The sequence below is a fragment of the Micromonospora sp. NPDC049203 genome, assembly GCF_043197215.1.
GTDB lineage: Bacteria > Actinomycetota > Actinomycetes > Mycobacteriales > Micromonosporaceae > Micromonospora.
This window is the reverse complement of sequence record NZ_JBICSV010000006.1, coordinates 339,293-430,183: the sequence shown is the minus strand read 5'-3', so window position 1 is coordinate 430,183 and position 90,891 is coordinate 339,293. Positions and strand designations below refer to the sequence as shown.

The following is a 90,891-nucleotide window of genomic DNA, read 5'->3' as shown; positions in this document are numbered from 1 at the left end:
ACGACATCTACGTCGCCCTGTCCACCGGCACCACATTCAGCCCCTCCACCAAATGGCACGACTACTTCGGCCTCACCGGCGAAACCACACTCTGAAGCCGTCCAACCGCTGACGACGCCGGGCCCGGCTCGGGGCCTTCCGCTGACCGGCCGGGACCGCCGGTCGCCGCGTACCCGGCCCGTGATCGTCCGATCCGGGCCGGGCGCGGCCTATCGCTTGACCAGGCCGCGCAGCGCCGCGAGCACCGACCGGTGGCTGACCTCGGCGTAGATCTTCTTGTCCGGGCCGTACAGGACCACATACGGACACTGCTGGTCGTCACCACCCATGGCCTTGTCCAGCAGCCGCCGGCCGGTCGCCACCTCGTACACCCGCAGGCGGTAGGTCGCCTTCAGCAGCGTCAGCGTGTCCGGCTTCGGGTCGTCGTAGCGGCACTTGCGGATCGTCGCGCCGATGCTCGTGCGGTCCAGGCAGGCGACCATCTGCACGGTCTTCGGGTCCTCCGACGCCCAGGTCCGTTCCACCCGCTTCGACAGGCCCTCGTCGTAGTAGTAGACCCGGTCGTGCCGGCGGTCCGTGCCCAGGTCGGTGCCGACGAGCAGCGCCACCGGATGCGGCGCGGCGCCGGTGCGCTTCGGCGACTGCGGGTAGTAGAGGACGCCGTCGCACACGTTGTTCAGGTCGGAAATCTGCCCGGCCGGGTAGTCGCTGGGCTGCGGTCCCCGCGCCGGTGGCTCGGCGTCCTCGGTCGCCCCGGGCGTGGGGGTCGCGCCGCCGGGTGACCGCCACGGGTCCGCGAACGGCTCGGCCGGCTCGCGTTCGGCCGACTGACGCCCGGTGGACCGCAGCAGGAGGACCCCGCCGACCAGGCCCGAGCAGAGCACGAGAAGCAGGACGCTCAGCGCCGAGACGGCGACGACCAGCCCGCGGTTGCGGCCGCCGGGAGCCGACGGCCCCGGCGGGTACGCCCCGAACGGCGCCGCCTGCCCGAACGGCGCCGTCGGCACGGCCGGTCCGAACGATGCTGCCGGTGTGGCCGGCCCGAACGGCGCTGTCGGCGTGCCTGGTCCGGACGGCCGCCGTGGGCGGCGGCGCGCCCGCGACCGGCGGCGGTCCGGCGGTGGGACCGCCGTCCGGCGGCGTCCACGCAGGCTCCTCGCCCGGCTGCCCGTCTGTCGTCGAATCCCGGTCGGCCCCCGTGCCGGATATGCGCATTCCCCCGTCGAACCCGTGCGGATCGCGCAACTTATCAGGATCGGCGCGCCGGAGATGCCCGTGCTAGGTGGTTGCGCTACCTAGATAGCGGCGCTACCGTCATCGTCCGTGAACGTCGCATCGGGACACTGCGGAGCGGGATGAACCAGGAACGGCGGGCGCAGTGGCTGCGCGGCGTGCTCGACCTCTGCGTGCTCGCGCTGCTGAGCCGGGGCGAGTCCTACGGCTACGAACTGTCCCAGGCGTTGCGGGCCCACGGGCTGGGCGCCGTGCAGGGCGGCACCCTCTACCCGGTGCTGCTGCGGTTGCAGCGCTCCGGCCTGCTCACCGCGCACTGGCGGGAGGGCGGGACCGGCCCTGCGAGGAAGTACTACCGGATCAGCCCGGCCGGCAGCGCGGTCCTGCGCGAGGCCGTGACCGACTGGAGCGCCTTCGCGTCGAGCGTGGGCGGGATACTGAGGGAGGAGCCGAAGCGGTGAACCACAACCTCTGGCTCGCCGCCCTGACTGGCGAGCTGCGCCGGCACGGGGTGGGGCCCGATCTGACCGGCCACGTCGTCGCCGAGGCGGCCACCCATCTGCTCGACAGCGGGGAGTCGCCGCTGCGGGTCTTCGGCGCGCCGGAGACGTACGCCCGGGCGGTCGTCGACAGTCTCGGCGGTCCCGACGTGCGGCCGCCGCGCCGCCGGCCCGGACCGGTGCGGCTCGCCGCCCGGGGCATCACCAAGCGCTACCGGGGACGGACCGTCCTGGACCGGGTGGACCTCACCGTCGGGGCGGGCCAGATCGCGGCGGTGGTCGGTGCCAACGGCGCCGGCAAGAGCACCTTCCTGCGGATCTGCGCCGGCCTGTTGAGCCCGGACGAGGGCACCGTCGAGGTGCACGGCTCGCTCGGCTACTGCCCGCAGGACGGCGGCACCGCCGAGTTCCTCAGCTCCGACGAGCACTTCGTGCTGATCGGCGCCGGCCGAGGGCTGGGCCGCACGGCCGCCCGGCGGGCAGGTCGCGCGGAGGCGGCCGGGCTGGAGTGGACGCCGCCGCGACGCACCCAGGCGCGGCACCTCTCCGGCGGCACGCGGCAGAAGCTCAACCTGGTGCTGGCCCGGCTCGGCGAGCCGGAGGTGCTGCTGCTCGACGAGCCCTACCAGGGCTTCGACAGGGGGACGTACCTCGACTTCTGGCACGAGGTGTGGCGCTGGCGCGACGCGGGCAAGGCCGTCGTGGTCGTCACCCACCTGCTCAACCAGCTCGACCGGGTCGACATCGTCCTCGACCTGACCGGAGGGCGGGACGCGTGAGCCGGACTCTCGTGGTGGCTGAGGCCGCCCTGCGCGAGCTGCTGCGCCGCCGTACCGTGCTGGTCATCCTGCTGCTGATGCCGCTGGCCTTCTACCTGAGCCGCCGCGGCGACTTTCTCGGGCAGTCGATCCGCTTCGTCTGTCTCGGCCTGGCCTGGGCGCTCAGCACCGCCGCGCTGTTCGCGGGCAGCGCGGCGCGCGGCATCGAACCGCGCCTGCGGCTGTCCGGCTACGGCAGCCGGCACCTGGTGCTCGGCCGGCTGCTCGCCCTCTGGACGGTCGGCGTGCTGCTCTCCACCCCGTACTTCCTGCTCGTCCTGGCCGACCAGCGCGACGTCCGGTACGGTGCGATCGCCCTGATCATGGCGCTGACCGTGTTCGTGTCGGTGCCGTTCGGCCTGCTGCTGAGCGCCGTGCTGCCGCGCGAGCTGGAGGGCACGCTGGTGCTGCTGACAGTGGTCGGTCTGCAGATGGTGATGAACCCCGAGGGCAGCGCCACCCGGGCGTTGCCGTTCTGGTTCAGCCGGGAGATCGCCACGTACGCAGTGGACCACACCGACGGCGGCTACCTCACCCGCGGCCTCATCCACGGGCTGGCCTTCGGTGTCGCGCTCACGCTGCTGGTCGTGGTGGCCGCCGCGGTGCGGTTGCGGCAGCGCCGGCATCTGCGCCTGGCCACCTGACCGGTGGGGGCGGCGGACCGGACCGGGCCGCCCGGCGTGGCAGGATCGGTGAGTGCAGATCGGGTTGCTCGGGCCGTTCCAGGTCACCGTGGACGGCTGCGTCCCGGCCGACGTGCCGGGCGCACGGCTGCGCGCGCTGCTCGCCGCCCTCGCGCTCCATCCCGGCCGGGTGGTCCCGAAGCCGGCGCTGGTCGACTGGATCTGGGGCGAGCAGCCGCCCGCCGACGCCGCGAACGCGCTGCAACGGCTGGTGTCGCGGCTACGCAAGGCGCTTGCGGCGGGCGCCGTCGACGGGCTGCCGGACGGTTACCGCCTCGTCGTCGAGCCCGACGCGGTCGACGCCGTGCGATTCGAACGCCTCGTCCGCCGGGCCCGCGACGGCGACGGGCCACAGCGGGTACGGCTGCTGCGTGAGGCGCTGGGCCTGTGGCGTGGCGACGCGCTGCGCGACGTCGGGCTGCCCGGCAGCCCGGCGCTCGACGCGGCGGCCACCCGGCTGGAACGGCTGCGCCTGGCCGCCACCGAGGACCGGTACGACGCGGAGATCGGACTCGGCCGGGAGGCGGACCTGATCCCCGAGCTGGCCGACCTGGTGGCCGCCCATCCGGTACGCGAGCGGCTCGCCATGGCGCTGATGCGCGCGCTGGTCGCGGCCGGCCGGGACACCGAGGCGCTGCTGGTCTACCGGCGCACCGCCGACGCGCTCGCCGACGCGCTGGGCGCCGACCCGTCGCCGGAGCTGTCGGCGCTGCACGTCGCCCTGCTGCGCGGCGAGACGGTACGCCGGGAGGACACCCGCCGCACCAACCTGCGCGCCGAGCTGACCAGCTTCGTCGGCCGGGACGCCGACCTCGCCGCGGTCGGTGCGCTGGTCACCGAGCACCGGCTCACCACGCTCACCGGTCCGGGCGGCTCCGGGAAGACCCGGCTGGCCACCGAGACCGGGCGCCGGCTGACGGGCGACCTGCCGGACGGGGTGTGGCTTGTGGAGTTCGCCGCCGTCAGCGCCGACGGGGACGTCGTGCAGGCGGCGATCTCCGGGCTCGGCCTGCGGGACGCGCTGCTCGGCGACGCGGCGAGCGCGGAACCGGTCCACCGGCTCGTCGCGGCGATCCGGGACCGGGACATGCTGCTGATCCTGGACAACTGCGAACACGTCGTCGAGCAGGCGGCGGCGCTGGCCCACCGGCTGCTCGGCGAGTGCCGCCGGCTGCGGATCCTGGCCACCAGCCGGGAACCGCTCGGCATCACCGGCGAGGCGTTGTGGCCGGTCGTGCCGCTGGGCCTGCCAGGCGGCGACGCCCCGATCGCCGAGGTCGAGTCGTCGCCCGCCGTACGTCTGCTGCGGGACCGAGCCGCCGCCGTCCGCCGCGACCTGGCGTTCGACGAACACACGTCGGCGACGATGGCGCGGATCTGCCGCGCGCTCGACGGCATGCCGCTGGCAATCGAGCTGGCCGCGGCACGGCTGCGCGGCATGTCCGTCGACCAGCTCGCCACCCGGCTCGACGACCGGTTCCGGCTGCTCACCGGCGGCAGCCGGACCGCGCTGCCCCGGCACCGGACGCTGCGCGCGATGGTCGACTGGAGCTGGGAGCTGCTCAGCGACGCCGAACGCGCGGTCCTGCGCCGGCTGGCGGTGTTCTCCGGCGGGGCGAGCCCGGACGCGGCCGAGCGGGTCTGCGCCGGTGGCGCCGTCGCGCCGGGCGACGTGCTCGACCTGCTCACCGCGCTGACCGAGAAGTCGCTGCTGGTCGCCGCCGCCGGCGACGTCGCGCCGCGTTACCGCATGCTCGGCACGATCAAGGAGTACGCCGCGCAGCGGCTCGCCGAGGCGGGGGAGGCGGATGCCGTGCGCCGCGCGCACCTGGCGTACTTCACCGAACTGGCCGAGACCGCCGAACCGCGGCTGCGCCGCGCCGACCAGCTCACCTGGCTCGCCCGGCTCGACGCCGAGCACGACAACATCACCGCCGCGATGCGCGGCGCGCTGTCGGCCGGTGAGGGGCCCGAGGCGATGCGGCTCTCGGCCGGCGCCGGCTGGTACTGGTGGCTCGGCGGCCACCGCACCGAGGGCATGGAACTGATCGCCGCGGCCACCGAGGCGCCGGGTGAGGTGCCCGACGACGTCCGCGCCGTGGTGTACGGACTCGTGGTGTTGTTCCTCAGTTCCGGGCCGGGCGACGCGCAGCACGCGGCCGAGTGGATCCACAAGGCGTACCGGTTGAGCGACGAGGGCCGCGGCAGCCACCCGGAGCTGGCCCTGGTCGTGCCGATGGAGCGCATGCTGCGGGAACCGGACGCGCTGCTGCCCGCCTGGGAGTCGCTGCTCGACCACGATGATCCGTGGGTACGCGCGCTGGCCCGGCTGCACCTGGGCAAGCTGCGGGTCATCCTCGGCATCGAGGCGGCGCAGGCGGAGGCGTGCCTGCGGCAGGCGCTCGCCGAGTTCCGGGCGGTCGGCGAACGCTTCGGGATCTCGTTCGCGCTCAGCGAGCTGGCCGAGCTGATCGCCGTACGCGGTGACGTCGCCGCCGCCTGCGACCACTACGAGCAGGCAGTCGCGGCGGTCACCGAGGTCGGCGCCGTCGAGGACGTGATCCGGATGCGGGCGCGGCTGGCCTGGCTGTACCGGCTGGGCGGCGACGAGGCGGCGAGCGCCGACGCCGTGGCCGAGGCGCGACGGCTGGCTGCGGGGGTCGCCTGGCCGGGCGCGCTGGCCGAACTGGCGCTGGCCGAGGCGTACCTGGCCCGCCACGACGGTGACGCGGACGAGGCGTACGCGCGACTGCGGGCCGTGTCGGCGCTGCTCGGCGACGAGGCGGAGCTGGCGAGCGTCCGGGCGGGCACCCAGGATCTGCTGGGCTACCTGGCCGAGGACGTCGAGCAGTCGCGTACCCATCGGGCGGCGGCGTGCCGGGCGGCGCGCGAGGGTGGCTACGCGCCGCTGACCGCGCAGGTGCTCGTCGGTGTCGCGGACCTGGCGTTGCGGCTGGACCGGCCGGGCCAGGCGGCGCGGCTGCTCGGCGCCGCCACCGAGGTACGCGGGCAGCCCGACCGCGCCCACCCCGACGTGCCCCGGATCGAGGCGGCGGCGCGCGACCGCCTCGGCGACGTGGGGTTCGCCGAGGCGGTCGCACAGGGCCGGGAGACCGGCTGGGAGCGGCTGGCCGGGGTCACGCTCGCTTCGTGAACGTGGACCGCGCCCACAGGTAGCCGACCACCGCGATGCCGGCGCACCAGGCGAGCGCGGGGATCACGTCGCCGGCCGACGGCGCGCCATCGAGCAGGCCGCGCAGCGTCTCGATGATCGGCGTGAACGGCTGGTACTCGGCGATCTGCCGCAGACCCGGCCCCATCTTGTCGGCGGGCACGATCGCGCTGCTGAAGAACGGCAGCAGGACCAGCGGCACGGAGGCCATGCCCGCCGACTCCGGCGACCTGGCGAACAGGCCCAGCGCGACGGTGAACCAGCTGACCGCGACGCTGAGCAGCACCACCACGCCGGCCACGCCGAGCCAGTGCGGCGGTCCGGCGGCCGGGCGGAAGCCGAGCAGGAACGCCACCCCGACCAGGGCCGCGACCGCGAGGACGTTCGTCAGCACGGTGGCGACGACGTGGCCGGTCAGCACCGCGCCCCGGGAGACGTGCATGACCTTGAACCGGTTGATGATGCCCTTTGTCATGTCGGAGTTCACCGACGTCGCGGTGCCGCCCAGGCCGTAGCAGACCGCCATCAGCATCAGGCCCGGCGTCGCGTAGTCGACGTAGTCGACGCCGACGGAGAACGCGTCGCCGAGCATGTACACGAACATCAGCATCACGATGATCGGCATCAGCACCGCGTTGAACACCGAGGTCGGGTTGCGGCGCAGGTGCGTCAGGTTGCGGCGCAGCATGACGACCGAGTGGTTCCTGCTCATTTGGCCGCCACCTCCGGGGTGCGGCCGGTCAGGGCCAGGAAGACGTCGTCGAGGTCGGGGGTCTGCACGGACAGGTCGTCGGCGCTGATCGCGTGCGCGTCGAGCCGGTCGAGCAGGGCGCGCAGCGCCGTGGTCCCGCCGTCGGTGGGCACGCGCAGCGCCAGCGCCTCCTCGTCGCGTACCGCCTCGGGCAGCACCAGCGCCGCCGCGTCGAGTTCGGCGACGCTGCCGAACCGCAACCGCACGTGCGTGCCGGGGATCCGGCGCTTCAGCTCCTCCGGCGTGCCCTGGGCGACCAGCCGGCCCTGGTCGAGCACCGCGATCCGGTCGGCGAGGCGGTCGGCCTCGTCCAGGTACTGGGTGGTGAGGAAGACCGTCACGCCACCTGCGACCAGCTCCCTGATGATCGACCACATGGTGCGGCGGCTGCGCGGGTCCAGCCCCGTCGTCGGCTCGTCCAGGAAGATGATCCGCGGCTCGCCGACCAGCGTCATCGCCAGGTCCAGCTTGCGGCGCATGCCCCCGGAGTACGTCGACACCAGCTTCCCGGCGGCCTCGACCAGGTCGAACCGTTCCAGCAACTCGGCGACGACCCGTTTGCCGGTCACCCGGTTGCGCGGGCCGAGGTCGACCATCAGTTGCAGGTTCTCCCGACCGGTGAGCAGTTCGTCCACCGCCGCGAACTGCCCGGTGACCCCGATCGCCGCGCGGACCGCCCTGGCCTCGGTGACCACGTCGTGCCCGGCGACCCGCACCGACCCGGCGTCGGCGCGGATCAGGGTGGTCAGGATGTTGACGGCGGTCGTCTTGCCGGCCCCGTTCGGGCCGAGCAGGCAGAAGATCGTGCCGGCCGGGACGTCCAGGTCGACGCCGTCGAGCACCACCTTGTCCTTGTACGCCTTACGCAGCCCGGAGACCGCTATCGCTGAACTCGTCATGCGACCACCATGGGCGGCCGTACCGCCACCGCCCTGACACGGCGCTGACACGGCCGCTGTCAGCTTGTCGGTGGGGCGGCGTACGGTCCCGCCGTGGATCGGGAGACGTTCTGGGAGATCGTGGAGCGGGCACGTCGCGCCGCAGGGCGTGAGACGGCTACCGCCGAGGGGGCCGACGCGGTGGCCCGGCACCTGGTCGCGGAGCTGTCGGTGCTGAGCCCGGCGGCAATTGTGAGCTTCGAGCAGGCGTACGACAACGTGAATTCGGAGGGGTGGCGCTGGGACCTGTGGGCGGCCGCCTACCTGATGCGCGGCGGCTGCTCGGACGACGGTTTCGACTACTTCCGCGGCTGGCTGGTCGCGCAGGGGCGGGCGGTCTGGGAGCGGGCTGTCGCCGATCCCGACTCACTCGCCGGGGCCGGCGTCGACCCGGACGACGACGCGGTCGAGTGTGAGGCGGTGCTGAGCGTGGCGCGCTACGCCTACGCCCAGGCGACCGGCGCCGGCACCGACGCGTTCTGGGAGGCGCTCGACGCCGCCGACCGGGCTGCTCCCGGCCCGTCACCGGCCGACCCGGCCGGGGAGGACTTCGACTTCGACGACGACGAGCAGATGCGCGCCCGCCTGCCGCGCCTGACCGCGATCTACCGGCCGGTGGAATGAGGTCCACGACCCGCCGCCGACCCGATCCGGCTTAACCGCTGGTCCGTCGCGGGCCGGGTGGGCGAGCATGGTCGGCATGGCCGGATCGACGGGTGCGAGGCTGCCGCTGCAGGGCGGGCTGCCACCCGGCGCGGCGCTGACCGGCGCGGTGCTGGAGATCGCCTGCGACGAGTCCGGTTTCTCCGGCACCAACCTGCTCGACCCGGCCACCCCGGTGATCGTCCACGCCGGCGTCGACCTGAGCCGCGACGAGGCGGCCGAGCTGATCAGTGGGCTGCGGTCCGGGTTCCGGTTCTCGCCCGACGAGGTCAAGTCGCGGCAGTTCCTGCGCCGCCGCGAAGCCGCCGAGGCGGTGCGGTGGTTCCTGTCGGCGCTGCGCGGCCGGGCGTACGTGCACCTGGTCGACAAGGAGTTCTTCCTCGCCACCCGGGTCGTCGACCTGCTGCTGGCCGAGCCGTCGTACACGGCGGGCACCCGCCTCACCGGTGACCGGCGTCCGGCCGCTGCGGCGCTGCACCGGGCCGGGCGGGCGGCCGGGCCCGGCTGGGCGGCCTTCCTCGCCGCCGTCGTCGAGATGCTGCGCACCAAGCGGCGGGACCGCGCGGACGACCGGAGCGTCGAGCGGTTCTTCGCCGCCCGGGACGCGCTGCGGCGCCACGTCGGCGACGCGCAGGCCGGCGCGGTCCTCGACGCGCTCGACCCGGCCCGGGTAGCCGCCGTGCGGGCCCGGTTGTACGCGGGCGACCGGACGATCCCGCCGCCGCTGGAGCCGCTGCTGCCGGCGCTGGCCGAGACCGTCCTGCACTGGAGCGTCGGCCGGCGGCGGGTGCTGGTGATCCACGACGAGCAGAGCGCGCTCACCGAGGACCGGCTGCGCCGCCTCCAGGCGGCGCTGGCCGCCGGCGATCCGGCCCACCCGTCACCGCTGGCCGGGCTGGTGATGACCGACTCGCGCGACGACCCGCGCGTCCAGGCCGCCGACCTGCTCGCCGGGGTGGCCCGCCGGATGCCCGGCACCCCCGGCGACGGGCCGCTGCGCCCGCTGCTGTCCCCGCCCGCCGGGCCCGACCCGAACGCCGTCGGCGTGACGAGAGAACAGGAGCCCGCGTGATCCTCGACGGCGTGACGCCGCGCCCCGGACTGCACTGCGAGACCACCACGCTCGGCGTGCTGACCCGGCACGCGGGCCTGGACCTGTCCGAGCCGATGCTGTTCGGCCTCGGCGAAGGGCTCGGCTTCGTCTACTGGGACGCCAAGGGCATGGACGTGCCGTTCCTCGGCGGGCGCACGAAGCCGCTGTGCGTGACCCGGGCCGCCGCCGGCCGCCTCGGCCTGGACCTGCGGGTACGGGAGACGACGTCGGCGGCCAGGGCGTGGCGCGACGTCACCGACGCGCTGGACGCCGGGCAGCCGGTCGGCCTGCAACTGGACTCGTACCACCTCGACTACTTCACCACGAAGGTCCACTTCGGCGGGCACACGGTCGCGATGTACGGCTACGACGACACCCACGCCCACCTGGTCGACACCGCCCAGCAGGGCGGCGTGGTGACCACCACGCTGGGCAGCCTCGCCCGGGCCCGCGCCGCGCGTGGGCCGATGACCGCGCGCCACCTGTCGTACACGCTCACCGCTCCCGGCGGCCCGCCGGACCTGGACGCCGCCGTCCGCGCGGCGGTACGGGCCAACGCCGTGGCGTTCCTCGATCCGCCGATCGCCAACCTCGGCCACCGGGGGATCGCGACCGCCGCCGCCCGGGTGCCCCGCTGGCTGGCCCGCGCCGCCGATCCGGCACGCGACCTGCCGCTGGCCGCGACGCTGATGGAACGCGGCGGCACCGGCGGCGCGTTGTTCCGCGCCCTGTACCGGGACTTCCTCGCCGAGGCCGCCACCGTCACCGGCGACACCCGCCTGCGGCGGGCACAGCTGATGTACGCCGACATCGCGCCGCTGTGGACCGCCGTCGCCGACCACATCGCCACCGCCGGGCGCACCGGCGACGCCGTCCACCTGACCCGCGCGTCGGCGGTCCTCGCCGACCTGGCCGTCCGCGAGCGCGAGGCGATGACGGTGCTGGCCGCGCTCGACGCCGGGTAGGCGTCAGCTCATGTCGAGCGTGTACGCGGCCTCCCGCACGTCGGCGTCCGGGTGACGGCGCAACCCGGTCAGTAGGTCCCGCCACGGCGTCTTCCAGCCGAACTCCGAGCCGTGCCCGACGAGCGCCACCGCGAACAGCCCGCCGGCCAGGTCGCCGCGCCCGGCGAGGTGGACGACGGTGTCGGCCAGGACCGCCGGTTCCAGCCGCTGCCGCAGGTCGAGCAGGCGCGCGCCCACGCGCTCGGCGGTGCGCACCGCGACCAGCGGGCGGCCCGCGCAGAGCGCGGCGACCTCGTCCAGGCCGTCGAGGCGGCCGAGGCCGACGAGTAGCCTCGTGGCCGTACCCAGGAAGGAGTCCTGGCCGGCGAGCCACCGCGCCGCCTCGACCAGCCCGGCCCGGTCGGCGCCGGCGGGTCGGCTGGCGGACCACAGGGCCGCGCCCTCCGCGAGCGACTCGACGCGCCGCCGGGCCGGCCGGTCGGTCACCGGGCCGCCCGGGTCGTCGTCGGCCGCGTCCCGCTCCACCAGGCGGGTCAGCGCGGCCCGGAACGCCGCGTCGCCGCCGGCCCGTAGCAGGTTCGCCACCCCGATGCTCGGCGTCGTCTCGTCCGGGTCGGTGAGTCGATCCACGACCAGGTCGGTGACGCCGGTCAGCCACGGCCACCACCCGCCGAGCACGCCGAACGCGGCGCTGCGGACCTCCCGGTCGTCGGCCCGGCACGCCGCCGCGATCAGGTCGGCGTAGGCGCGGCGGTGGCGCTCCGAGATGCCGGACGGGAACGCGCCGAGCACCGCCCGCCGCTCCTCGCGGCTGGCGTGCACCGCCGCCCGCAGTACCGCCCAGGTCGCCTCGGACCCCAGCCGCTGCCGGGCGGCGGAGACGATCGCCGCCCGCACGTCGCGGTGCGTGTCCGGATCGGCGTACGCCTCGCCGAGCGTCGCCATCACGCCGGTGTGGGCGTAGCGGGCCAGGAGCCGGGCGGCCTCCTTGCGGCTGGTGACCTTCGCGGCGCCGGTGAGCACCCCGCCCAGCAGCTCGGCCAGGCGAGCCGGCGGGACGTACCGGGCGGCCCGTCCGGCCGCGTACAGCGCGACGCGTGCCCGGTCGCCGTCGGCGTACCGCAGCAGCACCGGGAACGCCTCGTCCGGCCGGTCGGTCCGGACCAGCGCGCCGAGCGCCGCCTCGGCGATCGGCACCTCGGACGCGTCGAGGTGGCGCAGCACCAGCTCGCGTCCGGCCGGACCGGCCCCGGCGGCGGCCCGGATCGCCGCCGCCCGCCGCCAGACCCGTTGCCCGGGGTCGGCGACGACGCGGGCCTGAAGCGCCACGAAGCGCTCCTGCTGGCGGGGGAGCCAGCGCTGGGCGTACGGCGCGGTGTCGGGCACCCACCGCAGGCCGCGTTCCACGAACCGGCCGCGCGGGGGGCGGTCCAGCACCCGGTCGAGCAGGTCGGTGCGGGACGCGCAGACGATCGTCCACACCTCGTGCAGCGCCACCGCCGACGCGTCCACGGCGAGCACCTCGGCGACGCGCCGCGAGCGGGTACGCGGGTCGGCGAGCCAGAGCCCGGCCGCCGCACGGGCCACCGGGGGCAGGGTGTCCGGCCCGACCGCCCGGCGCAGCAGGTCCTGTAGCTCGGGCAGCCGCCAGGCCCGCCGGCCGAGCGCTTCGGTGAGCGCGAACAGCAGTCCGTACCGGCCGCGCGCCATGCCGTCCTCGATCCGGCCGCGCAGCCGGTCGAACACCACCTGCTCCTGGCCGTGGCGCAGGACCGTGTCGAGCCGGCGCAGCACCGGCACGTTCGCGTCGCTGCTCACCTTGTCGATGGTGAGAAGCGCCCACTCGGCAAGCTCCGGCACGTCCACGTGAAGCGTGAGGACGTCGACGGCGAGCCGGCTCAACGCGGTCGTGGTGGTCGCCGAGGTGTCCCGCGCGTCGACCGCGTCGGTGGTGAGCCCGGTCAGCCCGCCCGCGTTCATCGCGGTGAGCAGCGGCGCCACGGTGGCCAGGGCGGTGAGCGCGGCGGCGCGTACCGGGTCCTGCTCGTTGCGCAGCCGGCCGAGGCGGACCACCACCTGGGCCACCGTCCGCGGGTCACGGGAACGGCGCGCGGCCGCCACCAGCAGCCGCCAGCCGTCCGCCCGTTCGTCCGCGTCGCCCGAGCGCAGCGCCGCGCTCGCCGACGCGGACGCCTGCGGCCACGGCAGGTACGCGCTCCAGAACCGCACCTGCTCCTCCCGCTCGCGGACCGACGGCAGGGCCAGCACCCGGGCCGCCTCGCGTGCCCGCACCGGTGCCGGCAGCGCCTCCATCACCTCGCCGCCGGGCCGCAGTGCCGTGGTGTCGGTGTCCGCCAGCGCGCCGTCGTACAGGTCGGCGCGGCGGCTCGGCGCGACGGCGCGCAGCAACGCGGCGAACGCCCGGTCGTGCTCGCGCAGCCGGGCGGCCAGCGGGATCAGCTCGCCGGTGGGCAGCGCGGCGAGGCGGCCCAGCAGCGCCCGGGGCAGCGCGGTGCCGGCCAGCCAGGCCGCGCGGCCGGGCGAGGTGAGCAGGCGTACGACCCGACGGGCGTCGTGTGCGGCGAGCCGCCCGTACGCGACGAGCGCGCCGGGCAGCGAGTACTCCGGCGCGTATCCGTCGAGCAGGTCCAGCGCCCGGCCGGGATCGCCGCGCAGCACCGCGCCGGCGACCTCGGTCCAGATCCGCCCGCGCGACTCCGGCGGGGCCGCGGCCAGCCGTTCAGCGGTGCGCGCCAGCACGATGTCGCTGTGCCACCGCATCAGCCGTTCCGGGTTCAGCGCGTGTTCCAGGTCGGGCAGCAGCGCCCGTACCGTCTCCGGGCCGCAGGCGGGCAGCAGCGCGGCCGCCTCCTGGTCACCGAGGCGTTCGCGTACCCCGGTGATCAGCGCGTCGGCGACGGCCGGCGCCGGGCGGCGGCGTAGCCCCCGGTAGACCCGGCGCCGCGCGTTCGCCGGCCGGTCGGTCAGGTCGACGGGTGTCACGCCGGCCCGCACTGTCGCGTTGAGCGCGGTGGCGCCGATCGAGGGCTCCGGGTCGTGCATCGCGGCCAGGACAGCCTCGGTGTCCTGGGTGGCCAGCGCGGCGAGCAGCGCGAGACGCCGCTCGTAGGGGCCCTGCCGGCGCAGGTCGGCGCAGACCTGCGCACGGTCGGGCGCGGTGCGTGCCCACGCCACGAGGCGTCGCGTCCGGTCGCGGTGGGACAGCGGATCGAGTGACGTCAGCAGAGCGCGGGTGGCCTTGAGCACGGCGCCCATTGTGCCGGTGGGCGGGTGCGCGCGGGTGCCCCCTCACACCATTCCGCAATTCCTATGGAAATTGTAGATTTTCAGCGTTCTCCCAGGTGGCCGGGATTGACATCAAAAGGACCGTCGGGGATATTCCTAGCGGCGCGTCGGGGCGCGGGGCGAGCAGGCGGAGTCTGCGGATTTCACCTGCGTGACGTGCGCAAAGTTGTCGTGCTGCCCCTGCCCTGCCGGGGTCCGGATGAGGTTGGACAATGATTAAACGGGCCGTCGAATTCGCCAAGCACAATTCGCCGAATTCCATGCGCGTCGCGGCCCGGCGGGCACAGATGGAAGCGCGCAACGCCCGCATGCGACTCACCGTGCCGGTGGTGGAACGCAGCGAATTCGCCAACATCTTCCACTGCACCGTCCGCAAGACCGGCAGCCAGTGGATCAAGGCGTTGTTCAGCGACCCGGCCGTCTACCGCCACTGCGGGCTGCTGCCGTACGACCCGCGCTTCTACGCCGGCGGGGCCACCGCGCCGGTGCCGGCCGGCCGCGTCGGCCTGGCCATCTTCCTCTCCCACAAGCGGTTCGAGGCGGTGCCCAAGGCCGGCGGCTACCGCGCGTTCTTCGTGATCCGCGATCCCCGCGACGTGGTCGTGTCCAGCTACTTCTCGCTGCGCAACTCGCACGCCCCGATGGGCGACATCCCGCAGGCGCGCAAGGCCCTCCAGGACCTGCCGAAGAAGGAGGGCATGCTCTACGTCATCGACCGGCTGCGCGACAAGAAGCAGTTCGGGCAGATGCGGTCCTGGGCGGTCGCGCCGAGCGCCGAGACGTTCCGGCTGTTCCGCTACGAGGATCTGACCGGCGAGCGGCAGGCCGACGAGGTCGACCAGCTCATGCGGCACTGCGGGATCACGCTGCCGCGCCCGGAGCTGGAGGCGCTGCTGGCCCGCTACAGCTTCAGCAAGATGAAGAAGGCCAAGGAGACCCCGGGGCGGATCTCCCACTACCGCAAGGGCGCGTCCGGCGACTGGCGCAACCACTTCGACGACGACATCTACGCCGCGTACACGAAGGCGGCCGGTGACCTCGCGGAGATCCTCGGCTACCCCGCCCGGGACGAGACCCCCGCCCGCTGACCAGCGCCGTATGCTCCTGCCGTGGAGCTGCGGTTCACCACGCGGGCGTCCGACTCGGCCTGGATCGACACCGTGTGGACCTGCGCCAGCGATCGGGTCGACGAGATGACCTCGGTGGCGACCCCGTGCTGGGGGCTCGTGTTCTGGCAGCGTGACGGGCACTCCTACGCGGCCGTCTCCGGCCCCGAGACCGCTACCGGCACCGCGCCGGTGCCCGAGGGCGCCACCTTCGTCGGCATCGAGTTCGCGGTGGGCACCTCGCTACGGACCGTACCCACGCCCGAGCTGGTGGACGGCGGCGCCGAGCTGCCCGACGTGAGCCGCCGGACGTTCCGGCTCGACGGCGGCCGGTGGGCCACGCCCGGCCCGGACGACGCCGAGGCGCTCGTGGCACGGCTGGTCCGCGCCGGTGTGGTGGTCCGCGACCCGCTGGTCACCGAGACGCTGCGCGGCGGCAGTCCACCGGCGTCACCGCGTACCCTCGAACGCCGGTTCCGGGCGGCGACCGGGCTGACCCGGGGCGCGGTGCGGCAGATCGACCGCGCGCGCCGGGCCGCCGTGCTGCTGGCCGCCGGCGGCCCACCCGCCGACGCGGTCACCACCTTCGGGTACGTGGACGAACCGCACCTGGCCCGCGCGCTGCGCCGGTACGTCGGACGGACGGCCGGTGAGCTGCGCGCGGGCGCCGGTGGGGCGATCGCGCTGGACCCGGCTCAGCGGGTCACGTCGTAGATCAGCTTGACGACGCCGTTGGGGTAGGTGGCCGAGTCGCTCAGCCGCAGCGTCTGCCGGTCCCGGTCCGCCTGGCTGAACAGGCCCTTGCCGGCGCCGAGCAGCACCGGGAAGACGAGCAGGTGGTACCTGTCGATCAGGTCCGCCTCGGCGAGACGGCGGGCGAGTTCGGCGCTGCCGTGGATGAAGACGTCGCCGCCGTCGCCCTGCTTGAGCGCGGCCACGTCGGCGGTGCCGCGCAGGATCGTCAGCGGTCCCCAGCCGTCGATCAGCGCGTCCTCGGGCAGGCTTGACGACACCACGTACTTCGGCAGGTCCCGGTAGGCGGCGTGGTCGTCGGAGTCGCGCCAGGTCGGCGCGAACGCCTCGTAGCTGCGTCGCCCGAACATCAGCGCCGTGGTCTGCGCCAGCTCCTCGCCCTTGAGCGAGAACGCCTCCGGCAGGAACTCGATGTCCTTGACGACCCAGCCGCCGCTGCGGTGGTCCTCGCCCGGGCCGCCGCCCGGGGAGTCCACCACGCCGTCGAGCGACATGAATCCGGTGTAGACGAGATCACGCATGCGGCAATGCTAGGAACGGCCGCCACCTGCCGTCTTGTACGGAACCGACACGCCTCAGCAGCCGCACGACGCGCCGGCCGGGGCGGTGAGGGCGTCGGCGGGCCGCCGCACGAGCCCCGCCTCGGTGCGTACCGGGAAGCCCTCCCGCACCCAGTACTCGTACCCGCCGATCATCTCCTTGACCGGACGGCCGAGCCGGGCGAACTCCATCGCCGCGCGGGTGGCGCCGTCGCAGCCCGGCCCCCAGCAGTAGGTGACCACTGTGGCGTCCGGCGGGACCAGCTCGCCGGCCCGGCCGGCGATCTCCGCGGTGGGCAGGTGCACCGCGCCGGGGATGTGCCCCTGCCGCCACGCCGGAAGGGCGCGCGAGTCGACCACGACCAGGCCGGGGACGCCCGCCTCCAGGTCGGCGTGCACGTCGCTCACGTCGGCCTCGAAGGCGAGCCGGGCCGTGAAGTGGGCGAGGGCGTCGGCGGGGCGGGCCGGGGGAATGCGCAGGACGTTCGACATGGCACTCATCGTGGTGGCCGCCGACCGGCCGCTCCAGTGGCGCGAGCGACACCGCTCGCTAAGATCCCGCCATGAACCGCGCCACCGTGTCGGTGCTCGCGTACGAGGGCATGTCGGTGTTCGAGACCGGCATCGTCACCGAGGTCTTCGGCCTGCCCCGCCCGGAGTTCGACGTGCCCTGGTACGAGCTGACCGTCTGCGCGGAGGACCCCGGCGCGGTACGGCTGGTCGGCGGCGCCACCCTGCACAGCGGCCACGGCCTCGACGCGTTCGCCGCCGCCGGCACGCTGATCGTGCCGGGCGTCGCCGACGTGCACGCCGACCCGTCGCCAGCCCTCACCGGCGCGCTCCGGGCGGCCCACCGGCGCGGCGCCCGGATCGTGTCGATCTGCTCGGGCGCGTTCGCCCTGGCCGGCGCGGGCCTGCTCGACGGCCGGCGGGCCACCACCCACTGGCGGTACGCCGACCTGCTCGCCCGGCGGCACCCGGCGGTACGCGTCGACCCGGACGTGCTCTACGTCGACGACGGGGACATCCTCACCAGCGCGGGCAGCGCTGCCGGTCTCGACCTCTGCGTCCACCTGGTGCGCCGCGACCACGGCCCGACCATCGCCAACGCGGTCGCCCGCCGGCTTGTCGTACCGCCACACCGCGAGGGCGGCCAGGCGCAGTTCATCGAGGCGCGGTGCCCGGCGACCCGGAGGACGACCGGCTCGCCGCGAGCATGTCCTGGGCACTGGCGAACCTGAACACCCCGATCACCGTGGACCGGCTGGCGGGGCGGGCGCACATGTCGTCCCGCACCTACCTGCGGCACTTCGCGCGGGCCACCGGCACCACCCCGATCCGGTGGCTCGTCGAGCGGCGCGTCCAGGCCAGCCTGCCGCTGCTGGAGACGACAAACGCGCCGATCGAGGAGGTCGCCGCGACTGTGGGGTTCGAGACGGCGGTGACGTTCCGGCACCACTTCGCCGCCGCGATGCGGACCTCGCCGTCTGCGTACCGCCGGACCTTCACCAGGACGTCCGGCGCTCACGCCCCGGGCAGCGGGACGACGTAGGAGTCGACGCGGGCGATGAGCCCGTCCCGGAACGTGAACAGGTCGTTGAAGGCGAACCGGAACGGCCCGTGCTCGACGCTGACGCCCCGGCCCTCGCCGGTGACCACGACGACCGGCCCGTCCTCGTGCACGCGCTCGACGTCGAGGCGCGGGCTGCCGCTGAACGCCGGGTTCTCGATCTCGCCGTCGAACTCCGCCCGGCCCCGGGTGGTGCGGTGGCCGTGGATGACCCACTCCACGTCCTCGGTGAGCGTGGCGAGGATCCGCTCGTGGTCGCTCGCCCGGAAGCCGTCGAAGTATTCGGCGACCAGGTCACGCTGGCTTGCTCGGGTCACTGCTGTCTCCTTCGTCGTGGGGCGCGAGGTGGGCGGCGAGGGCGTCGAGGATCGAGGCGAGCCCGTCGGCCGCCTGGTCGGTGCGCAACTCGGGCGGGAGTTCGCGCTGGTGCACGGTGAGATCGGTGCCGTACCCGGCGGGCCGCAGCGTGACTGTGGTGCGCAGGCCGGTGACCGGCTCGTCGAACACCAGCTCGCGCGGCCTGTCGACGCTCACGTAGACGAACCGCAGCCGTCCGGTCCGGCCGTCCGGCGCGTGCGTGTCCAGCGCGAACTCCCCGCCCGGTCGCAGGTCGACGACCACCGACGCCGCCGGCACCGTGGCGTGCGAGCCGCCCCAGAACGCCGCGATGCCGGCCGGCGAGGTGAACGCCTCCCACACCCGGTCCGGCACGGCGGGCAGGTGGCGGCGGGCGATCAGCTCGTCGCCGTGCCGTTCGGTACGGGCTCTCACCGGGCCGCCTCCGGGCCGGAGAGGTGCGTCTCCAGCGCGTCGAGACGGTCGTCCCAGGCGCGGCGCTGCTCGTCGATCCACGAGCCGAGCCGGGTGAGCCGGTCGACGCGCAGCCGGCACGGCCGCCGCGTGCCCTCCCGTCGCTGCTCGACCAGGCCGCAGCGGCGCAGCACGCCGACGTGATGGGAGATGGCCTGCGGCGTCAGGTCGAATGGCTGGGCCAGCTCGCCCACTGTGGCCTCACCCCGGGCGAGACGGGTCACCAGGGCCCGGCGGACCGGGTCGCCGAGAGCGGCGAAGGCGAGGTCGAGGTCCGGTTCTGAGCGCATACCCGAACGCTATCGCAAACACTCCTTTGCGCAAACACCCATTTGCGGGAAGCAACGGGGCCGATGGCACCCGTGACGTTCCACCGACCGCCGCACCGGCCCGCCGAACACCTGCCGACCTGCCGGAACCCGGCAGCGGGGCCGGGCGTTGGGGGAGTGGCGATGCTGTTTCGGGTGACGCCGCATCGGGAACGTCGTCGGGACGGGGCACGGGACGGAGGTCGACGTGAGGACACCGAGTCGCCGGAGGCGGATGCTTGGCGTACCCCTGCTCGTCGCCACGCTGCTCGCCGGCGCCTGCGGCGACGGCGGCGGGAACGACGGCGGCGGCGCGAGCACGACCTCGACGCCGGCCGCGGGCCCGACGTCCGCCACACCGTCGGCGTCACAGCCGCGCGGCGGGCCCGTGACGATCCCGACGTCCGCGTTCGCCGACCTGCCGCCGGAGCTGCGCAAGACCCCCGCGCAGCCGACCGAGGTCGCCGACGCGCTGCCCGAGCTGTGCGACAAGGAGTTCCGCAGCGGCGGGCGGTCGGTCACCGCGAGCGCCGCGATGATGAGCACCTACAAGCAGCCCAAGGATCCGCCGGAGAACGTCCCCTACGGCACGCTGCACCAGACCGTCTTCGCCTTCGAGGGCACCGGCGCGGCCGACTACCTGCGCCGGGTCCGGGGAGCGGTGGCGGACTGCCTGTCGTTCCCGGCCGCGGGCGGCAGCGTCACAGTCACGTCCCGGCCGATGGCGGGGGCCGGGGACGAGGCCCTGCTGGTCACCGTGAGCCGGCCGGCGACCGGCCCGGACGGCAGCCTGGCCAAGGGCCGGGCCACCAGCCAGATCGTCGTCATCCGGGTCGCCGACGCGGTCACTGTCGTGCACGACCAGGGCTGGGAGGGCACCAGCGCCGACCCCGGCCTGGCCGACGACATCGCCCGGTCCGCGTTTCGCGGCCTCGACTCCTGGCAGCGCTAGCGACGGCGGCGTGCCACCCGGCGTACGAGCGGGTACGCGACGCCGCCGGACAGCAGCCAGGGCGCGGCGGCGAGCAGCAGCCCGGCGCGATCAGGACACGGCGGCCCGCACCAGCTCGGTCAGCCTCTTCTCCACCTCCGGGCTCCACCGCAGCAGCGCGAACGACGCCGGCCACATGTCGCCGTCGTCGAGGTTCGCCGCCTCCTGGAAGCCCACTGTCGAATAGCGGTACTTGAACTTCCCCGCGTCCTGGAAGAACACGACGATCTTGCCGGCGGCGTTCGCGTACGCGGGCATGCCGTACCAGGTCTTCGGGGACAGCTCCGGCGCGGCGGACGTGATCGTCATGTGCACGCGCTCGGCCAGCTCGCGGTCCTCCGGCGCCATCTGCGCGATGCGGTCGAGCACCGCCTGAAGGTCGTCGGCCTTCTTGGCGCCCTTCTTCCCCTCGGCACGCAGCTCGGCGGCGCGCTCCTTCATCGCGGCGCGCTCCTCGGCGCTGAATCCGTCGGACATCTCGGTTCCCCCTCGTGGCTCGCGGTCCGCGTGGCGCCGACCGCCTGACGACAACGCTATGGCGTAGCGCTGACCGGGCGCTTCTCGATTCCTGATCACCTGCCGGGACCACGGCGACCGGGCGCGGCACCTACCATCGCCGCCATGGCGACCCGGCTCGTACAGATCAACATGAAGGCCCACGACGAGGTGGCGCTCGGCGGCTTCTGGGCGAAGGTGCTCGGCTGGGAGACGTCCAGCGAGGCCCCCGGCGTGACGAACCTCGAACCCGAGGGCCTCACGTACCCGGACCCCCGCGTCCTCTACGTCGACCTCGTCGTCTCCACCGAGCCCAAGACGGCGAAGAACCGTGTCCACGTCGACCTCGCGACCACCTCGGCCGCGCACCACGCCCAGCTGGTCGCGCGCCTGACCGCCCTCGGCGCCACCCCCGCCGACGTGGGCCAGGGTGACGTGCCGTGGACGGTCCTGGCCGACCCGGAGGGCAACGAGTTCTGCGTACGGGAGCCGGACGCGCGGTACGCCGGCACCGGGCCGATCGGCGCGGTGGTGGTCGACTGCGCCGACCCGCGAGCCATGGCCGGCTTCTGGGGCCGGGCCACCGACTGGACGGTGCACGAGGTCACCGACCGGGAGGCGGTGCTGCGCTCGGCGAAGGGCGTCGGACCGTACCTGCGGTTCGTCCGCACCGCCGACGCGAAGACCGGATGGAACCGCGTCCACCTCGATGTCCGCCCGTACCCGTCGGACGACCTGGACGCCGAGACCGCGCGCCTGCGGTCGCTCGGCGCCAGCGACGCGGACCTGGGCGGGGCCGACCCCCACTGGCGGGTGCTCGTCGACCCGGAGGGCAACGAGTTCTGCGTGCTCACCCCGGGCTGACCGGCCACGGCACCGGGCGGGCGGGTGCGACAGCCCGCCCGGGCGCCGGTCAGGCCGTCCGCTCCGGCCGGAACTCGTGCACCACCTCGATCGGTCCGACGATGTGCCGGTTGAACTCGTCCAGTTCCTCGGCCGGCACCCACAGCTCCAGGATGTCCCGGCCGCCGGCCTGCCGCACCGGGTAGCGGGCGGCGAACGCGCTGTCGACGTGGAAGCGCGTCACGTAGCCGACGCCGGAGGCCGCCACGTTCCAGTCCCGGGCGATCATCACGGCGTACTGCTCGTTGAGCACCGGATAGAAGATCGGCTGGTCCGGCAGCCGAGGCGGCCAGGCCCGCCAGCCGGAGGCGCGGACGAGGTCGAGTTCCCGTGGGCCGGTCGGCCGCCACATCGTCGTCGTCTCCGTCATCGCGTACCCCCTTCTGCTCCGGTCGTGGCACGGTACCGACGGCGTGCCGCGACCGGCCATCGGGTTTCGGCAGCAGAATCGACAGCGGGTGCGATGAGTTCGCGCCGCCCCGGCGGTCCAACCGTCGACATCCTGGACAGACAGGCAAGGAGCACCGCGATGGCCACTGTGATCTCCACGCTGTTCATCTCGGCCGACGGCGTCGCCGAGATCGACCCCGACTGGCACTTCCCGTACTTCGACGACAACATGGGCCGCGCCGTCACCGAGGACTACGACACCTCCGACGTGCTGCTGATCGGGCGCGAGACGTACGACAGCTTCGCCGGCGCCTGGCCGGACCGGGAAGCCGCCGGCGGTGAGGACGCGCCGTTCGCCAAGCAGCTCGGCGACATGCGCAAGGTGGTCGTCTCGCGCCAGCCGCTGGAATTCTCCTGGCGCAACTCCGAGGTGATCCAGGGTGATCTGATCGACGCCGTGCGGGCGCTCAAGGCCGACACCGGCATCAAGGGCATCCTCATCCCCGGGTCGATCTCGGTGGTGCGGCAGCTGCTCGCCGCCGGCCTGGTGGACGAACTGCGGCTGCTGGTGCACCCGGTCGCCGCCCGCAAGGGCCGCCGGCTGTTCGACGAGGGCGATGCGCCGTACCACCTGCGGGTGGCCGCGACCGAGGCGTACCCGACCGGCGTGCTCCGGGTGATCTACACCCCGGCCCCGGCGCCGGGCGCCGTCGGCTACGACGACATCAAGGACCAGGTGCCGGCCGGCAGCTGACGTGCACGGGACGGCGGCCGGTCGGTCCGTCGTGAAAGGATCCGCCGGTGCGTCGCGCCACGCTGCTGCTGATCCTCGCGACGGTGTGCGCCGTCGCCCACGTCGTCGGCGTCCTGACGGCCGCTCCGCTCTGGCGCGGCGCCGAGGTGCTGAGCCTGGCGCTGCTGCTGGCGTACGCCGTCGCCGCCGGACTGCCGCCCCCGCGCTGGGCGGTGCCGGTGGCGCTCGCGCCGCTGATCGTGGACGCGGTCCGCACCATGCCGGCCGATCCGGGCTCCGCGGACACCGGCTGGATGGTCTACGGCGGCGACAGGGTCTTCGACAGTACGGCCGACGGCACCGCCCTGTTCGCCTGGTACGCCATCACACCCACCCGGACGCTGCCACAGCCCGTGCCGGCCCTCGTGGCGGTGGTCGAGCTGGCCGCGTACCTGCTGCTCGTCGCCGGCCTGACCGGCGCGGACCGCGCCGCACCGGCGGTGCCCGCGCGGGCGGAGTCCGGCTGACGTCAGGCGGCCGGCACCAGCTCGATCAGCGGCTCCCCGGTCACGGCTGCGCCTCGTCGTCGTCCTCGTCCTCGCCCTCCTCGTCCGCGTCGTCGAGCAGGCCCTGCCGGTGCAGGAACGCATACCACCCGTCGTCGTCGGTGACCAGCTCGGCGTAGCCGGGACCGAGCACGTAGTAGTGCACGAACGAGTCGAGGCCGGGTGCCAGCTCCTCGAACGCGTCGGCCATGAACCACTCGGTGCCGGTCGGCGGGAAGTACCACACCGAGCCGGTCGCACGCTCCAGGAAGATCGGCTCGTCACGGCACGTGGCGAAGACCAGCCAGTCATTCTTGTCCCGGGAGACGGGGGAGAAGCCGGGCGCGTGGTCGAGGAAGTACCGCACGTCGGCGAGCCGGTCGACCGAGACCAGCTCGAACGCGCCGGCCCGCAGGCCGTCGGCGGCCAGCAGCAGCTCACGCAGGGCCGCCGGCAGCTCCGCCGGCACGTCACCCGCGTCGGCCGGGGCGCCGATTCGCGCGTACGCGAGAGAGGCCGGCTCGTCGGCGGTCAGGTCGGCGCGGAGTTCGTCGAGAAGTCGCGCGAGTTCGGAGGGCATTCCACTACCTCTCTTCTGATCGAGGTCCGTCCGGGATCTGCGCCATCATGGCGTCATGACGAAGGCGGACGTGGTGGTGGCCGGCGGTGGCGTGATCGGGATGACGACAGCGCTCACGCTCCAGGGGCGCGGCGCGCGGGTCACCGTGCTGACCGCCCACGACCCGGCCGACACGGTGTCGGCGGTGGCCGCCGCGGTCTGGTACCCGAGCCACACGCAGGAGGATCCCCGGGTGCTGCGCTGGGCCCGCGACACCCACGCCGAGCTGCGCCGCCAGGCGGCCGACGGCGTGCCGGGAGTGGTCGACCGGCCCACCCGGATGTGGCTGCGCCACCCCTACACCGGGCCGCCCTGGTGGGCCGACGCCTGCGGCGACCTGACGGCCGAGCCGGCGGAGCCGCCGTACACCGCGCTGCTGCGGTTCACCGCCCCGTCGGTGGAGATGACCCCGTACCTCGCCTGGCTGCGGGAGCGCCTGGAGGCGGGCGGCGGCCAGGTCGTCCGCCGCGCGCTGGGCACGCTCGCCGAGGCGTACGAGTTCGCGCCGGTCGTGGTGAACGCGACCGGCCTGGCCGCCGGACAGCTCGCCGCCGACCCGGCCGTGTACCCGGCGCGCGGGCACGTCCTGCTGGTGGCCAACCCCGGCCTGGACGTCTCGGTACGCGACGAGGACGACCCGGCCGGCGTCACGTACGTGCATCCGCGCCGGCACGACGTGGTGCTCGGCGGCACCTACGACGAGGGGGTCGCACACACCGGCCCCGACCCGGAGGAGGCGGCGGCGATCCGGCGCCGGTGCGTGGCGCTGGTGCCGCAGCTCGCTGAGGCGCCGGTGCTGGGGGAGCGGATCGGTCTGCGGCCGGTCCGGCGCGGCGGCCCCCGGGTCGAGGTGGACCCGGCGGACGGGCGGCTGGTGCACGCGTACGGGCACGGCGGTGCGGGGGTGACGCTGTCGTGGGGCTGCGCCGCCGAGGTGGCCGATCTCGCCCTTGCCGCCGCCTGACGCCGGAGCCGCCCGAGCAGCGCTCCAACGGCGCGGCGTCGACCGGTCAGGAATCGAGAAGCCCCGGGCGGGTGCCCGGACCTAGCGTTTCCGGTACGGGCCACCCCGCCGGGGAGGCCATCGCCCGGAGGTCGTCACCCATGGACACGCGCATCCGTCAGCTGCACCGCTGGTTCTCCGTCGCCTTCACCGTGACCGTCGTGGTCACGTTCGTGGCGCTGGCGCAGAAGGACCCGATCGTGTGGGTCTCCTACGTGCCGCTGCTGCCGCTCGCCCTGCTCCTGATCAGCGGTCTCTACCTGTTCGCGCTGCCGTACCTGCGGCGTCGCCGTACCGCCGCGCGTACGCGCTGACCTGGGGGATTACCGGGGCCGGTCCGCGGGCAACACTGGCGGATGGATCAGAAGGTGATGGTGTTCGCCCCGGCGCCGCTGTTGACGGTGACGATCGAGCAGCAGGGCGACGCGCCCGAGCTGCATCTGCACCCCGGTGGGCAGGGGGTGTGGCAGACCCGGATGATCGCCGCGCTCGGCGTGCCGGTCACGATGTGTGTGGGCCTGGGCGGCGAGGTCGGCGACGCGGTCCGCAAGCTGCTCGAAGACGAGGACGTCACGGTACGGGTGGTGCGGCGGGAGTCCGGCACCGGCTGGTACGTGCACGACCGACGCGACGGCGAGCGGACCGAGATCGCCGAGCACCCGGGCGCGCCCATGGTGCGGCACGACATCGACGAGCTGTACACGGTGACGCTCACCGAAGGGCTGCGCGCGCCGGTCAGCGTGCTCAGCGGGCCGGCCGACCCGCAGGTGGTGGACCCGGACATCTACCGCCGGCTCGCCGCCGACCTGAGCGCCAACGGTGGGACGGTGGTGGCGGACCTGTCCGGGCCGTACCTGGAGGCGGTGCTCGACGGCGGCGTGACGGTGCTGAAGGTCAGCCACGAGGAACTGCTCGACGACGGCCTGGCCAAGGACGACAGCGTGGACGCGCTGCGCGACGCCGGCCGCCGGTGCCAGGAACGCGGCGCGCGGACGGTGCTGATCAGCCGGGCCGGGGAGCCCGCGCTGGCGCTGCCGGAGGACGGCGAGCCGCTGCTGGTGCACGCGCCGCCGCTGGAACTGGCCGACCACCGGGGCGCCGGTGACTCGATGACCGCCGGGGTGGCGGCGGTGCTGGCCCGGGGCGGTGACCTGCGGGAGGCGCTGCACGTCGGCGCCGCCGCCGGCGCGCTCAACGTGACCCGGCACGGGCTCGGCACCGGCCGGGCCGAGGCGGTACGCGAACTGGCCGGCCGGGTACGGCTGACCCCGCTGGACGGTGGCGACGATGACGGCTGACCGGCGACCCCGGGTGCTGGTGACGAACGACGACGGCGTGTACGCCCCCGGCATCCGCGCGCTGGCCCGGTCCGCGTACGAACGCGGGCTGGACGTGGTGGTCGCCGCGCCGCAGCACGAGGCGAGCGGGATGAGCGCGGCGCTGTCCGCGGTGACCGAGGACGGACGGCTGGTGTTCCGCGAGACCGAGCTGGACGGGCTGCCCGGCGTGCCCGCGTACGCGGTGGCCGCCTCCCCGGCGTACGTCGCGGTGCTGGCCGGGCTCGGCGTGTTCGGGCCGGTGCCGGACCTGCTGCTGTCCGGCATCAACCGGGGCGCCAACGCGGGCCACGCGGTGCTGCACTCCGGCACCGTCGGCGCGGCGCTGACCGCCGGGAACAACGGCATCCGCGCGCTCGCCGTGTCGCTCGACGTGCTCACCCCGGCGGCGGCGAGCGCCGGGAGCGGCGGCGCGGCGATCGCGGTGCTGGACAGCGTGGACGACGAGTCCCGCCACTGGTCGAGCGCCGCCGAGCTGGCCGGGAGGCTGCTGCCCTGGCTGGCCGGCGCGGAGCCGGGCACGGTGCTCAACCTCAACGTGCCCGACCTGCCGGCCGATCAGGTGGCCGGGCTGCGCCAGGCGACCCTGGCGCCGTTCGGGCAGGTGCAGGTGTCGGTCGCCGAGCGCGGCGAGGGCTTCGTGCGTACGGCGGTGGAGGAGAACGCCGTCCGCGCGGTCCCCGGCACCGACATCGCCTGGCTGGCCGACGGGTACGCCGCGGTGACAGCGATCCGGGCGCTCGGCCACCTGCCCGATGTGGAGCTGCCGGTCGACGGCTGAGGACGGGTCCGCCCCGCCACCGTCGTACGGGTGGCGGGGCGGAGAGCGTCACTCGCCGGCCGCGCGCCTGCGGTCGGCCTCGGCGTCGGCGGCGCCCACGGGAACGCCGTCGCCGTCCCGGTCGGCCCGGGACAGATCCACGTCGGCGCCGGCCCGGGCGGCGTCCGCCGCCGCGTCGTCGGCGCCGACGACCTCGCCGCCGTCGGCCTGCCCGTCGTCGGGGACCAGCTGCCCGGCGGTGGCCAGCCCGATCGGTGCGTACCTGGGGTCGGTCATCTCGTCCTCCTCACCGGTGTTCCTTGAGTAGCGGTACCCTGGGACGGAGGGCAGCACACGTGCGGCGTCAGCGTCTCCGGTCGAGGAAGTCCAGGGTGACGGCGGCGAACAGCGGCGACTGGTCGATGTCGTAGTGGGTCAGGCCGGGCAGGATCGCCAGCGCGTGCCCGCCCGCCGGGCGTCCCTCGCCCGCCCAGCCGCCGTCGCGCCGGCCGCCGTCGAGCAGCCCGAACACCTCGACGAAGTGGCTCGGCGGGGCCATGTCCGCGTCGGCGGCCACCACGAGCGTCGGCACCCGCAGGGCCCGCACCTGCTCGGTGAGGTCGAAGTCCTGCCGCATCGCCTCGCCGATCTTGTCGAGCAGCCGGGGGAAGTCCGCCGGCCGCGGCGCGACCCGCTGGTACAGCTCGTACATCGGGGTCTCCTTCATGAACTCGGCGGCCCCGGCACCGACCTGGCCCTGCTGCGCCAGCATCTCCGGATACACCGCGTCGCGGCGGATGTGCGCGGACGCGGCGACCAGCCGGCCGACCTTCTCGGGGTGCCGGAAACCGACGTGCAGGGCGACCCCGCCGCCGAGCGAGAAGCCGACCACGTCCGGCCGGTCCAGCCCGAGGTGGTCGATCAGCGCGGCGACGTCGTCGGCCATCAGCGCCATGTCGAGCGGGCGGTCCACGTCGGCGGTGCGGCCGTGCCCCTGGAGGTCCACCAGGGTCACCTGGTGCCGCGCGGTGAGCGCGGGCAGGATCGGCGCGAACATCTCACCCGAGGTGAGGCCGCCGTGCAGCAGGATCATCGGCCGGCCGGCGCCGTGCGTCTCGTAGTACAGGTGGACGCCGTTGACGTCGGCGTACCGCCCGGGGGCGTGGGTCTCGTCGCGCTGCGCTGTTGTCATCGGTGCTCCTCGGATGTGGTGACCTGACGGCTGGTGGACCGGGAGGGCGGCACGGAATCATCGGTGCGGGATCGAACGTGCTCGCATCGACGCTGCATGTGGGCTAGGTTCGGCGAGGTGAGCGAGGTGGCGAGCGTTCCCGTCGAGGCGCAACTCGAGGCGTACCGGTCGGAGTTGACCGGCTACTGCTACCGGATGCTGGGTTCGGCCTTCGAGGCCGAGGACGCGGTGCAGGACACATTCGTCCGGGCCTGGCGCAATTTCGACAAGTTCGAGGGGCGGTCCGCCCTGCGGACCTGGCTCTACCGGATCGCCACGAACGTCTGCCTCACCATGTCCACGAGCGCGCAGCGCCGGATCCGGCCGATGGACCTCGGTCCGGCGGGCGTCGGCACCGCCACCCATCCCGGCGAGCCGCGCCCGGAGCAGATCTGGTTCGGTCCGGCGCCCGACGACCGGGTGCTGCCCGAGGTCGCCGACCCGGCCGAGGTGGTCGCCGGCCGGGAGTCGGTCCGGCTGGCGTTCGTCGCGGCGTTGCAGCACCTGCCGCCGAAGCAGCGGGCCGTGCTGATCCTGCGCGAGGTGCTGGCCTGGTCGGCCCAGGAGACCGCCGAACTGCTGGACACGTCGGTGGCGAGCGTCAACAGCGCGCTGCAACGGGCGCGCGCCACGATCGCCTCGGCCGACACCGAGACCGAGGTGCGCCGTCCGCTCGACAGCGAGCAGCAGGCGCTGCTCGCCCGCTACGTGCGGGCCTTCGAGGCGTACGACCTGGCGGCGCTCACCGCGTTGCTGCACGAGGACGCGACGCTGTCGATGCCGCCGCTGCCGCTGTGGCTGCGCGGCTCCGCGCACATCGCCGCGTGGATGGCCGGCACTGGCAGCGGCTGCCGCGGTTCCCGACTGGTGCCGACGGCCGCCAACGGGATGCCCGCGTTCGGCCAGTACCGGTGCGACCCCGACGGCTCAGGTCACGTGCCGTGGGCGTTGATCGTGATCGGCGTCTCCGGGGGGCGGATCACGTCGCTCAACAACTTCCACGACGTCGACCGGCTGTTCCCGCTGTTCGGGCTGCCCGCCCGGCTGGAGGAGGGCGCCGGCCAGCCCGAGCAGGCCGGCCAGTTCGCGTAGGCCCGCGCACGCGCCGCGTACCTCGAGCCGCCAGCCGAGCCGCCGGGCGGTCAGGCGCAGCCGCGCCAGCACCTCGACCGTGACGAGGTCGGGTGCGGTCACCGCGGACACGTCGCACACCACCACGCCCCGGTCGCGGTCGCGCAGCGCCTCGGCCAGTTCGGCGCAGCGGGCCGTGATCTCCGCGCGGGTCGGCGTCCCGTCGGCCAGGCGGAGCAGGTGGGTGATCACAGGCGTTGGACCGCCGTACGTCCCCGCTCTCATCGGTACGCGCGCGTCGGCGCGATTTGCCTCGACCGCCTTGTCGCACGCAGTTACATAGACGTTAACTGCTATACCAATCATCGGTGCTCGGCTATATGATCCCGGTAGTTCACCCCGAAGCCTCACGAAACCGCAGCTCCCGCACCCCTCGGGTCGAACTCCGCAAGCCAGGTGCCCCCGCGACGTCTGCCTGGCGACCGCCCGGCGTTGCGGTTCAGCCTGCCGGAAAGGTGGGAACGGATGACAGGGCTTCCGTCCTTGGTCATCGGCATCGCGACCTCGTCGGCCGAGCGCCGGCAGCTCGCCCAACTGCTCGGCGGCACTGAGTCGTTCCTGATCGTGTCCAGCGCCCATCAGGCCCGCCGCTTCCTCGACCTGGTACGCCGGCCCGCGCTCACCGTCGTGCCGCACCCGCCCGTGGGTGACGAAGCGCCGGCCGAGCCGCCCCGGCGGGAGCTCGCTGTCGACTCCGACCGGCGGGTGCTGCGCTGGCGGGAGCGGGAGATCGGGTTGACGCCGCTGGAGCACGACCTGCTGGTCTGCCTCACCGGCACGCCCGGCCAGGTGTGGACGTACGCCCGGCTGCACCGCGCGGTCTGGGGCAACGACCACCTCGGGCGGCGCTCGGACATGCACTCGGTGGTCCGCCGCCTCCGCCGCAAGCTGGGCCGCCTCGACGCTCCCGCCGAGATCCACGCCGTGCGAGGCGTAGGTCTGCGCCTCACTCCCTGACCCCCGCCCGGCCTCGCCGTCGATCTTGCACTTGCGGCCACTCGGGCGGGGCTTTCGTGTGCTTCGCCGGGGCGGAAAGTGCAAGATCGACGAGAGTGTGGAACGGCCCGCCCGGCGCGTGCGCCGGGCGGGCCGTTCCTGTCGGGTGCGGGGTCAGCAGCGGGTGGGGGAGAGGGTGAAGTCCTCCACCGTGGGCGTGCTGCTGTTGATCTTCGTCTGGCGCGTCTGGGGCTTCCAGCCGTCCTTGGCGACGATCAACGTCAACGGGTTGTTGCGCCGGTCCATCCAGTAGGCGTACCGGCCCTGCGCGTCGGTGGTGAAGGTGTACGAGCTCGCCCAGGAGTCGACCTGCACCGTCACGCCCGCCAGCGGTGCGGTGGCGCCCTGGCAGCTCTTGCCGGAGACCGTGCCGGACAGCTTGCCCCAGGTGGTCGGCGGCTGCGCGATCATGGTCACCGCCACCGGCTCCACCGTGTACGGGGTGTCCTCCTTGATCGCCACCGACGCCGAGTACGTGCCCGGCTGGTCGACGTTCGCCGTCATCGTGACGGTGACGGTGACCTTCTCACCGGGCGCCAGCGTGACCTTCGACTTGTCGACGGTCAGCCAGCTCACGTCGGCGGCGGCCTCCGAGCACTCGGAGAAGCCGGGCAGGACCTCGCTGTCCTTGGTGGCTGTGAAGCTGCCCGACGAGCCGCCGATCTTGTAGAACCCGCACGCCGCGCCGCCCCGGTAGCGGGCGGTGTTGGCGTTGGGCAGGTTCGCCCACGAGTTGGTCGCCGGGTCGAACGCGAAGCCGGCGTTGGTGATGGCGCCGCCCTGCGACCCGCCGACGACCAGGAGCTTGCCGTTCGCCACCGCGTACGAGGAGGCCCAGCTGTCGGCCGGCGCGTCCGGGATGGCGGTCCAGGCGTTCGCGGACGGGTCGAAGGCGTACCCGACCTTCTGCGACGTGGTGCCGTCGTTGCCGCCGGTGCAGTAGACGGTGCCGTCGATCCCGCCGCAGGACAGGAACGCCACCGACTTCGGGTACGCGGGCAGCGTCTCCCAGCTGTCCGCGCCGGGGTCGTAGCGGACCACCGAGTTGGACATCGGCGTGCAGCTGGCAGTGGTGCAGCCGCCGATCGCGTACAGCTTGCCACCCGCGACCGCCTGGCCGGCCGCCGAGCGCGGCGCCGGGTTGTCGGCCTTGCGGCTCCAGGTGTTCGCCGCCGGGTCGTACGAGAAGGTTCCGGCGTCCGGACCGGCGGCGCCCCAGCCGCCGGTGGCGATGATCTTGCCGTCGACCACGCCGACCGTCATGGCGTTACGCGCGCCGGGCAGGTCGGCGATCCCGGTCCACGCCTGGGCGATCGGGTCGTACCGGTAGTTCTTGGCGCTCGACGCGGTGCCGTCGCCACCGGCGATGGAGTAGACCTTGCCGTCGACGCTGACGACCCGGTTGTCCATCACGTTCGACGGGTAGCCCGGGATGGCGGTCCACGGGTCCGCCTGCGGGGCCGCCGCCGCGATCACGGTGGACGACTTGCCGGACGAGCGGGCGGCGAACGACGTCGCGGCGGTCAGCCGCTGGACCGGCGCGCCGGTCGAGCCGAGCAGCGCCTGCTGGGACAACTGGGAACCGTCGGCCCGTTGCAGCACGAACCCGCCGTCACGCTCGCTGAACTCGGCGGTCACCGGCGCCCCGCCGGTGTTCGTCACGGTGAAGGTCTTGCTGACCTTCCCGCTCGGCATCCGGACCGTGCCGGTGATCGAGGTCGGCTTCACCGACAGCCGGCCGGCGGCGAGCTGGAAGTTGGCCGCCGTGGCCCAGTCCTCCTCGACCGCCACCTGCTTGGTCTGGCTCACGTAGTTGCCGGCGCTGGCGGTGAACGGGTGCGTCCCGGTCAGCGACGAGAACATCCAGTAGAAGCCGTCGGGCAGCTCGGTGTCGTCCGGCGTGGCCACCGTGGTGGCCTTCTCCGCCGGGCGGTCCTTGCTGGTCACCGTGGCGCCGTTGACGTAGCTGTTGTCGTTCTTGTCCCGGACGTGGCCGAGGACCAGGCCGCCCTTGACCGGCTTGCAGACGAGCTTGCTGCCGATGAGGACGTTGTCGACCTGCCACCACCATTCCCAGCTGGCCTCGTAGTAGTGGAAGCGCACCCGCACCTGCGACTGGCCGGCCGCCTGCGGGATCGGCACCTCGGTCACCCGGGGCCCGCGCACGTCGGCGGCCTGCCGCAGCACGTTGCTCCACGTGGTGCCGCCGTCCAGGCTCAGGTCGACGTCCGCGCGGTCGCTGTTGAGCCAGTTGTAGTCCTGGTTGAACCGGATCACCGGCGTGGTCACGCCGGTCAGGTCGACCACCGGGCTGACCAGCGACGTGTCCTGCCGCCCGCCGCTGCCGTAGTTGTCGCTGTCGATGATGGCGAAGTTGCCGCTGCCGCCGGTCAGGTTGCCGCGCTCACCGGCGTCGGTGAACTCCCAGACCTGGCCGGTGCCGGCGTTGTCCACCACGGTCCAGCCGTCCGGGGTGCCGGTGCCGTCGAACGTCTCGTACTCGCCGTCGGAGCTGACCGTGTAGCCGGGGGCGGTGGTGCACGCCTCCGGGTTCGCCTGCACCGCGATGTTCGCGGTCACGTTGGCGGACCCGACGGTGACCTCCTTGGTGGTGGTCAGATAGCCGGCGTACTGCGGCTCGACAGTGAGCCGGTACGTCGCCCCGGCCGGCAGCGACAGGCTGAAGCGGCCGGTCGTCGGCGTGGTGTAGTCGGAGATCGGCGTGCCCTCGACGCTGACCTTCGCGTACAGCGGCCAGCCGTGCCCGGAACCGTCGGTGACCTGCCCGCTGACCGTGACGCTCGGTACCGCGCTGAGCGCCACGTCGAGCGTGGTGGTCGTGTTCGCGGTGATCGTCGCCGGCAGCGTGCGGGTCGCGTACCCGAAGGCCGAGACGGCCACCTGGTAGTCGCCGGCCGGCAGGAGCGAGGAGTACGTCCCGTCCGCGCCGGTGATGAGCGTGCGGTCCGCCGCGCCGGTCAGGGTGACGCTCGCGCCGGCGATGGCCGCGCCGGTGGCGGCGTCGGTGACCTTGCCGGCCAGCGTGCCGTTGTCGCCGATCGGGGCGGCCGCGAGCAGCGCGAGCGCGTCCAGGCGACCCTCACCGTAGACGTTGTTGTCGTCGGTGGTGCCGCCGCACTGGGCGTCGCCCTTGTCGATGGCCGCGTCGTCGAGCAGCGCGCGGGTCGCCGTGACGTCGCCGACCAGCGTGGGCGCCGCTGACCAGAGCAGCGCGATCGCGCCGGCCAGGTGCGGCGCCGCCATCGAGGTGCCGCTGATGCTGGCGTACGAGTTGGTCGGCACGCTGGAGCGCACGTTCACGCCCGGCGCCGAGATGTTCGGCTTGATCTCGCCGTTCTGCCCGGTGCCCCGGGACGAGAAACTGGCGATGTTGTTGTTGACGTCGTACGCGCCGGCCGAGTAGTTGCTCGCCAGGCTGCCCGGCGAGCCGCTGGTCTGGCAGGACGGGCCGTTGTTGCCGTTGGACCAGACGCCGAAGATGCCGGACGCGGCCCAGGCGTTCGTGACGTCCTCCATGAACGGCTCGTTCGACGGCGTCCTGGTGCCCCACGAGTTGTTGATGATGTTCGGCCGCTTGCTGGCGTCCGGGTTCTGCCCGTTGAGGTCGGTGGGCTCCAGCATCCACTGGCCGGAGGAGACCAGCGCGTCGTCGGACGGGCAGCACCCGTTCGCGGCGATCCACTTGACCTCGGGGGCGACACCGATCTGGTTGGCCCCGTCGGCACCGGCCATGGTGCCCATGGTGTGCGTGCCGTGGCCGTCGGAGTCGCACGGCGCGGTGGCGCACTCTCCTGCGGCGTCGAACCAGTTGTAGTCGTGGTCGAAGGTGCCGTCACCGTTGTTGCCGCGGTAGGCGTTCACCAGCGCCGGGTGGTCGAACTGGACGCCGCTGTCGATGCTGGCCACGGTGATGCCGGCGCCCTTGACGCCGTACTGGGACCAGACGTCGTCGGCGTTGATGTTGGCGATGCCCCACTCCAGGGCGTTCGCCGACTTCTCGTCGGTGCCCGGGGTGGTCTCCGGCAGCTTGTACTCCACCGGCGCGTACAGGCCGTCCACCTCGGAGTGGGCGGCGAAGTTCTGTGCCATGGTCAGCGAGCCGCCGGTGACCTTGATGGCGTTCGTCGCCCAGAAGGTCTGGTACTTCGTACCCGAGCGGTCCAGCTCGGCGCGGATCTTCGACTGGCTGTCGGCTGCGGTCTTCTTCAGCGCCGCCGCGACGGCGGCCCCGCGCTCGTTCCAGTCCTTGATCGCGGCGGCCTTGCCCAGGTCCGCCTTGGCGCCGAAGTGGATCCAGAAGTCGCCCTCGCTCTTGCCCTGGAGCTGACGGGTGAGTTCGGGACGGATCTTGTCGCCGGCCGACGCGCCGGCGCCGGTGCCGGCCTGGGCCCCCGTGCCGGTAGCGGCCAGCGCGGTGGCGGCGAGCACCAGGGCGGCGCCCGCGCTCACCAGCCGCCGGGCCGGGCCCCATCTGTGTGGACGTCTCAGCATCGGTGCTGCCTCCTACTCCGATGACCCGCTGATGATCGAGCCATGGCAGAAGGGCCAGGAGACGGACTCTCCCGACTGGTCGCACCGGTGTTGCAAGAACCCCCCAGGCCCCCTAGGCGCCGTGCGGGTCTGCGCCGGACGCCTGAGTGGACACTATGATCGACAGTAAGGAACGATCAATGACCGTACGTGAGCAACATGTCACCAACAGGTCCCCGCGTCGGGCGGCTTGTTGACAGTTTCTGTCACGGTGGGGCGCGGTGACGACTGACGGCACGAACACGGCTGACTCCGGCACCGACCCGCCGGAGCGGCCCTTCTCGCTCGTCATCGGCGTGACGTCGTCGCCGGCCGAGCGGCTGCGGCTGACCGAGCTGCTGGACGGCGTCGCGCCTCTTCTGATGGTCACCGATCTGGACGAGCTACGCGAGTTGATCATGACGGATGCGCCGGCCCCGGCCGACGTGCCGGCTCGGGCCGTACCCCCGGACGAGCCCGCGCCGGACGGCGCGCTGGTGATCGACGCCGCCCTCTCGACCGCCAGGTGGGGTGACCGCGAGACCGCCCTGACCCGGCTGGAGCGTGACCTGCTGACCTGCCTCACCGCCGAGCCGGTACGGGTGTGGAGCTACGCCGAGCTGCACCGGGCGGTCTGGCGCGACGCGCCGACGCACGGCCGCGCCGACGTGCAGTCCCTGGTGAAGCGGTTGCGCCGTAAGCTCGACGGGCTGGGCACCGGCGTCACCATCGCGGCGGTACGCGGCGTCGGCCTGCGGCTGACCGACCACCGCCAACCCCGGGTACGGGGCGACTGACCGTCCGTCCACGGGGCGCTCTGAGCCCGCCGCAACGGTGATGTCGCGGACCCGACGGCGCGCACGGCCGGACGGTGACAGCCGGTGACCCGATCGGTGGAGGCCCCCCGCCGGTGTGGCCGGAATTGATGGCGACCGGTCGATTACCGGTGCGGCGTGTATCGCGAGAAGTCTTTGCCTCCTACGGTGACGTCCGGCACGCGGACGGAGGGGACCCGGGAATCACCCGGGAGGGCCGTCCCGGCGGACAGGGAGAGTTGACTCGATGCGAGTTTGGCTTCGCGCGGTGGCGGTGGTCGCCGCCGGCGCGGTCGTGGTGGCGGGAGTACCGGCGCTGGCCGGCACCGTCGTCGTGCGGGACGCCGGCGTGGCCGGACACGCCGGCGCCCAGGCGACGGGCAGCAGCGCCGCGCTCGGCGCCGCGCGTACGACCGCGACCCGTGCGCTGGTCACCCCCGGGGACACCCGGCTGATGCCGACCACGCCCCGCACCGACACGCCGCGGATCACCAACGGCGAGATTACCGACATCGAGGTGATCGGCAACCGCGTCTTCATCGCCGGCACGTTCACCTCGATCGCTAACGTCGGCGGTTCCGCGATCACGCAGCGGTCGCTGGCGTCGTACAACCTGGACACCGGCAAGGTGGACACCGGGTTCAAGCCGGTCATCGACGGCGCGGTCGCCGCCGTGGAGGCGTCGCCGGACGGCTCGTCGCTCTACATCGCCGGCTCCTTCAACACGATCAACGGCGTGACCAAGCGCAAGATCGCCCGGCTGAACCCGACCACCGGCGCGCCGGTCGCCGCGTTCACCGCCACCGCCAACGCGCGGGCCACCGCGCTCGCGGTCAGCGGCAACGCGGTCTACGTCGGCGGCCAGTTCGCCACCGTCAACGGGGTCAGCCGCAGCGGCCTGGCCGCGCTCAACCCCACCACCGGCGCCGTCGACACCGGCTTCAACCTGCCGCTCACCGGCGGCATCGGCGTCGGCGGCATGCTCACCGTGCAGCAGCTCAAGCTCACCCACGACCGCGGCAAGCTGCTCGTCGTGCACACCGGCCGCCAGATCGCCGGCCAGGACCGCTACGGCGTGGCGCTCATCGGTACGGCCAGCAAGGCGCTGCTGCCGTGGCGTACCCGGCTGTGGGAGGACAACCTCTCCTTCGTCGGCGGCATCCAGCGCGTCTTCGCCGGTGACATCGCGCCGGACGACTCGTACTTCGTGGTCACCAGCGGCTCCGGCGGCGACCGTCCGCCGATCAACGACACCGCCATCGCGTACCCGCTGACCGGAAACGACAACGTCGAACCGCTCTGGATCTCCCGGCACTTCGACAGCATCTACTCGGTGGCGATCACCGACACCGCCGTCTACGTCGGCGGCCACTTCAGCTGGCAGGAGTCGCCCACCTCGAACGTGCCGTGGCCCGGCCTGGACAACGTCGGCTACGGCACCGGCCAGGGGCTCAGCGGCTACGGTCTCGGCGACCAGGTGGTGCGCCGCGACCACATCGGCGCGCTGGACCCGCTCACCGGCACCGCGCTGGAGTGGAACCCCGGCTCCAACTCGTACGAGGGCGAGAAGGCGATGCTCGCCACCTCGCGCGGCCTGCTCGTCGGCGGCGACGGCAACGTCAAGGGCGGCAAGACCACCGGCCGGGTGGCCTTCTTCGACCTCTCCAAGGAGCCCAAGCCGGCGGCGCTGGACACCACGGTCACCACGCCGATCGAGGGCGCGGTGAAGCCGGCCGGCGAGTCGTTCACCATCAGCGGCCAGGCGCTCGCCCCGGCCGGCGTGGCCCGCGTCCAGCTGGAGATCCAGGACCGCACCAGCGGCAAGTACCTCCAGGCCGACCTGACCACCTGGGGCGCGTTCAAGGCGATCAACACGACTGTCGCCGCGCCGAACGCCACCTCCACCACGTGGAGCCTGCCGGTGACGCTGCCCGCCGGGGTCTACCAGTTGCAGGCCAAGACGTTCGACCGCAACGGCGCCGGCGACACCACGAAGGCGGTCAAGAAGATCGAGGCGTTCCGCTTCGACGACCTGCCCCCGACGACCCGGATCAGCTCGCCTTCGGCCGGCCTGGTCGCCACGCAGACGTTCGTGGCCTCCGGCACCGCCACCGACGACAAGGGCGTCAACTCGCTGATCTACTCGTTCCGCACCCCGGACAACAGGTACCTCCAGGACGACGGCACCGTTGCCGCCGTCTACAACACCTTCCGCGGCGAGCCGGACGTGATCGGCGCGAAGTCCGCCACCTGGCAGTACGAGGTCACGCTGCCGACCGAGGGCCAGTGGAAGATGACCGCCACCGCCGTCGACACGAGCGGGCAGAGCGACCTGCGCGGTGACACCCGCGACTGGACCGTCTCGGCCACCGGCGTACCGCCGACAGTGGCGATCACCTCGCCTGTGGCGATGACCCCGCCGGGCAACCCGGCGCCGTTCACCGTCGCGCCCGGCGGCACCGTCACGTTCGCCGGCACGGCGCGCGACGACGACGCCCTGAAGTCGGTCGAGATCTACCTGCGCAACAACACCACCCGTGAGGCGCTCGCCAGCGACGGCACGTGGGGCGCCGACTCGGTCGCCGGCTACCACCGGATCTCGCCGACCAACCTCGACGCCGCGACGTTCGACTGGTCGTTCACCACGGTGCCGCTCACCCCCGGTGTCTACGACTTCCGGGTACGGGCGACGGACAAGCTCGGCCTCACCACGTCCAGCACCAACATGGGCCGGCTCACCGTCACCGCGCAGGTGCCCGGCGACGCCTTCCCGAACGGGCTGCTCAGCTTCACCGGCACCAACCAGGACATCGACCAGCTGCACCTGGACCTGGCCGGCACGGCGACCGACGACAAGGGCGTCCGGGCGGTCCGGATCGCGCTGCGCGACCTGGACACCGGCCGGTACGTGCAGCCCAACGGCACCATGGCCGCCGCGTTCGCCACAGTCGACGCCACGCTCGCCTCGCCGGGCGCGACCAGCACGCCGTTCACGCTCTCGATCGACCTGCCCACGCGGGGCACGTACAGCGTGGAGGCGTGGGCCGTGGACACCGCCGGTCAGCAGGACAACTCGACAAGCGGCGCGACCGCTCGCTACCTGGTCTACCCGGGTGACACCGACCCGACGCTGGAGCCGAGCATCACGCCGGTCGAGGGTCAGGCGTACACCGGCGGCCGGATCGTGATCACCGGCCGGGCGGTGGACGACGGCGGGATGCAGAAGGTCGAGGTGCAGATCGGCAACAGCGCCGGTCAGGGCATGAACTCGGCCGGCACGTTCGGCCGCGCGGGCGCGCCGACCAGCTGGCCGTGGATCGCCACGTTCCTCACCAGCCCGGGATCGCCGGGGTCCAACTTCGCGTACACGTCGCCGGTGATCCCGGCCGGCACGTACACGGTGACGATCCGAGGCATGGACAACAGGGGGCAGTACCAGCAGCCGCCCCGTACCGTCACGGTGACCGTCACCGACTGACCGGACGGCCTCGCGGGCCGGTCCGCGCCGGGAGTCCCGGCGCGGACCGGCCCGTGCCCGTCTCAGGGACGGATCAGGCACATCCCGGCGGCGGCCGGCCGGTCCATGGTGGCCAGCGCATCCGGCGCCTCGGCCAGGTCGATGACGCGGGTGACCAGCTCGGCCGGGCGCAGCACCCCGGCGGTGACCAGGCGCAACATCTCCGGGTACGCGTGCGCCGGCATGCCGTGGCTGCCCCGCAGCTCCAGCTCGTACGCGATCACCAGGTCCATCGGCAGCGCGGGCCGGCCCTGCGCGGCGGGCAGCAGCCCGACCTGCACGTGCCGGCCGCGCCGGCGCAGCCCTTCGATCGACGCGACGCAGGTGGCGTGACTGCCCAGCGCGTCCAGCGAGAGATGGGCGCCCCCGCCGGTGGCCTCCCGGATCGCGGCGGCCACCTCGCCCGGGCCCTCGAACGCGCTCGCGTCCAGGCAGACCGCGGCACCGCTGCGGTGGGCCAGCTCCAGCGCGGCGGGTGATACGTCCACCGCCACCACCCGCGCCCCGCTCGCCGCCGCGACCATGACGGCGGACAGGCCGACGCCGCCGCAGCCGTGCACCGCCACCCACTCGCCCGCCGCGACCCGGCCCTGCGCGACGACGGCCCGGAACGCGGTGGCGAACCGGCAGCCGAGCGCGGCGGCGGCCGCCTCGTCCAGCTCGTCCGGCAGCCGGACCAGGTTGACGTCGGCGTGCCGCACCGCGACCAGCTCGGCGAACGAGCCCCATCCGGTGAAGCCCGGCTGGGTCTGCCGCTCGCAGACCTGCTGGTCGCCGGCCAGGCACGAGGGGCACCGCCCGCACGCGCAGACGAACGGCGCGGTCACCCGGTCGCCGGGCCGCCAGCCGCGTACGTGCGCGCCTGTGGCCACGACGACGCCGGCGAACTCGTGCCCCGGCACGTGTGGCACGCGGATGTCCGGGTCGTGGCCCTGCCAGCCGTGCCAGTCGCTGCGGCACAGGCCGGTCGCGCCGACCCGGACGACCACCCCGTCCGGCGCAGGCACCGGATCGTCCACCTCCCGGACCTCCGGCCGCACCCCGAACCGCTCGAACACCACAGCGCGCATACCCCCGATCCTCACACCCGCCCCCTCCCGCCCTCCGCACCCCTCCCGCCCCTCGCCCTCGCCCTCGCCCCGGCTCCCGGTCCCCTGCTCTCGGCGATCTTGCACTGGCTGCCCCGCCGATGTCGTGAATGTCCTGTCTGCCCGGGCAGAAAGCGCAAGATCGCCGGAGCGGGGCCGGTCCCCGCCTGTCGCGTCTCCCATCACCTGGGAACCCTGATCCGTATCCCGGGAGCGCCGTAGATCTTGGTACGAAAAGGCCCCCATAGGGGCCAATTCGTACCAAGATCTACCGGTCGCTCGGTCGCCGGTGAGGGATGGGTCTCATGCTGGTGATCAAGGAGTTTGTGTCCTCGTCAGGGCGGTGTCAGCCGCAAACTCCTTGATCACCGGGGGAGACAGGGGAGGGAGGGGAGGGAGGGGGAGTGGGGCTATAGGCGGCGGCCCTGGGATGTGTGGGCGGTGATGCCGTCCAGGGGGGTGCCGGGGGTGAGGGTCGTCGGGTCGAACCAGAAGATCACCACCTGGGGGTCCTCGCTCCACCGGACCAGCTTCGCCTCGACCTGGTGGCCGTCGACCGTCCCGACGATGCGCGCCGCCGGGCCGACGAAGTAGCCGAACGTCGGCACCGGCGCGTCGGCGGGCACCCGCTGCTGGTCGTACCCGATCTCGTGGAACCCCGGCCGGCGGTCGCTGCCGGACACGTCGTTGACCAGGAAGTCGGAGGTCAGGCGACCGTCCGGGGTGCGCCGGCCGGCGACCAGGCCGATCGTCACGCCGGGCACTCGCGGCAACTCGACCGGGACCATGAAGAACACGCGCTCGTCGGCGCCGTACCGGATGCCGCTGCCGACGACGGTCCCGAGCGGTCGCGGTGGGGCCTCGGTCGGTGCCGGCACGGCGGCCGGCGTGGGCGGGGGAGTGCCGGCGGACGCGGTGGCGACCGGCTCCCCGGCCGGGGCGTGCGGCGGGCCGGGCCGCGGCGCCACGACGTCGACGCCGACGGCCACCGCGATCACCGCCACCGTCGCCGCGACCCCGGCGCCGATCCGGCGGCGTCGGCGCAGCCGGCGTCCCCGGCGCATGATGTCCGTGATGTCCAGGCCGTCGGCCCGCTCGGTGGCCCGCATCGCGCGGCGCAGCTCGTCCATCTCGGTCACCGGCACGTCTCCTGCGGTCGCGGCGCGGACAGACCGGCGGTACGCAGCTTCTCCAGCGCCCGGGACGCGGTGCTCTTGACGGTGCCGACCGACACGTCGAGTTCGTTTGCCACCTGGGCCTCCGGCAGGTCGAAGTAGTGACGTAGGACGACGACGGCGCGTTCGCGCGCGGTGAGCGTGGCGAGCGCGGTGACCAGCCACCGCCGGGTCGCCACCTCCTCGGCCAGGTCACCGCCGCGCCGCTCCGGCAGGTCGTCGCTCGGATATTCGCGGATCGGCCGTCGCCAGCTGTCGATGAGGTGGTTCACCAGCACCGACCGGGCGTATCCGTACGGGTCGCCGTTGCGGATCCGGGACCAGGACGCGTACGTGCGCACCAGCGCGGTCTGCGCGGCGTCCTCGGCGTGGTGGTGGTTGCCGGTCATGAGGAAGGCGGCGTGCGTCAGCCGCGCGGACGACGCCCGCGCGAACTCGACGAACTCCGCGTCACCCCGGGCCATGCCGGCCTTCTGCGCCTCTCACCCCGGTAGTGACGGGCGGGACGGGCAAAAGGTTGAGTCCCCGCCGGACCAACTTCGGCGACTGGTCACCCGTCCTCATCCCTGCGCCCGAGACCAGGCGCCGAGGGGAGACGAGATGACCAGGACCGTGGACCGGACGCGCGGCGGCGCCGCCGTGATCGTGCTGGCGGTGTCGCTGGCCGGCTGCGCGCCGGCGGCGGCCGACCAGCCCGCCGCCGCGCCGCCCGGACCGCCCGCCGCCACACCGGCCGTGACGACGCCGGCGGCGGCACCCGTCCGCCCCCGGCCGGCACCGATCGGCTATCCCGCCCACGGCGGCGGCGGTTGGCGGTTCGCCGCCGCCGAGCCGGCGACCTCCGGGGGTACGGGCCGGCTGCTGCGCTACCGGGTGGCGGTGGAACGGGACGTGACCGGTCTGTCGGCGGCCGAGTTCGCTTCGCAGGTCACCGCCATTCTCACCGGATCGGGTGGCTGGACCACCGACGGACAGCTCACCCTGCGCCGGGTCGGCGCACGCGGGCCCGCCGACTTCACCGTCCACCTCGCCACCCCGGGTACGCGCGACGACCTGTGCGGGGACGGGCCGGACGGGTACACGTCCTGCCGTAACGGGAGCCGGGTGGTGGTGAACGTGGCCCGCTGGGTGCGTGGCGCACCCGCCTACGGCAGCGACCTCGCCGCGTACCGGCGGTACGTGGTCAACCACGAGGTCGGTCACCGCCTGGGCCACGGGCACGAACGCTGCCCGGGGCGGGGCCGTCCGGCGCCGGTGATGCAGCAGCAGACGCTCGGCCTGCACGGGTGCACCCCGAACCCGCTGCCGTTCCTGCGTGGCGAGCGGTACGCGGGACCGTCCGGCGCGTACGCCGACCGGGTGCCCCCGCCCGAGGGCGGCCGGCCGGGCTGACCGGCGGGCGCCCCGCGCATCGCCCGGCCAGGGGGCCGGGCAGCGGCCGGGCGATGCGGGGTGGTCCCATTCGGGGCTCAAAACAGCGTGGCCGGGCCGACCGGCTCCGGTTCCGGCAGCGGCGCGAGGCCGGGCACCCGCGCGCGGACCTGGTCGTGGAAGCGGCGGGCCAGCTCGGGGGCGTCCGCGTTGTCCGGCGTGTGCACGAACACGGTCGGTGAGCGGCCCTCGCGCAGCCAGCCGGTGACCACGTCCAGCCACGGTTGCCAGCCCTCGACGGTCTGGGCCGGGTCGTCGCGGCCCAGGTAGCGCACGATCGGCCGGTCGGTCAGCGCCCGGGTACGCAGCGGGAGGCGCGGTTTGCGCGTCCACGCCTCCCGTTCCGCGTCGCTCGTCGGCGGCGTGCGGAAGAACGCCGTGGTGTCGAACGGGATCCACTCGGCGCCGGCCCGGTGCAGCGTCGCCTCCAGCGCGCGTACCGCACCGGGCTCGGTGAAGAAGGCGCTGTGGCGGACCTCGACGGCGTACCTGTGGGTGGTGGGCAGTGTGCGCAGGAACCGGTCGAGGTCGGGCACGTCGCCGGGGCCGAACGAGCCGGGCAACTGGATCCAGAGCGTGTCCGCCCGGGGGCCCAGCGGCTCGATCGCGTGCAGGAACGCCCGCAGTTCCACCTCGCCGCCGGTGAGCCGGCGCTCGTGGGTGACCACCTTCGGCAGCTTCGGCAGGAAACGGAAGCCCGGGTCGGTCTGCTCGGCCCAGGACGCCACCGTCTCCCGGGCCGGGGTCGCGTAGAACGTGGTGTTGCCCTCCACCGCGTCGCACCACCCGGCGTACGCGCGCAGCCGCTCGTGCGCGGGCAGCGGGTGCGGCAGGAAACGGCCGGACCAGGACCTGTGTGTCCACATGGCGCAGCCGACGTGCAGGCGCGCCCCGGTCACCGGTAGGGCCAGTTCGTCGATCCGCCGCGCAGCCGCGCCTCCCGGTTCCACTTGCGGGTGAGGTACAGCGCGAGGCAGCCGAGACCGGCGAACACCGGCGCGAGCAGCATGAGCAGCAGTCCGGTACCGAGCCGGAAACCGTCACTCTTGATGCCCTTGGCGGTGGTCAGCGCGAACGTCTCCGCACCGTCACCGGTGCAGCTCACGAAGTCGGTGTCCATCCAGGTGACCCCGCCGGTGACCAGCACCGGCGTGAACCGGCGCGGGTCACCGCGGTCGCGCATCACCGCCGCGGTCCCCTCGGGCCGGGCCCCGGTCAGCTCCCTGCTCCGCTGCTCGCCGGTGGAGTAGACCCGGCTCTTCGTGGTGCACCGGACGGTGGCCGGGTCCACTGTGGCCGGGGTGGCGAGGATCAGGATGTTGCCGGGACGTACGCCGGTGTCACTGACCTTGATCTCCGCGCCGGGAGCGAACTCGGCGTCGGCGGAGAAGGCCGACGCGGCCGCGAACGGGCCCGTCTGGGTCAGCAGCGCGAGGCCGAGGAACCCGGCCAGCAGGAATCCGCCCGCGCCGACGAAGATCCACATGGCGACCACGGCGCGGAAGCGCTGCACGAGCGGGTTCACTGGACGCGGTCCATGTCGCAGGCGCCGTCGACGACCTGCCCGGGGTCGGAGGAGTACGCGCTGTACTTGGCGTCCGGCACGGACAGCTGCACGCAGAGCGCCGACGCGTCGTTGTTCGTGACGAACGTGACGACGCCGACGCCGTCGTAGTCCCCGATCGGCAGATCGCTCACGCCCCGGGGGAACCGCCCGGTGTCCTGCTTGATCGACACGGCGTCGCTCATCGCGTCCCGGAGGTAGGTCTCGGGATCGGTGCCGGCGTCCCCGCCGCAGGAGGCGACCGAGAGCGCCAGTGTCGCCAGCGCCGCCACCGGGCCGGTCCTTCTCCGTCGCATCCGTCCTCCTCGCGCGCCTCACGTCGGCGGGCCCGGCTACCGTGGGCCCGCCCGCTTGCCGCGCCCACGGTAGCCGGGCCGGTCAGACGCCTCGGATCGGGTCGAGGTCACCAGTTGCGCCGGACCGGCCCGGCGCGGGGTCACGGGCGTTCCACCCGCACCGGGTCGCCGCGCACGAGGTCGTCGTGGACCCGCCAGCGGGCGTCGGCGCCGGCCCGGCGGGCCGCCTCGTCGGCGGCGGCGATCCGCTGCCGCAGCAGCTCGACGGCGATGCGCCGGTTGAGGTGCAGGTGCCGTTCGGTGTCCACCACCACGGTCCGGCCCGACGGGCGGTGCGTGGCCCGTACGGCGGTGCTCGCCTTGTTGCGGTGCTGACCGCCGGGCCCGCCGGTGCGGCACGGCACGAACTCGACGTCGGCCTCGTGAAACGGCGTGACCACCACGTCGGTCCGGCAGGACTGCGCGGTGACGTACCAGTTCTTGCGGCCGTGACCCGTCCGGTACGGGCTGGGCGCCTGCCAGCAGAGCGTGCCGGTCCACCCGGCCGCGAACGCCTCCGCCCCGGCGCCGGTGATCAACAGGAGCACCGACCGGTAGGTGCCCGTCCGGTCGCCGGGCACCGTCTCGACCCGCTCGCTACGCAGGCCCCGCCGGGCCGCCTCGCCCTCCAGGCGGGACAGCAGCCGGGCCAGCGCCCACGCGCACTCGGCGGGCCCGCGCCCGGCGGACAGCAGCAGCGCGGTCACCGGCGGCCCTTCCGGCGCTCGTCGCGGCGGCCCACGTCCGGCGTCTTGTAGGTGACAAGCGGAACCGTCGTGGTGACGGGCGTGGCGAGGTCGTGCGCCACCAGGTCGCCGATCACCTGCTCGATGCGCTTGTAGGCGGTGGGCGCCTCCTCGAACAGCAACTGCCGGTCGCCGCACACCACTACCGAGCCCACAGGCGTACGCCGCAGTTCCTCGACGGTGTGCTTGACCCGGCCCCGGCGCAGCGCGTCGGCGCGGGACATCTTGCGCCCGGCGCCGTGCGCCACCGAGTAGCCGGCGTCCGCCCCGGCGTGCGCGGCCACCAGGTAGGAGGGCGTGCCCCGGGTGCCGGCGATCAGCACGTCCCGGCCGTCGCCCGGGGCCGCGCCTTTGCGGTGCAGGTAGCGCCCGTCGCGGATCTCGACGAGGTTGTGGCACTGGTCGACGACCGGCTCGGTGGGTTCCGCGCCGAGGGCGTACGCCACCCGCGCGGCCAGCAGCCGCCGGTTGAGCGAACCCCACCGCACCGCGGCGTCGTGCCGGGCCAGGTAGGCGTCCGGGTCGGGCGCGGGACCGGCGCCGTGCGCCTCGGTGTGCTCGCGCAGGATCCGCTCGCCCAGCCCGCGTGACCCGGAGTGGACCACGAGCACCAGGTCACCGGCCTCCAGCCCGAGCCGCGCGGCGTGCTCCGCCGCGAGGATCGGCCCGACGCGGGCCAGCTCGACGAAGTGGTTGCCGCGCCCGACAGTGCCGAGCCCGTCGAGGTGACCAGCCGGCACGTCATCGTCCAGCACCGACCAGGCCGGGTCGTCGGCGTCCCGGTCCGGGTCGAGTGCCCGGTCCAGGTCGGGGAACCGGGCCGCGAGCCGTTCCGGCACGGCCCGGCGCAGCGCGATCGGGAACACCGCGATGCCGCACCCGATGTCGGAGCCGACCAGGAACGGGTAGAGCACAGTCGAGGACATCGCGGCGCCGATCGGCGCGCCCTTGCCGGGGTGCAGGTCGGGCATGGCGGCGACATGCGCCATGCCGTCCAGGGCGGCGACCTGACGGCACTGGTCGAGCGCGGCGGACTCGATCCAGCTGCCGGGGGAGGAGAAGACGGAGACGGTGGCGGGCACGACGGCCCGCCCGGAGGGGTACGCGGACACAGACGCTCGTTTCTGCGGAAGAAGAGAGGCGGGAACGGCAGGCGGCGAGGGCCTGCGAGCTGGGTGCGGTCCGTCAGAACGTCATGCGCCCAGCCTCGCGGAGGCGGCACCGGGGCGGCAACCGACTTTCGGCCCGCGACGCGTTCGCGTCGACATCGCCGCACCCGCTCCATAGACTCCGGTCGTTCTGGTACCACGAGTCCAGGGAGGACCACCGTGTCGAGCGAAACCCGAACGCACGCTGCCTTACCCCTGCTGGCCCGCCTCGCCGGGGTGAGCGTTGCCGCCGCGACGATCGTCGCCGCCGCAGGTGTCGCCGCGACCGCCGCGCCGCCGGCCGATCCCGCGCCCACGAAGGGGCCGTGCGCGTACACGCCCACGCCGGACGAGCCGGCCGCCCGTCCGGTGCCGCTGCCGCCGGACCCGCGCCGGACGCCGGACCGGGGCACCGTGCGGGTAACGCTGCGCACCAACCAGGGGCCGATCGGGCTGACGCTGGACCGCGAACAGGCGCCGTGCACCGTGCAGAGCTTCCTGCACCTGGTCCGCAAGCGCTTCTACGACCGGACGCCCTGCCACCGGCTCACCGCGTACCCGACGCTGACAGTGCTCCAGTGCGGCGACCCGTCCGGCACCGGCGAGGGCGGCCCGGGCTACCGGTACCGCGACGAGCTGCCCACCGACCTGCCGCCCGCGCCGACCGACCCGACGGGCGTACGCCGCCTGTACGCGCGGGGCACCCTCGCCATGGCCAACGCCGGCCCGGACACCAACGGCAGCCAGTTCTTCCTGGTCCAGGCCGACTCGGCGCTGCGCCCCAACTACACCGTGTTCGGCCAGGTCGACGCGGCCGGGCTGGCCACGCTGGACCGGATCTCGGCCGGCGGCATCGCGCCCACGCCGGAGGACCCGGCTCCGGTCGACGGCGCCCCGGCGGTGCCGGTGGAGATCTGCCGCGCCAAGCAGGGGCGCTGACGCGACGGCCCGGCGGGACGGCCGTCCAGGCCGCCCGCCGGGCCCGCGCCGTCGCCGGTAACCTGCGGCGATGACGCATGAGCGGGAGATCACCGAGCCGGTCGACCTGTGCCGCCCGGACGGGCGGCTGAACCCGGACGCGGTCGGCTGGAGCCGCCGGCCGCTGCACCGGGCGAACCTGCGCGGCTGGGGCCGGGCCAAGCGGTGGGAGCACTGGGGCGTGGTCACCCCGACGCACATCCTCGGCCTGGTCGCGTCGTCGCTTGACTACGCCGGGGTGCAGAGCCTCTACCTGCTCGACCGGGCCACCGGGCGGGAGACCACTGCGGAGGCGGTGGTGCCGCTGGCCCGGGGCACCGCGTTGCCGCCGGTCAGCGGCGCCGGACCGGTCCGGGCCCGGGGCGGGAAGCTCACCATCGCCGTCGACCAGGGCCCGGACGGCAGTACGGTGCGAGCCACCGCGCCCGGCATCGAGGTGGACCTGACAGTGCCGCTGCCGCCGGGGCACCAGTCACTGGGCGTGGTGGTGCCGTGGAGCAGCCGGCGGTTCCAGTACACGGTCAAGGACATCGGGCGGCCGGTGCACGGCACGATCACCGTGGACGGCACCGCCTATCCGGTGGGGGAGGGGTCGTACGCGGCGCTCGACCACGGCCGGGGCAAGTGGCGGTACGCGGTGCGGTGGAACTGGGCGGCAGGCAGCGGCCCGGGCCGGGCGATCCAGCTCGGCGGGAAGTGGACCGACGGCACCGGCTCGACCGAGAACGCGGTCTTCGTGGACGGGCGGCTGCACAAGATCGGCGCGGACCTGACCTGGGCGTACGACAGGACCGACTGGCTGCGGCCGTGGCGGATCACCGGCGACCGGGTCGACGTCACGTTCCACCCGTTCCACGAGCGGGTGGCGCGTACCAATCTGCTCGTGCTGGCCGGGGAGACGCACCAGTGTTTCGGGCACTTCACCGGCTGGGCGGCGACCGACGACGGCGAGCGCGTGGACCTCGACGGCCTGGTCGGCTGGGCCGAGGAGGCCCGCAACCGCTGGTGACGTCACCCGGGGCGGACAGCGAGGTGGGGCGGTCCCGTCCGGGACCGCCCCACGCACGACTCGGGATCAGGCCACCGAGGCCGGGAACCGCTCCCAGACCCGGTGCGCCGCCATCAGCCGCTGCACCTCGGCGAGCACCTCGGCGCCGGAGCCGCCGGTCACCACGCCCGGCGTGCCGGTGACACCGGCCTGGTTCAGCACCTCTGCGCCCGCGCCCCAGGCGCCGATCACCTTGGCGTGCCGCCAGGCCTCCTCGACCAGCAGCAACACCCGCGGGTCGACGGTCAGGGAGCCCGAAGCGCCGGCCTTGGCGTCGCGGGCCGGCAGCGCGTCCGGCGCCGGGGCCGGTGCGCCGGCCAGCAGCACCGCGTCGAACTCGACCGAGCGGCCGGTGGCGAACGTGCGCTGCACCGGCAGCCCGTCGACGGTGCCGCCGTGCGCGGCGATCAGCAGCGGCACCATGCCGGCGGCGAACACCTCCCGGCGTACCTCGTGCACGTCGCCCAGGTCGGCCTGGGCGTCGACGACGATGCCGACCATCCGGCCGTCGGCCGGCCACTCCCGGCCCACCTGGGACAGCGCCGGGCTGGGCTGCACCTCCGCGAGCGGCACCGTGGGCTGCGGCACGGGCAGGCCCAGGCCGATCGCCACCTGCTCGCACAGAACCGGGTCGACGTTTGCCAGGCACTGGAGCTGCCGCTCCTTGATCGCCTGGTGGTAGCACTTGCCCAGCTCGAACGTGTACGCCCGGATGATGTGCTCCTTCTCCACCGGCGACATGCTCTGCCAGAACAGGCGTACCTGGCTGTAGTGGTCGTCGAAGGAGGCCGGCGCGGCGCGTACCTTCGGCGCCTCGGCCACAGTCACCGGCGTGTCCACGAACGCGTGCTCGCGGTCGCCGGCCGGGAACGGGTTGCCGCCGTCGAGCGAGTTCGGCCGGTACGGCGCCACACCGGCGTGCACCGCGTGCTGGTGGAAGCCGTCACGCAGCATGTCGTTGACGTCGGCGTGCGGCCGGTTGATCGGGATCTGGGTGAAGTTCGGCCCGCCCAGGCGGGTGAGCTGCGTGTCCACGTACGAGAAGAGGCGGCCCTGCAACAGCGGGTCGTTCGTCACGTCGATGCCCGGCGGCAGGTGCCCGACGTGGAACGCCACCTGCTCGACCTCGGCGAAGAAGTTGCGCGGCGTCTTGTTCAGGGTGAGCTTGCCGATCGGCTGCACCGGCGCCAGCTCCTCCGGCACGATCTTCGTCGGGTCGAGCAGGTCGATCCCGGCGAACGTCTCCTCCGGCGTGTCCGGGAAGACCTGGATGCCCAGCTCCCACTCCGGGTACGCGCCGGCCTCGATCGCGTCGTACAGGTCGCGGCGGTGGTAGTCGGGGTCGAGGCCGCCGATGAGCTGCGCCTCCTCCCAGGTCAGGGAGTGCACGCCGAGCTTCGGCTTCCAGTGGAACTTGACCAGCACCGTCGCGCCGGCCTCGTCGACCATGCGGAACGTGTGCACGCCGAAGCCCTCCATGGTCCGGTAGGACCGCGGGATGCCCCGGTCGGACATGTTCCAGATGGTGTGGTGCTGCGCCTCGGTGTGCAGCGAGACGAAGTCCCAGAACGTGTCGTGCGCGCTCTGCGCCTGCGGGATCTCCCGATCCGGGTGCGGCTTGCCGGCGTGGATGACGTCCGGAAACTTGATCGCGTCCTGGATGAAGAACACCGGCATGTTGTTGCCGACCAGGTCGAACGTGCCCTCGTCGGTGTAGAACTTGGTGGCGAAGCCGCGGGTGTCGCGGACCGTGTCCGCCGAGCCGCGCGAACCCAGCACTGTGGAGAAGCGGACAAAGACCGGCGTCTCGCGGCCCTTCTTCAGGAACCCGGCCCGGGTCACCTCCTCGGCGGCGCCGTACGCCACGAACGTGCCGTGCGCGCCCGCGCCCCGGGCGTGCACCACCCGCTCCGGGATCCGCTCGTGGTCGAAGTGGGTGATCTTCTCCCGCAGGTGGTGGTCCTGGAGCAGGACCGGACCGCGCGGACCGGCCTTGAGCGAGTGGTCCGTGTCCCGCAGCCGGGCCCCGTTGGCCGTGGTGAGGTACGCGCCCTGCTGCCCCTTGGCGATCTTCGGCACCCCGGTCTCGGCGCCGGTCGGGGTCCGGGTGTCCGGCGCGCCCTGCTCGGCCTTGGGCGGCAGCGGCCCGTGCGGGGTGGTCGGCTCCTCCAGCGGTGGTGGCGCGCTGCCGGGGGCGCCCGGCACGTCCGGAGTCAGCGCGTCGCCGACCTTCTCGACGGCGGCTTCGACGACACCCTTGACGATCTGGGCGGGCTTGCTGGATTCCATCAGGACCTGTCCTCCTACGGCTAAATGTCCAGGCCCCTTCCGCCGTACCCCAGGTCAGGGCGGGCAAACCGGAACAATCGCAGGATCGCTGGTCAGGGTAGGTGCGGCACGGCCACGGCGGTGAGCAGCAGCCCGCCGGAGGCCAGCCAGCGTCCGTCCAGCACCTCCAGCGGGGGCCCACCGTCGGCGCGGGTGCCGTCGACCAGGATCCGGACGGTGAACCGGCCGGACCGGTCGAACGTCAGCTCCGCCTCCTCGAACCCGAGCCAGCGCCCGGTCAGCGGATACCACGCCTTGTAGACCGACTCCTTGGCGCTGAACAGCAGCCGGTCCCAGTGCGTCGCCGGGTCGGCGGCGCGCAGCGCGGCCAGCCGCTCCGGCTCGCCCGCCGTGAGGACCGCGCCGGCCACCCCGTCGGGCAGCGGCTCGTGCGGTTCCGCGTCGATGCCCAGCCCGGCCAGCGCGCCGGACGGGGCCACCGCCGCCGCCCGGTAACCGGAGCAGTGGGTGATGCTGCCCACCACCCCGGCCGGCCACACCGGCTCCCGCCGGGGACCGGGACGGATCGGCGCCGGGGCGTACCCCAGGCGGGCCAGCGCCTCCCGCGCGCAGCGGCGGGCCGTGACGAACTCCTGGCGGCGGCCGGACACCGCGCGCGCGATCAGGTCCTCCTCACCCGGGTACGGCGCCTCGCCCGGCACGTCGGTGAACGCCTCGACGGCCAGCGCCCCGGCCGGCAGCAACGCCTCGATCATCCGAGGATCCGCTTCATCGGCGCCGGCTCGCCACCGCGCCGCCGCCACTCACGTGGGTAGCCCAGCGACACCTCCTCGAACCGCACCCCGTCGTAGTGCGTGGTGCGCGGGATGTGCAGGTGGCCGTAGACCGCGACGGCGGCGCGGTGGCGCACGTGCCAGTCGGCGGTGCGGTCGGTGCCGCACCACTGGGCGAACTCGGGGAACCAGAGCACGTCGGTGGGCTGGCGTACCAGCGGCCAGTGGCTGACCAGCACGGTGGGCAGCGCCGGGTCGGTGGCCTCCAGCCGCCGCCGGGTCGCCTCCAGCCGCGCCCAGCACCAGGACTCCCGGTCCGGGTACGGGTCGGGGTGCAGCAGCATCTCGTCGGTGCACACCACGCCCGCGTCGTACGCCTTGCGCAGCGACTCCTCCTTGGTGCCGGTGCCGGGGGCGCGGAACGAGTAGTCGTAGAGCAGGAACAGCGGCGCCACGGTGACCGGCCCGTCCGCGCCCCGCCAGACCGGGTAGTCGTCCTCCGGGGTCAGCACGCCCAGCTCGCGACACATCGCCACGAGCGCGTCGTAGCGGGCCACGCCGCGCAACGTCACCGGGTCGTTCGGGTGGGTCCACAGCTCGTGGTTGCCCGGCGCCCACACCACAGTGGCGAACCGGTCGCGCAGCAGCCGCAGCGTCCGCTCGATGTCGGCGAAGACCTCGCCGACGTCGCCGGCCACGATCAGCCAGTCGTCCGCCGTCTCCGGCCGCAGGCCGTCCACCACCGCGCGGTTCTCCGCGTACGACACGTGGAGGTCACTGACCGCGTACAGCCCACCCGTCACCCGGCCGATCTTGCCAGTGGCGCCGCCGGATGACCAGGCTCGCCGGCCGAGGTGTCAGCCGACCTTCGCGGTCACCTCGTCGAGTGCGCGCAGCACCTCCCGGGTCACGCCCGGCTCGGCGGCGGAGTGCCCGGCGTCGGGCACGATCCGCAGTGTCGCCTCCGGCCAGCGCCGGGCCAGGTCGTACGCGGTGACCGGCGGGCAGCACAGGTCGTAGCGGCCATTGACGATCACGGCGGGCAGGTGCCGGATCCGGTCCACGCCGTCGAGCAACTGGCCCTCGGCGAGGAAGCCGCCGTGCACCGCGTAGTGCGACAGGATCCGGGCCACCGGCAGCGCCTGGTCGTCGGCGGTGAAGTGGGCGAGCAGCTCGGGGTCGGGCCGCAGCGAGGAGTTGACCGCCTCCCACCGCCCCCAGGCCCGCGCGTACTCCCGGGCCCGCGTCTCGTCCGGGCCGTGCAACCGCCCGTGGTACGCGGCCAGCACGTCGCCGCGCTCGGCGGGCGGGATCGGCGCGACGAACCGCTCCCACTCCTCGGGCTGGAGGTGACGCAGCCCGCCCTGGTAGAACCAGTCGCGTTCGCTGCGCCGCAGCAGCAGCACGCCGCGCAGGACCAGGCCGGTCACCCGCTCCGGGTGCGTCTGGGCGTACGCCAGGCCGAGCGTGGTGCCCCACGACCCGCCGAACACCAGCCAGGAGCCGACGCCCAGCCGTTGCCGGATGATCTCCAGGTCGGCCACCAGGTGCCAGGTGGTGTTGGCGCGCACCTCGCCGTGCGGGGTGCTGCGGCCGGCGCCACGCTGGTCGAACAGCACGGCCCGGTGACGGGCGGGGTCGAAGAACCGGCGGGCCGCCGGCACCAGGCCGCCGCCGGGGCCACCGTGCAGGAACACCACGGGTACGCCGTCCGGCCGCCCGACCTCCTCCACGTACAGGACGTGGCCGTCACCGACCGGTATGCGGTGGGTGGCGTACGGCTCGACGGGTGGGTGCAGGCCGGTCATGCCCGGTCATTGTGCCCGTCGCGGGCGCCCCGGGTGGCCCCGGTCAGCAGGCGACGTTGCCGCCGAGGTTGTCCAGCAGCGCGTCGGCGACCCAGCCGGAGACGCCTGTGGTGACGTCGCGCAGGTAGGTCCACGTGTAGGTGGTGTGGCCGTTCGCGCTGACCCGGTCGCCGCTGGCGAAGCAGTGGAAGTCGACGGTGTGGCTGAGCTGGCCGTAACCCAGGGAGGCGCAGGTGGTGTGCGGGCCGGTCCGGATGTTGACGTTCGTGGCGTTGAAGAGCTGGCCGAACTTGCTGTCCACGTTGGAGTGCGAGTGGCTGCATCCGGCGCTCGCCGGTGCGGCCGTGCCGGCCACCGCGGCGCACGCCGAGGTGACGGTAAGGACGACGGCGGCACCGATGGAGGAGATTTTCCGCATACCCGTCAACTCCCGCAGAAGGATCTAGATGTACCGGCGGATCGATCCAAATATTTGCATAGAGCAAGGTCGATGAGCAAGGTGCGTGCCGCCGCGCCCGCACCCGGACCGGCGGCACGCGTCGCTCAGGCGGTGGCCGGTACGCCGTTGTCCGTACCGCTGGTCTCCGCCTCGGACGCCCCGCGCGGAGCCGGCGTGCGGACCGCGAACGCGTCGAAGCTCGGGCCGTCCAGCCGCTCGACGAACGGCTCCACGGCCGGCGGCTCCGACCGGTCCCGCTCGACCCCGTCCGGCTCGGCCCGCCCGTCCGAGGCCCGGGGCGCCGCCTCGGCCGGGACCGGGGCCGCCGGCCGCGCCGGCACCTGCGGGTACTCGGCGGTCTCGCCGCCGCCCGCCGCGGCGGCCATGACCGCCGCCGCGGCCAGATCGGCGACCCGCTTGGCCTCCCGCTGCACCCGGGCCCGGGTCTCCTTGGCGTGCTGCTCGGCCAGGTCCGCCGCGCGCCGCGCCTCGTCGAGCCGCTTGCTCTCCGCGCTCAGCTCCCGGCGTACGCCGACCAGCCGCTCCTCCAGCTCCCCGCCGGTGCGCTCGATGGCGGCGATCTCCCGGCGGGTGTCCTCCAGTTGCCGGGAGGCCGTCTCCAGCTCCGCCTTGAGCTGGGTCAGCGACTCCTGACGCTGCTGGATGTCCCGCTGCACACCGGCGAGCTGCTCCTGGTGCGCCGCGGTCTCCTCGTCGGCCCGCTCGCGGACCTCGGTGGCGTACTGCTGCGCCTCGGCGACCAGCGCGGCGATGTCCTTCTCCGCGGCGGCGGCCCGGTCGGCCAGCTCCTGCTCGGCGGCGGCCCGCCGCTCGTCCAGCTCCTTGGCCATGGTGGCCTGCCACTGGGCCAGCTCCTGCTGGGCCTTGCTGCGGTTGGCCTGGACCTCCTGCTGGATCTGCGTCCGCGCGGCCTTCACCAGCGCCTCGGACGCCGACCGCGCCTGCTCGACCTGCTGGGCGCTCTGCTCGCTGATCCGCTTCGCCTCCTGCTGGGCCCGGTCGTGCACGGCCTGGCCCTCGACGCGCAGCTTCTCCGCCAGCTCCCGCACCGCGGTCAGCTCCGCCTGCGCGACGGTCCGCCGTTCCTCGTCCACCCGCTCCTGCTCGGCCCGGCGGGCGGCCAGCTCCTCGTCCAGCTCACGCCGCTCCCGGGCGGCCTGCTCCTGCGCCGCGACGAGCAGCTTCTCCGCCTGGCCCTGGACCTCCTCCGCGCGCCGGGTGGCCACCTCGGTGATCTGGCCGGCCTGCTTCTCCGCCAGGTCCAGGATCTGGTCCACCATCGGGCCCAGGTCGCGGAAGGACGCCCGGTCCACCGGCGCCGGACGGTCGCGCAGCTCCCCCGCCTCGGCCTGCGCCCGCTGCACCTGCGCGGTCAGGTCACGCACCTGCGCGTACGCCCGGTCCCGTGCGGCGGTCAGCGCGCTCACCTCGGCGTCGACCTGCTCGACGTACCGATCCACCTGACGTTTGTCGTAGCCGCGCAACGCGGGATCGAATCGCGGTCGCGCGGACAGGTCGTCGTGGGGTGCGAACGGCTCGGCACCGTTTGACATGCGCCATCCTCCGTCGGTTCGCCAGCGCCAGGCCGGCGGATGACCGCCCCGCAGGGCACGATGAGGCGCTACGGTACCGCGTCCGCGCGCGGGGCTCGCCCCGCCCCGCCCCCTGCCCGCCGACCGGCGGCGCGGTCAGACCGGGAAGTGCGGGTTCCCCGCCGTCAGGCGGATGGTGAAGCCCTCCGCGTCCCTGTGGTACGTCACGTGGTCGCAACTCTGGTGGCTGATCCACAGCCCCAGCCCGCCGTCGGAACCGTCGCCGGCCGGCAACAGCCCGGCGTACGGGTCCTTGGGGCCGGTACCTCGATCGTGGACGGTCACCACGATCCGGTCCGGCGCGCGCCACAGCCGCAGGCACACCGGCGGCTCGCCGTGGCGCAGCGCGTTGCTCACCACCTCGCTGACGGCGATGACCAGGCCGTCGAGACCGTCGGGCGGCAGCAGGCCACGGTCGGCCGCGCGCACCTCGGCGCGGGCGCGGGCCGGCGTCGGATCGGTCAGCTCGACCAGCGGCGCGCTCCGCTGCACCGGATCCGCCGGCGCCGGACGGAACTCGGTCAGGTAACTCGTCGGCTCGGTGTAGAGACCGGCCGCCTCGTGCCCGCCGTCCGGCCGCGCCACCAGGGGATGGGTACGCGCCACATCGGCGAGCACGTGCGCGGGCGTGCTCCGGCGGTCGTAGGCGCAGATGCCCCAGAGCGGGAAGTCGTCGTAGGCGTGGTTGATCGCCGACTCGTAGCGGGCCCACCAGTCCCAGGTCGCGCCGAGCAGCACCGGAGGCAGCTCGCCGACCATCCGGATCTGCGCCGCCCCCGCCGCCACGTACGACGCGAGCAGTTCCCGGTAGGAGCGCAGCGCGACGCTGGGCCGGGCGTAGAGGTCGCCGACCGGCAGGAACGTGACCTCGGTGCCCGGCGGCAGCGCCCGGCGCACCAGCTCGGCGTTGCGCTCGTCCAGGTTCACCGCCGTCGGCTCGCCGGCCGCGATCCCGTCCAGCAGGAACGGCAGCGCCACCGTCAGCAGCTCCTCGTCGGAGTCGTAGACGAACGCCTCGTGGAAGTAGCCCACGTGGCCGGAGGCCGCGCCGCTCCTCATCGGACCACCTCCACCCGTACCTCGGACAGGCCGAGCAGGTCGGCCAGCCGCGCGGGGGCCCGGCTCGGCGTGCGCAGCACCGCTACGGCGTCGTGCCGGCGGGCGTGGTCGCGCAGGTGCAGCAGGCTGCGGTGGTCGACGAAGCGCAGGTCGGCGGCGTCGAAGACGACCCGGCCCGCCACCGGGTGCGGGTCGGCCCGCTCCAGCGCGGCGGCGAAGTCCACGTGGTTGGACGGGTCCAGCTCGCCGGCCAGCGCCACCGTCGAGTCCCCGCCGCCTGCGTGCAGCCGGAACAGCACGTCGGCGTTCGTCTGCGGGTGCAGACAGGCCAGCTCGGCGATCGCCGAGGCGCCCAGTTGCCGGCGGTCGTAGGCGCAGACCGCCGACATCGGCCGGTGCCGCATCCAGTGGTCGATCCGGTGCTCGTAGCGGGCGAAGGCGTCCCGCTGGGCGGGGGTGCGGACCAGGCTGGTCGCCTCGGCCAGCACCCGCAGGCCGGTGTGCCCGGCGGCCAGCGCCTCGTTGGTGGCCCGCACGTACGCCCGGACCTGCCGGTCGGGGTCGACGATCTCGTCGTGCCGGTACGCCTCGCCGACCGGGACCAGCCGCAGCGCGTCCCGCCGGCGCGCGGCCTCGACCCCCGGCACCGAGGCCAGCCAGCCGGTGACAGTGGCGCGATCCTCCGGCCAGACCACCCAGACCTGCTCACCGGCGGCCAGACCGGCGCTCACCTGCTCGACCGCCAGCGCGCGTAGCGCGGCCGGGTCGTCGTAGGCGAGGCAACCGTGGGTGTAGCCCGGGTACGACACGCCCCCGCTGGTCACCGACTCCGCCCCATGGGCCCAGTCTATGCCCAGCCCAGCGGGGGCCCGCGCCAGGTGTTGCCCGCTGGGCCGGGGCGGCGTCAGGGCAGGGGGTGGGAGATGTCGCGGGCGTGGTCGGCCACCGCCGCGCCGACCACCGTCGCGGTCAGCGGCAGCACCTCCAGGCACCGGCGCACCGCCGCGCCCATCAGCGGGTTCGGCACGCGCATGGACAGCGTGCAGTGCGGCACCCAGCGGCCCGGCCGGTAGTGCTCCACGACCTCGACGCCGGCCCGCGCCAGCCGCTCGTGCACGGCGGCGTGGTGCGCCAGCAGCTCGGCCGTCGGCGCCGGCCCGAGCCAGAGCACCCGCCCGACGAACTGCCCGGCGTGCTGGAACTCCAGCCGCAGCGGCGCGGCCACCACGGTTCCGGACAGCGCCTCGGCCACGCGGTGCGGGTCCAGGCGGGGCGCGACGGCCAGCGAGACGTGCGGTCGGTGCCGCTGCGCCAGCAGGGACCGCATGCTCGGCACCCCGTCGGACTCCAGCAGGTCCCACAGCACCCGGATGCGCCGGGTGGCGTCGGTGTCCAGATACAGCTCCAGCGCCGCGACCACGCGCTCACCCTAGATGCGGGGCCCGCGCCGAGGTTTGCCGGGCACGCTGGGCGGTACTGCCCGGGGGACGACAGCGAACGGCAGGGGGGTGAGGGACGCGTGGACGCGACGGACGTGCTGACCGAGGCGTACGGGCGGCTGCCCGATCTGGTCGCCGGGGCGCTCGACGGGCTCGACGCGGCCCAGCTGCGGCGGGCGCCGGCCGACGGGGCGAACCCGGTCGGCTGGCTGGTGTGGCACCTGACCCGGATCCAGGACGACCACGTCGCCGACGTGATGGGTGAGCCGCAGCTCTGGGCCACCGGCGACTGGGCGGCGCGGTGCGGCCTGCCGCCCGACCCGGCCGACACCGGCTACGGGCACGGCCCGGAGCAGATCGCCGCGGTACGCCCGGAGGACGGCGGCGTGCTGCTGGGCTACCACCGGGCAGTGGTGGACCGGAGCCTCGGATACCTGCGCGGGCTGCGCCCGGCCGACCTGGACCGGGTGGTCGACGAGAACTGGGATCCGCCAGTGACGCTCGGGGTGCGGCTGGTGAGCGTGCTCGACGACGATCTCCAGCACGTCGGTCAGGCCGCGTACGTGCGAGGGCTCATCCTGCGCTGAGCGCGGCGCTGTCCCGTCTCACCCGGTCCGGGTGAGTTCGCCTCACCCGGAGAGCGGGGAGGCTGCGGGACGGGCGGCGCCGGCCGCGACCACCGACGAGGAGGGCCCGATGAGCGTCTCGGTCGTGGAACACCTGACCCGGGGGACCGCCGGCCGGCACCCGGAGCTGCCCGAGACCACCTCCGGCACCATCCGCCTGGACCTGCGCGACGACGGCACCACCGAGCACTGGTACCTGACCGTCGACCGGCAGGACGTCCGGGTGGACCGCCTGGCCGAGGAGGCGGACCTGGTGGTCGGCGCGGACCGGGAGGTGTTCGACCAGCTCGCGGCGGGCCGCCTGCACCCGTTCGCCGCGATGCTGCGCAACGACCTCGTCGCGCGGGGCGAATTCAAGCTGCTGATGACGCTGCGCCGGATCTTCCCCGGCCCGCCGGACGCCCGGGATCCCGGCGCCGCGGACGGCGGGCGGACGGCGGTCCGATGAGGCAGGAGCTGGTCCACGTCCTCGCCGGTAACGCCTTCGCGTTGAGCGACGCGCAGGGTGACATGGAACGCGACCCGTGTGCCCCGATCGGCCTGTTCTCGTTCGACACCCGGTTCCTGTCCCACTGGGTGCTCACCGTCGACGGGGAACGGCTGCACGCGCTCTCCCGCGACGACCTGACCTACTTCGAGACCCGCTTCGTGCTGGTGCCCGGCGCGGCCAGCCACTACGTGGACGCCGACGTCTCGGTGATCCGGCACCGCTCGATCGACGAGGCGTACCACGAGAGCCTCACGGTGTTGAACCACTCGGCCGAACCCGCCGAGTACACGGTGCGGATGGAGATGGCGGCCGACTTCGCCGACACCTCCGAGATCCTGCGCCCCGGCCCGCGCCGCCCGACAGTCATCACCGACCCGGACGGGCGGCGACTGCGGATCCGGTACGAGCGCGGGCGGTTCGCCCGGGAGACGTGCGTCTCCAGCACCGCCCCGGCGGAGGTCGACCCGCGCGGGATGACCTTCCGGATCCGCGTCGAGCCGCAGGGGAAGTGGCACGTCGACCTGCACGTCGCCATGGTCATCCAGGGCGCCGGGGGGCGGGACCTGCGGGCCGGCATCGAGTCGCACCGGCAGCACGTCCGGCAGGACATGCGTGACGACCTCGGGCGGTGGCTGGACCGGGCGCCGCACCTGGTCGCCGACCGGCCCGCGCTCACCGCCGTGTACCGGCAGGCGCTGACCGATCTGGCCGCCCTGCGCTACATGCCGCTGGCCTACACCGAACGGGTGCCGGTCGGCGGGATGCCCTGGGCGATGACGCTGTACGGGCGCGACGCGCTGATCACCTGCCTGCAGACGCTTCCGTTCACGCCCGAACTCGCCCCGGGCACCCTGCACCTGCTGGCCATGTTGCAGGGTGGCCGGCTCGACGACCGGCACGAGGAGGAGCCCGGGAAGATCGTCGCCGAGTTGCGGTACGGCGAGGCGGCCGCGTTCGACGAGCAGCCCACCGCTGTCTACTACGGCGCCGCCGACACCACGCCGCTGTTCGTGATCCTGCTCGACGAGTACGAGCGCTGGACCGGCGACACCGACCTGGTGCACGAGCTGCGGCACCCGGCCCGGATGGCGCTGGACTGGCTGACCCGGTACGCCGACCAGTGCGGCGACGGCTACCTGCGTTACCGGCCGCGCAACACCGACAGCGGGGTCGCCAACCAGACCTGGCGCAACACGCCCTCAGCCGTCGTCGACCGGCACGGCGTGGAGCCGCCGTACCCGCGCGCCACATCTGAGCTCCAGGGGTACGCGTACGACGCGCGGATCCGGGGCGCGCGTCTGGCCCGGGAGTTCTGGGGCGACCCGGGCTACGCCGAGCGCCTGGAGGCCGACGCGGCGCGGCTGCGGGAGCGGTTCGATCGCGACTTCTGGCTGCCGCAGCGGGGCTACTACGCGCTGGCGCTGACCCCGGACGGCGAGCCGGTCGACGCGCTCACCTCACATCTGGGGCACCTGCTGTGGAGCGGCATCGTGGCGCCGGAGCGGGCCGACGCGGTGGCCGGGCACCTGTGCGGGCCGGACCTGTTCTCCGGCTGGGGCGTGCGCACCTACGCGCAGGGGCAGCGGCCGTACAACCCGGTCGGCGCGCACCTCGGCGCCGTCTGGCCCTGGGACAACGCGATGGTCGCGGCGGGCCTGCGGCGGTACGGCTACGACGAGGAGGCGGCCGACATCGCCGCGGGTGTGTTCGCGATCGCGGAGACGCTCGGCGGCTCGGTCCCGGAGGCGATCGCCGGCTATCCCCGTGCGGTGACCAAGTACCCGGTCCAGTTGCCGGAGGCCGGGCGGCCGCAGTCGTGGGCGTCGGGCGCGCTGCTGATGCTGTTGTCGACCATGCTGGGGTTGCGCCCGTGCGGGGAGAACCTGCTGGTGAACCCGGCCGTCCCGGCGGGTTTCGGGCGTATCGAGTTGCTCGACGTGCCGGGCCGCTGGGGGCGGGCCGACTCGTACGGCCGGGAACGCGGCGCGGGGCGGCGGATGCGCGCGGGCCTGCCGGCCGCCTGACCGGGGTGCCGCTCAGCCCGTGCCGCTGGTCTCCCGCTCGGTCACCGCTGGCGCCGGCTCCGCCGCTTCGGCACGGCCGGCCCGGGCGAGCAGCCGGTCCACGCCCACCAACAGCAGGCCCAGCAGCCAGAACACCGCGGCGAACCCGGCCGCGCTGACCGCCACCCCGTCGTAGCCAAGCTCGCCCGCGTCGATGAACGGGTACGGGTAGCTGTCCACGATCAGGCCGCGTACCAGCGCGAACCCCAGGTACCCGACCGGGAACGCCAGCCACCAGGCGGCGTGCCGGGGGCGCAGCCGGCCGCGCCTGTCGAACAGCGCCCAGTCGGCGACCGCCAGCAGCGGCACCACCGTGTGCAGCAACTGGTTGCCCCACCACTCGCCCGGTTGCCGGTCCGGCTGGGTCATGGCGAACGGGCTGGCCGGATTCGCCAGCACCAGGTGGTAGACGGTGCCGGTGATGGTGATGTAGAGGGTCACCGCTGCCTTGAGGACACTCGGTGGCTCCGGCTGGTCGCGCAGCGCACGCCAGGCGGCGTACCCGGCGAGGAGGCCGGCCGCCACGTTGCTCTGGATGGTGAAGTACGGCAGCAGCCCGGTCACCGTGGCGGGGCCCAGGGCGGTGAGCACGACGCCGGCCAGCACGGCGAGCACCACTGCGAGGCGGAGGAGGATCGCCGGTAGGCGACGCCGGGGGGTCACCGGGGCAAGTTATCAGCCGGTACGCCGCCCGGGCCGGGTGCCGGCGGGCGGGCCGGCGTGCTCGGGGACGTCCATCCGCGGCGGCCCGCCGGACGGATGCCCCGCAGGCGCGGACCTGCCGCCGCCCCGTGTGCCGGCCCGGCCCGGCGGATCGTCGCCGGCGAGCAGCCCGGCGCAGTAGTCCGGCACGCGGTCGCGGCCCCCGGCGGCGGCGACGAGGTCGGTGAAGGCGGGCGCGGCCAGGGCGCGGCCCCGTTCCTTCTCGGCCAGGGCCCGGTACGCGACGCACAGGCCGGACGGTGCGGACGGCTGCGGGGTCCGGGGCGCCGGCGTGCCGGCCGGTGGGCCCGGACGGGCCGGCGGCGTGGGCGGCGCGGGCACGCCCGGCGGCACCGGCGGGCGTGCGGCGGGCCGCGGGTCACCGGTCGCGGCGATCGCGACGCCGCTGGTGAGGCACGCGGCGAGCGCGGACACGGCCACCCGGGCGGCGAGCCGGACGCGGCGGCGGCGACGCACCCGACGGGCCGCGTGGAACGCCGCGACCGCTGCCGCCTCGCCGTCGAGTTCGCCCGGGCCGGGCGCGGCCCGGACCGCGGCCAGCACGGCGACCAGGCCCGGGGGAGCGGACGGCGCGTCGCCGGAACGGCCGGCGAGCAACCGCTCGACGGTTTCCTGGTCCAGACCGGATGCGTCCATCTCGTCACCCTCAGCGCCGTCACCCGGCCGGGTGTCACACTCCGTACGCCGCGGACGCGGTGAGGCCGTTCACCCGCCCCCGGTCACGGCGGGTCAGGCATCTCCGGTTGCCGATGTCCGACGGTAGCGGTGAACTGAACTACATGGGTGTCATCAAGGTGGGCACGTCCTCGTGGGCGGACCAGATGCTGATCCGCTCCGGCTGGTATCCGCGCGGGGTCAACACCCCCGCCGGCCGGCTGGGCTGGTATGCCGAGCGGTTCGGACTGGTCGAGGTGGACACGTCGTACTACGCGGTGCCGGTGCCGGAGACCACGGCGGGGTGGGCGGCCGCCACCCCGGACGGGTTCACCTTCGACGTCAAGGCGTTCCGCCTTTTCACCGGCCACCACACGCCGGTCGACGCGCTGCCCCGCGACCTGCGTCCGGCGGGCGGCCCGAGCCGGATCCGCTGGCGCGACCTGCCCGCCGGGGCGTACGACGAGTTGTGGGACCGGTTCCACGCGGCGCTGGCGCCGCTCGCGGCGGCCGACCGGCTCGGCGCCGTGCTGTTGCAGTTCCCGCCGTGGCTGGCGCGGAGCGAGGCGGCCCGGCGGCGGATCCTGGACGCCGCGCGGCGCTGCCGTCCCTGGCCGGTCACCGTCGAGCTGCGGCACTCGTCGTGGTTCGACGGGGACGCGATGGCCGACACCGTGACGTTCCTGCGCGAACACGACCTCGGGTACGCCTGCGTGGACATGCCGCAGGGGCACGTCTCCTCGGTGCCGCCGGTCCTGGTCGCCACCACCGACCTGGCCGTGATCCGGTTCCACGGGCACAGCACCGCCTGGGAGAGCGGGGACAAGCAGGAGCGGTTCCGCTACGCGTACGGCGAGCGGGAGCTGCGGCACTGGTCGGTGCTGCTGCGCGAGCTGGCCGACCAGTGCGCCGAGCTGCACGTTCTGATGAACAACTGCTGCGGCGACCAGGCCCAGCGCGACGCCGCCCGCCTGGCCGACCTGCTCGGCGTCGCGCCCGCCGCCGCGCGCGCCTGACGTTTCCCCGGCCGTCGTCCGGGTACCGCCGGGGGCATGGACGACCGCGAGGGGGGATCTGTGGAGAAGCGGCACGGCGAGGACGAGCGGGACCCGCGAGCGACCCGGGAGGCCGAGGAGGCGCACGGCGGCAGCATGGCGCCGGGCCTTGTCGACGACACCGGGCACCCGGTGGCCGAGTCACCGGTGCCGGACAACGAGCCGTCGGCGCCGGGCCGGCCGGGTGAGGACGGCACCGGCTCCTGAACTCTCAGGGGCGCGTCTCCGGGCGCATCCCGGTCGCCTCCTCCAGCGCGTTGTCGCCGAGGTCGCCGTCCGCGCTGTCGTCCGGGAACGTCCGCCCGGACGGGGCCGGATCCGGCGGCGCGCCCGGTCCGGCCTCGGGCGTCCGGGTCGGTTCCACTGAGCCGAGCCCGTGCCGGCCGGCCCTCGGCCCGCCCGGCCGGACCCCGGCCGCCCGTCGTTCACCGAGCCGCCCCTCGGGCACCGCGGTCTCCTCGCTGCCCTCGTTCATCGGGTCGTCGTCGCCGGCGCCCCACGGCGGGTCGGCGTCGAAGCCGTCGGTGGTGCCCCACGGCGCGGCCGACTCCGGTCCGCGCCCGTCGCCCCCACCCGGCCGGTCCCTGCTGGTCATGGTCACCTCACCTGGCTGCTGATGTCCGCGCCGTCCGCCCGGGGACGGCCCTGTCCCGCGCCGGTACACCGCGCGGCCGGTGACCCACCCCGATGTGGGTCACCGGCCGCGCGGTGGTCAACGGGCCGCCCCGACCAGATGACGTCCGGCCGCGCCCACGGCGGCCACCTTGCCGATGTTCTTCGGCGCGGCCATCAGCCCGCCCGCGCGGTCCAGCATGCCCCGGAACACCTGGCCCGGTTTCTGCTGTTCGCCCATGTACGCCGACACCACGACGAGCGCGCCGGTCAGCGCCGGCACCGCCCACTGGAGCAGCTTCATCTGCCGCTGACTGGCGGCGACGTTCGCCGGGGTGTGGTGGCTGGGTTCGGTGGTCCCCTCGACCGGCGGCCCGCCGGCCTTCTCCAGCCGCATGCCGACCAGCCGGCTGTAGCCGGTCACCGCCAGCGCGCCGACGGTCAGCGCGGTCTTGACCGCGCTCATCTTCCCCACGCCCGCCTGGCGGGCCATCCGCGGGCTCTCGGTGACCAGTTCGCCGACCGCGCCGGCCAGGTGCGCGCCGATCGCCGCCGCGTTGACAGGTGTCCACCGCGCCCACCCGGCCGAGGCCACCGGCAGCCGCTCGGTCGTGTCGTTGATCCGCGCCGCCGCGCCGTTGACGCCGAGCGCCCCCATCAGGGAACCGCCGAACCAGGCCGCCAGGCCCAGGTCGTGCATCGAGCGCAGCGTGGTGTGCCGTTCTGACATCAGATCCCCCTCCGCCGTGTTCGGGCGGTGCGGCATACCCACGATCGGGCGACTCACGCCCGGGCGTGGCTCACCGGCGGGGAAGCGTGCCGGCGTGGCTCAGCGCCGGGGGAGTGTGTCCGCGAACGCGGCGATCCGGGCGGCCAGCGGCGCCGACGCGCGTACCCAGGTGAAGTGGTCCAGCGGCGCGCCCGCCTCGGCCACCGTGTAGCGGTGCCGCGTCACCGGCGCGCCGGTCAGCTTCTCGCACAGGTGGTCGAGCGTCTCGTGCGGCGTGTACTGGTCGTCGTCGACGCTCACCGCGAGCACCGGCGTGCGGATCCGCCGCACGGCGGCCTCCGAGTCCACCCCGTCCAGCGCCGGGAACCGGCCGGTGCGGGCGGTGTGCGCCCAGTCCCGGATCACGCCGGCGGCCTGCCGGCCGCCGAAGCCCCAGCCCGGCCAGACGCCGAGCAGCCGGGCCGTCGCCGCGATCGCCTGGGTGTACGGCAGCACGCCCCACCCGCGCAGGCCCGGGTACCGCCGCCACCACGGCAGCCCCACCGCCACCAGGGCCAGCCCGTCCACCCGCTCGGCGTCGTGCAGCGCCTGGTGCAGCACCGCGACCTGGCCGCCGAGGGAGTGCCCGAGCAGCACCCGGGTCCGGCCGTCGAGCCGGGGCTTGAGCGCGTCGAGCACGGCACCGATGTCGGTGGACATCTCCTGGTAGCCGTAGCGGCAGGCGCGCGACGGCGCGGGCGTGCTCTCGCCGGTGCCGCGCAGGTCGGCCACGATCACCGCGAGCCCGGCGTCGCGCAGCGCGGCGGCGAACGGCCGGTAGTAGCGGGCGCGCACGCCCATGGCGGGCCAGATCAGCACCACCGGGGCGCCGGGCGGACCGGCCGGCTCCGGATAGACCTGCACACCGATGCGCGCGCCGTCGACGTCCACGTACTCCTGGGTGTAGTCCCCGCTCACCCGGACAAGCGTACGGCCCGAACCTACCGCCGGGTAGGAAGGGGTGGCCGGAGCCGTTGCACCGGCGCGCGCCGCGCGTAGTCGACCCGCAGCCCGTCCCACGGGTCGGCCAGCCCCAGCTCGGGCTGCTCCCACGCGGAGAACGGCACCGGTCGTCTGCCGTGCTTGCGGCGGCTGAACCGTTCCTCTTCGGCGGCGGCCACGACCCGGCCGTCGACCACCAGGGCCGCGGCCGGGTCGTGAAAGATCGCGTTGATGCCGAGGACACGCATGGGTGGACCCGTATCCTCGGGATCCGCCCCTCACCAGTAGATCATCGACTTCTCCGCCAGCCCGCCGCCTCCGCTGTGGAGGCTCGATGCCCTGGCCGGGGCGTCGACGCGGGTCCCCGGACCGAGAAACGGTCAGCCCGGCAGCATCCCGGGGCCGAACACCTCGTACGCGATCCGCTCGGCCGGCACGCCCCGGCGCAGGAGGTTGCCCCGGACCAGGTTCATGAACGCGATCGGACCGCAGAGGTGCACGGCCACCCCGGCGGGCAGCGGGAGCCGGTCCGGGTCGATCAGCCCGCTGGACACCTCCGCCTTCAGCCCGGGCAGCTCTGCCCCGGCGGCGTCGAGATACCAGAGGTGGACGGCCAGGTTCGGCAGCCGCCGCTGGAGCGCCGGCAGTTCCGCGCGCAGCGCGTGCGCCTCGGCGTGCCGGTCGGCGTGCGCCAGCGTCACCTGGCGCCCGGGGTTCCGGTCCGCCAGGTGGGCCAGCGCCGCCATCGCCGGGGTGAGCCCGATACCGGCGCTGACCAGCAGCAGCGGCCCGTCGCCGGCGGTGGCGTCGACCTCACCGAACGCCGGGCTGAGCCGCAGCGTGTCGCCGACGGCCACCCGGTCGTGCAGGTGACCGGAGACCATGCCGTCGGGAGCGCCGGCCTCACCGCGTACCCGCTTCACGGTGATCCGCCACGTCTCGGCGCCGGGGCGGCCGGAGAGGCTGTACTGGCGGATCTGCTGTCCCCGGCCGCCGTCCAGGTCGACGGCGACCGAGACGTACCGCCCGGGGGTGAAGCCGGGCGCGGCGCCGCCGCCGGCCGGCGCGAGGGTGAGCGAGACGACGTCGGCGCTCTCCCGGGTCCGGCCGGTCACCCGCCACTCCCGCCACACCGGCGCGGCCTCGGGCACGCCGGCGCCGGCGTAGAGCCGCGCCTCGCGGGCGATCAGCTCGCAGGCCAGCAGCCAGTAGACCTCGTCCCAGGCGGCGGCCACCTCCGCGGTGACGGCGTCGCCGAGCACCTCGCCGACGGCGGCGAGCAGGTGCCGGCCGACGATCGGGTACTGGGTGGCGGTGATGCCGAGCGAGGCGTGCTTGTGCGCGATCCGGTCCAGGACCGGCCCCCACGGCAGGCCGGCCTCGCCGGTCAGGTGCGCCGCGTACGCGACCACTGCCGAGGCGAGGGCGGCCTTCTGCGCCCCGGTGGCCTGGTTGCCCCGGTTGAACAGGTTCAGCAGTTCCGGGTGGGCGTCGAACATCCGCTGGTAGAAGCGGCCGGTGATGGCCTCGCCGTGCGCCCGCACGACGGGCAGGGTGGCGGTCACGACAGCCGCTGAGGATTCCGAGAGCACTACCGAATCTCCTTCCGGGACTCGAACAGGTCGATCCCCACGAAACAGGTATCTGGAAGTCCTCTTTAGGGTCGAAGGTCCCGGGAGCGTGGTGGCATGGGTCACCGTGAATCTGCTTGTGTCGCTGACGGCACCGAATGGCTAGGGTCGGTGCGTGAGGCTCAACCGGTCGACCGACATGGCGCTGCGGATCGCCATGCTCACCGCCGCGTCCCCGGTCCGGGCCACCGTCGACGAGCTCGCCACCCGGCTCGAGCTGCCCCGCAGCCACGTCGCCAAGGTGGTGCAGCGGCTGCAACGCATCGGCGTCCTGGTGACCATCCGGGGCCGCTCCGGCGGAGTGGCCTTCGCCGAGCACGCCGGCGACCTCACCGTCGGCCAGGTCGTCCGCGCCTTCGAGGGCGACGGCGAGGTGGTCGACTGCGCACAGCCGGTCTGCCCGCTGGTCGCGGAGTGCCGGCTGCGCGGCGAGCTGCGCCGCGCGCAGGCCGCCTTCCTCGCCGTGCTCGACGGGGTACGCCTCGGCGCCCTGGTGGACGGCGCCGCCGGCCCGATCCTGCTCAGCCTCGGCACCCCACCGGTGGTCCGCTGATGGCCGTCTCCCATCCGATCTTCTCCCGGCTGTTCGCCCGCGCCAGCGTCGCCATGGACCAGGCCGGTATGGCCCGCCACCGGGCCCGCCTCGTCGCCGGGCTGCACGGCCGCGTGGTCGAGGTCGGCGCCGGCAACGGGCGCAACCTCGCGCACTACCCGTCCCGGGTGACCCGGGTGCTCGCCGTCGAGCCGGAACCGCGCCTGCGTGCCCTGGCCCGCGCCGCCGCCCCCGGCGCCCCGGTGCCGGTGACGGTGGCCGCCGGGCTGGCCGAGGCGTTGCCGGTCGCCGACGGCGCCGCCGACGCGGTGGTGCTGTCGCTCGTGCTCTGCTCGGTGCCGGACCAGGCGGTCGCGTTGGCCGAGGCGCGCCGGGTGCTGCGGCCCGGGGGCGAGCTGCGCTTCTACGAACATGTGGTGGCGCAGACACCGGGCCTGCGCCGGGCCCAGCGCCTGGCCGACGCGACACTGTGGCCGCTGTTCTGCGCCGGCTGCCACACCGCCCGGGACACGGTGGCCGCGATCCGGGCCGCCGGGTTCACGGTGACCGAGCTGGACCGCTTCCGTTTCCCGCCGACCGGGCTGCCCGCACCGGCGTCGCCGCACGTCCTCGGCGCCGCGATCCGGGCCTGAGGCCGGCCGGCGTCCCGCGCCGCGGAACGCCGGCCGACGCTTCTCAGCTCACACTCACCGTGCCGTCCGGGGCGCGGACGCAGGCGACGGTACGGGCGCCGGTCGCCGCCGCACCGGCCAGGCACCGGCCGAGCACCTTGTGCCCGGCGGCGTTCGGGTGCCACGACTCCTGGCAGGTCTGGAAGTACGTGCCGCAGGCGTTGGCGATGCGCTGGATGTCCAGCTTGTCGTAGCCGGACAGGCTGGTGACGAACGTGCCGGTCGGGCCGTCCATCAGCCGGATCGGCGTGGCCAGGGCGTTGCCCGGGCTACCGGTCGACTCGCAGAGCCGGGCGCCGTCGAAGGCGCGCTGCACGTTCAGGTAGACCAGGTCGTCCTGCGGGAACTCGGCGGCGAGCGTGCCGCGTACCGAGCCGACGAGCGTGCCGAGCCCCTGGGAGAAGCGGTGTCCGGGCGCCAGGCTGGCCCGGTGGATCGGGCAGCCGGCCGCGTACCGCTCGGCGCCCAGCGCGCGGAACTTGTCCCGGGTGTCGTCGCGGCTGTCCTCGGTCCAGTAGCTCTGGTCCAGCTCGAACGGCAGCGGGTTCGTGTAGTCCTGGAACACCACCCGGTGCTGCCCGTCGGCGTCGATCTGGTCCAGCGTGGTGAGCAGTTGCCGCAGCGCCGTGGTGGTCTCCGCGGTGGCGGCGGCGAACTGCGCGGCGGTGCCCAGGTCGGCGTCCGTGCACGGCTTCTGCTCCACCGGCCCGCCCAGGTACGCCCAGAACTCCCACCAGCCGGTCCACGCGTCGGCGATGAACCGGTTGGCGCACTTCTCCGCCACGCTGCCGAAGGTGAACGAGCTGTTGTTCGAGCCGAGGCCGACCAGCACCAGGTCGATGTCGTGGGTCCGCGCCACCGACCGGAGCTGGTCGAGCTGGGCGGCCACCTGCCGTCCCTTGGTCCGGGTGGCGGAGGCGTTCGCGATGTCGTACGGCTGGCCGCCCGAGCAGGCCAGGTTGAACCGCGCGGAGATGCCGGGCAGGTCGGCCTGGAACAGCGAGGCGTTCGGCGAGCGGTGGCAGAAGTAGGCGTTGGCGTTGGCGGCGGACCAGCCGGGGAAGCCCTGGGCCACCCCGTTGACGTCCACCACCGGCGCGTATGCCCCGGCACCCTCACCGCTGATGAAGCTGTCACCCAGCGCCACCGCGGCGGTGGGCAGCGCGGCGGTGGGCAGCGCGGCGGTGGCCTGCCGGGCGGGCGCCGCGGCGGCGGGTGACGCCACCGTGGCGAGCGCCAGCGCCGCCGCGAGCACGGAACGACGGAACACGGACATGCCCGACCTCCCAGAACATCGAAATGTGAAAGATTCTTTGGGGTGGCGATCAGATCACGCGCGTGTGACGGACGTCAATGCCCCGACATCCGCCGCCCCTCGTCGGGAAGACATCCGGCGCCCGGGTCGTTGTGCCGCCTGGACGCTCCGCCCGTCCCACCGGGCCGCCCTACGCGGCCCCGGCGCGGACCCGGCGGCGAGGCCGATCGCGCAACGCACCGCCCCGGTGCCGCCGACCTGTCGGGGCACCCGGCTAGGCTCGCTGCGGCGCGCCGCGCCCGGCGATCATCGTGGGGGGATCACACGGTGAACGGCACCACACCGCCGAGACCTGGGAGTACGACCAGTTGACCGCACAGCCTGAGACCCTCTACGGGGCCGACGACCTGACGCATCTGGAGGGCCTCGACGCCGTCCGGAAGCGCCCCGGCATGTACATCGGCTCGACCGACAGCCGTGGCGTGGGTCACCTCGTCAACGAGATCCTCGACAACTCCACCGACGAGGGTGTCGCCGGTCACGCCACGAAGGTCGACGTGATCCTGCACGCCGACGGCTCGGTCCAGGTCGACGACGACGGCCGTGGCATCCCCACCGACGTGCACGCCAAGTCCGGCATCTCCGGCGTCGAGCTGGTGCTCACCCGCCTGCACGCGGGCGGCAAGTTCGGCGGCTCCGGCTACAAGACCTCCGGCGGCCTGCACGGCGTCGGCGCGTCGGCGGTAAACGCGCTGTCCCGCCGCTTCGACGTCACCGTCCGGCGCGGCGGCAAGGTCCACGCCATGTCGTTCCGCCACGGCGTGCCGGGCGTCTTCGACGGCGACGGCCCGGACGCGCCGTTCACACCCGGCCCCGGCCTCCAGATCGTCGGCGCGATGAAGCGCGGCCAGCGCACCGGCACCTCGATCCGCTGGTGGCACGACCCCCGCTACTTCGAGACCGGCGCCGCGCTCGACACCGAGGCGGTCCGGCTCAAGCTGCGCAACACCGCCTTCCTCGTCCCCGGCGTGGCCTACCGGCTGCGCGACGAGACCGGCGAGGAGCCCGTCGAGGAGCGCTTCCACTTCCCCGACGGGCTCACCGACATGGTGGAATACCTCGCCCCGGCCGGCGACCGGCCGGTCTCCGGCACGCTGCTGGTCACCGGCGAGGGCACCTACCGGGAGAACGCCGCCGACGCCAACGGCGTCATGCAGTCCAACGTGCAGCGCCGCGCCGAGGTCGAGGTGGCGTTCCGCTGGGGCACCGGCTACGAGCGCACCGTCGAGTGCTTCACGAACACCATCCGCAACGCCCACGGCGGCACCCACCGCAAGGGCTTCGAGCGGGCGCTGGCCCGTACCCTCGCCGAGGCCGCCCGCAACGCCCGCGGCCTGCTCAAGCCCAAGGAGGACGCGCCCACGCTGGACGACGTCCTGGAGGGCATGACCGCCGTGGTGCACGTGCGCATCCCGGAGCCGCAGTTCACCTCGCAGACCAAGGACGAGCTGTCCACCGCCGGGATCACCAAGGTGCTCCAGGGCCTGGTCGAGGCGCACCTCAAGAGCTGGCTGGACGACCGCCGCACCAAGGCCGAGGCCCGGACGGTGCTCCAGAAGATCGTCGACGCGGCCCGGGTCCGGCTCACCCAGAAGCAGCAGAAGGACGCCGCCCGCCGCAAGACCGCGCTGGAGGGCGCGGCCATGCCGGCCAAGCTCGTCGACTGCCGGGCCGCGGGCATCGAGAGAAGTGAACTGTTCATCGTGGAGGGCGACAGCGCCCTCGGGACGGGGCGCCTCGCGCGGTCCTCCGAATACCAGGCGCTGCTACCGATCCGCGGCAAGATCCTCAACGTGCAGAAGGCCAGCCTCCAGCAGGTGCTGGACAACGCCGAGTGTGCCGCGATCGTGCAGGTGCTCGGCGCCGGCTCCGGCCGGACGTTCGACCTGTCCACCCTGCGGTACGGCCGGGTCCTCATCATGGCCGACGCGGACGTCGACGGCGCGCACATCCGTACCCTGCTGATCACGCTGTTCGCCCGCTACATGCGGCCGCTGATCGAGGCCGGGCGGCTCTACGCGGCGATGCCGCCCCTGCACAAGATCACCACCAAGGGGCGCAACCCGCAGACCGTCTACACCTATACCCAGGCCGAGATGGAGGCGACGGTCCGCAAGCTGGAGAAGGCCGGCAAGCAGATCGTCACGCCGATCCCGCGCTTCAAGGGCCTCGGTGAGATGGACGCCGACGAGTTGTGGGAGACCACGATGAATCCGGCCACCCGGGCGGTCCGCCGGATCACGCTGGACGACGTCGAGGCCGCCGAGCGGATCCTCGAACTGCTGATGGGGGAGAAGGTCGAGCCCCGCCGCAACTGGCTGATCGACTCCGCCGACCGCGTCGACCGCGACGCCATCGACGCCTGACCAACGGGTTCGTCTCGGAAGGAAACGCACACCATGGCACGCCGCAAGGACGACCGCGCGAAGGCGGACCTGGCCGCCTTCGACCAGGCCGGCGCCCGCGTCTTCGACAACCCGCTGGTCACCGAGGTCTCGGACTCCTACCTGGAGTACGCGTTCTCGGTCATCCACTCCCGCGCCCTGCCCGACGCGCGCGACGGGCTCAAGCCGGTGCACCGGCGCATCCTGTGGTCGATGTACGAGCAGGGCCACCGGCCGGACCGCAGCCACGTCAAGAGCGCCCGGATCGTCGGCGACTGCTTCGTCGCGGGGACGCTCGTGTCGACACCGACCGGTCTTCGGCCGATCGAGTCGATCGAGGTCGGCGACACGGTGCTCGACGGCGACGGAGTCGCCACTCCGGTCGTGGCGGCCTACCGAAACCCGCAGTCGGAGCTGGTTCGGGTCACCTGGGACAACGGGCACACCATGTCGGTCACGCCGGGTCAGCGTTTTCGCGTGGTCGACGAGGACCTGTCCGTTCGTTGGGTAGAGGCGTCCGAACTCACCGGGCACCTCACGCTCGCGTACGGCGGTGCCCGCAGGAAAGCCGCCGCCCCCGGCGGCACTCCCTACGACTACGTCCGTGGGCTGGTGGTGGCGGAGGGCTTCGCCGTCGACCGGGCTCGCTCGGCTGACGGTCGTGTGCGAGTGCACATGTGTGACGTCGAACCGCTCGACGTCGCACATGGTTGGGCGATCGCCAACGGGCTCAACGTCAGCCGAGGCAAGAGGACGGCGACTGATCCGCGGCACCGCGATCAGCACATCGTCACGTTCGCGAGGCACGAGGGCCTGCTCGAAGCGGGGGGACCGCTGAGCAGTGCCAAGCGTGTGCCGAGTGATGTCCTCGAGAACCGCTCGGCATGGGCCCCCTTCCTTGCCGGATTCTTCGACGGTGACGGTTATGTCCGCAAGCGCTTCCGGGAGATCGTCTTCGTCAGTACCAGCGAGACGCTCGTGCGGCAGATCAACTCCATGCTGGCCGACCTGGGCTTGCACGGGCACTACTGGACCAGCGCACGAGACGGCTTTCAACGCCTTCTCGGCCTGTCCTTCAGCGGGCGTGATGCCGCCGCTCTGGCCGAGATGCTGCTGCCCTGGGTGCGGATCGGTTACAAGATCGCAGGTCTGGAAAAGGTGGTGGACCTGACCTATCAGTACGGCGGCAAGCAGGGCAACGACCGGCTGCCGTACGCGCGGGTGATCAAGGAATTCGCCGACGCCCACCAGGGGGGCGGTTGGTTCCGGGACGAGGCCGGCAAGGCGTTCCGATCATCACTTTCGGGCGCGGGTAGCCAGATCCGTTACGGCAAGGACCGTAACGGCGTGCCGCTGTCGGAGCGTTCATTCCCGCTCTGGCGTGCCGAGCGGGATGGATGGATCCGAAAACTCCGGCGCATCGGGTCTCCGCTCGCGAGACGGCTCGAGGCACTTTCGGGCCGATCCTTCCTACGGGTGATGTCGGTCGAGCGGATTCCTGCCGACACCACGTACGATATCCAGGTCGGCTCCGACGAACACGCGTTCGTCGCGGAGGGCCGCGTGGTGCACAACTGTATGGGCAAGTACCACCCGCACGGCGACACCGCCATCTACGACGCGATGGTGCGGCTGGCGCAGGACTTCTCGCTCAACGTCCCGCTCATCGACGGGCACGGCAACTTCGGCAGCCCGGACGACGGCCCGGCCGCGGCGCGATACACCGAGGCCCGGATGTCCCGGGAGGCGATGCTGCTCGTCGGCGAGCTGGGTGAGGACACCGTCGACGTCGAGCCGAACTACGACGGCTCGCTGACCCAGCCCACGGTGCTGCCGGCGGCGTTCCCGAACCTGCTCGTCAACGGCGCGTCCGGCATCGCGGTCGGCATGGCGACGAACATGATCCCGCACAACCTCGGCGAGGTGGTCCAGGCCGCCCGCTGGCTGATCAACCACCCGGACGCCACACTCGACAAGCTCATGGAGTTCGTGCCCGGCCCCGACCTGCCGACCGGCGGGCTGCTGCTCGGCCTGGACGAGGTGCGCCGCGCGTACGAGACCGGGCGCGGTGTGGTGCGCATGCGCGGGCGGGTGGAGATCGGCCCGCTGGAGGGCAGCCGCGGCCGGCAGGCCATCACCGTTACCGAGCTGCCGTACGGCGTCGGCGCCGAGAAGGTCATTGCGGCCATCACCAACGAGGTGAACAAGACCAAGCGGCTGACCGGCATCGCCGACGTCAAGGACCTCACCGACCGGGAGAACGGCACCCGGCTCGTGGTGGAGTGCAAGGTCGGCGTGAACCCGCAGGCGCTGCTGGCCGACCTCTATCGGCTCACCCCGCTGGAGCAGTCCTTCGGCGTGAACAACCTGGTCCTCGTCGACGGCCAGCCCCGCACGCTCGGGCTCAAGGAGCTGCTCGACGTGTTCCTGGCGCACCGCTACGAGGTGGTGACCCGGCGCAGCGCGTACCGCAAGCGCAAGCGGGAGGAGCGCCTGCACCTGGTCGACGGTCTGCTGATCGCCCTGCTCGACATCGACCGGGTGGTCAAGCTGATCCGCGCCAGCGAGGACGCCCAGGCCGCCAAGGACGGCCTGATGCAGAAGTTCAAGCTCTCCGAGATCCAGGCGAGCTACATCCTGGACACTCCGCTGCGCCGGCTGACGAAGTACGACCGGCTGGAGCTGGAGGCCGAGCAGGAGAAGCTGCGCGGCGAGATCGCCGAGTTGTCGAAGATCCTGGACGACCCGAAGGTGCTGCGGAAGGTGGTCTCCGACGAGCTGGCCGCCGTGGTGAAGCAGTTCGGCGCGCCGCGGCGCACCACGCTGGTCGACGGCGACCTCAAGGAGGTGCTCGCCGCCTCGGTGCCCGCCGGTCCGCTGGAGGTCGCCGACGACCCGTGCCAGGTCATCCTCTCCGCCACCGGGCTGGTGGCACGGACCGCGGCCGAGTCGGAGGAGGCCGCCGAGGCGCGCCGGCGCAGCGGCCGGGTCAAGCACGACGCGGTACGCGCGATCGTGCACTCCACCGCCCGGGGCCGCGTGCTGCTGGTGACCAGCGCCGGGCGCGCGTTCAAGATCGACGTGTTGCCGTTGCCGGTGCTGCCGGAGCAGTCCGGCACGGTGTCGCTGCGCGGCGGCATGTCGGCGGCGGAACTGGTGCCGCTGGAGCCGGGCGAGACGGTCGTCGGGCTCGCCCCGCTGGGGCCGTCCGCGCAGGGCTCGCCCGGTCTGGCGCTCGGCACCCGGGCGGGGGTGGTGAAGGTGTGCGCCCCGGACTGGCCGGTCCGCTCCGACGAGTTCGAGGTGATCTCGCTGCGCGACGGCGACGAGGTGGTCGGCGCGACCTGGCTGACCGACGGCGCCGAGACGCTGGCGTTCGTCTCCTCGGAGGCGTCGCTGCTGCGCTTCGCCGCATCTGTGGTACGCCCGCAGGGGCTCAAGGGCGGGGGCATGGCCGGCATCAACCTGCCAGGCGACGCGCGGGTGGTCTTCTTCGGCGCGATTCGCACCGACGACGCGGCGCACGGTGAGCCGATGGTGGTCACCTCGACCGGCGCGACGGTGAAGGTGACGCCGTTCAAGGCGTACCCGGCGAAGGGAAGGGCGACCGGCGGCGTGCGAGCGCAGCGGTTCCTCAAGGGTGAGGAGGACCTGTCGGTGGCCTGGATCGGTCCGCGGCCGGTGGGTGCGACAGCCACCGGCGACCCGGTGGAACTGCCCCCGGCCGACCCGCGCCGCGACGGTTCCGGTTTCGCCGTGATGCTGGGCCCGACGGTCGTCGGCCACCACCTCGACCGAGACTGACGGCAGCGGCGGGCGGCGCACCCCGCCCGCCTCTCGCCTAGCCTCGGTTGATCAAGGACTCCTTGATCAACGGGCGGGGAGAGGGCGACCGGGTTGCCGGAGCGCCCCGAAATTCGCCAGCGCCCGGAGAGCTGCCACCGGGCCGCCCGCTCCGGTGATCAGGAGTTTGGGGACGAACGGAAGCGGAAGAAGGCCGCAAGTTTGTGGGTCTTCCGCGCCTCTTGACGTCCGCAAACTCCTTGATCACCGGAGTGGGGCGTCCGAGGGCGTTCTGGCGGTCGGGCGCCCGCCCGCACGGTCGATCATGAAGTTGGCGGCGACAAAACGGATACCGGGTGCCGTCAACCTCATGATCAACGGGGCGAGGGGGCGGGTCAGAGTTCGGGTTCGGGGGACTGACGGGACTCGGGGGTGGTGCCGCGCAGACGGGCGATCAGGCGCATGCCGTGGTAGACGACCAGGGCGGCGGCGGTGCCCAGCGCGATGCCGTTGAACGACAGGTCGCCCGCTGTCAGCGTGTAGTTGGCGGCACCGATGATCACCGCTACCGCGGCGGTGAACAGGTTGATCGGGTCGTGGAAGTCGGTCCGGCTCTCGATCCAGATGCGGGCGCCCAGGATGGCGATCAGGCCGTACAGGGCGGTGGTGGCGCCACCGAGCACGCCCGCCGGCACGGTCAGGATCAGCGCGCCGAACTTCGGGCAGAGCCCGAGCAGGATCGCCGTGCCGCCGGCCACCCAGTACGCGGCGGTGGAGTAGACGCGGGTCGCCGCCATCACGCCGATGTTCTCCGCGTACGTGGTGGTGCCGGAACCACCACCGGAGCCGGCCAGCACCGTGGCGACGCCGTCGCCGAGCAGCGCCCGGCCCATGTCCCGGTCCAGGTTGCGCCCGGTCATCGCGGCGACCGCCTTGACGTGCCCGGCGTTCTCCGCGATCAGCACCAGGATCACCGGGATGACCAGCACGACGGCGCGTACGTCGAAGCTCGGCGTGTGGAACTCGGGGAAACCGATCCAGGCCGCCTGGCGCAGGCCGCTGACCGCCTGCTGGTCGAGGTTGCCGGTCAGCGCGGCGAGCACCCAGCCGACCACCACGCCGATGAGGATCGACAGCCGCGCCACGAAGCCGCGGAACAGCACCGTGGTGAGCAGGATCGCGACGAGCGTCACCACGGCGATCAGCGGCTGCGCCTTCACGCCGGTGCCGGAGCCGCCGCCGTCCCAGGCCACCGGCGCGAGGTTGAGGCCGATCAGCATGACGATCGCGCCGGTGACGACAGGCGGCATGAGGGCGTCGATCCAGCGGGAGCCGGCCACCTGCACCACCACGCCGACGATCGCCAGCGCGACGCCGGCGACCACGATGCCGCCGAGGGCCGCGCCGATGCCGCCGTCGGTCTTCGCCGCCAGCACCGGCGCGATGAACGCGAACGACGAGCCGAGGTACGACGGCAGCCGGTTGCCGGTGATCAGCAGGAACAGCAGCGTGCCGATGCCGGAGAAGAGCAGCGTGGTGGCGGGCGGGAAGCCGGTGATCAGCGGGACGGTGAAGGTGGCGCCGAACATGGCGACCACGTGCTGCACGCCGACGCCGACGGTGCGCGGCCAGGAGAGCCGTTCGTCGGGCTGGACCACGTCGCCGGGGCGTACCTGGCGGCCGTCGCCGTGCAGTGTCCACGGGGACCAGCGGGAAGTGGGGGACTGGGTCATCGCGCGCCCTTCGCGTCATCGGGTGACGGGGGCGTGATCGACCCTGAGAGTTGTTTCTAGCAGGTGCCCTGCGGGGTCGTGGGCCCGGCCCGGGCTCAGGCGACGCCGGTGGGACGGAACTGGACGCTGACCCGGGGGCCGACCGGGCGGGTGGTCTTCGGCACCGCGTGTTCCCAGGTGCGCTGGCAGGAGCCGCCCATGACCACGAGGTCGCCGTGGCCGAGCGGGAACCGCAGGCTGCCGCCGCCTCCGCCGCGCGGGCGCAGCAGCAGCGCGCGGGGGGAGCCGAACGAGACGATCGCCACCATGGTGTCGGTGTGCGCGGAGCGGCCGAGGGTGTCGCCGTGCCAGGCCACGCTGTCGCGCCCGTCGCGGTAGAGGCACATGCCGGCGGTGACGAACGGCTCGCCCAGCTCGGGCGCGTAGTGCCGGGTGAGCGCGTCGCGGGCGGCGGTGAGCACCGGGTGCGGCAGCGGCCGGCCGGCGGCGTACCAGCAGAGCAGCCGGGGCACGTCGACCTCGGTGTCGTACATCGTGCGGCGTTCGGCCCGCCAGGGCACGTCGTGGCGCAGCGTGTCGAGCACCGCGTCGGAGCCGCGCACCCAGCCGGGCAGGTGGTCGACCCAGGCGCCCCGGCTCAGCTCGTGCCGGCGCAGCGCCCCGGCGAGCGGGCCCAGAGCCGGGCCCTGCTCGGCCAGGTCGAGCATCGAGGGCTGGTACGCGTCGGACACGCAGCCGATCGTACCGTGCCCTCGAACAGGCGTACGACGGTCAGCGCCGCAGCATCCGGCGGACCTTGCCCGGGACGGCCTGCTTGATCCGCTCCCGGAGCTGCTGCGACCGCAGCGCGTCGATGGTGCCGGTGAGCTTGGCGTTCTCGTCGCGCAGCCGCTCGATGCGGGTCAGCAGCTCGGCCGGCGGGGTGGTGGCGGCGGGCCGGACGGCCGGGGGGAACACCGTCTCGCTGACCTGGCGGTCGAAGCGCGCGGCGCTGTCGCCGTCGGCGAACGAGGTGCCGAGGTCGTGCTTGCGCAGGAACGCGGTGATCGTCTCGAAGCGGGCCTTGTGGCCGTCGTTGAGCGCGCTGTAGTCGGCCTCCGCGTAGAGGTCGGCGGCGTCGACGTCGGCCGGCACGTCCCGCATGATCCGGTGCGGGATGCCGAAGTAGCGGGCCAGTTCCAGGGTGCGCGAGTCGTGGGCGAACAGGTAGCCGGGCGTGCCGGCGACGAGCGCGCTGATGGTGCCGTGGATGCGGGTGCCGAACGCGAAGTCGTAGCCGGACAGGTGCGAGAACCAGGTCCACGGGTCGACGAACATGCGCACCTTGTCCTCGGCGAACAGCGGGTGCGAGGTGTGCAGCGGGATGTCGCTGCTCTGGCCCCGGTGCTCGGGCGCGTCGCCGTAGAGCAGGGTGCCGAGTGTCCGCAGGTCCTGCGGCACGTAGCAGAGGTTCGGGTAGCGCTCCTGGTGGCGGCGGACCACCGGGGCCATCGACCGGACGTACGGGGAGATGTTGAGCGCGATCTTCGACTCGGCGGTCAGCTCCGGGCGGGTCTTCTCCAGGTGGAACGAGTCGCCGTGCAGGAACATCGACGGGCAGCCGATCTGCTCCACCGCGGAGAAGCCCAGCGCGTTGAGGTAGCTCTCGGTCACCTCGCCGCGCACGCCGATGCTGTGCGACCGGTCCAGCACGGCCTTGCAGAACGCGCGCACCGGCTCGTCGATCGGCCGCAGGTACTCGCGGTCGCCGTCGACGTTCGTCTGCACGCCGACGCCGAGCACCACCACCGGGATCTTCAGTCGCTCGATCAGCCGGGTCAGTGGCGTCAGGCGGTGCACGAAGCTGCGGCGGAACGCGTTCGCCAGCGGAACCACGAAGACGTCGTACCGCTCGTTGATCTCGTCGGCCAGGCGCGGGTCGGCCGGGTTGCGGGTCGGCGTGATCTCGGCCGTGGAGGTGGCGAGCAGCTTGTGCGCGGCGTGGCTGAAGACCAGGTTGCCGCTGTTGTCCCCGATCCAGTTGCCGGCGAACGTCTCCTCCGGTGTGAGGACGTCGAACGCGCCCTTGCGGGCGCGGAGCAGGATCCGCTGGTGCATCCGGTTCGCTCACCTTCCGTACGGCACGGCGTGCGGCGGGAGCCGGGTGGGCGCCCGCGCGTGCAGGAGGGGAAATCCTATCCGCCGCCCCTGGGCGACCGGCTGGACGTCGGCTCGCCGGGAACGTCCCGGTTCCCCGGGGTAGGGTGCCCGGAATGACCAGCGCGCCGACCGTCACCCGTGCCCCACGACTGCCGTCGCTGACCGGATTGCGGTGGGTAGCCGCGCTGCTGGTCTTCGCCTTCCACGCCGGCACCATGGGGATCATCGCCGAGCCGCACCTGAAGCCGGTGATGGACAAGGCGTTCAGCCTCGGCCTCTCCGGTGTGGAGTTCTTCTTCATCCTCAGCGGGTTCGTGCTGGTCTGGTCGTACCGGGACGGGGAACGCGCGTGGACGTTCCTGCGCCGGCGGCTCGCCAAGATCTACCCGAACCACGTGGTGACGTTCGTGGCGGCGCTGGCGATCGCGGCCTGGTTCGCCGACCCGGTCGTGCCCTGGGCGGCGATCGGCAACTTCTTCCTGGTCCAGGCGTGGATCCCGCTGGGCGGCTACTTCTACAGCGTCAACAACGTGAGCTGGTCGCTCTCCTGTGAGCTGGCGTTCTACCTGTGCCTGCCGCTCGTGGTGCCGTGGCTGCGCCGGGCCCGTACCGGGGCGCTGCGGACCGTGCTGGTCGCGGCGCCGCTGCTCATCCTGGCGCTGTGGCCCGGCCAGCACCTGGTGCCGGAGGAGCAGCGGTGGTGGTTCACCCAGATCTTCCCGGTGACCCGGTCGCTGGAGTTCTGGATGGGGGTGGCCGCCGCCGAGCTGATGCGCCGGCACCGCTGGCGCGGACCCAACCTCGCCGCCGCCACCGGCATCTTCGTCGCCACCTGGGTGGTCGCCGCGATGTGGATCCCGGCCGAGTTCTGGGCCGCCCTGCTCGCCGTGGCGTACCTGCTGGTCATCGCCGCCGCGGCGGACGCCGACGTGCGCGGCCGGTCCACCCCGTGGCGGTCCCGGGCGATGGTCTGGCTCGGTGAGGTCTCGTTCGCCTTCTACCTGGTCCACGTGCTGGTCATGGTCACCGTGCTGCGGCTGACCGGGCACTGGGGGACCGGGCTGCCCGGCTGGCGCGGCCCGCTCGCGGTGCTCGGTTTCCTGGTGGTCACGCTCGCGCTGGCCGCCGCGCTGCACCGCTGGGTGGAGGTGCCGATGATGCGCCTGCTCGGCCCGTCCCGCCGGGCCCGCGCGGCGTCGCGCGCACCGGCCGTGCCGGCTCCGCGCGGGCCCGCCGCCACCCCGGCCGCCGACGGCGGCGCGACGTCCGGGACCGGTCCGGCCGAGGGCGTCGAGTACGCCGGGCGGCGTCGCCCGGACTGACACGCGCACACGTCGGCCGGTTGATCCGCGACACGCCGTGCGGCGGTGCGTTGGTGGGGGATCGGCGGTAATTTGTACCCGTGCTTCCGATCGCGCTCACCTGCCCCGTGTGGTGGGTGGCGCGCTGGGCCGCCCGGATGTTCGCCAGTCTCGCCGTGGTCGTCGCCTGCTCGTTCGGCGCCGCCGCGCTGCCGTCCGGTGTCGCCGCCGCTCCGGCTCCGGCGGTCGCCGTCCCGGCGTACCCGGCCGTGGGCGCCTCGGCTGCCGCACGGCCGGAGGCCGACCGCGTGGCCGAGTGGCACGCCCGTCCCGCCGGTGGCCCGGCACCCGCCGCCCGGGTGGCGGTCCCGGGTGACCCGCAGCCGGTCCCGGCCGGCCGGACCGCCGCGCCGGCCGGCCCGCGGGCACCGCCCGCCCGCTGATCCACCCACGGGCCGCGCCCGTTCACCGCACCCACCGCACGTCATCCCCGCACCCGCCACGGCGGCCCAACGGCGCCCGGCGAGGTCGTGCGGGTCCTCCCGCCAGGTCCTTCCCGTGAGGTGCCGACCATGTCGCAGACCGCTCTGTACCACTTCCTCACCTCCGTGCCCGAGGCCGCCGCCATCTGGTCCTTCCTGCTGCTGCTCGCCCTCGGCCTGCTCGCCGCGCTCGTGGCCCGGCCCGACCGCGACGCCGCGCCGGAGGCCGCCGCCGAACCGGCCGACGCCGCCCGCCGCGACGACCTGATCCGGTACGCCGAGGAGGTGGCGGTGGCCGCCGCCGGGGCCGCCCAGACCGCCCGGCGCCGCCGGGAGCAGTGGCTGGCCGCGCAGGACGAGGCGGACCGGGCGTGGACCGCGTACGACGAGGCGGACGCCGCCGCCCGACGCCTGGCCGGCACCGCCGCGCTGGCCGCCCCGCGCACACCCCGAACCCCCGCGGAGTACGCGACCCGGGAGCGCTGGCTGCGCCACGCCGCCATGACGGCGCACTGGCGGGGCGACCTGAGCGCCCGCCAGCTCGCCGACGTGCTGGCCCGCCGCAACGGCTGGGATCCGCGCCGGCACCCGGCCGACCAGGAGATCGTGCTGGCCCGCATCGTCCGGGACGGGCGCCGGGCCGGGTGGGAGAGCGCCGCCGCGCGGGAGCGGCAGTCCTGGCGGGACGCGGAACTGGCCGCCGAGGCCGCCCGTACGCTCGCCGCCGAGGCGTACGCGGCCACCGCGGCGCTGTGGCCCGCCCCGGCGTACCGGAGCGCCGCGACGAACCCGCTGCCGGTGCCCGCGCCGGTGCGGCGTGCCAGGTGGCGTCCGGCCCGGGTGGGCTGAGACGGGCGTCTCGACCGAATCGTTACCCGCGATGTTTGCGGGCCCGGGGACCCGGGCCGTCGAATCGGGCGCCGGGCGCAGAACGGGCCATCGAGTCACGCGACTGCGGGCCGGCTGCTCGCAGTCTGTCCGCTTTCCGCCGCCGGGTGACGTGAAAACCGCTTGTCCCATCGAGTGAAGTCAGTAACCGGCTGTTCCGAAATCCGTTACCGCAGATCACGTTTACGCAGGTCGGGACGTTTGGCAGGGGGCAATACCGGCCGGTAGTGTCGGCGCGTCGATGCGGTAACCGATCGCCGACGGCGACGCCGCACCGACCCGCCTAATCGTGTCTCACGAACCGGGGACCCATAAGCAACATCGGGGTGAATCCGCGGGCCCACGGCCCGTGGTAGGGCGTACTTCCCGCCCGAATCCGTCAGCTAACCCGGTCGGCGGTCACGGAAGGAGTACCGACCTCGTGCCCACCCCCCGATCGTCCCCCCGCCTCCACGGCAACGCGGTGCCCGCGCTCGCCTGACGCGCGACCGCAACCGCCCCCCTGGGCGCCCGGCGTCACGGGCGTTCCCGATCCCCCGGCCATCCGGCCCCGCCAGCACGCGTGAGTTCCTCCGCGTGCCGGGCCGGCGTGCGCCGCTCACGCCCCGTGGAGGATTTCGTGAAGCACCACCTGAAGCGTCAGCTACGACGGATCGTCACCGAACGCCCGTACCAGATCATCGCCGGATCGGCCGCCGCGCTCGTGCTGGCCGCCGGTGCCGGCACCGTCGCCACCGCCGGTGACGACGCGCCGGTCCAGGAGAACACCGCATCGGTCGCCGAACTCGGCGCCGCCCGCCTCGGCGAGCAGCCCGCCAGCCGCGGCGAGGCCCGGATCGCCGTCCCGCAGGCGTCGCCTAGTGCCTCGGCCGCGCCGAGCGCGTCGCCCAGCGCGTCGGCGTCGGCGAAGGCGTCGGCGGACCCGGACACCACGGCGAAGGCGAAGCCGAAGCCGCCGTCGAGCAGGTCGCTCGACTACGACTACCAGGCGCAGACCAACTACTTCTACTGCGGCCCGGCCGCCGTGCGCAACGCGCTCAGCGCCGCCGGCATCGAGCGCAGCCAGGACGCGCTCGCCGGTCCGCTCGGCACCACCGAGATGGGCACCAACTCGGCCGAGGACACCACCCGGGTGCTCAACCAGCAGGTCAAGGGCAACCCGTACCGGACCCGCATGATTCCCGCCGGCTCCGCCAGCCCGGCTCAGATGGACCGGCTCCAGGCCGACGTGGTCGAGGCGATCAGCAACGGCCGCGCGGTCGTGGCGAACGTCGCCGGCACCGTCACCGACACCAACGGCGGCTGGCACTCGTTCCCCGGTGGCCACTACGTCGCGGTGGTGGGCTACAAGAACGACGGCCGGATGGTGCGGATCGCCGACTCGGCCGACCCGTCGCTGCCGTCGTACTGGGTCACCACGATCGACCTGGCGCACTGGATCGCCAGCCGCGGCTACTCCGCCTGACCCGTCCGCAAACCCGAAGGCCGGCACCCCCCGGGGGTGCCGGCCTTCCCCGTCCCACCTTCCGCCCTCGTTGATCTTGCACTTTCGGCCCTTCCACAGCGGGGTAAAACGGGCATCGGCGGGGCCGCAACTGCAAGATCGACGGGCGGGGGTGAGGGCGGGGCGGGACCGAGGTGGGGTGGGTTCGGTGTCGCGGGGGCGGGGCGGGCGGTGGCAGACTGCGCCAATGGGCGATACGACGGGTGACCGGCATCTGGTTCTCCTGCACGGCATGGGCGCCACCGGTGAGGTGTGGCTGCCCTGGGCGCCGCTGCTGGAGCGCCGCTGGCCCGGCCGCTGGCTCGCCAGCGATCTGGCCGGTCACGGCTGGTCGCCGCCGCTGCACGGCTACTCGTTCGAGGCCCTGGCCCAACGCGTGGCCGACGGGCTCGGCCCGGTCCGGCTCGGCCCCGACGACCGGCTCGTGCTGCTGGGGCACTCGCTCGGCGGGGTGGTGGCGCTGGCGCTCGCCGCCCGGCAGCGGGGTCTTCCGATCGACGCGGTGGTGGGCCTCGGCATCAAGGCGGTCTGGTCCCCGGCCGAGCTGGCGAAGTCGGCGGAGCTGGCCGCCCGGCCGGTCACCTGGTTCGCCACCCGCGACGAGGCGGCCCGGCGCTACCTGCGGGTATCAGGGCTGGCCGGACTGTTCGCCCCGGACCATCCCGTGGTGGAGGCGGGGCTGCGGCGGGAGGACGGCCGCTGGCGGCTCGCCATGGACCCGGCCGCGTTCGCGGTCGGGGAGCCCCGGCTGCCGGCGCTGCTGGCCGCCACCGACGTGCCGGTGCTGCTGGCCCGGGGCGAGCTGGACCCGATGGTGACCGACGCGCAGCTCAAGGAACTGGGCGTGCCGGTTGCCACGCTGCCGGGGCTGGGCCACAACGCGCACGTCGAGGACCCGGCGGCGGTGCTCGCCCTGCTCGACCCGTACCTCTGACCTGGCCTACACCACGGCGCGCGGCGCCGGGACCGCCCAGTCGGGTTCCAGCTCCCGGCGGGCGGCGGCGAGGAACGCCTCGGCGTAGGCGTCGGCGGGGAAGTCGCCCAGGTAGCGCGTCCGCGCGGCCCAGCGCTGCGCGGCCTTCGGGTCGGCGTCGAGCAGGTCGGTGAGCACCTCGTCCACGTTCGACATGTCCCGCCGCAGCACGTAGCCGGACGCCGCGAGCGGGAACCGCTCGACGAAGTGCTCGCCGTCGGCGCCGGTGTCGGTGACCGCGTACGGCTTGCCGGAGTAGAGCCAGTCGGAGATGACCCCGGAGACGTCGGAGACCAGCGCGTCGGCGCGGTTGACGCACTCGGTCAGCGTCAGCTCGCGGGCCGCTGCGGCACCCCACAGGTGCGGCCGGCCGGTCTTCGCCCGGTCGGCGGCGAGCAGTTCGGTGAGCCGGGCGAGCTGACGGGCCGAGGCCGGGTTCTTGCCGGTGTATGGGTGGGCGCGCAGGATCACCGCCACCTCGCGGTCGATCAGCCGGCGGATCAACGTCTCGGCCACCGGCAGCGAGCAGTAGTTGGCGTCGGCGTGGTGCCCGGTCCAGGTCGGGGTGTAGAGCACAGTGGGGTGCGCCGACGGGGTGACCGGCTCCCGGCGTACCTCGATCGCCTCGACCTGGGGACGGCCGACCACGACGAACTTGTCGGCGGGGATCTCCACGCCGGCGCGGGCGTACCTGTCGACAGCCGCCTGCCCGGCCACGAAGATCTTGTCGAAGATGGCCGAGACCGGGTTGGCGCTGGGGGCCTTGTCGCTGTCGCCGTGGTGCAGCTGCACGTGGGTGAGCTGGTTGAACCGGATCAGGTGGGCGTTCTTCGCGCCGTGGTTGACGTAGAACGCCACGCGCAGGCTCGGCGCCAGCGCCTCGTCCAGCGCCTTCAGCGTGGGGCAGAGGACCACCGGGGCGCGGGTGGCGGCGGCCACCGCGGGCAGGAGCTCCGGCTCGCGCAGCACCACCACGAACGGGCGCCCGATCCGTTCCAGGTACGGCAGCCACATGGTGACCTGATATTCCGAGCCGGGCGGCGCGGAGAAGTGCAGCACGAACTCGGGCTGGTGGCGGCGCAGCGCCCGGCCGACCGGGCCACCGCCGGCGGGCGGCCGGAACCGCCGCCGGGCGAGGTCCAGCGCGACCGCCCCGCACCCGGCGCCCACCAGCAGTGCGGCGGCCAGCGCCGTCCAGGCCGGCAGCGCCAGGACGGCGGCGAGCGCCACCACGGCGAGCAGCACCAGCAGCGCGTCGCCGAGCCGGGCCGCGACCACAGGTGTCCAGGTGCGGACCGGGAGGTTGGCCGCGCGGAGCTCCAGCGCGCCGGCCTGCCGCAGCGGCCCGACCAGCAGCACCAGCCCGAGCAGCACCAGCGCGGTGGCGGCCAGCACCGGGTCGAAACCGTCGTCGAGACGGCGGGCGTAGCCGACCAGGATGCCGGCGGCGACGAGCACCGTCTCGGCGAGGCCGTCGGCCGACGGCCGGACCCGGCGCTCCCACGCGGTCGCGGCGAGCGCCGCGACGGCCAGGGCCAGGCCCCAGCCGGTGGCCCCGGTGAGTGCCACGACGAGGAAGGCCAGCACCGCCAGCCCGGTGGTCAGCACCCGGGCGAGCAGCTTGCGGACCAGGTCACCACGCATCTGGTACGTCCCGTCGGATTCAGGCGTCGGCGGACAGCTCGGACCGATCCGGGCCCGGCTGGGCCGGTACCGCGGCGGCCTGCTCGCCCGGGGCCCGGCGCACGTCGACCACCTGGCCGGTCAGGTCGGAGATCAGCACGTCCAGGGACGCCTGCGCGACCGCCTCGGAGGAGAGCAGGGTGTGCTCCGGCTCCTCGCCGAACGCCCGCGTCCGCATCGGGGTGGCGGTGCGCTCCGGGTTGACGCAGTTGACCCGTACGCCGAACTCGGCCCACTCGTCGGCGAGCGCCTGGGTCAGGTTGACCAGCGCGGCCTTGGTGGCCGAGTAGAGCGCGTAGCGGGCCCGGCCCCGGGTGTACGAGCTGGACGTGTAGAGCAGCAGCTGGCCCTTTGTCTGCTGCAGGTACGGCAGCGACTGGCGTGCGATGGTGACCGGGCCGACGAAGTTGACGTGCAGGAGACGGTCCATCGTCTCCTCATCCATCTCGGCCAGTGCGCCCTTTTCCAGGATGCCGGCGGTGACCACCACGTGGTCGATCCGGCCGGTCGCCTCGAACGCGGTCTTCAGCGCGGCGGCCACGTCCTCGGCGCGCTCGACGTGCGTGCCGGTGGTGGAGCGGCTGAACGGGAAGACCTGGGCGCCGTAGCCCCGGGCCAGCTCGGCCAGGTCGTGGCCGATGCCGTAGCTGCCGCCGAAGACCACGATGGTCCGGCCGGTCAGCTCCTCGGCGTAGCTGCGGTGGTCGGTCAGCCGGGGCGCCTGGGCGGCGGCGAGCTGGAACAGCTTGTCGGCCAGGTGCACGTCGACCGGGTGGGTGACCTTGATGTTCTCGTCCGAGCCGTCGATCACCTTGATCGGTGTGCCGGGCAGGTAGCGCAGCACCACGCCGCAGTCGTCGGTGGCGGCGAAGTCGGGGTCGCCCTCGGCGCGGCGGTACGCCTCGCGGATGGTGCCGGAGCGGAACGCCTGCGGGGTCTGGCCGCGGCGCAGCCGGGAGCGGACCGGAATGTCGGTGATGCACTCGTCCGCGTCGACCTGGATGATCGTGTCGGCGGACGGGATGGCCACGTCGACGGCCGAGTACGTCCAGAGCGCGTTCACGCACTCCCGCACGATCCGGGCGCTGACCAGCGGGCGGACCGCGTCGTGGAAGAGGATGTTGACGTCGCCCTCGCCGACCGCGTCGAGCGCGATGCGGGTGGTGTCGTTGCGGGTCTCGCCGCCCTCGATCACCTTGGTGACCTTGCGGAAACCGGCGTCGGCGACGATGCGCCGCGCGTCGTCGACGTGCCCGGTGGCCATCAGCACGATGATCTCGTCGATCTCCGGCGCGGCCTCGAAGACGGCCAGGGTGTGCTCGATGATCGGCTTACCGGCGATCTTGAGGAGCTGCTTCGGGATGCCCAGCCCGAGGCGCGTGCCGGTCCCCCCGGCGAGGATCACGGCCACCGTACGTGCGGGGCGCCAGGGTGCCGGGCTCGCCGGCGTGGCGTCCGGTGCGGTGGTGTGGTCCTGCGTCATTGCCGTACCTCACTCTGGGTGAAAGGGGATGGATCCGAGAACCTTAACGCGGACGCCGGAGCGCACCGCCGCGGGCGGAACCCGGTGCGGTGCGCTCCGGGGCGCTACTTCTGGTTCTCGTACGCGTCGCAGACCTCCTTGGTGGGACCGTCCATCTTCAGGACGCCGCTCTCCAGCCAGATGGTCCGCTCACAGGTGTCCCGGATCGAGCCGATCGAGTGGCTGACCAGGAAGACCGTGCCGGCGCTGTCGCGCAGCTCGCGGACCCGTTGCTCGCTGCGGACCCGGAACTTGCGGTCGCCGGTGGCCAGCGCCTCGTCGATGAGCAGCACGTCGTGCTTCTTCGCCGAGGAGATCGCGAAGCGCAGCCGCGCGCCCATGCCGGAGGAGTAGGTGCGCATCGGCAGCGAGGCGAAGTCGCCGCGCTCGTTGATCCCGGAGAACTCGATGATCTCCGGGGCGATCCGCTTGACCTCCTCCGGCGGCATGCCCATGGCCAGGCAGCCGAGCACCACGTTGCGCTCGCCGGACAGGTCGTTGAGCAGCGCGGCGTTCACGCCGAGCAGCGACGGCTGGCCCTTCGTGTAGACCGCGCCGCGGGCCGGCGGGAGCAGCCCGGCGATGGCCCGCAGCAGCGTGGACTTGCCGGAGCCGTTGCTGCCGATCAGGCCGATCGCCTCACCCTCGTACGCGGTGAAGCTCACGCCCTTGACCGCGTGCACCTCGCGGATGTTCGGCGCCTTGGTGCGGGAGACGATCCGCTTGAGCGCGGAGACCGGGGTGGTGCCGCCGCTCGCGCCCTTGTGGATCCGGTAGATCACGTGCACGTCGTCCACCACCACAGTGGGGACGCGGCCCGAGTCGGTCACCGGGCCGGCGTTCAGCGGCAGGGTCTGCTCAGCCACGGCCGTACTCCTTCTCTCCGCGCCAGAAGTAGACGAATCCGCCGGCGCCCATCACGACCGCCCAGAACAGGCCGAGCGCCCACAGCTTCAGCGGCGAGCTGATCAGGTTCGCCTGGTGCGAGTCGAGCAGCGCGTAACGGGCCAGCTCGATGAAGACCAGCGGCGGGTTCCACTCCAGGACGTTCGCCGCCCAGCCCGGCAGGTGCTGGCGGATGAGCGACACCGGGTAGAGCACGCCGGAGGCGTACAGCCAGGTGCGCATCACGAACGGCATGATCTGCTTGAGGTCGGTGGCCTTGGAGCCGAGGCGGGCCATGACCATGCTCAGCCCGACGTTGAAGATCGTCTGGAGCAGCAGCATCGGCGCGATCAGCACCCAGCGCAGGGTGATCGGCTCGCCGGTGATCAGCACGATGACGGCGAGCACCACCATCGACATGAGCAGCTGCTGGAGCTGCACCAGGGTCACCGTGATCGGCAGCGCCGCCCGGGGGAACTGCAGCGCCCGGATCAGGCCCAGGTTGCCGGTGATCGCGCTGACGCCGTTCGTCGCCGCCGTCTGGGTGAAGATGAAGATGAAGATGCCCGTGCACAGGTACGCGATGAAGTTCGGCACGTTCCGGTGCTGGGCCAGGATCACGCCGAAGATCAGGAAGTAGACGGCCGCGTTGGTGAGCGGTGTCAGCACCTGCCAGAGCTGGCCGAGCTGGGTGTTGCTCAGCGAGGAGGCGACCTTCGCCCGCGAGTACGCGGTCATGAAGTGCCGGTACGCCCACAGCCGCCGGGCGTACTCGCCCAGGGCTGGTCGTTCCCCGGCCACCCGTAGTCCGTACCGCTGGGCCAGTTGGGCCCGGGTCAGTCCGGATTCGGGGTCGGCCACCGCGGTGTTGGCCATGTTCAGGCGCTCCGATCTTTCGTGCTGATGGGGAGCAGTGCGGTGAAAGAGATCCAGCGTGGCCGGGCGGGAGGAGCCGCCTCGCTGCTGCATGGAAGGTAGTCCACCGAACGTCGGGACGCAACCGTACCGTCGTTGCGCTACATTGTTCCACGTGACGACCGAGAAGAGGCGTGCCCCGGCCGGCGCGGCGGTGCTGCGTGGCGAGATCACCAGCGCCATCCGCGCGGCGGTGATGCAGGAGTTGGCCGAGGTCGGCTACGGTCGCCTCTCCATCGAGGCGGTGGCCCGCCGCGCCGGTGTGAGCAAGACCGCTATCTACCGCCGCTGGCGTTCCAAGCTCGATCTGGTGCTGGACATGGTCTCGGCGGTGGCGGGCCGGAACATCCCGCTGCTGGACACCGGCAGCCTCCTCGGTGACCTGGAGATCCTGCTGCACGTGATGGCGCGCGCGTTGCGCCACCGGCTGGCCGCCCAGATCATCCCGGACCTGCTGG

Annotated in this window: 84 protein-coding genes, 6 pseudogenes and 1 riboswitch (1 of these 91 running past the window's edge); of the genes and pseudogenes, 42 read left to right on the top strand and 48 right to left on the bottom strand. The window is 73.7% G+C overall.

The features are described 5' to 3' along the window. Window positions 1-209 precede the first annotated feature (209 nt). A complete protein-coding gene (locus ACGFIA_RS19640; protein WP_357390461.1) occupies window positions 210-1,007 on the bottom strand; it encodes a hypothetical protein in 798 nt (265 codons plus the stop codon). Between the two features lie 348 nt (window positions 1,008-1,355). On the opposite strand from ACGFIA_RS19640, the gene ACGFIA_RS19635 reads away from it, so the two are divergent. The 4 genes from ACGFIA_RS19635 to ACGFIA_RS19620 are packed head-to-tail and all read left to right on the top strand — an operon-like array spanning window position 1,356 to window position 6,388. Beyond that, entirely contained in the window at window positions 1,356-1,694 is a 339-nt protein-coding gene (locus ACGFIA_RS19635) for a PadR family transcriptional regulator (RefSeq protein ID WP_357390463.1), read from the top strand. After that, complete coding sequence (locus ACGFIA_RS19630) at window positions 1,691-2,512, top strand: ATP-binding cassette domain-containing protein (RefSeq protein WP_357390465.1); 822 nt, start codon at window positions 1,691-1,693, stop codon at window positions 2,510-2,512. Before ACGFIA_RS19635 ends, ACGFIA_RS19630 begins: the two co-directional genes overlap by 4 nt. Further along, window positions 2,509-3,195 (top strand): hypothetical protein, encoded by a 687-nt coding sequence (locus tag ACGFIA_RS19625; protein ID WP_357390467.1) that lies wholly within the window; start codon window positions 2,509-2,511, stop codon window positions 3,193-3,195. The genes ACGFIA_RS19630 and ACGFIA_RS19625 overlap by 4 nt, the downstream gene beginning before the upstream one ends. Before the next feature lie 52 nt (window positions 3,196-3,247). Continuing rightward, complete coding sequence (locus tag ACGFIA_RS19620) at window positions 3,248-6,388, top strand: BTAD domain-containing putative transcriptional regulator (protein WP_393261263.1); 3,141 nt, start codon at window positions 3,248-3,250, stop codon at window positions 6,386-6,388. Here the strand turns inward: ACGFIA_RS19620 and ACGFIA_RS19615 are convergent. Together ACGFIA_RS19615 and ACGFIA_RS19610 are read right to left on the bottom strand one after the other, a co-directional pair. Then, window positions 6,372-7,118, bottom strand: a complete 747-nt coding sequence (locus ACGFIA_RS19615) for an ABC transporter permease (RefSeq protein WP_357390471.1) — start codon at window positions 7,116-7,118, stop codon at window positions 6,372-6,374. The genes ACGFIA_RS19620 and ACGFIA_RS19615 overlap by 17 nt on opposite strands. Continuing rightward, complete coding sequence (locus tag ACGFIA_RS19610) at window positions 7,115-8,056, bottom strand: ATP-binding cassette domain-containing protein (RefSeq protein WP_357472055.1); 942 nt, start codon at window positions 8,054-8,056, stop codon at window positions 7,115-7,117. The genes ACGFIA_RS19615 and ACGFIA_RS19610 overlap by 4 nt, the downstream gene beginning before the upstream one ends. 93 nt (window positions 8,057-8,149) lie before the next feature. On the opposite strand from ACGFIA_RS19610, the gene ACGFIA_RS19605 reads away from it, so the two are divergent. The 3 genes from ACGFIA_RS19605 to ACGFIA_RS19595 all read left to right on the top strand — a co-directional run bounded on the left by ACGFIA_RS19605 (window position 8,150) and on the right by ACGFIA_RS19595 (window position 10,816). Further along, a complete protein-coding gene (locus ACGFIA_RS19605) occupies window positions 8,150-8,719 on the top strand; it encodes a DUF4240 domain-containing protein (protein ID WP_357390475.1) in 570 nt (189 codons plus the stop codon). Between the two features lie 76 nt (window positions 8,720-8,795). Next, complete coding sequence (locus ACGFIA_RS19600; RefSeq protein ID WP_357390477.1) at window positions 8,796-9,830, top strand: DUF3800 domain-containing protein; 1,035 nt, start codon at window positions 8,796-8,798, stop codon at window positions 9,828-9,830. Beyond that, on the top strand, window positions 9,827-10,816 hold the full coding sequence (locus ACGFIA_RS19595; protein ID WP_393261258.1) for a BtrH N-terminal domain-containing protein: 990 nt from the start codon (window positions 9,827-9,829) through the stop codon (window positions 10,814-10,816). Before ACGFIA_RS19600 ends, ACGFIA_RS19595 begins: the two co-directional genes overlap by 4 nt. A 3-nt stretch (window positions 10,817-10,819) precedes the next feature. Here the strand turns inward: ACGFIA_RS19595 and ACGFIA_RS19590 are convergent, their stop codons facing one another. Then, window positions 10,820-14,092 (bottom strand): hypothetical protein, encoded by a 3,273-nt coding sequence (locus ACGFIA_RS19590; RefSeq protein WP_393261255.1) that lies wholly within the window; start codon window positions 14,090-14,092, stop codon window positions 10,820-10,822. 242 nt (window positions 14,093-14,334) lie between these two features. Between ACGFIA_RS19590 and ACGFIA_RS19585 the strand changes: the two genes are divergently transcribed. Both ACGFIA_RS19585 and ACGFIA_RS19580 read left to right on the top strand, forming a co-directional pair. Then, window positions 14,335-15,210, top strand: coding sequence for a sulfotransferase domain-containing protein (locus tag ACGFIA_RS19585; RefSeq protein WP_357477304.1), 876 nt, complete (start codon window positions 14,335-14,337; stop codon window positions 15,208-15,210). A 21-nt stretch (window positions 15,211-15,231) separates the two neighbouring features. Further along, window positions 15,232-15,942: a helix-turn-helix domain-containing protein gene (locus ACGFIA_RS19580; RefSeq protein WP_357477306.1), complete on the top strand. Its 711-nt coding sequence runs from the start codon at window positions 15,232-15,234 to the stop codon at window positions 15,940-15,942. Here the strand turns inward: ACGFIA_RS19580 and ACGFIA_RS19575 are convergent. Together ACGFIA_RS19575 and ACGFIA_RS19570 are read right to left on the bottom strand one after the other, a co-directional pair. Continuing rightward, window positions 15,924-16,502, bottom strand: coding sequence for a dihydrofolate reductase family protein (locus ACGFIA_RS19575; RefSeq protein WP_357390487.1), 579 nt, complete (start codon window positions 16,500-16,502; stop codon window positions 15,924-15,926). The genes ACGFIA_RS19580 and ACGFIA_RS19575 overlap by 19 nt on opposite strands. Before the next feature lie 54 nt (window positions 16,503-16,556). Next, a complete protein-coding gene (locus ACGFIA_RS19570) occupies window positions 16,557-17,021 on the bottom strand; it encodes a rhodanese-like domain-containing protein (protein ID WP_357472073.1) in 465 nt (154 codons plus the stop codon). A 62-nt stretch (window positions 17,022-17,083) separates the two neighbouring features. Here ACGFIA_RS19570 and ftrA point away from each other — a divergent pair. Next, window positions 17,084-18,072, top strand: a pseudogene (gene ftrA / locus ACGFIA_RS19565) (transcriptional regulator FtrA). Here ftrA and ACGFIA_RS19560 read toward each other — a convergent pair. The 3 genes from ACGFIA_RS19560 to ACGFIA_RS19550 are packed head-to-tail and all read right to left on the bottom strand — an operon-like array spanning window position 18,045 to window position 19,190. Then, a complete protein-coding gene (locus tag ACGFIA_RS19560) occupies window positions 18,045-18,407 on the bottom strand; it encodes a nuclear transport factor 2 family protein (RefSeq protein WP_357390493.1) in 363 nt (120 codons plus the stop codon). The pseudogene ftrA and the gene ACGFIA_RS19560 sit on opposite strands and share 28 nt — an antisense overlap. Continuing rightward, window positions 18,385-18,861, bottom strand: a complete 477-nt coding sequence (locus ACGFIA_RS19555) for an SRPBCC domain-containing protein (protein ID WP_357390495.1) — start codon at window positions 18,859-18,861, stop codon at window positions 18,385-18,387. The genes ACGFIA_RS19560 and ACGFIA_RS19555 overlap by 23 nt, the downstream gene beginning before the upstream one ends. Then, window positions 18,858-19,190 (bottom strand): metalloregulator ArsR/SmtB family transcription factor, encoded by a 333-nt coding sequence (locus ACGFIA_RS19550; RefSeq protein ID WP_357390497.1) that lies wholly within the window; start codon window positions 19,188-19,190, stop codon window positions 18,858-18,860. The genes ACGFIA_RS19555 and ACGFIA_RS19550 overlap by 4 nt, the downstream gene beginning before the upstream one ends. 226 nt (window positions 19,191-19,416) lie before the next feature. Here ACGFIA_RS19550 and ACGFIA_RS19545 point away from each other — a divergent pair, with 226 nt between their 5' ends. Further along, complete coding sequence (locus ACGFIA_RS19545; protein ID WP_357390499.1) at window positions 19,417-20,160, top strand: hypothetical protein; 744 nt, start codon at window positions 19,417-19,419, stop codon at window positions 20,158-20,160. Between the two features lie 90 nt (window positions 20,161-20,250). On the opposite strand, the gene ACGFIA_RS19540 is transcribed toward ACGFIA_RS19545, so the two are convergent. Next, complete coding sequence (locus ACGFIA_RS19540) at window positions 20,251-20,676, bottom strand: hypothetical protein (protein ID WP_357390501.1); 426 nt, start codon at window positions 20,674-20,676, stop codon at window positions 20,251-20,253. Between the two features lie 144 nt (window positions 20,677-20,820). Here ACGFIA_RS19540 and ACGFIA_RS19535 point away from each other — a divergent pair, with 144 nt between their 5' ends. Further along, window positions 20,821-21,558 carry a VOC family protein gene (locus ACGFIA_RS19535; RefSeq protein ID WP_357390503.1) on the top strand — a complete coding sequence of 246 codons (738 nt, stop codon included), beginning with the start codon at window positions 20,821-20,823 and terminating at the stop codon, window positions 21,556-21,558. A 49-nt stretch (window positions 21,559-21,607) separates the two neighbouring features. Here the strand turns inward: ACGFIA_RS19535 and ACGFIA_RS19530 are convergent, their stop codons facing one another. Then, window positions 21,608-21,967, bottom strand: a complete 360-nt coding sequence (locus ACGFIA_RS19530) for an ADP-ribosylation/crystallin J1 (RefSeq protein ID WP_357477323.1) — start codon at window positions 21,965-21,967, stop codon at window positions 21,608-21,610. 159 nt (window positions 21,968-22,126) lie between these two features. Between ACGFIA_RS19530 and ACGFIA_RS19525 the strand changes: the two genes are divergently transcribed. Then, window positions 22,127-22,741 (top strand): dihydrofolate reductase family protein, encoded by a 615-nt coding sequence (locus tag ACGFIA_RS19525; protein WP_393261242.1) that lies wholly within the window; start codon window positions 22,127-22,129, stop codon window positions 22,739-22,741. A gap of 47 nt (window positions 22,742-22,788) precedes the next feature. Continuing rightward, window positions 22,789-23,247, top strand: a complete 459-nt coding sequence (locus ACGFIA_RS19520) for a hypothetical protein (RefSeq protein WP_393261239.1) — start codon at window positions 22,789-22,791, stop codon at window positions 23,245-23,247. Between the two features lie 40 nt (window positions 23,248-23,287). Here the strand turns inward: ACGFIA_RS19520 and ACGFIA_RS19515 are convergent. Then, window positions 23,288-23,866 (bottom strand): annotated as a pseudogene (locus ACGFIA_RS19515) (SUKH-4 family immunity protein); the annotation flags it as partial. A gap of 34 nt (window positions 23,867-23,900) precedes the next feature. Between ACGFIA_RS19515 and ACGFIA_RS19510 the strand changes: the two are divergent. The 4 genes from ACGFIA_RS19510 (at window position 23,901) to surE (ending at window position 27,005) form a co-directional block, all read left to right on the top strand. Further along, a complete protein-coding gene (locus ACGFIA_RS19510) occupies window positions 23,901-24,848 on the top strand; it encodes an FAD-dependent oxidoreductase (RefSeq protein ID WP_393261236.1) in 948 nt (315 codons plus the stop codon). 140 nt (window positions 24,849-24,988) lie between these two features. Then, on the top strand, window positions 24,989-25,201 hold the full coding sequence (locus tag ACGFIA_RS19505; protein ID WP_393261233.1) for a hypothetical protein: 213 nt from the start codon (window positions 24,989-24,991) through the stop codon (window positions 25,199-25,201). Window positions 25,202-25,243: 42 nt separating this feature from the next. Continuing rightward, window positions 25,244-26,185 (top strand): PfkB family carbohydrate kinase, encoded by a 942-nt coding sequence (locus tag ACGFIA_RS19500; protein ID WP_357472100.1) that lies wholly within the window; start codon window positions 25,244-25,246, stop codon window positions 26,183-26,185. After that, entirely contained in the window at window positions 26,175-27,005 is an 831-nt protein-coding gene (gene surE, locus ACGFIA_RS19495; protein WP_357390511.1) for a 5'/3'-nucleotidase SurE, read from the top strand. The genes ACGFIA_RS19500 and surE overlap by 11 nt, the downstream gene beginning before the upstream one ends. Before the next feature lie 48 nt (window positions 27,006-27,053). On the opposite strand, the gene ACGFIA_RS19490 is transcribed toward surE, so the two are convergent. Together ACGFIA_RS19490 and ACGFIA_RS19485 are read right to left on the bottom strand one after the other, a co-directional pair. After that, window positions 27,054-27,281 (bottom strand): hypothetical protein, encoded by a 228-nt coding sequence (locus ACGFIA_RS19490; RefSeq protein WP_357390513.1) that lies wholly within the window; start codon window positions 27,279-27,281, stop codon window positions 27,054-27,056. A 67-nt stretch (window positions 27,282-27,348) separates the two neighbouring features. After that, window positions 27,349-28,176, bottom strand: coding sequence for an alpha/beta fold hydrolase (locus tag ACGFIA_RS19485; protein ID WP_357390515.1), 828 nt, complete (start codon window positions 28,174-28,176; stop codon window positions 27,349-27,351). Between the two features lie 96 nt (window positions 28,177-28,272). On the opposite strand from ACGFIA_RS19485, the gene ACGFIA_RS19480 reads away from it, so the two are divergent. Then, window positions 28,273-29,307: a sigma-70 family RNA polymerase sigma factor gene (locus ACGFIA_RS19480; RefSeq protein WP_357472112.1), complete on the top strand. Its 1,035-nt coding sequence runs from the start codon at window positions 28,273-28,275 to the stop codon at window positions 29,305-29,307. A 30-nt stretch (window positions 29,308-29,337) separates the two neighbouring features. Here the strand turns inward: ACGFIA_RS19480 and ACGFIA_RS19475 are convergent. Next, window positions 29,338-29,571 (bottom strand): annotated as a pseudogene (locus ACGFIA_RS19475) (hypothetical protein); the annotation flags it as partial. 240 nt (window positions 29,572-29,811) lie between these two features. On the opposite strand from ACGFIA_RS19475, the gene ACGFIA_RS19470 reads away from it, so the two are divergent. After that, window positions 29,812-30,303, top strand: coding sequence for a winged helix-turn-helix domain-containing protein (locus ACGFIA_RS19470; protein WP_357390519.1), 492 nt, complete (start codon window positions 29,812-29,814; stop codon window positions 30,301-30,303). A 153-nt stretch (window positions 30,304-30,456) separates the two neighbouring features. Here the strand turns inward: ACGFIA_RS19470 and ACGFIA_RS19465 are convergent, their stop codons facing one another. Then, window positions 30,457-34,854 carry a S8 family serine peptidase gene (locus tag ACGFIA_RS19465; protein ID WP_357390408.1) on the bottom strand — a complete coding sequence of 1,466 codons (4,398 nt, stop codon included), beginning with the start codon at window positions 34,852-34,854 and terminating at the stop codon, window positions 30,457-30,459. A gap of 260 nt (window positions 34,855-35,114) precedes the next feature. Between ACGFIA_RS19465 and ACGFIA_RS19460 the strand changes: the two genes are divergently transcribed. Together ACGFIA_RS19460 and ACGFIA_RS19455 are read left to right on the top strand one after the other, a co-directional pair. Continuing rightward, the gene (locus ACGFIA_RS19460) at window positions 35,115-35,669 is read left to right on the top strand and encodes a winged helix-turn-helix domain-containing protein (RefSeq protein WP_357390410.1); all 555 of its coding nucleotides are present in this window, start codon (window positions 35,115-35,117) and stop codon (window positions 35,667-35,669) included. Between the two features lie 265 nt (window positions 35,670-35,934). After that, window positions 35,935-39,165 (top strand): Ig-like domain-containing protein, encoded by a 3,231-nt coding sequence (locus ACGFIA_RS19455; RefSeq protein WP_357390412.1) that lies wholly within the window; start codon window positions 35,935-35,937, stop codon window positions 39,163-39,165. Window positions 39,166-39,227: 62 nt separating this feature from the next. Here the strand turns inward: ACGFIA_RS19455 and ACGFIA_RS19450 are convergent, their stop codons facing one another. The 3 genes from ACGFIA_RS19450 to ACGFIA_RS19440 all read right to left on the bottom strand — a co-directional run bounded on the left by ACGFIA_RS19450 (window position 39,228) and on the right by ACGFIA_RS19440 (window position 41,931). After that, window positions 39,228-40,274 carry a zinc-dependent alcohol dehydrogenase family protein gene (locus ACGFIA_RS19450; RefSeq protein ID WP_393261227.1) on the bottom strand — a complete coding sequence of 349 codons (1,047 nt, stop codon included), beginning with the start codon at window positions 40,272-40,274 and terminating at the stop codon, window positions 39,228-39,230. 428 nt (window positions 40,275-40,702) lie between these two features. Continuing rightward, complete coding sequence (locus ACGFIA_RS19445; RefSeq protein WP_357390457.1) at window positions 40,703-41,422, bottom strand: hypothetical protein; 720 nt, start codon at window positions 41,420-41,422, stop codon at window positions 40,703-40,705. A 5-nt stretch (window positions 41,423-41,427) separates the two neighbouring features. Further along, complete coding sequence (locus ACGFIA_RS19440; RefSeq protein WP_357390416.1) at window positions 41,428-41,931, bottom strand: SigE family RNA polymerase sigma factor; 504 nt, start codon at window positions 41,929-41,931, stop codon at window positions 41,428-41,430. 136 nt (window positions 41,932-42,067) lie between these two features. Here ACGFIA_RS19440 and ACGFIA_RS19435 point away from each other — a divergent pair, with 136 nt between their 5' ends. Then, window positions 42,068-42,859, top strand: a complete 792-nt coding sequence (locus ACGFIA_RS19435; protein ID WP_357390418.1) for a DUF3152 domain-containing protein — start codon at window positions 42,068-42,070, stop codon at window positions 42,857-42,859. A 77-nt stretch (window positions 42,860-42,936) separates the two neighbouring features. Here ACGFIA_RS19435 and ACGFIA_RS19430 read toward each other — a convergent pair whose 3' ends face one another. The 5 genes from ACGFIA_RS19430 to ACGFIA_RS19410 form a co-directional block, all read right to left on the bottom strand. Then, the gene (locus ACGFIA_RS19430) at window positions 42,937-43,764 is read right to left on the bottom strand and encodes a DUF72 domain-containing protein (RefSeq protein WP_357390459.1); all 828 of its coding nucleotides are present in this window, start codon (window positions 43,762-43,764) and stop codon (window positions 42,937-42,939) included. Between the two features lie 29 nt (window positions 43,765-43,793). Next, complete coding sequence (locus ACGFIA_RS19425) at window positions 43,794-44,423, bottom strand: hypothetical protein (protein ID WP_357390420.1); 630 nt, start codon at window positions 44,421-44,423, stop codon at window positions 43,794-43,796. Continuing rightward, a complete protein-coding gene (locus ACGFIA_RS19420) occupies window positions 44,420-44,758 on the bottom strand; it encodes a hypothetical protein (protein ID WP_357390422.1) in 339 nt (112 codons plus the stop codon). The genes ACGFIA_RS19425 and ACGFIA_RS19420 overlap by 4 nt, the downstream gene beginning before the upstream one ends. A gap of 140 nt (window positions 44,759-44,898) precedes the next feature. After that, complete coding sequence (gene prfH / locus ACGFIA_RS19415; protein ID WP_357390424.1) at window positions 44,899-45,504, bottom strand: peptide chain release factor H; 606 nt, start codon at window positions 45,502-45,504, stop codon at window positions 44,899-44,901. Next, window positions 45,501-46,655 (bottom strand): RNA ligase RtcB family protein, encoded by a 1,155-nt coding sequence (locus ACGFIA_RS19410; protein ID WP_357390426.1) that lies wholly within the window; start codon window positions 46,653-46,655, stop codon window positions 45,501-45,503. Before ACGFIA_RS19410 ends, prfH begins: the two co-directional genes overlap by 4 nt. 216 nt (window positions 46,656-46,871) lie before the next feature. Here ACGFIA_RS19410 and ACGFIA_RS19405 point away from each other — a divergent pair, with 216 nt between their 5' ends. Both ACGFIA_RS19405 and ACGFIA_RS19400 read left to right on the top strand, forming a co-directional pair. After that, window positions 46,872-47,630 (top strand): peptidylprolyl isomerase, encoded by a 759-nt coding sequence (locus ACGFIA_RS19405; RefSeq protein ID WP_194800849.1) that lies wholly within the window; start codon window positions 46,872-46,874, stop codon window positions 47,628-47,630. A 70-nt stretch (window positions 47,631-47,700) separates the two neighbouring features. After that, complete coding sequence (locus tag ACGFIA_RS19400; RefSeq protein ID WP_393261221.1) at window positions 47,701-48,678, top strand: DUF2804 domain-containing protein; 978 nt, start codon at window positions 47,701-47,703, stop codon at window positions 48,676-48,678. A 66-nt stretch (window positions 48,679-48,744) separates the two neighbouring features. On the opposite strand, the gene ACGFIA_RS19395 is transcribed toward ACGFIA_RS19400, so the two are convergent. The 9 genes from ACGFIA_RS19395 to ACGFIA_RS19355 form a co-directional block, all read right to left on the bottom strand. Further along, window positions 48,745-51,006: a catalase gene (locus ACGFIA_RS19395; protein WP_393261218.1), complete on the bottom strand. Its 2,262-nt coding sequence runs from the start codon at window positions 51,004-51,006 to the stop codon at window positions 48,745-48,747. 92 nt (window positions 51,007-51,098) lie between these two features. Continuing rightward, window positions 51,099-51,761 carry a 4'-phosphopantetheinyl transferase superfamily protein gene (locus ACGFIA_RS19390; RefSeq protein ID WP_357390433.1) on the bottom strand — a complete coding sequence of 221 codons (663 nt, stop codon included), beginning with the start codon at window positions 51,759-51,761 and terminating at the stop codon, window positions 51,099-51,101. Next, window positions 51,758-52,582 (bottom strand): metallophosphoesterase family protein, encoded by an 825-nt coding sequence (locus ACGFIA_RS19385; RefSeq protein WP_393261214.1) that lies wholly within the window; start codon window positions 52,580-52,582, stop codon window positions 51,758-51,760. Before ACGFIA_RS19385 ends, ACGFIA_RS19390 begins: the two co-directional genes overlap by 4 nt. A gap of 54 nt (window positions 52,583-52,636) precedes the next feature. Next, entirely contained in the window at window positions 52,637-53,587 is a 951-nt protein-coding gene (gene pip / locus ACGFIA_RS19380; RefSeq protein ID WP_357477355.1) for a prolyl aminopeptidase, read from the bottom strand. Between the two features lie 43 nt (window positions 53,588-53,630). Continuing rightward, complete coding sequence (locus ACGFIA_RS19375) at window positions 53,631-54,005, bottom strand: hypothetical protein (RefSeq protein ID WP_357390439.1); 375 nt, start codon at window positions 54,003-54,005, stop codon at window positions 53,631-53,633. 125 nt (window positions 54,006-54,130) lie between these two features. Beyond that, window positions 54,131-55,600, bottom strand: a complete 1,470-nt coding sequence (locus tag ACGFIA_RS19370; protein ID WP_393261211.1) for a hypothetical protein — start codon at window positions 55,598-55,600, stop codon at window positions 54,131-54,133. A 135-nt stretch (window positions 55,601-55,735) separates the two neighbouring features. Then, window positions 55,736-56,698: an anti-sigma factor RsbA family regulatory protein gene (locus ACGFIA_RS19365; protein WP_357390443.1), complete on the bottom strand. Its 963-nt coding sequence runs from the start codon at window positions 56,696-56,698 to the stop codon at window positions 55,736-55,738. Continuing rightward, window positions 56,695-57,522: an MEDS domain-containing protein gene (locus ACGFIA_RS19360; protein WP_393261208.1), complete on the bottom strand. Its 828-nt coding sequence runs from the start codon at window positions 57,520-57,522 to the stop codon at window positions 56,695-56,697. The genes ACGFIA_RS19365 and ACGFIA_RS19360 overlap by 4 nt, the downstream gene beginning before the upstream one ends. Before the next feature lie 80 nt (window positions 57,523-57,602). Beyond that, window positions 57,603-58,118, bottom strand: a complete 516-nt coding sequence (locus ACGFIA_RS19355) for a 2'-5' RNA ligase family protein (protein ID WP_357390447.1) — start codon at window positions 58,116-58,118, stop codon at window positions 57,603-57,605. Window positions 58,119-58,217: 99 nt separating this feature from the next. Between ACGFIA_RS19355 and ACGFIA_RS19350 the strand changes: the two genes are divergently transcribed. From ACGFIA_RS19350 to ACGFIA_RS19340, 3 genes are all read left to right on the top strand, one after another. Then, a complete protein-coding gene (locus ACGFIA_RS19350) occupies window positions 58,218-58,724 on the top strand; it encodes a DinB family protein (RefSeq protein ID WP_357390449.1) in 507 nt (168 codons plus the stop codon). A 109-nt stretch (window positions 58,725-58,833) separates the two neighbouring features. Beyond that, window positions 58,834-59,211, top strand: a complete 378-nt coding sequence (locus ACGFIA_RS19345; RefSeq protein WP_357390451.1) for an SCP2 sterol-binding domain-containing protein — start codon at window positions 58,834-58,836, stop codon at window positions 59,209-59,211. After that, window positions 59,208-61,277: a glycogen debranching N-terminal domain-containing protein gene (locus ACGFIA_RS19340; RefSeq protein WP_393261204.1), complete on the top strand. Its 2,070-nt coding sequence runs from the start codon at window positions 59,208-59,210 to the stop codon at window positions 61,275-61,277. The genes ACGFIA_RS19345 and ACGFIA_RS19340 overlap by 4 nt, the downstream gene beginning before the upstream one ends. Window positions 61,278-61,289: 12 nt before the next feature. Here the strand turns inward: ACGFIA_RS19340 and ACGFIA_RS19335 are convergent, their stop codons facing one another. Continuing rightward, a complete protein-coding gene (locus ACGFIA_RS19335; protein ID WP_393261201.1) occupies window positions 61,290-61,979 on the bottom strand; it encodes a Pr6Pr family membrane protein in 690 nt (229 codons plus the stop codon). 12 nt (window positions 61,980-61,991) lie between these two features. Then, window positions 61,992-62,675, bottom strand: coding sequence for a hypothetical protein (locus tag ACGFIA_RS19330; RefSeq protein ID WP_393261199.1), 684 nt, complete (start codon window positions 62,673-62,675; stop codon window positions 61,992-61,994). Window positions 62,676-62,818: 143 nt separating this feature from the next. Here ACGFIA_RS19330 and ACGFIA_RS19325 point away from each other — a divergent pair, with 143 nt between their 5' ends. Both ACGFIA_RS19325 and ACGFIA_RS19320 read left to right on the top strand, forming a co-directional pair. Further along, the gene (locus ACGFIA_RS19325; RefSeq protein WP_357477844.1) at window positions 62,819-63,709 is read left to right on the top strand and encodes a DUF72 domain-containing protein; all 891 of its coding nucleotides are present in this window, start codon (window positions 62,819-62,821) and stop codon (window positions 63,707-63,709) included. Window positions 63,710-63,745: 36 nt separating this feature from the next. After that, window positions 63,746-63,955 (top strand): GTPase activator, encoded by a 210-nt coding sequence (locus tag ACGFIA_RS19320; protein ID WP_357390828.1) that lies wholly within the window; start codon window positions 63,746-63,748, stop codon window positions 63,953-63,955. 4 nt (window positions 63,956-63,959) lie between these two features. On the opposite strand, the gene ACGFIA_RS19315 is transcribed toward ACGFIA_RS19320, so the two are convergent. The 5 genes and pseudogenes from ACGFIA_RS19315 to ACGFIA_RS19295 all read right to left on the bottom strand — a co-directional run bounded on the left by ACGFIA_RS19315 (window position 63,960) and on the right by ACGFIA_RS19295 (window position 67,663). Next, on the bottom strand, window positions 63,960-64,343 hold the full coding sequence (locus tag ACGFIA_RS19315) for a hypothetical protein (protein WP_357390830.1): 384 nt from the start codon (window positions 64,341-64,343) through the stop codon (window positions 63,960-63,962). Window positions 64,344-64,460: 117 nt separating this feature from the next. After that, on the bottom strand, window positions 64,461-65,090 hold the full coding sequence (locus ACGFIA_RS19310; protein WP_357390832.1) for a hypothetical protein: 630 nt from the start codon (window positions 65,088-65,090) through the stop codon (window positions 64,461-64,463). Window positions 65,091-65,189: 99 nt separating this feature from the next. Next, the gene (locus ACGFIA_RS19305) at window positions 65,190-66,047 is read right to left on the bottom strand and encodes an alpha/beta fold hydrolase (protein ID WP_357390834.1); all 858 of its coding nucleotides are present in this window, start codon (window positions 66,045-66,047) and stop codon (window positions 65,190-65,192) included. Window positions 66,048-66,082: 35 nt separating this feature from the next. Beyond that, a pseudogene (locus ACGFIA_RS19300) lies at window positions 66,083-66,319 on the bottom strand (carbamoyltransferase N-terminal domain-containing protein); the annotation flags it as partial. Between the two features lie 132 nt (window positions 66,320-66,451). Further along, a complete protein-coding gene (locus ACGFIA_RS19295) occupies window positions 66,452-67,663 on the bottom strand; it encodes a globin domain-containing protein (RefSeq protein WP_357472173.1) in 1,212 nt (403 codons plus the stop codon). A gap of 154 nt (window positions 67,664-67,817) precedes the next feature. Here ACGFIA_RS19295 and ACGFIA_RS19290 point away from each other — a divergent pair, with 154 nt between their 5' ends. Both ACGFIA_RS19290 and ACGFIA_RS19285 read left to right on the top strand, forming a co-directional pair. Beyond that, window positions 67,818-68,255 carry an Rrf2 family transcriptional regulator gene (locus ACGFIA_RS19290; RefSeq protein WP_357390838.1) on the top strand — a complete coding sequence of 146 codons (438 nt, stop codon included), beginning with the start codon at window positions 67,818-67,820 and terminating at the stop codon, window positions 68,253-68,255. After that, entirely contained in the window at window positions 68,255-68,887 is a 633-nt protein-coding gene (locus ACGFIA_RS19285; RefSeq protein WP_357390840.1) for a methyltransferase domain-containing protein, read from the top strand. Before ACGFIA_RS19290 ends, ACGFIA_RS19285 begins: the two co-directional genes overlap by 1 nt. A 43-nt stretch (window positions 68,888-68,930) precedes the next feature. Here ACGFIA_RS19285 and ACGFIA_RS19280 read toward each other — a convergent pair whose 3' ends face one another. Next, window positions 68,931-70,202: a hypothetical protein gene (locus ACGFIA_RS19280; RefSeq protein ID WP_393261192.1), complete on the bottom strand. Its 1,272-nt coding sequence runs from the start codon at window positions 70,200-70,202 to the stop codon at window positions 68,931-68,933. 290 nt (window positions 70,203-70,492) lie between these two features. On the opposite strand from ACGFIA_RS19280, the gene ACGFIA_RS19275 reads away from it, so the two are divergent. From ACGFIA_RS19275 to ACGFIA_RS19260, 4 genes and pseudogenes are all read left to right on the top strand, one after another. Continuing rightward, a complete protein-coding gene (locus ACGFIA_RS19275) occupies window positions 70,493-72,607 on the top strand; it encodes a DNA topoisomerase IV subunit B (protein ID WP_357390844.1) in 2,115 nt (704 codons plus the stop codon). A 33-nt stretch (window positions 72,608-72,640) separates the two neighbouring features. Further along, window positions 72,641-72,901: pseudogene (locus ACGFIA_RS19270) on the top strand (DNA gyrase subunit A); the annotation flags it as partial. Beyond that, window positions 72,890-73,663, top strand: a pseudogene (locus ACGFIA_RS19265) (LAGLIDADG family homing endonuclease); the annotation flags it as partial. The pseudogenes ACGFIA_RS19270 and ACGFIA_RS19265, both read left to right, overlap by 12 nt. 69 nt (window positions 73,664-73,732) lie before the next feature. Continuing rightward, complete coding sequence (locus tag ACGFIA_RS19260) at window positions 73,733-76,429, top strand: DNA topoisomerase (ATP-hydrolyzing) (protein WP_393261287.1); 2,697 nt, start codon at window positions 73,733-73,735, stop codon at window positions 76,427-76,429. 374 nt (window positions 76,430-76,803) lie between these two features. Here ACGFIA_RS19260 and ACGFIA_RS19255 read toward each other — a convergent pair whose 3' ends face one another. The 3 genes from ACGFIA_RS19255 to ACGFIA_RS19245 form a co-directional block, all read right to left on the bottom strand. Beyond that, window positions 76,804-78,141, bottom strand: coding sequence for a solute carrier family 23 protein (locus tag ACGFIA_RS19255; RefSeq protein WP_357390846.1), 1,338 nt, complete (start codon window positions 78,139-78,141; stop codon window positions 76,804-76,806). 95 nt (window positions 78,142-78,236) lie between these two features. Next, entirely contained in the window at window positions 78,237-78,872 is a 636-nt protein-coding gene (locus ACGFIA_RS19250) for an alpha-ketoglutarate-dependent dioxygenase AlkB (protein WP_357472183.1), read from the bottom strand. Between the two features lie 40 nt (window positions 78,873-78,912). After that, entirely contained in the window at window positions 78,913-80,238 is a 1,326-nt protein-coding gene (locus ACGFIA_RS19245; protein ID WP_357390850.1) for a polysaccharide pyruvyl transferase family protein, read from the bottom strand. 155 nt (window positions 80,239-80,393) lie between these two features. Between ACGFIA_RS19245 and ACGFIA_RS19240 the strand changes: the two genes are divergently transcribed. From ACGFIA_RS19240 to ACGFIA_RS19220, 5 genes are all read left to right on the top strand, one after another. Continuing rightward, window positions 80,394-81,602: an acyltransferase gene (locus ACGFIA_RS19240; protein ID WP_357390852.1), complete on the top strand. Its 1,209-nt coding sequence runs from the start codon at window positions 80,394-80,396 to the stop codon at window positions 81,600-81,602. 80 nt (window positions 81,603-81,682) lie between these two features. Then, a complete protein-coding gene (locus ACGFIA_RS19235) occupies window positions 81,683-82,024 on the top strand; it encodes a hypothetical protein (RefSeq protein ID WP_357390854.1) in 342 nt (113 codons plus the stop codon). A 129-nt stretch (window positions 82,025-82,153) separates the two neighbouring features. Further along, on the top strand, window positions 82,154-82,912 hold the full coding sequence (locus ACGFIA_RS19230) for a hypothetical protein (RefSeq protein WP_357390856.1): 759 nt from the start codon (window positions 82,154-82,156) through the stop codon (window positions 82,910-82,912). Window positions 82,913-83,221: 309 nt separating this feature from the next. Further along, window positions 83,222-83,364, top strand: a riboswitch (cyclic di-AMP (ydaO/yuaA leader). A 194-nt stretch (window positions 83,365-83,558) separates the two neighbouring features. After that, window positions 83,559-84,416, top strand: coding sequence for a C39 family peptidase (locus ACGFIA_RS19225; protein WP_357390858.1), 858 nt, complete (start codon window positions 83,559-83,561; stop codon window positions 84,414-84,416). A gap of 226 nt (window positions 84,417-84,642) precedes the next feature. Beyond that, entirely contained in the window at window positions 84,643-85,389 is a 747-nt protein-coding gene (locus ACGFIA_RS19220; RefSeq protein ID WP_357388893.1) for an alpha/beta hydrolase, read from the top strand. 6 nt (window positions 85,390-85,395) lie between these two features. Here the strand turns inward: ACGFIA_RS19220 and ACGFIA_RS19215 are convergent, their stop codons facing one another. The 4 genes from ACGFIA_RS19215 to ACGFIA_RS19200 form a co-directional block, all read right to left on the bottom strand. Further along, the gene (locus ACGFIA_RS19215) at window positions 85,396-87,072 is read right to left on the bottom strand and encodes a CDP-glycerol glycerophosphotransferase family protein (protein WP_393261186.1); all 1,677 of its coding nucleotides are present in this window, start codon (window positions 87,070-87,072) and stop codon (window positions 85,396-85,398) included. Between the two features lie 19 nt (window positions 87,073-87,091). Further along, the gene (locus ACGFIA_RS19210; RefSeq protein WP_357388897.1) at window positions 87,092-88,594 is read right to left on the bottom strand and encodes a bifunctional cytidylyltransferase/SDR family oxidoreductase; all 1,503 of its coding nucleotides are present in this window, start codon (window positions 88,592-88,594) and stop codon (window positions 87,092-87,094) included. 104 nt (window positions 88,595-88,698) lie between these two features. Continuing rightward, on the bottom strand, window positions 88,699-89,499 hold the full coding sequence (locus ACGFIA_RS19205; RefSeq protein WP_013285259.1) for an ABC transporter ATP-binding protein: 801 nt from the start codon (window positions 89,497-89,499) through the stop codon (window positions 88,699-88,701). Continuing rightward, window positions 89,492-90,394: an ABC transporter permease gene (locus ACGFIA_RS19200; protein WP_357388899.1), complete on the bottom strand. Its 903-nt coding sequence runs from the start codon at window positions 90,392-90,394 to the stop codon at window positions 89,492-89,494. The genes ACGFIA_RS19205 and ACGFIA_RS19200 overlap by 8 nt, the downstream gene beginning before the upstream one ends. Window positions 90,395-90,548: 154 nt before the next feature. Between ACGFIA_RS19200 and ACGFIA_RS19195 the strand changes: the two genes are divergently transcribed. Next, window positions 90,549-90,891: the 5' portion of a TetR/AcrR family transcriptional regulator gene (locus ACGFIA_RS19195; RefSeq protein ID WP_357388901.1), read on the top strand. Its footprint extends 290 nt past the window's final position; only the first 343 of its 633 coding nucleotides appear in the window; the start codon lies at window positions 90,549-90,551; the stop codon falls past the right edge of the window.

Bases quoted from the DNA above. Each gene is read 5' to 3' on its own strand.
- ACGFIA_RS19635 (WP_357390463.1), top strand. From the start codon at position 1,356: ATGAACCAGGAACGGCGGGCGCAGTGGCTGCGCGGCGTGCTCGACCTC.
- ACGFIA_RS19215 (WP_393261186.1), bottom strand. From the start codon at position 87,072: ATGCGTGGTGACCTGGTCCGCAAGCTGCTCGCCCGGGTGCTGACCACC.
- ACGFIA_RS19315 (WP_357390830.1), bottom strand. From the start codon at position 64,343: ATGACCAGCAGGGACCGGCCGGGTGGGGGCGACGGGCGCGGACCGGAG.
- ACGFIA_RS19510 (WP_393261236.1), top strand. From the start codon at position 23,901: ATGACGAAGGCGGACGTGGTGGTGGCCGGCGGTGGCGTGATCGGGATG.
- ACGFIA_RS19440 (WP_357390416.1), bottom strand. From the start codon at position 41,931: ATGGCCCGGGGTGACGCGGAGTTCGTCGAGTTCGCGCGGGCGTCGTCC.
- ACGFIA_RS19470 (WP_357390519.1), top strand. From the start codon at position 29,812: ATGACAGGGCTTCCGTCCTTGGTCATCGGCATCGCGACCTCGTCGGCC.
- ACGFIA_RS19455 (WP_357390412.1), top strand. From the start codon at position 35,935: ATGCGAGTTTGGCTTCGCGCGGTGGCGGTGGTCGCCGCCGGCGCGGTC.
- ACGFIA_RS19500 (WP_357472100.1), top strand. From the start codon at position 25,244: ATGGATCAGAAGGTGATGGTGTTCGCCCCGGCGCCGCTGTTGACGGTG.
- ACGFIA_RS19230 (WP_357390856.1), top strand. From the start codon at position 82,154: ATGTCGCAGACCGCTCTGTACCACTTCCTCACCTCCGTGCCCGAGGCC.
- ACGFIA_RS19260 (WP_393261287.1), top strand. From the start codon at position 73,733: ATGCTGCTGCCCTGGGTGCGGATCGGTTACAAGATCGCAGGTCTGGAA.
- ACGFIA_RS19430 (WP_357390459.1), bottom strand. From the start codon at position 43,764: ATGTGGACACACAGGTCCTGGTCCGGCCGTTTCCTGCCGCACCCGCTG.
- pip (WP_357477355.1), bottom strand. From the start codon at position 53,587: ATGACCGGCCTGCACCCACCCGTCGAGCCGTACGCCACCCACCGCATA.
- ACGFIA_RS19375 (WP_357390439.1), bottom strand. From the start codon at position 54,005: ATGCGGAAAATCTCCTCCATCGGTGCCGCCGTCGTCCTTACCGTCACC.
- ACGFIA_RS19285 (WP_357390840.1), top strand. From the start codon at position 68,255: ATGGCCGTCTCCCATCCGATCTTCTCCCGGCTGTTCGCCCGCGCCAGC.
- ACGFIA_RS19345 (WP_357390451.1), top strand. From the start codon at position 58,834: ATGAGCGTCTCGGTCGTGGAACACCTGACCCGGGGGACCGCCGGCCGG.
- ACGFIA_RS19590 (WP_393261255.1), bottom strand. From the start codon at position 14,092: ATGGGCGCCGTGCTCAAGGCCACCCGCGCTCTGCTGACGTCACTCGAT.
- surE (WP_357390511.1), top strand. From the start codon at position 26,175: ATGACGGCTGACCGGCGACCCCGGGTGCTGGTGACGAACGACGACGGC.
- ACGFIA_RS19370 (WP_393261211.1), bottom strand. From the start codon at position 55,600: ATGTCAAACGGTGCCGAGCCGTTCGCACCCCACGACGACCTGTCCGCG.
- ACGFIA_RS19445 (WP_357390457.1), bottom strand. From the start codon at position 41,422: ATGGACGAGCTGCGCCGCGCGATGCGGGCCACCGAGCGGGCCGACGGC.
- ACGFIA_RS19465 (WP_357390408.1), bottom strand. From the start codon at position 34,854: ATGCTGAGACGTCCACACAGATGGGGCCCGGCCCGGCGGCTGGTGAGC.
- ACGFIA_RS19485 (WP_357390515.1), bottom strand. From the start codon at position 28,176: ATGACAACAGCGCAGCGCGACGAGACCCACGCCCCCGGGCGGTACGCC.
- ACGFIA_RS19505 (WP_393261233.1), top strand. From the start codon at position 24,989: ATGGACACGCGCATCCGTCAGCTGCACCGCTGGTTCTCCGTCGCCTTC.
- ACGFIA_RS19615 (WP_357390471.1), bottom strand. From the start codon at position 7,118: ATGAGCAGGAACCACTCGGTCGTCATGCTGCGCCGCAACCTGACGCAC.
- ACGFIA_RS19310 (WP_357390832.1), bottom strand. From the start codon at position 65,090: ATGTCAGAACGGCACACCACGCTGCGCTCGATGCACGACCTGGGCCTG.
- ACGFIA_RS19480 (WP_357472112.1), top strand. From the start codon at position 28,273: ATGTGGGCTAGGTTCGGCGAGGTGAGCGAGGTGGCGAGCGTTCCCGTC.
- ACGFIA_RS19490 (WP_357390513.1), bottom strand. From the start codon at position 27,281: ATGACCGACCCCAGGTACGCACCGATCGGGCTGGCCACCGCCGGGCAG.
- ACGFIA_RS19255 (WP_357390846.1), bottom strand. From the start codon at position 78,141: ATGACCCAGTCCCCCACTTCCCGCTGGTCCCCGTGGACACTGCACGGC.
- ACGFIA_RS19535 (WP_357390503.1), top strand. From the start codon at position 20,821: ATGGCGACCCGGCTCGTACAGATCAACATGAAGGCCCACGACGAGGTG.
- ACGFIA_RS19280 (WP_393261192.1), bottom strand. From the start codon at position 70,202: ATGTCCGTGTTCCGTCGTTCCGTGCTCGCGGCGGCGCTGGCGCTCGCC.
- ACGFIA_RS19550 (WP_357390497.1), bottom strand. From the start codon at position 19,190: ATGCGCTCAGAACCGGACCTCGACCTCGCCTTCGCCGCTCTCGGCGAC.
- ACGFIA_RS19575 (WP_357390487.1), bottom strand. From the start codon at position 16,502: ATGCGTGATCTCGTCTACACCGGATTCATGTCGCTCGACGGCGTGGTG.
- ACGFIA_RS19525 (WP_393261242.1), top strand. From the start codon at position 22,127: ATGGCCACTGTGATCTCCACGCTGTTCATCTCGGCCGACGGCGTCGCC.
- ACGFIA_RS19420 (WP_357390422.1), bottom strand. From the start codon at position 44,758: ATGCGACGGAGAAGGACCGGCCCGGTGGCGGCGCTGGCGACACTGGCG.
- ACGFIA_RS19245 (WP_357390850.1), bottom strand. From the start codon at position 80,238: ATGCACCAGCGGATCCTGCTCCGCGCCCGCAAGGGCGCGTTCGACGTC.
- ACGFIA_RS19610 (WP_357472055.1), bottom strand. From the start codon at position 8,056: ATGACGAGTTCAGCGATAGCGGTCTCCGGGCTGCGTAAGGCGTACAAG.
- ACGFIA_RS19570 (WP_357472073.1), bottom strand. From the start codon at position 17,021: ATGAGTGCCATGTCGAACGTCCTGCGCATTCCCCCGGCCCGCCCCGCC.
- ACGFIA_RS19435 (WP_357390418.1), top strand. From the start codon at position 42,068: ATGACCAGGACCGTGGACCGGACGCGCGGCGGCGCCGCCGTGATCGTG.
- ACGFIA_RS19530 (WP_357477323.1), bottom strand. From the start codon at position 21,967: ATGACGGAGACGACGACGATGTGGCGGCCGACCGGCCCACGGGAACTC.
- ACGFIA_RS19400 (WP_393261221.1), top strand. From the start codon at position 47,701: ATGACGCATGAGCGGGAGATCACCGAGCCGGTCGACCTGTGCCGCCCG.
- ACGFIA_RS19365 (WP_357390443.1), bottom strand. From the start codon at position 56,698: ATGAGGAGCGGCGCGGCCTCCGGCCACGTGGGCTACTTCCACGAGGCG.
- ACGFIA_RS19325 (WP_357477844.1), top strand. From the start codon at position 62,819: ATGGGTGTCATCAAGGTGGGCACGTCCTCGTGGGCGGACCAGATGCTG.
- ACGFIA_RS19240 (WP_357390852.1), top strand. From the start codon at position 80,394: ATGACCAGCGCGCCGACCGTCACCCGTGCCCCACGACTGCCGTCGCTG.
- ACGFIA_RS19200 (WP_357388899.1), bottom strand. From the start codon at position 90,394: ATGGCCAACACCGCGGTGGCCGACCCCGAATCCGGACTGACCCGGGCC.
- ACGFIA_RS19210 (WP_357388897.1), bottom strand. From the start codon at position 88,594: ATGACGCAGGACCACACCACCGCACCGGACGCCACGCCGGCGAGCCCG.
- ACGFIA_RS19585 (WP_357477304.1), top strand. From the start codon at position 14,335: ATGATTAAACGGGCCGTCGAATTCGCCAAGCACAATTCGCCGAATTCC.
- ACGFIA_RS19340 (WP_393261204.1), top strand. From the start codon at position 59,208: ATGAGGCAGGAGCTGGTCCACGTCCTCGCCGGTAACGCCTTCGCGTTG.
- ACGFIA_RS19220 (WP_357388893.1), top strand. From the start codon at position 84,643: ATGGGCGATACGACGGGTGACCGGCATCTGGTTCTCCTGCACGGCATG.
- ACGFIA_RS19450 (WP_393261227.1), bottom strand. From the start codon at position 40,274: ATGCGCGCTGTGGTGTTCGAGCGGTTCGGGGTGCGGCCGGAGGTCCGG.
- ACGFIA_RS19330 (WP_393261199.1), bottom strand. From the start codon at position 62,675: ATGGACGCATCCGGTCTGGACCAGGAAACCGTCGAGCGGTTGCTCGCC.
- ACGFIA_RS19540 (WP_357390501.1), bottom strand. From the start codon at position 20,676: ATGTCCGACGGATTCAGCGCCGAGGAGCGCGCCGCGATGAAGGAGCGC.
- ACGFIA_RS19390 (WP_357390433.1), bottom strand. From the start codon at position 51,761: ATGATCGAGGCGTTGCTGCCGGCCGGGGCGCTGGCCGTCGAGGCGTTC.
- ACGFIA_RS19320 (WP_357390828.1), top strand. From the start codon at position 63,746: ATGGACGACCGCGAGGGGGGATCTGTGGAGAAGCGGCACGGCGAGGAC.
- ACGFIA_RS19600 (WP_357390477.1), top strand. From the start codon at position 8,796: ATGGCCGGATCGACGGGTGCGAGGCTGCCGCTGCAGGGCGGGCTGCCA.
- ACGFIA_RS19395 (WP_393261218.1), bottom strand. From the start codon at position 51,006: ATGGAATCCAGCAAGCCCGCCCAGATCGTCAAGGGTGTCGTCGAAGCC.